Below are 114713 nucleotides of genomic sequence, written 5' to 3'. Positions count from 1 at the left end.
GGGAGATGCACCGCGCCATGGGCGTCGGCGTCTCTGCCGCCGAGGACAGGGCGGCCCCCGGGGTCGACGTCACCATCACTCTCGGCGGCGTCATCAAGGCCCCCTGCCGTGTCGTCTGGACGGTCGACGAGCCCCGCCGCTCGGGCTGGGCGTACGGCACGCTGCCGGGGCACCCCGAGAGCGGCGAGGAGGCGTTCGTCGTCCATCGCACCGGCGACGGCACGGTCTGGCTGACGATCACGGCCTTCAGCCGCCCGGCCAAGTGGTACACGAGGGCGGGCGGCCCGGCGGCGCGCGGGCTGCAGCACGCGTACGCGCGGCGCTGCGGGGCGGTGTTGCGGCGGCTGTGCGCGGGCCTGTCCGAGGACTGACCCCGGCCGCCCCTCCACCGCGTGCGCCCTGCCGCCGGACCCCGGTCGGCGCATCAGCACACCGGTCAGCGCATCAGCACCCCGGCCGCCTCCGCGATCTCCTCGGACGGCAGCGTCAGCAGTCCCAGCTCCGCGCCGCCGGCCAGCAGCCGGTGCGCGGGCAGGATCCGGACCGTGTAGCCGAACGGGCCGGTGCGGTCCAGCAACAGCGGTCCCTCGTAGACCCAGCGGCCCTCCGGGTCCGGGCCGCCCGCCGGTTTCAGCGCCGTCGCCGTGGCGTCCGCGATGCGGTCCTCGGTGTCGACGCGCCCGGACACCGCCTGGACCTCCACGTCGCCGGGGGCCAGGTCGCCGAGGCCGACGCGGACCCGCAGCGAGAGGGTCGTGCCCAGTTCCGCCGTGGCCGCGGCCGTCGACGTCTCGACGTGGTCGACCGTGACGGCCGGCCACGCCGCCCGCACCCGCGCCTTCCAGGCCGCCAGCTCCCGCGCCGCGTCCGGGGTCATCGCGCGGTGGGCGTGCGCCGCCGGGGTGTACAGGCGCTCCACGTACTCGCGCACCATCCGCCCCGCCGGCACCTTCGGGCCGAGGTGCATGAGGGTCTGCCGGACCATCTCGATCCAGCGGTCCGGCAGCCCGCCCTGGCCGCGCTCGTAGAAGCGCGGTGCCACCCGCTGCTCCAGCAGGTCGTACAGCGCCGCCGCCTCCAGGTCGTCGCGCCGGTCCTCGTCGGTCGCCGTGCCGTCGGCGGTGGGGATCGCCCAGCCGAAGTCCGGCTGGAACCATTCGTCCCACCACCCGTCCAGCACCGACAGGTTGAGCCCGCCGTTGAGCGCCGCCTTCATGCCGCTCGTCCCGCACGCCTCCAGCGGGCGCAGGGGGTTGTTCAGCCATACGTCGCAGCCCGGGTAGAGCTTCTGCGCCATCGCCATGCCGTAGTCCGGGAGGAACACGATCCGGTGCCGCACGCGCGGGTCGTCGGCGAACCGGACCAGCTCCTGGATCAGCCGCTTCCCGCCGTCGTCCGCCGGATGCGCCTTGCCCGCCACCACGATCTGCACCGGGCGCCGCGGGTGCAGCAGCAGTTCCATCAGCCGGTCCTGGTCCCGCAGCATCAACGTCAGCCGCTTGTACGACGGCACCCGGCGGGCGAAGCCGATGGTCAGCACGTCGGGGTCCAGCACCCCGTCGATCCAGCCGAGTTCGGCCGTCCCGGCGCCGCGCTGCCGCCACGACGCGTGCAGCCGCTCCCTCACCTCCAGCACCAGCTGCTCGCGCAGCACCCGGCGCAGGTCCCAGATCTCCTGGTCGGCGATCTCCGCGATCGCGTCCCAGCGTTCCGGCCCGCCGACCGTCATGGCCTCCTCGGTGCGCTCCGCACCGATCTGCCGCGCACCCAGCCGGAACACCTCCGGCGCCATCCAGGTCGGCGCGTGCACACCGTTCGTCACGGACGTGATCGGCACCTCGTCGGGGTCGAAGCCCGGCCACAGGCCCGAGAACATCTCCCGGCTGACGTCGCCGTGCAGCAGGGACACCCCGTTGGCGCGCTGGCCGAGCCTGAGTCCCATCACCGCCATGTTGAAGAGATTCGGTTCGCCGCCGGGGTAGGTCTCCATCCCGAGCCGCAGGATCCGCTCCACCTCGATCCGCGCGAGCTCCGCTTCGGGTCCGAAGTGGCGGGCCACCAGCTCCCGGTCGAAGCGGTCGATGCCCGCCGGGACGGGCGTGTGCGTGGTGAAGACCGTGCCGGCCCGCACCGCCTCCAGGGCTGCGTCGAAGTCCAGTCCGGCGCCGTGCAGTTCGGCGATCCGCTCCAGACCGAGGAAGCCCGCGTGCCCCTCGTTGGTGTGGAACACCTCGGGCTCGGCGTGGCCGGTCAGCCGGCAGTAGGCGCGTACCGCGCGCACCCCGCCGATGCCGAGCAGCATCTCCTGCAGCAGCCGGTGCTCGCTGCCGCCTCCGTACAGCCGGTCGGTGACGCTCCGCCCGCCGAGGTCGTTCTCCTCCACGTCCGAGTCGAGCAGCAGCAGCGGCACCCGGCCCACCTGGGCGAGCCAGATGCGGGCCCGCAGCCGGCGGCCGCCGGGCAGGCCCAGGAAGACCCGGGCGGCGCGGCCGTCGGGCTCGCGCAGGGGCACCAGGGGCAGTTCGTGCGGGTCGAGCACCGGATAGTGCTCCTGCTGCCAGCCGTCCCGTGAGAGGGTCTGCCGGAAGTAGCCGTGCCGGTACAGCAGTCCCACGCCGATCATCGGCACGCCCAGGTCGCTGGCCGCCTTCAGATGGTCCCCGGCGAGGATGCCGAGGCCGCCGGAGTACTGGGGCAGCGCGGCCGTGATGCCGAACTCGGGCGAGAAGTAGGCGATGGCGGCGGGCAGGTCGGAGCGGGGCGAGCGGGACTGGTACCAGCGGTCTCCGTTCATGTAGTCGCTCAGGTCGCCGGCGGCCGCGGCGAGGCGGCGCAGGAAGCGGCGGTCCTCGGCCAGTTCCGCGAGCCGGGCGGGCGCGACGCCCCCGAGCAGCCGCACCGGGTCGCCGCCGGAGGCCGCCCATCGCTCGGGGTCGACGGACTGGAAGAGGTCACGGGTCTCCGCATGCCACGACCAGCGCAGGTTGCGCGCCAGATCGCTCAGCGGGTGAAGGGCTTCGGGGAGGACGGGACGTACGGCGAACCTGCGGATTGCCTTCACGAATTCCACCTTCACGGGGGACGTACGCGGCATGTCACCCCCGACGGTAGCGGCGCGGGCAACCGCGCGGCGACGGCGCGTCGGGGGCGGCCGCCCCCGGGCGGCCGCCCCCGGAACCCGTTCGAGCCCCGCTCGGGCACCGGGCGGACCGCTGCGCGTCACCCGCCGTCGACCGCGGTTCACCGGGCATGCGTAGGCTTGCCGGCCTCCCCCGGGGCGGGGCCGGTCCTTTTCCCCTGTCCGGATCCGGCCGGACTTGAACGTAGACATACGCGCGAGTAGTTAACAAAGTGCCGGAATGCCCACCCGCACCGGGTGGGAAGGCTCCTCCGGTAACCCCGCTGGCCCCACCTTCCGACACCCTCAACCGTCCACCATCGTTGACGCGGACAGGAGCGGTCATGCCCCCGACGCACCACTCGCCTGCACCTACGGCACCCGGCACCGGCACAGCCCCGCGGCGGAAGGCCGATCCCCCCGCCCCGCGGACACCCCCCGAGGGCCCGAGCCGCACGCCGGCCGCCCGGGACACCGGCCCGACCCTCGGGCGCATCCCCGTCCTCGATGTGCGCCCCCTCGTCCACGAGGGCCGCCGCCCGGCCAAGGCGGTGGTGGGCGAGGAGTTCGAGATCTCCGCCACCGTCTTCCGCGAGGGCCACGACGCCGTCGCCGCCAACGTCGTCCTCACGGACCCCCGGGGCCGCCCCGGCCCGTGGACGCCGATGCGCGAGCGGGAACCCGGCACCGACCGCTGGTCCGCCACCGTCTCCCTGCCCGCGGAGGGCCACTGGACCTACACCGTGGAGGGCTGGAGCGATCCGGTCACGACCTGGCGGCGGCAGGCCACGATCAAGATCCCGGCGGGGATCGACACCGAACTGGTCCTGGAGGAGGGCGCGCGACTGTACGAGCGCGCGGCCGCCGGCGTCCCGAAGGGCAAGGGCCGCCGGGGGGTGCTGTTGGCGGCGGCCGGTGTGTTGCGGGACGGGTCCCGGCCGTCGGCGGCGCGGTTGGCGGGGGCGTTGACACCGGAGGTGGATGCGGTGTTGGCGGTGTGGCCGTTGCGGGAGTCGGTGTCGTGGGTGGGGCCGTTTTCGTTGTCGGTGGAGCGGGAGCGGGCGTTGTTCGGGTCGTGGTACGAGTTCTTTCCGCGGTCGGAGGGGACGGTGGAGTGTCCTCATGGGACGTTCCGGTCGGCGGCGCGGCGGTTGCCGGTGATTGCGGGGATGGGTTTCGACGTGGTGTATCTGCCGCCGGTGCATCCGATCGGGACGACGTTTCGCAAGGGTCGTAACAACAGTCTGTCGGCGGGTGCGGGGGATGTGGGGGTGCCGTGGGCGGTGGGGTCGCCCGAGGGTGGTCATGATGCGGTGCATCCGGCGTTGGGGACGATCGAGGATTTCGACTGGTTCGTGGGGCGGGCGGGGGAGTTGGGGTTGGAGGTGGCGCTGGATTTCGCGTTGCAGTGTTCGCCGGATCATCCGTGGGTGGGGAAGCGTCCGGAGTGGTTTCGGCATCGGGTGGACGGGTCGGTGGCGTATGCGGAGAATCCGCCGAAGAAGTACCAGGACATCTATCCGCTGTATTTCGATGCGGACATGGAGGGTCTGGTGGCGGAGTCGTTGCGGGTGTTGCGGTTCTGGATGGGGCACGGGGTGCGGATCTTCCGGGTGGACAATCCGCATACGAAGCCGGTGGTGTTCTGGGAGCGGGTGATCGGGGAGATCGGGCGGTCGGATCCCGATGTGGTTTTTCTGGCGGAGGCGTTCACGCGGCCGGCGATGATGCGGGCGTTGGCGGCGGTGGGGTTCCAGCAGTCGTACACGTATTTCACGTGGCGGAATTCTAAGGAGGAGCTGACGGAGTATCTGACGGAGTTGTCGACGGAGACGGCGGCGTTCATGCGGCCGAATTTCTTTGTGAACACGCCGGACATCCTGCCGGGGTATCTGGTGCACGGTGGGCGGCCGGCGTTCGAGGTGCGGGCGGTGCTGGCGGCGACGATGTCGCCGTCGTGGGGGGTGTATTCGGGGTATGAGCTGTGTGAGAACGTGCCGCTGCGGGAGGGCGGCGAGGAGTATCTGGACTCGGAGAAGTACCAGTTGCGGCCCCGGGACTGGGAGGCGGCGGAGCGGGAGGGGCGCAGCATCGCTCCGCTGATCACGAAGCTCAACGCGATCCGGCGGGCCAGTCCGGCGCTGCGGCAGCTTCGGAATGTGCACTTCCACCATGCCGACAAGGACGAGGTGATCGTCTACTCGAAACGCTCGGGTTCGAACACGGTCGTGGTGGTCGTGAATCTGGATCCCCACCACACCCAGGAGGCGACGGTCTCGTTGGACATGCCGCGGCTCGGCCTGGACCGGCACGAGTCGGTGCCGGTGCGCGACGAGCTCACCGGTGTCACCTACCACTGGGGCAGGGCCAACTATGTACGTCTTTCGCCGGGCGATAGCCCCGCACACGTGCTGACCGTCCTGCGACCGTCCTCACCGCAGATCGGAGGGTCACCCACACGATGATCGTCAACGAGCCCGTCCCGGACACCTTCGAGGACACTCCCGCCGCGGACCGCGATCCGGAGTGGTTCAAGCGCGCCGTCTTCTACGAGGTCCTGGTCAGGTCCTTCCAGGACAGCAACGGCGACGGTGTGGGCGATCTGAAGGGGCTGACGGCGAAGCTGGACTATCTGCAGTGGCTGGGCGTGGACTGCCTGTGGCTGCCGCCGTTCTTCAAGTCGCCGCTGCGTGACGGCGGTTACGACGTGTCCGACTACACGGCGGTGCTGCCGGAGTTCGGGGACCTGGCGGACTTCGTGGAGTTCGTGGACGCCGCCCACCAGCGGGGCATGCGCGTGATCATCGACTTCGTGATGAACCACACCAGCGACCAGCACCCGTGGTTCCAGGAGTCGCGCGCCCATCCCGACGGCCCGTACGGGGACTACTACGTCTGGGCGGACGACGACAAGCAGTTCCAGGACGCGCGGATCATCTTCGTCGACACCGAGGCGTCCAACTGGACCTTCGACCCGGTGCGCAAGCAGTACTACTGGCACCGGTTCTTCTCCCACCAGCCGGACCTCAACTACGAGAACCCGGCCGTCCAGGAGGAGATGATCTCCGCGCTCAGGTTCTGGCTGGACCTGGGCATCGACGGGTTCCGCCTCGACGCGGTGCCCTACCTCTACCAGGCGGAGGGGACGAACTGCGAGAACCTGCCGGCGACGCACGAGTTCCTGAAGCGGGTGCGCAAGGAGATCGACGCGCACTACCCGGACACCGTGCTGCTGGCGGAGGCCAACCAGTGGCCCGAGGACGTGGTCGACTACTTCGGCGACTACGCGGGCGGCGGCGACGAGTGCCACATGGCCTTCCACTTCCCCGTCATGCCCCGCATCTTCATGGCCGTGCGCCGCGAGTCGCGCTACCCCGTCTCGGAGATCCTCGCCAAGACCCCCGCGATCCCCTCCGGCTGCCAGTGGGGCATCTTCCTGCGCAACCACGACGAGCTGACCCTGGAGATGGTCACCGACGACGAACGCGACTACATGTGGGCGGAGTACGCCAAGGACCCCCGCATGCGCGCCAACATCGGCATCCGCCGCCGGCTGGCCCCCCTGCTGGACAACGACCGCAACCAGATCGAACTGTTCACCGCGCTGCTGCTGTCCCTGCCCGGCTCGCCGATCCTCTACTACGGCGACGAGATCGGCATGGGCGACAACATCTGGCTCGGCGACCGCGACGCGGTCCGCACCCCGATGCAGTGGACCCCCGACCGCAACGCGGGCTTCTCCTCCTGCGACCCCGGCCGCCTCTACCTGCCCACGATCATGGACCCGGTCTACGGCTACCAGGTCACCAACGTGGAGGCGTCGATGGCCTCCCCCTCCTCACTGCTGCACTGGACCCGGCGGATGATCGAGATCCGCAAGCAGAACCCGGCCTTCGGCCTGGGCTCCTACACCGAACTGCCCTCCTCCAACCCGGCCGTCCTCGCCTTCGTGCGCGAGGCCCCCGCCACCGCGGACGGCGGGGACGACCTGGTGATGTGCGTGCACAACTTCTCCCGGTTCGCCCAGCCCACCGAGCTGGACCTGGGTGCCTTCAGCGGCCGCCACCCGGTGGAACTCATCGGCCAGGTCCGCTTCCCCGCCATCGGCGAACTGCCCTACCTGCTCACCCTCGCAGGCCACGGCTTCTACTGGTTCCGGCTCCGCAGGAACGCCGCGTAGCACCCCGGGCGGGGCGGTTTCCACCGACCCGCCCGGGGCACGCATCAGTAACACCCCGACTCCGGGGAAAGGACGCACGCCATGTCGGAAGCCGTCACCCGTGCCACCGCGACCCACCCCGGTCTGCTCGCGTCCCTCGATCCGCTGCTGAGGGAGTGGCTGCCACGGCAGCGCTGGTTCGCCGGCAAGGGGCGGCCGGTCACCGGTTTCACGCTGGTGGCGGCCACCGATCTGCTGCCGCCCGACCGCTCGCCGGCCCTGCTCCATCTCCTTCTGCGGGCCCATCAGCCGGACGTCTCCGCGCAGGGCGCCGTGTCGCACCCCGGGGACTGCTACCAGGTGCTGGTGGGCATACGAGAGGCGCTGCCACCGCGGCTGGCACCGGCCCTGATCGGGCATGTGACCCGGGGCCCGCTGGCGGGGCGGAGCGTGTACGACGCGCTGTACGACCCCCGGGCCACCGCCGTGCTCCTCGAGGCGGCCCGCACACGGGCCCGCATCGGCGGGCTCCGCTTCGAGGGGGACGGACGCCAGCGAATACGGGAGGGGCTCGTCCCCCGGCTCATGACCGCGGAGCAGTCCAACTCCTCCATCGTCTATGGAGATACGTTCATCCTGAAGGTGCTGCGGCGCGTCGTTCCCGGCACCAACCCCGACCTGGAACTGCCCCTGGTGCTGTCGCGCGAGGGCTGCCCGCGGGTGCCGGCGCCGGCCGGCTGGCTGCTCGCCGACCTCGGCGGACCCGACGACCGGTATGTGCTGGCCGTGCTGCAGCCGTACGTGCGCGGCGCCACGGACGGCTGGGAGCTGGCGCTGCGCGAGCTGGCCAAGGGCGAGGACTTCACGGCTCAGGCGCGGGCGCTCGGGCGGGCGACGGCCGAGGTGCACACGGCGCTGGCCCGCGCGCTGCCCACGGCCACCCTGGGGCACGCCCGGGCGCGGCTGCTCGCCGACGGCATGGCGCAGCGGCTGGAGACCGCGGCGCAGGCGGTGCCCGCCCTGCGGCCGTACGCGCCGCGGCTGCGCCAGGCGTTCGAGGCGCTGACCGCCCTCGCCGCCGACGGACGCAGTTGGACCGCCCAGCGCATCCACGGCGATCTGCACCTGGGGCAGTGCCTGCGCTCGCCGTCCGGAACGTGGTCGCTGATCGACTTCGAGGGCGAGCCGTCGAAGTCGCTGGCCGAGCGCCGGATGCCGCAGCCGACGGTGCGGGACGTCGCGGGGATGCTCCGTTCCTTCGACTACGCGGCCCACTCGGCCGTGCCGCCCGCCCCGGACTGGGCCGCGGCGTGCCGGGCGGCGTACTGCGCCGGGTACGCGGACGCCGCCGGGCGCGATCCGCGCGCCGAGCCGGTGCTGCTGCGCGCCTACGAGACGGACAAGGCCGTCTACGAGGTCCTGTACGAGGCCCGGCACCGGCCCGACTGGCTGCCGGTGCCGATGGCGGCGGTCCGGCGGCTGGCCGCCGACGCCCTGCCCTGATCCACCACCCTGCCGAGGAGGCCCCGCCCGTGACGCCCCGCCCCCCGTCCGACGACAGCACGAAGAACGACGGCGACGGCCGCGAGAAGACCGCCGCGCGGAAGGCGGCCGCCGGGAAGAAGAAGGCGGCGGCCGGGAAGACGGCGGCGGCCGGGAAGACGGCTGGAACCGGCAGGAAGAAGACGGCGGCGAAGAAGACGGCGGCCGCCGCGGCCGGGAAGACGGCCGGGGCCGGCAGGAAGAAGACGGCGGCGAAGAAGACCGTGGCCGCCGCGGCCGGGAAGAAGAAGACGGCGGCGAAGGCCGGGCCGGCCCGGACCGCGGACGGGAAGGCGCGTCCGAAAGCCGCCGGGAAGGGCGCCGCCGGCCGGGCGGTCCGCTCCCCCGCCGTCGACGCCGGTGACCGTGAGCGGCTGCTCACCGGCACCCACCACGACCCGCACACGGTGCTCGGCGCCCATCCGGAGCCCGGTGGCGTCGCCTTCCGGGCCTTCCGGCCGTACGCACGCTCCGTCACGGTCGTGGCCGGGAACCTGCGGGCGGACCTGCACGACGACGGGGACGGCTTCTTCTCGGGGCTGCTGCCGCTGCGGGACGTCCCGGCCCACCGGCTGCTGGTGGCGTACGAGGACACCGTGCTGGAGACCGAGGACCCGTACCGCTTCCTGCCCACGCTCGGCGAGCTCGACCTGCACCTGATCGGCGAGGGGCGGCACGAGCAGTTGTGGCAGGTCCTCGGCGCGCACCCCATGACGCACCAGGGTGTGTGCGGCACCCGCTTCACGGTCTGGGCGCCCCACGCGCGGGGCGTGCGCGTGGCCGGCGACTTCAACCACTGGGACGGGACCGGCCACGCGATGCGCTCGCTCGGTGCGACCGGTGTGTGGGAGCTGTTCGTGCCCGGCATCGGCGAGGGCGAGCTGTACAAGTTCGAGATCACCCGCCCCGACGGTTCCAGGACCCTGCGCGCCGACCCGATGGCCCGTCGCACGGAGGCCCCTCCGGCGACCGCGTCGGTCGTGACGGAGTCGTCCCACACGTGGCAGGACGGGGAGTGGCTGGCCCGCCGCGGGGACACTCCCGCCCACGAGGCGCCGTTCTCGGTGTACGAGGTGCATCTGCCGTCCTGGCGCCCAGGCCTGAGCTACCGTCAGCTGGCCGACCAACTGCCCGCCTACGTCAGGGATCTGGGCTTCACCCACGTGGAGCTGATGCCCGTCGCCGAGCACCCCTTCGGCGGCTCCTGGGGCTACCAGGTCACCGGCTTCTACGCGCCCACCGCCCGCCTGGGCACCCCCGACGACTTCAGGTACCTCGTCGACGCCCTGCACCGGGCCGGCATCGGCGTACTGATGGACTGGGTGCCGGCGCACTTCCCGCGCGACGCGTGGGCGCTGGCCGAGTTCGACGGCCGTCCCCTGTACGAGCACACGGACCCGCAGCGCGCCGCGCACCCCGACTGGGGAACACTGGAATTCGACTTCGGACGGCGCGAGGTACGCAACTTCCTCGTCGCCAACGCCGTGTACTGGTGCGAGGAGTTCCACATCGACGGCCTGCGGGTGGACGCGGTGGCCTCCATGCTCTACCTCGACTACTCCCGGCAGCCCGGCCGGTGGAGCCCCAACGTGCACGGCGGCCGGGAGAACCTGGACGCGGTGGCGTTCCTCCAGGAGATGAACGCCACCGTCTGCCGCCGCTGCCCCGGGGTGGTCACGATCGCCGAGGAGTCCACGGCCTGGGACGGCGTCACCCGCGCCACCCACCACCGGGGGCCGAGCGGCTTCGGCGGGCTCGGGTTCGGCCTGAAATGGAACATGGGCTGGATGCACGACTCACTGCGCTACATGAGCCACGAGCCGGTGCACCGCAGGTACCACCACGACGAGATGACGTTCTCGATGGTGTACGCCTACAGCGAGAACTACGTCCTGCCCATCTCCCACGACGAGGTCGTCCACGGCAAACGCTCCCTCGTCTCCAAGATGCCCGGCGACTGGTGGCAGCAACGCGCCAACCACCGCGCCTACCTCGGCTACATGTGGGCCCACCCCGGCAAACAACTCCTCTTCATGGGCCAGGAATTCGCCCAGGGGGCCGAATGGTCCGAAGCCCACGGACCCGACTGGTGGCTGCTGGACCCCACCTACCCCGCCGCACCCGACCACCGCCGGGTACGCGACCTCGTCCGCGACCTCAACACCCTCTACCGCCACACCCCCGCCCTGTGGCAACGCGACACCCACCCCAGCGGCTTCCACTGGGTGGTGACCGACGCCGCCGACGACAACGTCCTGGCCTTCCTGCGCCTCGACGCACACGGCACCCCCCTGCTGGCCGTCTGCCACTTCTCCCCGGCCGTCCGCCACGACTACCGCATCGGCGTCCCCGACGACATCACCGCCTGGCACGAGGTCCTCAACACCGACAGCGCCGCCTACGGCGGCAGCGACGTCCGCAACCCCGACCCCCTCGAACCCGAACCCACCCCCTGGCACGGCCACCCCGCCAGCATCCGCCTCACCCTCCCCCCACTCGCCACCCTCTGTCTCCGCCCCGCCTGAGCGGCACGACGGCGACGCGAGGACCGGCGAGGCCGCTGCCCGCGGGGCGTTCCGACAGAGACGCCCTGCCCGCCGGGGCGTTCGTCCGGCCACGGGTGCGGCCTCAGACCGCCTCCGCGCCGGATTCCGCGCCCTGGGCGGCCGGCTGCGGCGACGGTTCCACCGGCTCCGCGGCGGCACCTCGTTTCGCGGCCTGGATCTGCTCCCACACATGGGTGCGCAGCTCGGTGAAGCGCGGGTCCGCCCGGGTGTGCAGCTGATCGCGCCGGTCGGGCAGGTCGATCTCCAGCTGCTCCTGCACGACCGTCGGCGACGACGACAGGACGACGACCCGCTGGCCGAGGTAGACGGCCTCGTCGATGTCGTGGGTGATGAAGAGGATCGTCACGCCGAGTTGGTGCCACAGGTCGCGGATCAGGTCCTCCAGGTCGGCGCGGGTCTGCGCGTCGACCGCGGCGAACGGCTCGTCCATGAGCAGCACCTCGGGCTCGTAGGCCACCGCCCGGGCTATCGCCACCCGCTGCTGCATGCCGCCGGACAGCTGCCACGGGTAGGCGTCGTGGGCGTCCGCGAGCCCCACCGCCTCCAGCGCGCGGCCGACGAGTGCCCGGCGGCGGTCCTTCGGCAGCTTCTTCTGCTTGAGCGGCAGTTCCACGTTCTCCCGCACGCTCATCCAGGGGAACAGGCTCCGTCCGTACTCCTGGAAGACCACGGCCATGCCCGGCGGCGGCCCGGTGACGGGCCTGCCGTTCAGGAGCACCTCGCCCGAGGTGGGCGCGAGCAGACCGGCGATGCACTTGAGCAGGGTCGTCTTGCCACAGCCGGACGGGCCGACGAGGCAGACGAGATCACCGGCGTCCAGCGAGAACGTCAGGTCGCGGACCGCCTCGATACGCCGCTCGCGTCCCTCGTACACCTTCTTCAGCGCTCGAACGTCGAGCATGGGGGGGATTCCTTTCCGGCAGGCGTTGGGTGTCAGGAGGAGCGCTGGCTGCGGCGCAGTCCGCGGTACCAGGACAGGGCCCGGCTCTCGACCAGCTGGAACAGCATCGAGAGCACGAAGCCGAGCAGACCGAGCAGCAGGATGCCGCTCCACATCTCCGGGATCGCGAAGCTGCGCTGGAACTGCACCACGTCGAACCCGAGGCCGTTGCTGGCGGCGAACATCTCGCTGATCACCATCAGGATGATGCCGAGCGACAGGGCCTGCCTCAGGCCGGCGAAGATCTGCGGTCCTGCCGACGGCAGGACCAGGTGACGCAGTCGCGCCGCTCCGGTGATGCCGTACGAGCGGGTGCTCTCCGACAGGACGCCGTCCACGGCCCGCACCCCCTCCACCGTGTTGAGGAGGATCGGCCAGACGCAGCCGGAGAGGATGACGACGACCTTCATGCCGTCGCCTATGCCGGCGAAGAGCATGATCACCGGTACCAGGACGGGCGGCGGGACGGCCCGCAGGAACTCCAGGACCGGCTCCAGCACGGCGCGCACGCGCCGGTAGGAGCCGATGACCACGCCCAGCGCCACCCCGACGACGGCGGCCGAGAGGTATCCGCCGGCCAGCCTCAGCACGCTGGGCAGCACATCGGTCGCCAGCCGCCGGCCCGTCCACAGCGTGCCGAAGGTGGTCAGGATGGTGCGCAGCGGCGGGACGTAGAAGCTCTGGCTGTCGTCGGTGCTGTACCACCACACGGCCACCAGCACGGCGGGCAGCGCCGTGGCCAGCAGCAGTCGACGGAGGATCCGGCTCATACCGCCTCCTCCCCGCGGACCGACTGGTGCCAGCCGAGCGTGCGCCGTTCGATCGCCCGGGCACCCAGATTGATCAGGACGCCGAGCAGACCGGTCACGGCCACCAGCGCGTACATGTCGGGCACGGCGTTGGACGCCTGCGCCACGGCGATACGGGCGCCGAGCCCGGGGGCGCCGATGATGAGCTCGGCGCTGATGGCGAGTACCAGGGCGACCGCCGCCGCCAGTCGCACGCCCGTCATCACATAGGGCAGGGAGGTCGGCCACATGACGTGCCGCAGCCGCGCCCACGTGCCCAGCCCGTAGCTGCGGGCCGTCTCCTCGGCGACCGGGTCGACGTCCCCCGCTCCGTAGAGCACCTGGACGAGGACCTGCCAGAAGGACGCGTAGACCACCAGGAGCAGTGCCGAGCGGATGTCCGTGCCGTAGAGCAGCACGGCGAGCGGGATCAGGGCGACCGAGGGGATCGGCCGGAGGAACTCGATGGTGGATGCCGTGGCGGCGCGCAGGAACGGCACCGTCGCGATGAGGAACCCGGCGGTGACACCGCCGACCACGGCGATCAGCAGGCCGACGGCCCAGCTGAGCAGGGTGTCGCCGAGGGCGGTCCAGAAGGCGCCGTCGGCCAGTTCGTCGACGAGGGCCCGGACGATCCGGCTCGTCGGCGGCAGGTAGTCGGCGGAGACCGCTCCCAGTCGTGGCAGCGCCTCCACCAGGACGAGGAGGCCGGCCAGACCGGCCAGGCCGAGCGCCGCGTGGGCGCCCCGCGGGGATCCGGGGCCGACGGGTTCTCCCACCGCCGGCGCGGAGCCGGCCGTCGGGCCGGCCCCGCGGGCTGTGCCATGGTCCGACGTCACGGCAGCAGCCTGTCGAGGTCGGGGGCGGTGGTGAGGAGCTTGTCCTTCTGGGCGAGCTTGGCCAGGGTGGCCAGCGAGGCGCGGTTGGGCTCCTGCGGCCAGGTGGGCAGGGTCAGCGACTTCGCGGTCGCCGCGTCGATCTTGGTGTAGGTGCTGAGGACCTGCCGGACCTCGTCGGGGTGGGCGTCGGCGTACTTCAGGGACTCGTTCATCGCGGTCCGGAACCGCTTGACCAGCCCGGGGTTCTCCTGGGCGAGCTTGGTGGAGGTGAAGTAGAGCGCCACCGTGAGGCCCGGTGAGGTGTCGACGAAGGGGGAGGCGATGGCCCGGCCTCCCTTGCTCCTGATCACCGAGAGCGTGGGTTCGACCACCCAGGCCGCGTCGACCTGGCCGGCCTCCAGGGCGGCGGGCATCTGGGGGAAGGGGAGCTCGACGAACTTGACGGAGGCCGCGTCGCCACCGGCCTTGCGGACCGACTCCCGGGTGGTCGTGTCACCAATGTTGTTGAGGGTGTTGACCGAGACCTTCTTGCCGGCGAGATCCTTGGCCGACTTGATCGGGCTGTCCTTCTTGACGACGAGCGCGCCGAAGTCGGCGCCCTGCTTGCCGGTGGAGTTGACGCCGTTGGCCACGCCCTTGAGCGGCACGCCCTTGCTCTGCGCCAGCATCAGCGACGTCACATTGCTGAAGCCGAACTGGAACTGCCCGCTCACCACCCCCGGCACGATGGCGGCGCCGCCCTGACCGCTCTCCAGCGTGAGGTCGATCCCCTGCTTGGTGAAGAAGCCCTTCTCCTTGCCGAGATAGATCGGCGCCACGTCGATGATCGGGATGACCCCGACCTTGACACTGGTCGTACCGCCGCTCTTCGCGGTGTCGTCCTTGGTGGAGGAGCCGCAGGCCGTGGTGGCGGAAGCCAACACCACGGAGACGGCGAACCCGGCTAGCAGTCGACGCATGGGCCTTACCTCTCGCATTCTGTGCGCTGGGTGGACGTTTGTCCGTTGCAGAACGTGCGGCCCTTCCGGTGTCAGGTCAGCACCGGACCGACGTTGTGATGAGTCCTCTTGCTCCGCCCCCCGCCCCGGCGGGCCCCACGGCCGTGGCGGCCGCGGCATCCCGAGCCGGAGGCGGACGCCCCCGCCCTGCCCCTCGGGCAGGTCGCTTGCCGGAGCATAGGTTGCCCGCAAGATTGTCGCAATAAGTGCGCACCATAGATGCCGATGAAATTGTTGACGATCCTTGCGCCGCTCCCTAGGGTCCTCGCCATGACATGGAGAGCCGTCCGATGACACCGCCGACGCCGACGCCGGCCACCGCCGCCGACCCGCCGACACCGGTCGTCGACGCGATCCGCGACGCCATCACCGGCGGCCGGTTCGCACCCAACCAGCGGCTCGTGGAAACAGAACTGTCGGAGCAGTTCGGCGCCAGCCGCGCCGGGGTCCGCAACGCCCTGGTGCAACTGGCCAGCGAGGGCCTGGTCGAGCGCATCCAGAACCGCGGTGCCCGGGTCCGCGCCGTGTCCCTCCCGGAGGCCATCGAGATCACCGAGGTGCGCATGGCCCTGGAAGGACTGTGCGCGGCGAAGGCCGCCGAGCGCGCCACCGGGGACGACCGCCGCACCCTCCGGGAGATCGGCGCCAGAATGCGGGAGGCGGTGGCCGGCGGCGACGTGCTCGGTTACTCCGACCTCAACAGGCGGCTGCACTCGCTGATCCTCACCCTCAGCGGCCAGAACACCGCCCGCACCCTGCTGGAGCGGCTGCGGGGGCAGAACGTCCGCCATCAGTTCCGGCTGGCCATGCATCCCGGCCGGCCCACCGTGTCCCTGCCCCAGCACCTGGAGATCATCGAGGCGCTCTGCGCAGGGGACCCGGAAGCCGCGGAGGCGGCCGTCAGAAAGCACCTGCGCAGTGTCATCGACGTGCTGCCGCAGGTGGACGAGACCCGGCCGCGGCCTCGCGGCACGGACGGCGGCACCCGGTGACCGGGGGCGCACCCACCCCTGCGCGACGCGGACGACGGCACCGGTGACCCGCGGGACGGCGTCGCCGCCCCGGCGCGGCGCCTCACCGGCCCGCACGCCTCACCGGCCGCCGGGCATCAGCCTCCGCAGCGCGGCGAGCAGCCCCTTGCCCGCCCGACCAGTTGCCGTGGCGGGCGCACCCGGCGGCTCGGGGGTGCCCGCGTCCGGGATGCCGGGGGCCTTCGCCTTCAGCTCGTACCGCACCGGCAGCAGCCGCAGCCCCCGCACCACCGGTCCCGCCCGCCACGGCAACTGGTCGGGCGGCAGGGTCAGTTCCGCCCGGGCGAAGTGCTCGAAGGCACGGCCCACCGCCGTCGCCACGATCATGCCGCCCAGTTCGCGCGCCGCGCTCGGGCACTGGTGCTGCCCCGCGCCCCAGCCCAGATGCGCCCGCGTGCTGATCGTGGACTCGACGAGGTGGGAGGAGTCGAGCGCCATCAGATCCCGGTGGGCGGCCGCGGCCGACGGCGAGACGGCGTCGCCCGCCCGGATCCAGAAATCACCCAGCCGCATGTCCCGCGCCGCGAAGCGGAAGCACATGTTGGCCACCGGCGGATTGACCAGCACCGCCCGGTTCACGGCCTCACCGAGCTGCCCCGCCGACAGGCTGCTGCGGACCGTCGCGTTGCCCCGCAGCACCTCCAGCAGGGTGTTGAGCACCATGTTGCCGGTGATGTCGTTCAGGTACACCGCGTTCATGAACAGCTCCCGGCCCAGCCGTTCGTCGGACAGGCCGGGGTCGGCGAGCAGCATGTACGAGGTCAGGTCGTCCCCGGGCCGCGCCCTGCGGTGCGCGGCGAGCCGGGTCATGGCCGACGCCGCGCGCGCGGTGGCCGCGCCGGCGTCCGGCCCCCCGTCCAGCATCCGCCACAGGTCCATGACAAGTTCATCGCCCAGTTCCCCGGGGCATCCGAACAGCCGGGTCGTCACCATCAGCAGCAGCGGCCTCGTGTACTGCGCCCCCAGGTCCGCGAAGCCCGCGGTCCCCGATTCCGCGCCCAGCAGAGCGATCAGCTCGTCCGCGTACCGGGCGACCGCCGCCCTAAGCTCCCACCCCTGGGGTGTGTGGCCGTCCTGGAAGGGCCGCAGCGCCGAGTGATGGGTCCGGCGGGCGTCCTGGTGCTCGTCGTCGTCCATGAACATGGTCTGGCGGACCTCGTAGCCCGCCAGCAACGGCCAGTCCACCGGCAGCAGTCCCTCGGTCCGTGCCCGCCAGTGGCGGACGTCCCGACGCCACTGGCTGTCGTTCCGCAGGACCTCCACCACCTCGCGGTAGCCGAGAACCAGCCACACGGGCACCCCCATCAGCCCGACCGGCGCCACCGGACCGTACATGTGCCGCAGCCGCGCGTAGACGCCGCCGGGGTCGGCGTCGAACTCCGAGGTGAGCAGCGGCTGGACCGGCAGCGAGGCGAGCGTCGCGCTGCCGGCCGGCGCGGTCGTGTACGGATGGGCTTCCATACAAACACGCATACCGCACCGGTCGTGCACAGGCGGTGACCACGGGGCGAACGTTACGGCTCGGTGATGTCCGCACCTCAGTGCGGCGACAGCGCCTCCGCCAGGGCCTTCGGCAGTTCCCCGGCGTACACCACACCCAGCCGCTGGGTGGCCCGCGTCAGCGCCACGTAGAGATCGCTCGTCCCGTAGAGCCCGGGCTCCACCACCAGCACGGAGTCGAACTCCAGGCCCTTGGCCTGGCGCGGGTCGAGCAGCACCACGCTGCGGGTCAGGTCCGGCTCCGCGCCCGCCGTCACCCCGTCCAGCCGCGCGGCCAGGGAGCGGTGCAGGGCGCGCGGGGCGATCACCGCGAGCCGGCCCTCGGCCGGGACCATCTCCCGGACCGCCCCGGCCACCGCGCCGGGCAGGTCGTCGGTGGCCCGCGCCCAGGGCCGCACACCCGTGGACCGCACGGAACTCGGCGGTTCGAAGCCGGGGTCCACGGCGCGGACCACGGCCGCGGCCACGTCCATGACCTCGGACGGCGTGCGGTAGTTGACGCCGAGCCGGGTGTGCTCCCAGCGGTCCGCGACGTACGGCCCGAGGATCTCGGACCACGAGCCGACGCCACCGGCCTCGGCCGTCTGCGCCGGGTCGCCCACCAGGGTCATCGAGCGGGTCGGGCTGCGCCGCATCAGCAGCCGCCACGCCATGGGCGACAGCTCCTGCGCCTCGTCGACGATGATGTGCCCGAACGCCCAGGTGCGGTCGGCCGCGGCGCGCTCGGCGGTGGAGCGGTGGTCCGCCTCCTCCTGCCGCTCGGCGAACCGCTCCGCGTCGATGATGTCGTGCGCGGACAGCACCTCGGAGGCGTCGGGGTCGCCGTCCTCCTTGTCGTCGAACTCGTAGGTACGGGAGGCGTACGACACGTCCAGCACGCCCTGCGCGTACGACACCCGCGCCTCACGCTCGCGTGCGGCGTGTGCGCGCGCCAGCCGGTCGTCCTCGCCGAGCAGTTCCGCCGCCTCGTCCAGCAGCGGCACGTCGGCCGCGGTCCAGGCGCGCGTGACCGGGCGGCGGACGGCGGCCGCGTCCTCGTCGCGGACATAGCCCTCCGGATCGGCGAGGAAGTCCGCGACCAGCCGCTGCGGGGTCAGCCGCGGCCACAGCCGGTCGATCGCCGACCAGACCTCGGGGTTCCCGGCCAGCTCGTCGCGGATCTGGGTGAGGTCGCTCGCGTCGAGGAGGTTCGAGCCGTCGTACGGATCGGTGCCGATCCGCTCGGCGACCATGTCCGTCAGCGTGTTGAGGATGTGGCCCTCGAAGTGCTCGCGGGCCTCGTTGTGCGGCAGCTTCGCCGCGCGGGTGCGCTCGCGGGCGACGTTCACCAGGCCGTCGTCGAGCAGCAGGACGTCCCGGTCGTGCTCGATGGCGATCACCGGGTCGGGCAGGGCCTGCCGGTCGCGCACGACGCGCGCCAGCACGTCCGCCATGTCGGCGCGGCCCTTCACGGCGGCCGCCTCGGGCGTGTCGGCCGCGGTGGCCCGGACGCCGGGGAAGAGTTCGCCGACGGTGGCGAGCAGTACCCCCGTCTCGCCGAGCGAGGGCAGCACCTCGCCGATGTAACCGAGGAACGCGGGGTTCGGGCCGACGATCAGCACCGCGCGGCGGGCCAGCAGCTCCCGGTGTTCGTACAGGAGGTAGGCCGCGCGGTGCAGCGCGACCGCCGTCTTCCCGGTGCCCGGGCCCCCCTCCACCACCAGCACGCCCCGGTAGGGCGCGCGGATGATGCGGTCCTGGTCGGCCTGGATCGTCCGGACGATGTCGCTCATCCGGCCGGTGCGGGCCGAGTCGAGCGCGGCGAGCAGCACGGCGTCACCGGTCGGGTCCTCGTGGCCGGTGCGTTCGCGGTCGCCCAGGTCGAGGATCTCGTCGTGCAGGGACGTGACCCGGCGCCCGTCGGTGGAGATGTGCCGCCGCCTCCTGAGCCCCATCGGAGTGTGGCCGGTGGCCAGGTAGAAGGGGCGGGCGACCTCGGCCCGCCAGTCGATCAGCACGGGGGTGCGGTCCGCGTCGTCGGCGCGCAGCCCGATGCGGCCGATGTGGTGGCTGTGCCCCGAGGCGAGGTCGATGCGGCCGAAGCAGAGCGAGCCGTCCACGGCGTTCAGCGCCGCCAGCAGCCCCGAGCGCTCGGCGACGAGGATGTCCCGCTCCAGCCGGGCCTGCAGGGGCGTGTGGCCTTGCGCCAGCGCGTCCCCGACAGAGGTCTCGGTGTCACCGCGCAGCGCGTCGACGCGCGCGTACAGCCCGTCGATGAATTCCTGTTCGCGCCGCAATTCATCATCGGTAAATCCCGTGGCGCTCTCTGCGTTTGAGCCCCTGTTTGACAATTCCGCTCCTGCTCGGATATACTGTGCACACTGAACTTGACCGCGATCCAATCTCGTTGAGTCGCGAATCATTGAATATACGCAAGAAAATCCCCCGAGCGCAATTGCTCAGGGGATTTCTTTGTGCAGGGGCCTTGTCAGAGGACGTCGGACAGCTCCTCACGCAGCCGCCGCGCGGGCCGCGCCCCCACCATCGCCTTCAGGGGCTCTCCGCCGCAAAAGACCATGAACGTCGGCATCGACAGCACCTTGTACGCGTTGGTCGTGACCGGATTCGTGTCCACGTCCAGCTGGACCACCTTCAGCCGGCCCGCCTCCTGGGCGGCGAGGGCGGCGAGCACCGGCCCCATCTGCCGGCACGGTGGGCACCAGTCCGCGGTGAACTCCACCAGCACCGGCCCCTCGGCCGCGAGCACCTCCTTCTCGAAGTCCGCGTCGGTCACCGCGGTCACGCCCGCCACATCGATCACCACTGCTGCCCTCCCAGCTCGCACATCGGCTCCGGACCCCCCGGAACCCCCGCCTCGGCCGCCGGCGCCCGTCCATGCCCGGCGGGTGCCTCCAGCGCCTTCGCCAGCTGTGCACCGATCGTCGCCCGCACCGCCCGCAACTCGGCGATCAGCGCGTCGAGTTCGTCCAGCTTGCGCCGGTACACCGCGAGCGACGCCGGACACGCGTCACCCTCCGGGTGCCCGGCCCGCAGACACTCCACGAACGGACGGGTCTCCTCCAGGTCGAACCCGAAGTCCTGAAGCGTCCGGATCTGCCGCAGCAGCCGCAGATCGCACTCGTCGTACGTGCGATACCCGTTGCCGGTGCGCCGCGCGGGCAGCAGCCCCCGCGACTCGTAGTACCGCAGGGTCCGCGTGGTGGTCCCGGCCCGCGCCGCCAGCTCGCCGATTCGCATGACCACGACGGTAATCCCTGACGCCGACGTCAAGGCAACGGCGGCGGCGGCAGCGGCAGCAGGAGCAGCGACCTCCACCACACCGGGCAGGGCGGTGCCTGTGTCCGGTCGGCGGATCCCCGCCGTGCGCGCTCGTGCCTCACCGATGAACCGGCGCCTGCCCGGCAGTCTCGTCTTCGACAGCACTCGCCGAGGACGGACGGACTCATGACCACCCTCCACCACCTCCTCCAGAAGTACATCGCCCGGGGCTGGGCCCCGGGCGCCGTGGCCCTGGTCGACCGGCACGGCCGCACCGAGACCGCGGCGGTCGGTTTCCTCGACACCGCCCGTACCGCCCCGATGTCCCCCGACGCGATCTTCCGGATCGCCTCGATCACCAAGCCCATCGTCGCCGCCGCGGTCATGACCCTCGTCGAGGACGGCACGATCGCCCTCGACTCCCCCGTCGCCTCATGGCTTCCGGAGCTGGCCGAGCCGACCGTCGTCCGCACCCCCTCCGCACCGCTCGACGACGTGGTGCCCGCCACCCGCCCGATCGTCGTGCAGGACCTGCTGACCTCCCGCGCCGGATACGGCTTCCCCTCCGACTTCTCCCTCCCCCAGGTCCAGGCCCTGTTCACCGTGCAGAAGGACGGGCGCGACCCCCGCAGCCTCCCCGAACCCGACGCCTGGGTGGCCGAGCTGGCCCGCCTCCCGCTGCTGTACCAGCCCGGCGAGGCATGGCTCTACGGCACCTGCTCCGACCTCCAGGGCGTCCTGATCTCCCGCGCGACCGGCCGCCCGCTCCCCGAGGTCCTGGCCGAGCGGATCCTCGAACCGCTCGGCATGAGCGACACGGCCTTCGAGGTGCCGGCCGCCGAGCGCCACCGGTTCACCACCGCCTACCGCCCCGACGGCCACGGCGGACTGGAGGTCGCCGACACCCCGGACGGCGCGTGGAGCAGTCTGCCCGCGTTCCCCTCCGGCGGTGGCGGACTCGTGGCCACCGCCGCCGACTGGCTGGCGTTCGGCCGGATGCTGGTGGCCGGCGGGACCGCGCCCGACGGCCGCCGGGTGCTGTCCGAGCAGTCGGTGCGCCGGATGACCACCGACCACCTCACCCCGGCCCAGCGCGAGATCGGCGCGCTGTTCCTGGAGGGACAGGGCTGGGGGTACGGAGGATCCGTCGACATCGAGACCACCGCTCCGGGCACCGTCCCCGGCCGCTACGGCTGGGTCGGCGGCACCGGAACGACGGCGCACGTCGTCGCGGCCACCCGCACGATCGCGGTCCTGCTCACCCAGCGCGCGATGGAGAACCCGACCCCGCCCGCCCTGATGCGCGACTTCTGGCGGTACGCGGCCGAGTCGTCCTAGGCCCTGCCGTTTGGATCAGGCCGGCTGTGGGTCCCGGCGCCTTCCGGCCGACCCGAGCGGGGTCCGGTGCGTGCAGCTGCAAGGCGGAGGAGGGCGCCGACGCGGCGCGTCGGCAACCGACGACAACGCCGCAGATGTGCGTGCCGGACCCCGCGACGCCGGGATGATCCAAACGACAGGGCCTAGCTAGGCCGGGGCTGGTGCTGTGGCCGCCGCCCCGCCGGAGCGCACGGTTCAGGAGGCGACCAGGACGCCCGCCGACTCCTCCACCTCGAGCAGTGACGCGCTGCGCCGCTCCGCGTCGAACGCCTTCCGGCCGCCGCGCAGCCCGAACAGCCGCTTGGTGAGGGCGATGTAGAGGACGGCGAGGATGTTGAGGACCAGCGTGGTGATCTTCACCGGGCTGATGTGCTCGGTGAGCTCGTACACCTCCAGCGGGAGGAAGGCCGCGGTGGCGACGACCGTGAGGTATTCCGCCCAGCGCTTGGCGTACCACAGCCCGCCGGCCTCGACCAGCTCGATCAGCGCGTACGCCAGCAGCAGGGAGGCGACCAGGACGAGCGTGGAGTGCCGGTGGCCGAAGGACTTCTGGAGGGTGCCGACCACGGGCGAGTGGTCGAGGTCGTAGTGGAAGTGCCGGAAGACCGGCCGGAACACGTCCAGGTACTCGTTGAACAGCCGGCGCACCGCGTCCTGGCTGTTGCTGAACCTCCACACGGCCACCGCGACGAGCACGATGAACACGCCGCGCACGGCCCGCTCGACGGCCAGGAAGCGCAGCACGAACAGATCGCGCAGCACCTTGCCGCGCGGCACGAGCGGCGCCTCGGCGGCCGGTCCGGAGCCGTGCGGCTCACCGAGCACGAAGTCGCCGCAGCGCAGGCAGCGCCACACCTCCCCGAGCGCCGTCTCGGCATGCAGCCGGATCCGCAGGCGGGGGTCGTCCGGCGCGTAGGTCACATGCCCGCGGCGCGCGCAGGTGCGTCGGTCCCAGTCGATCGTCATAGCCCCGTGCCTCCCGCTGCGGGTGCCGTGCCGGTCGGTCCGGCGCGGCGGGATGTGCCATGTCCTACGAGACGAGGGTGCGGGGGCGGGGGTTGCACCGGAGCCCGGCTCGCTGTGCCGGCGCCGCGTTCCCGGCGTCCGGGCCCCCCGGGAACGGCGGGACGGGCGGCCGGGCCCACGGGGGTGGGGCCCGGCCGCCCGGAGACGGGGAGTGCGCCGGGGTCAGGCCGTGGCCAGCTCCTTCTCGCCGCCCTGCCCGGCTCCGGCCGGGGCGGTGTCCTCGTCCAGCAGGGTGGTCTCGTCGAAGGGCAGCCGGCCGGCGAGCACCTGCCGCACCTGCTCCTGGTCGATCTCCTTCGTCCAGGTGCCGACCAGGACGGTGGCCACCGCGTTGCCCGCGAAGTTGGTCAGGGCGCGGGCCTCGCTCATGAAGCGGTCGATGCCGACGATCAGGCCGACGCCGTCGACCAGCGCGGGCTTGTGCGACTGCAGGCCGCCCGCCAGCGTGGCGAGACCGGCGCCGCTGACGCCCGCCGCGCCCTTGGAGGCGACCAGCAGGAAGAGCAGCAGCGGGATCTGTTCACCCACGGACATCGGGGTGCCCAGCGCGTCGGCGATGTAGAGCGACGCCATGGTCATGTAGATCATGGTGCCGTCCAGGTTGAAGGAGTAGCCGGTCGGGACGGTGATGCCGACCACCGGCTTGCTGACCCCCAGGTGCTCCATCTTCGCGATCAGCCGCGGCAGGGCCGACTCGGAGGAGGAGGTGGAAAGGATCAGCAGGAACTCTCGGCCCAGGTACCTCAGCAGCGACAGGACGTTGACGCCCGCGACCAGGCGCAGCAGCGCCCCGAGCACGACGAAGACGAACAGGAAGCAGGTCACGTAGAAGCCGAGCATCAGCACGGCGAGGCTCTTGAGCGCGTCCAGGCCGGCCGAGCCCACGACGGCGGCGATCGCGCCGAAGGCGCCGATCGGCGCGGCCCACATGACCATGACGAGGACGCGGAACACGAGGCGCTGGATGTGCTCGACGCCGCGCAGCACCGGCGCGCCCACCGGGCCCATGGCCTGCAGCGCGAAGCCCGCGAGGAGCGCGACGAGAAGGGTCTGCAGGACCTGGCCCTCCGTGAAGGCGGACACGAAGGTCGTCGGGATGATCGAGAGCACGAAGTCGACGGGCGGCAGCGCGTCGGGCGACACCTGGTCGTGCCCCGCCTGCTTGATCGCGTTCGTCAGCTGGAGGCCCTCGCCGGGGTGCAGGACGTTCCCGACGACCAGGCCGATGCCCAGCGCGACCAGGGACATCGTCAGGAAGTAGCCGAGGGCTATGCCGCCGACGGCACCGACCTTGGCGGCCTTGCGCACCGAGCCGATGCCCAGCACGATCGTGCAGAAGATGATCGGCGAGATCATCATCTTGATCAGGTTCACGAAGCCCGTGCCGAGGGGCTTGAGTTCGATCGCGGCGTCGGGCGCGATCAGGCCGACGGCGATGCCGCAGGCCACCGCGGCGATGACCGCGATGTAGAGGTAGTGGGTGCGGTCCCGCTTGGCTGCGGGCGCGGCAGGTGCCGTTGGGGATGTGCTGGCCACGGCTGCCCTCCTCGACGACGTCGTCGGATCGTCCGGCGTGCGGCTCACGTCCGGGGGATGCGGTGACTATCTCCCGCCCTGTGAGGGCGGTCACCCTTCCGTTCATTTAGTTCACGCTTATATGCCGAGGCAGACTGAACGCATGCGCGCGCCCCACCTCACGAGACCCCGCAGTCTCGCCGGCCAGCTCTTCGCGATGCAGGCCGTGCTGATCGCGGTGCTCGTCGCCGGGTACGCCCTCTTCTCGTACCTCAGCGACCGCCGCCAGGCGCAGGACGCGGCCGGCCGCCAGACGATGGCGGTGGCCCGCTCGGTCGCGGACGCCCCGTCGGTGCGGGAGGCGATCCGGACCGAGGACCCGACGCGGACGCTCCAGCCGTACGCCACCGCGGTGCAGCGGCACACGGGGGTGGACTTCGTCACGATCATGGATCCGCGGGGCATCCGCTGGACCCATCCCGATCCCGCGCGGATCGGCGAGCACTTCCTCGGCCACACCGCCCAGGCGCTCAGGGGCGAGTCCTTCACCGAGACGTACACCGGCACGCTGGGGCCCTCCGTCCGCGCGGTCACGCCCATCCGGGACGGCGGCCGGATCGTCGGCCTCGTCAGTGCGGGCATCAAGGTGCGAACCGTCTCGGCCCGGCTCCAGGACCAGGTGACGGCCATGGCCGGCGTCGCGGGCGGCGCGCTGGTCCTGGGCGGCATCGGCACCTACGTGATCAACGCCCGGCTGCGCCGCTCCACGCACGGCATGAACGCGACGGAACTCAGCCGCATGCACGACTACCACCAGGCCGCGCTGCACGCCGTGCGCGAGGGCCTGCTGATGCTCGACGGCCGCTACCGGGTGGCGTTGATCAACGACGGCGGCCGGGAACTGCTGGGCGTGACCGGCGAGGTGGTGGGCCGCTCGGTGGCGGAGCTGGGCCTGCCGGCCCCGCTGACGGGCACGCTGCTGGCCTCCGAGCCCCGGGTGGACGAGGTGCACCTCACGGCGGCCCGCGTGCTGGTCGTCAACACCTCCCCCGTCTCCGGCGGCGAGCGCCGGGGCACCGTGGTCACCCTCCGGGATGTGACGGAACTACAGGCGGTGACGGGCGAGTTGAACTCGGAGCGCGGCTTCACCCAGGCGCTGCGCTCGCAGGCGCACGAGGCGGCGAACCGCCTGCACACCGTGGTCTCGCTGATCGAACTGGGCCGCGCGGACGAGGCCGCCGGATTCGCCACGGCCGAACTGGAGCTGGCGCAGGCCCTGACGGACCAGGTGGTCGCCGCGGTCGACGAGCCGGTGCTGGCGGCCCTGCTGCTCGGCAAGGCGGCGCAGGCGAACGAGCAGGGGGTGGAGCTGGTGGTGTCGCAGGAGAGCCGCATCGACGACGGCCTGCTGCCGGCGTCGCTGCCGGCCCGGGACCTGGTGACGATCCTCGGCAACCTGATCGACAACGCGGTGGACGCGGCCAGGGGTTCGGCGGGCGCCCGGGTGACCGTGACGGCGTACTCGGAGGGGGCGGACCTGGTCCTGCGCGTGTCCGACACCGGCGACGGGGTGGACCCGGCGCACGCGGAGGCGGTGTTCGAGCGCGGCTGGTCGACGAAGGCCGCGGCCGGACCCGGCGGCCGCGGCCTGGGCCTGGCCCTGGTCCGGCAGACGGTGCGCCGCCACCGTGGCACGCTGACGGTGTCGAAGGCGGCCGGGGGCGGGGCGCGGTTCGAGGCGCGGGTGCCGCTGCCCGCGGTGGAACCGGCTCCGCCGGGGGCCGGGGCCGCCCTGTCCGGAGGTGACGCATGAACGAGCCCATCCGCGTCCTCGTCGTGGAGGACGACCCGGTCGCCGCGGACGCGCACCTGATGTACGTCGGCCGCGTCCCGGGCTTCACGGCGGTCGGGAAGGTGCACACGGGTGCGGAGGCGCGGCGGATGCTCGACCGCACCCCGGTGGACCTGCTCCTGCTGGACCTGCATCTGCCGGACGGGCACGGCCTGCAGCTGGCGCGGTCGCTGCGGGCGGCCGGCTGTCACACGGACGTCATCGCGGTGACCTCGGCGCGGGATCTGGCGGTGGTCCGCGAGGGCGTCTCGCTGGGCGTGGTGCAGTACGTGCTCAAGCCCTTCACGTTCGGGACGTTGCGGGACCGGCTGGTGCGGTACGCGGAGTTCCGCGCGGCGGCGGGCGAGGCGAGCGGTCAGGACGAGGTGGACCGGGCGCTCGCGGCGTTGCGGGCGCCGGGCCCCGCGGCACTGCCCAAGGGGCTGAGCGCCCCCACCCTGGAGCGGGTGACCTGTGCGGTGCGGGACTCGGCGGAAGGGCTGACGGCGGCCGGGGTCGCCGAGGCGGTGGGGATCTCCAGGATCACGGCCCGCCGTTATCTGGAGCACCTGGTCGAGGCCGGGCGGGCCGGACGCAGTCCGCTCTACGGACAGGTGGGGCGGCCCGAGTTGGTGTACCGGTGGGTGCGGGGAGCCGCCGGCGGTGCTTCGCTTTCGCGATGACCGAAACCGGTGGTGCACACGCATTGACCTGACTAGACCACTCCTCTACGTTCACCGGGCAGCCGTCTCGGCCACAACGACGTAGGCCAGTAGGAGGTCGTGCCCGTGCGCCCCACCGCCGCCCGCTTCCGTCCATCGTCCTTAGTCTGCGCCCTCGTCGCCGTATCGCTCGCCGCCCCGGCGCTCAGCGCCTGCGGCGGCGGTTCCGGCAGCGGCCCGAACACCGTCCGGGTCTCCTTCAAGCAGTCGACGGACAACTCGATCCACGTCATGGACGACTACCTCGCCGGCGTCAAGAAGCAGTTCGAGAAGGAGAATCCCGGCAAGAAGGTCGAGCTCGTCCCCGTCAAGGCCCCGGACTCGGAGTACTACGCCAAGCTGCAGCAGATGCTCCGCTCCCCCAGGACCGCCCCCGACCTGGTCTACGAGGACACCTTCCTCATCAACTCGGACATCACCAGCGGCTATCTCGAACCCCTCGACCCGTACCTCGCCGAGTGGAAGGACTGGGACCAGTTCATCGACACCGCGAAGGCGGCGGCGAAGGCGGAGGACGGCAGGACGTACGGCGTCCCCGACGGCACCGACACCCGGGGGCTCTGGTTCGACAAGGGCATCTTCGCGAAGGCCGGTCTGCCCGCCGACTGGCAGCCCAGGACCTGGGACGACATCCTCACCGCCGCCCGCACCGTCAGACGCAGGGTCCCCGGCGTCACGCCTCTCAACATCTACACGGGCAAACCGGCCGGCGAGGCCGCCACCATGCAGGGCTTCGAGATGCTGCTCTACGGCACGGGTGACGGCACCTCCGACCCCCTGTACGACAGGTCCACGAAGAAGTGGATCGCCGGGAGCCGGGGCTTCGAGGACGCGCTCGGTTTCCTCCGCACCGTGTACCGGGAGAAGCTGGGCACGGACGTCTCCCAGGCCCTCGACCCCAACGTCCAGACGATCGTGCGCGGCGAGATGCTCCCCAAGGGCAGGCTGGCCATCGACCTCGACGGATCCTGGCTCCCCCAGGACTGGCTGCCGGGCAGCGGCCACGAGTGGCCCGGGTGGTCGAAGGCGCTGGGCCTGGCGTACATGCCGACCCAGCACGGTCAGGCCCCGGGGAAGGTGAGCATGTCCGGCGGCTGGACCTGGTCGATCCCGGCGAAGGCCGCCCACCCCGACCTCGCCTTCACGTTCATCCGGACGATGCAGACCAAGGAGAACGCCCGGAAGTGGTACATCGCCAACTCGGGCATCGCGGTACGCAAGGACGTGGCGTCGGACCCGTCCTACGTGAAGGCCCAGCCCGGCATCGCGTTCTTCACGGGCCTGGTGGGCAGCACGCACTACCGCCCGGCGTTCCCGGCGTACCCCAGGGTCTCCACGGCCGTCCAGGAGGCCATGGAGAGCGTCACGACGGGTGACGCGTCGGTGGAGGAGGCGGCGCGCGGGTACGACGACGCCCTCAGGGCGGCCACCGGCGGCCAGGTGACCGAGAAGTGACTGCCGGTACGAGGGCGGTCCGGCGGCCGGCGCCGGACCGCCCGACCGGGGCGGGGCCGGCCGTGCCGCGCCGGGGCAGGGTGCGCCGGTCCCTGGTCCGCGCGCTGCCCGTCGCCCCCGCCCTGGTCCTTCTGCTGCTCTTCCTGGCGGGCCCGATCGCGTACTGCGCCTACATCGCCTTCACGGACCTGCAGCTCACGGGCCAGGCCCATGCCTCGTTCGTGGGCCTGGCGAACTTCCGCACGGCCTTCCGGGACGAGGAGTTCCGCAACGCGGTCCGGCTGACGCTGGTGTTCACGGTGCTGTCCTCGCTCGTCGGCCAGAACACGCTGGGGCTGGCGCTGGCCTCGCTGATGCGGCGGGCGTCGAGACCGGTCCGCACCCTGACGGGCGGGATCGTGATCACGGCCTGGGTGCTGCCCGAAGTGGTCGCGGGCTTTCTGCTGTACGCCTTCTTCCGTCGCGAGGGCACCTTGAACGCCGTCCTGGACTGGCTGCGTCTCCCGCGGCAGAACTGGTTGTTCACCCTCCCGATCCTGGCGGTGTCGTTCGCGAACGTGTGGCGGGGGACGGCGTTCTCGATGCTGGTGTACTCGGCGGCCCTGGGCGAGATCCCGCAGGAGATCACCGAGGCCGCCGAGGTGGACGGCGCGGGCGGATGGCGCCGCCTGTGGCACATCACGTTGCCGATGATCCGCCGCTCCATCGGCACGAACCTGATGCTGAACACCCTGCAGACGCTGTCGGTGTTCGGACTGATCTGGGTGATGACGAGGGGCGGCCCGGGACACCGCAGCCAGACGCTCCCCCTCTTCATGTACGAGCAGGCGTTCCAGAACTCCATGATCGGATACGGGACGGCGGTGGCGCTGCTGCTCCTGCTGGTGGGCTCCCTGTTCTCGGTCGTGTACATGCGGCTGCTGCGGACGGAGGTGTGACATGAGGTCCACCCCCGCCTCCCGCCGCACGGGCCGGAGGCTGGCCGCGGATGCCGGGCTGCTGGTGGCGGCGGCCGGGTTCGCCCTTCCGCTGGTGTGGGTGGTGCTGTCGTCGGTGGACGCGCACGCCGATCTGCGGGTGACGGCTCCGGACGGTGTGACGCTGGGCAACTTCGACGCGGTCCTGACGCCCGACATCACCTTCACGCCCCTGCTGAACAGCCTGGTCCTGTGCGGCGGGGGGACGCTGCTGACCGTCGTGTGCGCGGCCCTCGCGGCCTACCCGCTGTCCCGGTTCAGGTCCCGTCTGAACCGGCCGTTCCTGCTGACGATCCTGTTCGCGACGAGTCTGCCGGTCACGGCGGTCATGGTGCCGGTGTACGCGCTCTTCGTCCAGGTGAACCTGATCGACACGGTGCAGGGGACGGTCTTCTTCTTCGCCGCGTCGCAGCTCCCCTTCGCCATCTGGCTGATGAAGAACTTCATGGACGGCGTGCCGAAGGAACTGGAGGAGGCGGCGTGGACCGACGGGGCGTCGTCGCTGCAGTCACTGGCCCGGATCGTGCTGCCGCTGATGGGGCCGGGCGTGGCCGTGGTGACGGTGTTCTCGTTCGTGATGATGTGGGGGAACTTCTTCGTCCCCTTCATGCTGCTGCTGACGCCGGATCAGATGCCCGCGTCGGTCAGCATCAACGAGTTCTTCGGGAACCGGGGAATGGTGGCGTACGGGCAGTTGGCCGCCTTCTCGGTGATCTACTCGACGCCTGTGATCCTGCTGTACGTGCTCGTGGCACGGCGGCTGGGCGGAGGGTTCGCGCTGGGCGGGGCCGTCAAGGGGTGAGACCGGGCCACGGAGCGTTCGGATTGCGCCGCCGGTTACTCGCGTCACGGGTCTGCGGCGCGCGGGCCGCGCGGTGTCGGCACCCGGGCCCGCCGACGGCCCTGGGCATGTGCAGACGCTTGTGCACATAGGGATGCATATTCCCCGGTCAACTCCCGGACCGAAAGCCCGAGAACGCGGCCACCGACACTCTCCGGGGCGGCCGGAGGGAGGCCGGCCCCCCTCCGGCGACCACCGCGTCCCAGCTCAAACGGTACATTCCCACACTCCGTGAGTGTGGCCGAACAGAACGTAGTCAGGACCGTCACCCGCCCATAGCTTGTGCGCGTGCACCGACCGCAGGCCCAGAAGCCCACCCCCCCGTTCAACGCCCCGGCCGCCCGCAGACTGCGCAGAGCGCTCGGCATGGGGCCCGAGCACGTCGCGTACGGCATGCGCTCCTCGTACGGACTGCCCCATGTGACCCGCGACCTCGTGATGGCCTGGGAGCAGGCCACCGCCGCCCCCAGCACGCCCGAACTCATCGCGCTGGCAGGCGTGTTGTGGTGCTCCCCGGGCGAACTCGCCGGCCCGCCCCGCACGCTGAGGGAGCATCGCCTCGCCCGGGGGCTCACACCGGAGGACGTCGCCCACGCCGTGGGACTCGAACTGCTCACCTACCTGGAGATGGAGGAGACCGGCACATGGCGCGGCAACGACCGCCAGTCCACCGCCCTCGGCGAAGTGCTCGGCCTGTCCCTGCCCGACTTCGTCACCGTGACCGGCCGCGCCGTCAGGCTCGCCGAACTGCTGCGCAGCGCGGTCACCTCGCGCTGGAGCGGGTACGTCCGCCCCGTCGGCAAGATGCTGCCCCTGGAGCGGTCGCTGCTCGAGGACGTCCTCGAGGAGATGCACGCCGACTACCACGGGCGGACGGTCGCCACGCTCAGCTGGGGCACCGTGGCCACCGCGCCCGGCTCCAGTGAGGCCGGCCGGGACTACCTCGACCGCATCATCGAGAACTTCTGGTCGACGGTCGAGAGGAACGCCTACTGACGAGGCGCCGCGCACCGGACCCCGCTCGGGTCGGCCGGAAGGCGCCGGGACCCACAGCCGGCCTGACCCGAACGGCAGGGCCTAAAAAACCGACTCGGCCTCGTCCATGCGGTCCCTGGGCACCGTCTTCAGTTCGGTCACCGCCTCCGCCAGCGGCACCATCAGCACCTCGGTGCCGCGCAGGGCGGTCATCCTGCCGAACTCCCCGCGGTGCGCCGCCTCGATCGCGTGCCAGCCGAAGCGGGTCGCGAGCACCCGGTCGTAGGCGGTCGGCGTGCCGCCGCGCTGGACGTGGCCGAGGATGACCGGCCTGGCCTCCTTGCCGAGCCGCCTCTCCAGCTCGAAGGCCAGCGCCGTGCCGATGCCCCGGAAGCGCTCGTGGCCGTACTGGTCGATCTCGCCCTTGCCGTAGTCCATGGTGCCCTCGGCGGGGTGCGCGCCCTCGGCGACGCAGACGACCGCGAACTTCTTGCCCCGGGCGAAGCGCTCCTCGACCATCTTGACCAGGTCGGCCGGGTCGAAGGGGCGCTCCGGCAGGCAGATGCCGTGGGCGCCGGCCGCCATACCGGACTCCAGCGCGATCCAGCCCGCGTGCCGGCCCATGACCTCGACGACCATGACCCGCTGGTGCGACTCGGCGGTCGTCTTGAGGCGGTCCATCGCCTCGGTGGCGACCATGACGGCCGTGTCGAAGCCGAAGGTGCGGTCGGTGGAGGAGATGTCGTTGTCGATCGTCTTCGGGACGCCGACGACGGGCAGGCCCACGTCCGACAGCATCCGGGCCGCGGTCAGCGTGCCCTCGCCGCCGATCGGGATGAGCGCGTCGATGCCGAAGGAGCGGATGCTGTCGGCTCCGCTCGCGCACGCCTCGCGCAGGCGGTCGCGCTCCAGCCGGGAGGAACCGAGGATGGTGCCGCCGCGGGCCAGGATGCCGCTGACGGCGTCCAGGTCGAGGGTGCGGTAGTGGCCGTCGAGCAGGCCGCGGTAGCCGTCCTCGAAGCCGATCACCTCGTCGCCGTACTGCACGACCGCCCGGTGTACGACCGACCGGATCACTGCGTTCAGGCCCGGACAGTCGCCGCCTGCGGTGAGTACTCCGATGCGCATCGTGCTGTGTCTCCTGCCCGCTGTTGATACCGGTGAGCCAGTCCGATTGTTTCACGGCTCACAGCCCGGTGCCGCTTGCGCACCATCCACCCCGATCCGTCCTCGGAGACCGCGTTCTGACGGGCGTCTTAACCAGCCCGAGAGGTATTGTCAAGAGGGTTCTGCTCACCCTCGCGGGCGATCTTCTCGGGTGTCAGATCTCTCCCTCGCACACGGAGTCGGTCTACCGCGCCCGAGTCTCGCCCTCAGCCCGTGAACAGGGCATACGGCACCCCAGGGGCTGCCCGTCCGCCCGGCGGCGGCCCGCCCACCGAGAGACGAACGGAGAGCACCGCGTGACGCGCAGCGTGTACGTGACCGGGATCGACAGGGGCGACGGCCGCCAGATCGTCGAGCTGGGAGTGATGGAGCTGTTGACCCGGCAGGTCGACCGGGTGGGGGTCTTCCGCCCCCTCGTCCACGACGGACCCGACCGCCTCTTCGAACTGCTCCGCGCCCGCTACCGGCTCTCCCAGGACCCCGCCGGCGTGCACGGGCTGGACTACGACCGGGCGTCCACGCTGCTGTCCGAGCACGGGACGGACGAGCTGGTGTCCGTCCTCGTCGACCGGTTCCACGCCGTGGCCCGCGACTACGACGTCGTCCTCGTGATGGGCACCGACTTCGCCGCCACCCAGCTCCCGGACGAGTTGTCCCTCAACGCCCGGCTGGCCAACGAGTTCGGGGCGTCCGTCATCCCGGTCGTCGGCGGGCGGAAGCAGAGCGCCGAGGCCGTGCGCGCCGAGACCCGCAACGCCTACCGCGCCTACGACGGGCTCGGCTGCGACGTCCTCGCCATGGTCGTCAACCGGGTCGCCGCCCAGGACCGGGAGGCGATCTCCGAGCGGCTCGACTTCCGGCTCCCGGTGCCCTGTTACGTACTGCCCGACGATCCCGCGCTCTCGGCCCCCACGGTCGCCCAGATCACTCAGGTGCTCGGCGCCAGGGTCGTCCTCGGTGACGACGCGGGGATGGCGCGCGACGCCCTCGACTTCGTCTTCGGCGGCGCCATGCTGCCCAACCTCCTGCACGCGCTGACCCCGGGCTGCCTGGTGGTGACCCCGGGTGACCGCGCCGACCTCGTCATCGGCTCGCTGGCGGCGCACAGTGCCGGCACCCCGCCGATCGCCGGCGTCCTGCTCACCCTGGACGAGGTGCCCGGCGACGAGATCCTCACCCTCGCCGCCCGCCTCGCCCCCGGCACCCCGGTGATCTCGGTGCCCGCCAACAGCTTCCCCACCGCCGAGCAGCTCTTCGCCCTGGAGGGCAAGATGACCGCGGCCACGCCGCGCAAGGCGGAGCGGGCGCTCGGGCTCTTCGAGCGGTACGTCGACACCACCGGCCTGCTGAAGCGGGTGTCGGCCCCGAGCAGCGACCGGGTCACGCCGATGATGTTCGAGCACCAGCTGCTCGAACAGGCCCGCGTCGACAAGCGCCGGGTCGTGCTCCCCGAGGGCACCGAGGAGCGTGTGCTGCACGCCGCGGAGGTGCTGCTGCGCCGCGGGGTCTGCGACCTGACCCTGCTCGGGCCCGTCGAGCAGATCCACAAGAGGGCCGCCGACCTCGGCATCGACCTGGGTGGCTCGCAACTGATCGACCCGGCCACCTCCGAGCTGCGCGAAGCCTTCGCCGAGAAGTACGCCCGGCTGCGTGCGCACAAGGGCGTCACGGCCGAGCTGGCGTACGACGTGGTCGGCGACCCCACGTACTTCGGCACCCTCATGGTCGAGGAGGGATTCGCCGACGGCATGGTGTCCGGTGCCGTGCACTCGACGGCCGCCACCATCCGGCCCGCCTTCGAGATCATCAAGACCAGGCCGGACGCGAAGATCGTCAGCTCGGTCTTCTTCATGTGCCTCGCCGACAAGGTGCTCGTCTACGGCGACTGCGCGGTCAACCCCGACCCCGACGCCGAGCAGCTGGCCGACATCGCCATCCAGTCGGCCACCACCGCCCGGCAGTTCGGCGTGGAGCCGCGGATCGCCATGCTGTCGTACTCCACCGGCACCTCCGGCACGGGCGCCGACGTCGACAAGGTGCGCGAGGCCACCGAACTGGTACGGCTGCGCCGCGGCGATCTCATGATCGAAGGGCCGATCCAGTACGACGCCGCCGTCGAGCCCACCGTCGCGGCGACCAAGCTGCCGGAGTCGGACGTGGCCGGGCAGGCGACCGTGCTGATCTTCCCGGACCTCAACACCGGCAACAACACCTACAAGGCCGTGCAGCGCTCGGCCGGCGCGATCGCCGTCGGGCCGGTCCTCCAGGGCCTGCGCAAGCCCGTCAACGACCTGTCCCGGGGCGCCCTCGTCCAGGACATCGTCAACACCGTCGCCATCACGGCGATCCAGGCCCAGACCTCCTCCGAGAAGGCGGCGGCCCAGTGAGCCCCTCCCGCGTCCTCGTCCTCAACTCCGGCTCCTCGTCGGTGAAGTACCAGCTGCTGGACATGCGTGACAGCAGCCGGCTGGCCGTGGGCATCGTCGAGCGCATCGGCGAGCAGACGTCGCGGTTGCGGCACACGACGCTCACCACCGGCGCGACCCGTGAGCAGAGCGGGCCGGTCGCCGACCACGACGCCGCCCTCAAGGCCGTCGCGGAGGAGCTCGCCAGGGACGGGCTGGGACTGGACTCGCCGGAGCTGGCGGCGATCGGCCACCGCGTGGTGCACGGGGGCAAGCACTTCACCCGGCCCACCGTCGTCGACGCGACCGTGCTCGCCGAGATCGAGCGGCTGATCCCGGTCGCGCCGCTGCACAACCCGGCCAACCTCACCGGGATCCGCACGGCCATGGCGCTGCGCCCGGACCTGCCGCAGGTCGCCGTCTTCGACACCGCGTTCCACACGACCATGCCGGAGTCCGCGGCCCGGTACGCGATCGACGTGCGCACCGCGGACCGGCACCGGGTCCGGCGCTACGGGTTCCACGGGACCTCGCACGCGTATGTGTCCCGGGCGACCGCGAAGCTGCTGGGCAGGGCGCCGGAGGAGGTCAACCTGATCGTGCTGCACCTCGGCAACGGCGCCTCGGCCTCGGCGGTGCGGGGCGGCCGGTGCGTGGACACCTCCATGGGGCTCACCCCCCTGGAGGGACTCGTGATGGGGACGCGCTCGGGCGACGTGGATCCCGCGGTCGTCTTCCACCTGGTGCGCGTGGGCGGGATGTCCGTCGACGAGATCGACTCGCTCCTCAACACGAGGAGCGGACTGACCGGTCTGTGCGGCGACAACGACATGCGGGAGATCTGCCGCCGGATCGAGGAGGGCGACCAGCAGGCGCGCCTCGCCTTCGACATCTACATCCACCGGCTGAAGAAGTACATCGGCGCCTACTACGCGGTACTCGGCCGGGTGGACGCGATCGCCTTCACGGCCGGTGTGGGCGAGAACGCGGCGCCCGTAAGGGCGGCGGCCGTCGCGGGCCTGGAGGAGCTGGGCCTCGTGGTCGACGGCGACCTGAACGCCGTCCGCGGCAGCGGGGCGCGGCTGATCTCGCCTCCGGACGCGCGGGTGGCGATCGCCGTGGTGCCGACCGACGAGGAGATGGAGATCGCCACGCAGACCTACGCCCTGGTCGGAGGGGGCGACGCCTGAGCGCGAACCTGCTCCTTTGTACCTTCCTCCCGACGGAATATTCCGTAGCGAAACAAACCGATAGGATCGCCCCATGCGCCGTTCGAAAATCGTCTGCACCCTCGGCCCTGCGGTCGACTCCCACGACATGCTCGTCGCGCTGATCGAGGCCGGCATGAACGTGGCCCGCTTCAACTTCAGCCACGGCACGCACGCAGAGCACCAGGCGCGGTACGACCGCGTCCGGTCCGCGGCCGCCGAGACCGGCAGGGCCGTCGGTGTCCTCGCCGACCTCCAGGGCCCCAAGATCCGCCTGGAGACCTTCGCGGAGGGCCCGGTCGAGCTGGTCCGCGGTGACGAGTTCATCATCACCGTCGAGGACGTGCCGGGCGACAGGTCGATCTGCGGCACGACGTACAAGGGCCTGCCGGGCGACGTCTCCAAGGGCGACCAGATCCTCATCAACGACGGCAACGTCGAGCTGAAGGTCGTGGACGTCGAGGGTCCCCGGGTCAGGACGATCGTCATCGAGGGCGGCGTCATCTCCGATCACAAGGGCATCAACCTGCCCGGCGCCGCGGTGAACGTGCCGGCGCTGTCCGAGAAGGACGTGGAGGACCTGCGCTTCGCGCTGCGCATGGGCTGCGACATGGTCGCGCTGTCCTTCGTGCGGGACGCCGACGACGTCAAGGACGTCCATCGCGTCATGGACGAGGAGGGCCGACGCGTCCCGGTCATCGCCAAGGTGGAGAAGCCGCAGGCGGTGGAGAACATGGAGGACGTCGTGATGGCGTTCGACGGCGTGATGGTCGCCCGCGGCGACCTGGCCGTCGAGTACCCGCTCGAGAAGGTCCCGATGGTGCAGAAGCGGCTGATCGAGCTGTGCCGCCGCAATGCCAAGCCGGTGATCGTGGCGACCCAGATGATGGAGTCGATGATCACCAACTCCCGTCCGACGCGCGCCGAGGCGTCCGACGTGGCCAACGCGATCCTGGACGGCGCCGACGCGGTCATGCTGTCGGCCGAGTCCAGCGTGGGCGCGTTCCCGATCGAGACGGTCAAGACGATGTCGAAGATCGTGGTCGCGGCGGAGCAGGAACTGCTCTCCAAGGGCCTCCAGCCGCTGGTGCCGGGCAAGAAGCCGCGGACGCAGGGCGGTTCGGTGGCCCGTGCCGCCTGTGAGATCGCGGACTTCCTGGGCGGCAAGGGCCTGGTGGCCTTCACCCAGTCCGGCGACACCGCCCGCCGGCTGTGCCGCTACCGGGCGTGCCAGCCCATCCTGGCGTTCACCACGGACGAGTCCACCCGCAACCAGCTGACGCTGAGCTGGGGCGTGGAGTCGTACATCGCGCCGTTCGTGGCGGGCACCGACGAGATGGTGGATCTGGTCGACCAGGAGCTGGTCAAGCTCAAGCGGTTCAACGAGGGCGACATCGTGATCATCACCGCCGGCTCCCCGCCCGGCGTTCCCGGTACCACCAACATGGTCCGCGTCCACCACCTGGGCGAGGGCGAGCGCAACTGACACCGCTGACGCCGTACGACGACGAGGGCGCCCCCTGCGTGCAGGGGGCGCCCTCACCGTGTGCGGCTCCCGAACGGGTCTTACGGGGGGTCAGTTCCCGCCGGTGGTGAACAGGTGCATGCCCGGCACGTGCAGCGTCCCGCCGAACTGGCCGGCCTGGGTGACGTTCACCTTCGTGAAGTAGATCAGCGGGATGTTCAGCGGCGGCGGGTTGTCCGGGTCGAAGGTGACCGGGATCAGACCGAACAGGTTGCCGGAGATGCTCTCGGTGTACATCACCGTGTCGCCGTCGCGGATGGTGGACGTCGAGCCCTTGGCGGCCTGGACGTGGTAGGTCTCGCCCTTCTGGCCGTCGACGAGCTGGTGCAGGTCGCCGATGTCGGTGCCGCCGGAGACCACGTACTTCAGGACCTTCTTGACGGTGCCGTTGGCGGTGCGCACCTTGACGATGCCCTGGTAGTCGGCGCCCTTGAGCAGCAGCGAGCTGGCCTGCAGGTGCCAGGGGGCGTCGGGCAGGGGCGCGGTGTTCTCGACACCGCCCTGGTCGGTGGTGGCGGTGGGGCAGTCGGCCGTCGACGTGGAGGAGCTCGGGGACGGACTCGCGGTCGCCGCGGAGGTGGCCGCCTTGACGGCGTCGCTCGCCGCGGTGGTGGCGTCGGACGCCGCCTTCGTCGCCGTGTCCGTCGTGTCCTTCACGGTGTTCTTGACCGTGTCGGTGACCTTCTTGGTCGTGTCCGTGACGGTGGACGACGTGCCCGTGCCCGTGGTCGCGGTCGCCGAGGGGGACGGCGACGGCGTGGCCGACGCGCTCGGCGACGAGCTGCCGCCGGGCGTGAAGACGTCCTTGATCGCGTTGCCGAGGTCGGTCAGCAGGTTGCCGCCGCTCGCGGACGCCGACGGACTCGGCGTGGACGTACCGCCGCTCGACGACGTTCCCGAGGAACTCGAGGAGGACGTGGACGTGGTCGAGGAGGCGGACGGCTCGGGCGCGGCCTTGTCGCCGGAACCTGAATCCGACGAAGAGGTCTTGGCCGGGGCCGTGTCCGCCGAGGCGGAGGGCGTCGGCGTCGCCGTGTCGGCGGACTGGGACGCGCTCGCCGAGGCGGACGGCGTGGGCGTGGCCGTGGAACCGTCCAGCGCCTGGACGCACTTCTGGTACTCGTCCGCCGTCAGGCTCTTCGACGACGTGGTGTCGTCGGCCTGGGCGAGCGTCGGTGTGAACCCCATGCCCATGAGGACCGCGGTCGGCATCGCCGCGAGGGCGATCGCCTTGCCGGCCGGCACGTGGAACCTGGTGAACAGCGGCCTTCTGGGAGCCGCGTGGCGTGGCCCGGTTCTCTCCCGGGACGCGTCCGCGTCAGCCCCGTGGGCCACCTCGTCAGCCGGCACTGTGCCTCCCGTTCGCCCCGTTGGCCGGGCTCGTTCCTGACAGATCGTTCGGTTCGCCCACCGCGTCCCCGGCTTCCGTCGACGCGTGCTCGGCGGCATCGTCCTGCTTGGTGGCCGCCTGCTCGGCCGGCTCGGCCACGGGCTCACCCGGCACCCAGGCGACCGCCATCGCGCCGCCGATCAGGGCGAGCAGGAAGCCCATCACGAAACCGCCGAAGTTGGAGACCGGAAGGGACACCAGCCCCAGGAGGATCGAAGCGACTCCCGCGAAGGTCCGTACGTGCCGCTGGAACCAGAGGCTGACGCCCAGCACGACCAGCAGCACGCCGATGATGAGAGACCCCGCCCCGGCGGTGGTGGCCATGGCCAGCGTGAGATGCCCGACCTGCAGGTGCGCATACGGGAAGTACATGATCGGGAAGCCGCTCAGCAGAACGAAGAGACCGGCCCAGAAGGGGCGCGTGCCCCTCCAGTCACGGAAGTTCCGCCGGAAGACTGTCAGGTAGTGCTCGTTCTGTCCGGTCAACTCGGCGCTCATGGAAAACAGCTCCCTGGAACGGTGTTGCTGTGGGGACGTACTGGTGGTGCCTGCGGAAGAAGGGGGTGGGGCGGGCGAGCCGGCCGCAGGGCTGGTCGCCCGCCCCGGGAGTGCTTAGTAGCACTCCTTGACACCGGTCGACAGCGACATGTGGAGACCGCTGAGCTTGAAGGTGCCGGCGGTGGTCGCCCACGCCGTCTGCTTCACGTCGGTCAGCGTCACCGAGTCGGCCTGCTGGGCGAACCCGAACGGGTTGGCCTGCTCGCCGCCGCCCTTCATGCCCGGACCCTTGCTGGCGTCCTTGGCGGCCACGCCGATGTCGATGTTCTTGAACGTGGCATCGGCAGCGAGGTCGGCCACGTCGATGTAGAGGTTGTCGGCCTCTGCCGGCGTGTCACCCGTACCCGCCGTCAGCTTCAGGCTGACGGAGCCGAGCAGCGGGATGTTCGGGGTGACCACCGACTGGCACATGTTCTTGAGCGTCGCGGACTTGAAGGCCGAGACCGCCACCGGGTGAACCGTCTTCTGGCCGTCGAGGGTGTACCCCTGGTCAAGGGCTCCGTACTGCGAGAAGCCCGTACCCTCGACCCGGTCCGCCGTCACCTTGAACGACTGCCCCGACACGCTGAACGACGCGGCGAGCGCGCCCTGCGCGAGGGCGACACCTATCGCTGCCGTCGCGGCGACGCTGGGCACCATGACCACAGCGAACCGCTTCCATCTGGTCCCGCCACGCACCTGGGACTCCATATTTCCTCCTTCTCGGACGTACATCGCCTGGCCCCGGTTCGCTACCGGTCGGCGGCTTGGCCGGGCAGGGATGGGAGAAGTGCTACGTCCTCGGGAAGGAGAGCGCCTGCGCTCGGAGGCGCGAACTGCGCCCCAGATCACCGGCGATCACCCCCGAGCGACAACCACTGGTCGCGCCTGACACGCATCACGCACAACCTGCCGGACAGGCTCCGCCGTGGCGGAGACCCCCCTGTCCAGGACCCGGCGCCACTGCCGCCGGCTCCTGCTCGGTGGGGACCCACGAAGATCCGTTGCCCCGGCTGGCTGTCGGGTACGGCGTTGGACCGAGCGTGGCCGATCGTGGTGCATTCTCGCCGCCCCCGCAAGGGGGTTCGTTACTGGCTAGTAACGGCCGGATAACCGACTGACGACCCGTTGGTCTCGCCCGACAACTCTTCGTGGCGCAAAAGGGGATGGCAAAACAGTTGAAGTCGGGACAGAATCCCCCAGCCGAAGGGCCTCGACTTACTCCAAGTAACAGCGGCCGCGATTACCAAGATTTGGTAAAGCGCGGCCGCCATGGGTCTCTTTGAGCGAATCTTTCACCTGGGCATCACAAGCCCGGACGTTTAGCGACTGGTCAGAACAGGGCCCGCGCGAGCGCCCGGCGCGCCACGGCCACCCGCGGGTCCTCGGAGCCCACCACCTCGAAGAGTTCCAGCAGCCGCAGCCGTGCGGCGTCCCGGTCCTCCCCGGCCGTGCGCTGCACGGTCTCGATGAGCCGCCCGAACGCGTCCTCCACGTGTCCGCCCACCAGGTCCAGGTCCGCCGCGGCGATCTGCGCCTGCACGTCACCGGGCCTGTCGGCGGCGTCCTTGCGCACCTGCTGCGGGTCCAGGTCGCGCGCCCGCTGGAGCAGTTCGGCCTGGGCGAGGCCCAGCTTGGCCTCCGTGTTGGACGGGTCGTCGCTCAGCACGTTCTTGTACGCCTGGACGGCACCGCCCAGGTCGCCCGCGTCCAGGGCCTGCACGGCGGCTTCGAGGGCCGCGTCGTGGGGGCCCGCCGGGACCCGGGGGGCCACCGGGGCGGCGCCCGGCTCGGCGTCGGGGTCGACCGCCAGACCCGTCAGCCCGAAGCGCTGCTCGGCGACCTGGACGAGCTGGTCGAGGGTCCCGCGGATCTGCTGCTCGGGGGCGGCACCCTGGAAGAGGGGCAGCGCCTGCCCGGCGACGACGGCGAAGACCGCCGGAATCCCCTGGACACCGAACTGCTGCATCAGCATCTGGTTGGCGTCGACGTCGATCTTGGCGAGCACGAACCGGCCGTTGTACTCGACGGCCAGCCGCTCCAGGACGGGGCTCAGCTGCTTGCAGGGCTGACACCACTCGGCCCAGAAGTCGATGACGACCGGCACCTCCGTGGACTGCTGGAGGACGTCGCGCTCGAATCCCGCCTCGTCGACGTCGATGACGAGGTCGGCCGGGGAGACCGCCCCTCCCCCACCCTGCCGGGCCGATTCGGCGCGCGCCTGCTCCGCCTTCGCCTTGGCCTCCTGGGCGGCCTTCACCGCGGCGAGGTCGACGACTCCGCTCATGGACATGTTCCGTGGCTGCATGAGTACATCCTCCCCCCTTCCGCGTGCCGCTGTGAAAAGCGCTGTGAAAGCCGCGACCCCCGGGTCGCGTGCCACGTCGGGTCCCCACCCGGCGCCCGTGGTCGTCGCTCGCGCACGCGCCACCCGGGGCGGCGCCCACGCTTTCGCTACGGGTCGTAGCGTAACCGCCTCCGCGGATCGCCGCGACCGGAACCCCGGTGATCTCCCTCACGACTTCACACGACGTACGGATATGGCCACCGGAGCGGCCGGTTATCGTCACTGCCATGCATGACAGCACTCCCGCCCCCCGCACGGGGCGCCCGCGCAGCGCCACCGCGAACGCAGCGATCCTGGCGGCGACGCGGGAGGCGCTGGTCGAGCTGGGCTGGTCGAAACTCACCCTGCAGGACGTGGCGACGCGGGCGAACGTCGCGAAGACGACGCTCTACCGCCGCTGGGCGGGCAAGAACGAACTCGTGGTGGACGCGGTGGCGGCCCTCTTCGACGAACTGGAAGTGCCCGACCGGGGCAGCCTGGCCGCGGACATCGAGGGCGTGGTGCTGCAGTTCGCGGCCATCCTCGACCGCCCGGAGGCCAGGAGCGGCCTGATGGCGGTCGTGGCGGAGTCGACCCGGGACGCGGCGCTGCGCGAACGCATCCGCGCCTCGATCGTCGACCGCCAGAAGCGTCTGGTCCTGGAGGGCCGGGCGCGCGCGACGGCGCGCGGCGAACTGCCCGCCGACACGGGCCCCGAGGACGCCGACCGCACCGTCGGCCTGATCTTCGACATGGTGGCGGGCGCGGTGGTCCACCGCACGCTGGTGAGCGCCGAACCCGTGGACGAGGAGTGGGCCCGGCGGTTCACGACGGTGCTGCTCGGCGGGCTCGCGTCGGCCGTCGCCTGACGGCACACCGGTACCGAACCCTTGTCGGGGTGACATGTCACCGTCATGATGGACGGCAGAAATCTACTCGCATAGATCCCTGGTGACTCCGCACGGATCTTCAGGGGATCCGCACGGATCCGCACGGATCCGCGTGCTGTCCGTCGCAGGTTCGTCCCGGCACCACCCCACCGACAGTGCGTCCTCGACCACTCGCTCCCGGGAGGATCGATCCACGTGAGACCCCGCCACACCCGACGGCACCGTGCCGTCGCCGCCCTCGCGGCATCCCTGCTGGCCCTGTGCGCCGGCCAGGCCCTCGGCGCCCTGCCGGCCACAGCCGCCGCGCCCGCCCCCACCCCCGCGTCCTCGTCCCCGTCCCCGGTCTCCGCGGCGGAGGACCAGGCCGCCCGCGCGATAGCCGGCTCGCTCTCCGACTCCGCGTGGCGCGCCCGGGTGCGAACCGCCGTACTCGCCTCCGACGAGGTGCCCGTCACCGCGCTGGCCGGCCGGGCCGGCGGCACCCTGAAGGCCGCTCTGGCCCGGGCCGACCGCCGGATCGCCGCGGCGAAGGGCCTGGACGCCGGCGTGGGGTCCCTGCTGCGGCTGCGGCTCGGGGCCCCCTCCATGCGCGCCGCGCTGTCCGCGGGGACCGCCCCGTGGGTCGCCGCGGCCGCCTCGGACGACGACGCCGCGACGGTCACCGCCTACGACGGCCGCGGCCGCGCCCACACGCTCGACGCCCGCACGGCGCCCTCGCACCCCGTGTACGTCGTCGACATCGACGGCTCCAAGGCGCTGGCGGCCGGTCTGGACGTCATGCGGCGGGAGTTCGGCCGGAACGGCGTGGCCTCCGCCGCCCCCTCCCCGGCGAGGGAGCAGGCACCCGCCCGCCGCGCGCAGGCGGGGACGGCCGCCGCCGGCTTCTGGACCACCCGCATCACCGCGGTGGAGCTCCAGGACGACGAGGAGCCCTGGGTCAAGGGCGACGCCGAGATCTACACCCTGGTCACCGGCTTCGGGCAGGACGGCAAGGTCCGCGTCGACCCCGTCGACATGCCGTACCTGGACAACGACCACACGGTCTACCGGCCGAACCAGATCCTGGTCAACTGGTCGAACTACAAGTACGACCTGGCCGACGCCGTGATGATGGAGGAGGACGGCAGCACCAACTACCGCGACCTCGCCAAGGCCATCGCGACGGCCCTGCTCACCATCGCCGACCAGGGCGTCTACATCCCCCTGGTGAACGCGGTCCTGGACGCCATGCCGAACGACTGGTGGACGGACGACCCGGACTACGCCGACTCCTGGTACACCCTGGCCCAGAACGACAACGGCACCCGCAACGGCGCCCGGGGCAACGGCTGGATGACCGTGGAGCCCTACTTCGTACAGCAGTTCTGAGGCTCACCGGAGCGCGCACGGCACGGCACCGGAAGGGCACCGGAAGGGCACCGGAAGGGCACCGGAACGGAACGGGCCGGCGGGACGGGTTCCCGCCGGCCCCCTCGTGTGCGGCCGTCAGAACTGCGCGGGTTCGACGTAGCCGCCCCACTCGTCCCGCAGCGCCCCGCAGATCTCTCCGAGCGTCGCCTCGGCCCTGACGGCGTCCAGCATCGGCCCGATCATGTTCGATCCGTCGCGTGCGGCGGCGAGCATCGCGTCCAGCGCCCAGCGCACGGCCGCGTCGTCGCGCGCCGCCCTCCGCTCGCCCAGCACCCGCACCTGCTCCCGCTCCACCTCGTGGCTGACCCGCAGGATCTCCAGGTCCCCGGTGACCGACCCGGTGTGGACGTTCACGCCCACCACCCTCTTGTCGCCCTTCTCCAGCGCCTGCTGGTAGCGGAACGCGGACTCCGCGATCTCGCCCGTGAACCAGCCGTCCTCGATGCCCCGCAGGATCCCGGAGGTCATCGGCCCGATGGGGTGCTGCCCGTCGGGATGCGCCCGCAGGCCCCGCTCCTTGATCTGGTCGAAGATCTTCTCCGCGTCCGCCTCGATCCGGTCCGTCAGCTGCTCCACGTACCACGAACCGCCCAGCGGATCGGCGACATTGGCGACCCCGGTCTCCTCCATGAGCACCTGCTGGGTCCGCAGCGCGATCTCCGCCGCCTGTTCGCTCGGCAGCGCCAGCGTCTCGTCCAGCGCGTTGGTGTGCAGGGAGTTCGTCCCGCCCAGCACCGCCGCCAGCGCCTCCACCGCGGTGCGCACCACGTTGTTGTACGGCTGCTGCGCGGTCAGCGAGACACCGGCGGTCTGTGTGTGGAAGCGCAGCCACTGGGCCTTCTCGCTCCTGGCCCCGTACACGTCGCGCAGCCAGCGCGCCCAGATGCGGCGAGCCGCCCGGAACTTGGCGATCTCCTCGAAGAAGTCGACGTGCGCGTCGAAGAAGAAGGACAGCCCCGGGGCGAAGACGTCCACGTCGAGCCCGCGGCTGAGCCCCAGTTCCACGTATCCGAACCCGTCCGCCAGGGTGTACGCCAGTTCCTGGGCGGCTGTCGCGCCCGCCTCCCGGATGTGGTAGCCGGAGACGGACAGCGGCTTGTAGGCGGGGATGCCGGCCGCGCAGTGCTCCATCAGGTCGCCTATCAGCCGCAGGTGCGGCTCGGGCTGGAAGAGCCACTCCTTCTGGGCGATGTACTCCTTGAAGATGTCGGTCTGCAGCGTGCCGTTCAGCACGGCCGGATCGACGCCCTGCCGTTCGGCGGCGACCAGGTACATGCAGAAGACGGGCACGGCGGGACCGCTGATCGTCATGGACGTCGTGACGTCGCCCAGCGGAATGTCCTTGAACAGCACCTCCATGTCCGCCGCCGAGTCGATCGCGACACCGCAGTGCCCGACCTCGCCGAGGGAGCGGGGGTCGTCGGAGTCGCGGCCCATGAGGGTCGGCATGTCGAAGGCGACGCTGAGGCCGCCGCCTCCGGCCTCCAGGATCATCTTGTAGCGCTCGTTCGTCTGCTCGGCGTTGCCGAACCCGGCGAACTGGCGGATCGTCCAGGTGCGCCCTCGGTAGCCGGTCGGGTACAGACCGCGAGTGTACGGGTACTCACCCGGCCAGCCGATGCGTTCGAAGCCCTCGTAGGCATCGCCGGGCCGCGGTCCGTAGACCGGCTCCACGGGGTCACCCGAGAGCGTGGTGAAGTCCGCCTCTCGCTTGCGGGAGGCGTCGTAGCGGGCCTGCCAGCGGCGGCGGCCCTCCTCGATCGCTTCAGCGTCCATACCCTCGAATTTACTAGGACGTCCTAGTACATGTCGACGGCAGACCGCCGTACGCGTCGTCGTACGGCGGTGCGAACCGGTTCTCAGGCCTTGGCGACCGCGGGCTCCGCGTCCGCGATCCTGGCCTCCAGCTCGCGGCTGACCCCGCGCTCCACGAAGAAGGCCGCCGTGGGAATCGTCCCCGCCAGCAGCACCCACAGCTGCTTGCCGACCGGCCACTTCGCCTTGGAGCCGAGGTCGAAGGCGACGACCAGGTAGAGGACGTAGAGCCAGCCGTGCGCGATGCCGACGACGCGGGTGAAGTCCGCGGCGCCGTTCACGTCCAGCACGTACTTGGCGATCACACCGAGGGTCAGCAGGACCAGCAGCACACCGGTGACGTAGGCCATCACGCGGTAGCGGGTCAGCACGCTCTTTTTCATGGCTACGAGCGTAACCGTCGTTTTGGGGGGATCTTCGGGCGCCCCGGCGCGACGCGTGGCGCGGCTACTCCGGTTCGAAGTCGCCCGCGGCGACGCGCAGCGGACGCAGCATCGCGAAGATCTCCGCGCATTCCTCCGCGTCGTACACGCCGAGCCCGAAGTCCATCGCCATCAGGTCCCGGGTGGCCGCGTCGCAGACCTCGCGGCCCTTGTCGGTGATGGAGGCGAGGGTGCCGCGGCCGTCATGGGGGTTGGGCCGCTTGGCGACGAGGCCGGACCGCACGAGGCGGTCGACCGTGTTCGTGACGGACGTGGGGTGCACCATGAGCCGCTCGCCGATCTTGGACATCGGCAGCTCCCCCGCCTTGGAGAAGGTGAGCAGCACCAGCGCCTCGTACCGCGCGAAGGTCAGTCCGTACGGTTTCACGACCGCGTCCAGCTCGCCGAGCAGGATCTGCTGGGCCCGCATGATCGAGGTGATCGCGGCCATGGACGGCACGCTCCCCCACCGCTGCTTCCAGTGCTCGTCGGCGCGGGCGATGGGGTCGAAGGAGAGACTGAGGGGCTTCGGCACGGATCCGACCTTACCGGCCGGTCACATGGTGGTCAGCCCTGTCTCGCCTTTCGGTCGCCCCCTGACCGCGCCCCGGTCGCCACCACCGCCGTCCGCCGCACCTCCACGGCCCGGCGGACCACACCCCGGCGCCGCGGCCGGGGCGGGAGGTACGGGCACTAGGGCCGCGACGCCCGTCGCAGTGCGTGGCGGACCGCTCGCCCGGCCACCGGGCCCAGGTCGTCCAGCGCCGTCACGAGCGACGCCAGCTGGTCCAGGGCGCCCAGCGCCGAGCGCGCCCCCTGGGCGTCGACCCCCTCGTAGAGCTCGATCCCGACGAAGGACGCCGACACCGCGCGGGCGAGCCCCCCGGCGTCGGCGAACCCGGCCAGCGGCGTCGCCGCCAGTGCCCGCACCAGCACCTGCTCGATCTCCGCGATCCACAGCTCGATGCCCGCCGCCGCCGCCGACGCCAGACGGGGATGGGTCTGCGCCCCGGCCAGCAGCTGGCCGAGCACCGCCACCTGCCCCGCCGCCTTCTCCTCCTCGTGCATCTCCCGCCCGAACGCCAGGAGCTCGGCGAGCGAGCCGATCCGGTCGAGCCGGTCCCGGTAGCGCGCCACCCGCTGCTCGGTCCCGTACCGGCACGCCGCCGCCAGCAGTTCGTCCACCGAGCCGAAGTGGTAGAAGACCAGCGCCTGGTTGACCCCGGCGGCCGCCGCGATCGTACGCGCCGAGGTCCTGGCGATCCCCTGCTCGGTGAGCGTCCGCAACGCCCCCTCCAGTAATTTGGCCTTGGTCGCCCCGCTCACGCTCTCGCCTCCTCCCGCACCGGCCGCAGCCCGGGGCGCACCCCGCACGCGCCGACGTCCGCGTACGAGGCGGTGAAGGAGCCCTCGTAGCCGAACAGCGGCCCGGCGTACCGGTTCACCACCCGCACCCGGATCCGGAAGCGCCCCGAGGACTCGTCGAACGACTCCCGCACCTCCGCCTCCCCGCCGATCAGGCCGGGCACCCGCACGTCCACCGGCCCCTCCCGGAAGCGGTGTTCGCCGGAACGGATCAGCAGCGACCCGTCCGGCTCCGCCCGGAAGTGCAGGTCGCTCGCAAGGTGCTGGTGCGTGCCCAGATAGTCCAGGATCCGGTCGCCCTTCGGGCTCAGCACCATCTGCGCGTCGAAGCGGCGTGCGCGGCCGGGCAGGCGGAAGGTGCGCACGAAGGTCACCGTCTCCCGCCCGAAGGTGTCCCGGTACGGCACGTTCTCGATGGTGAAGGGAACGTCGCGCCCCTCCTCGGGGACGAGGATGTGGCGGGTGCCGCCGAGCGCCAGGAACGGTTTCACCCACCGCCCGCCGTGCCAGATGCGGTCCATCACCCCGCGCCCGACGCACGCCTCGCCGCCGGCCAGGCCCACCGAGAAGCGGCGTCGCAGCTGCGGGTGCAGCCGCTCGAAGCCGGCGCCCATCACCTGCCGGAAGATCGAGGTCATGACTGCCCCTCCAGGGTCGCGAGGAGACGCGGGGTGCAGGCGCGCGTGGGCGGGGTGCGCAGGCAGCGGCGCGCCGCCGGGGTGTGCGGCGAGGGCGCGGCGAACAGGGCCAGCGAGACGGCGACGAGCAGCAGCAGCGGGCACAGGTACGCCAGGGACGACGTCAGGGGGCCGAACAGGCGGCCGGCGGAGTCCACCATGCCGAGGCCCGTGCAGGCGACGGTGACGACGAGCGTCCGCACCGCCAGCTCGGCCAGCCAGTTCAGCCGGGCCCGCTCGGGGGTGATCCCCCGCTCCAGCCACAGCCGCAGCCGGTCGAAGGACCAGGCGGTCGCCCAGCCCATCAGCGGGCGGAAGAAGAACCGGTCCGCGAGGGCGCCCAGGCGGCCCCAGCGCGGCCGGTAGTCGTAGCCGGTGAGGAAGCGGACGCCGTCGCCGTCGGGGACGTAGCGCCAGTAGCCGCTCCCCTCGGCGAGCAGGGACAGCGGGTGGGGGGAGGAGAAGCGCAGCGCGGAGGTGCGCGTGCCGTCCGGCCGCGTTCTCTCGCCGGCCGACACCCCGGTGCCGGAGACCGTCAGGAAGGGCAGGACGCGCGTGGCGTACCGGAAGCGCTGCGGTTCACCCGCCGCGCGCGGAAGCAGGTCGATCTCGGTGAAGCGGAGGTCCCAGCGCCGGTGTTGCGCCGGGTCCTGGGTCCGTGCCCACAGTTCGTCGACGTCGCCGCGTATGTGCGCCTCTATGTAGAGCCCCATTGCGAATCCCCCGTGTCAATGGCCTCTTTGAGCGACCGCTCAAGCAAGTGCCCTGACTCTACAGGAGGGTTGAGCGGTCGCTCAAACCCCGGGGCCTGCCGACCGGCAGCGGGGCCGGGCCGCGGGGGTACCCGGACATGACGGAACCCCGGCCCTCATGACCGGGGTTCGGTGCCGCGGCGCGCCGTCGCCGACCGCGGGTCAGTCCGACAGATACCGCTCCACCGTCGCCACCTTCGAGGTGAGGCCGTCCGTCACACCGGGGCGGATGTCCGCCTTCAGGACGAGGGAGACCCGCGGCGCGCGCGCCTCGACCGCCGCGACGGCCCGCTTCACGACGGCCATCACCTCGTCCCACTCGCCCTCGACCGAGGTGAACATCGCATCGGTACGGTTCGGCAGACCCGACTCCCGCACGACCCGGACGGCGTCGGCGACGTACTCTCCCACATCCTCGCCGACGCCCAGCGGCGTCACGGAAAACGCGACGATCACGCGTTCACGATCCCTTCCTTGCGGGCGCGGGCGGCGATGACGGCGTCCTCGGCCTCACGGCGCAGCCTGCGCTCGGCGAAGAAGCCGCCGGTGGGCAGCACGGAGAGGAGGAAGTAGACGGCGGCGGTCCGCACGCTCCACTTGGCGCGGTTCCAGGCGTCCGCCCAGAAGACCACGTACAGGATGAACAGGACCCCGTGGATCGAGCCCATCACGGGGACCGCGTCGAAGTCCGTGGTGCGCTTGAGCACCGAGCAGACGAGCAGCAGCAGGAAGGAGACGGCCTCGGGGGCCGAGACCAGGCGGAGCCGGCGGAGGGCGGTGGCGGTCTTTATGTCCACGGGTCACCTTCGGTGGGGGATCGTCGACGCCTTGTGAACGCAGGCACAAGAACCCGGCCATTGTGCCATCCGGCGCCCGCCCGACGGGGCAGGGGTGTCCGGGCGGCGCGCCCTCGCGACGCCGCCCGGACACCCCTGAGGGTCCGGTCCGGGCAGGGATCCACCCCTGGTATCTGTCCGCTCCGCCCGCCCGGCGGTTACCGTCACCCCGTGGCGATGTTCCGACTCCAAGGCAGCAAGGTGCTGGCCGTCGACATGACCGGGGACGCCGTGAAGGCGAAGAACGGCTCCATGGTCGCGTACGACGGGCAGATGGCCTTCAAGAAACTCAGCGGCGGCGGTGAGGGGATCCGGGGAATGGTGACCCGGCGACTCACCGGCGAGCAGATGACCGTGATGGAGGTGAGGGGTCAGGGGACCTGCTGGTTCGCCGACCGGGCCTCCGAGATCAACCTCGTGAACCTTCAGGGGGACAAACTGTACGTCGAGTCGAGCAACCTGCTCGCGACGGACGCCGGCCTGCGCACGGGCACGACGTTCACCGGTCTGCGCGGCGCCTCCCAGGGCAACGGCCTGTTCACCACCACGGTCGAGGGCCACGGCCAGGCGGCGATCATGTCGGACGGCCCCGCCGTGGTGCTCCGGGTGAGCGCGCAGTACCCGCTGACCGTCGACCCGGGCGCGTACATCGCGCACCAGGGAAACCTGCGCCAGTCGTTCCAGTCCGGGGTGACGTTCCGCACACTGCTCGGCGAGGGCGGTGGCGAGGCGTTCCAGATCCGCTTCGAGGGGGACGGACTGGTCTACGTCCAGCCCAGCGAGCGCAACACGATCGCGGGGGACCTCTGATCATGGGCTTCCGCGAAGTGAACGCGAAGATGATCGAGGCGACGGTGGTGCCCGGACAGCGGCTGTACAGCCAGCGGGGCGCGATGCTCGCCTACCAGGGCGAGGTCTCCTTCACCCCCAACGTCCAGGGCGGCCAGGGCGGCCTCATGTCGATGATCGGCCGCCGCGTCGCGAACGAGGCGACACCGCTGATGACGGTCGAGGGCAACGGCACGGTGCTGTTCGGGCACGGCGGCCACCACATCCAGGTGATCGCCCTCACCGGCGACACGCTGTACGTGGAGGCGGACCGCCTGCTCGCCTTCGAGGGCACCCTGCAGCAGGGGACCATGTTCATGGGCTCGCAGGGCGGCGTCATGGGCATGGTCCGCGGCCAGGTCACCGGCCAGGGGCTGTTCACGACCACCCTCAAGGGGCACGGCGCGGTCGCCGTCATGGCGCACGGCGGTGTCTTCGAGGTGCCGATCACCCCGCAGCGCCCGGTCCACGTGGATCCGCAGGCGTACGTCGCGCACCACGGCGACGTGCGCAACAAGCTGTCCACGGCGCTCGGCTGGCGCGACATGGTCGGCCGGGGCTCCGGCGAGGCGTTCCAGCTGGAGCTGAGCGGCAGTGGTGTGGTGTACGTCCAGGCGTCGGAGGAGAAGCTGTGACCACCTACCCGGGCGCCGGCCCCGTCATCCACGACCCGATGACCCTGCCGGCCGACGACAACGTGAACAAGTACACCTTCTGCGTGGAGCTGAAGGGGAGCCAGTGGTTCCTGCAGAAGGGCAAGATGATCGCCTACTACGGCTCGATGGAGTTCAACGGCGTCGGGCACGGCCGCCTCGACCGTCTCGTCCGCACGTCTTTTCATTCGCCACTGCACGCGAGCGACTGGGTGGTGGCGGAGGGCTCGGGCAAGATGCTGCTGGCCGACCGGGCCTTCGACGTGAATTCCTACGACTTGGACGAAGGCAATCTGACCATTCGCTCGGGCAACCTCCTCGCTTTTCAGCCAAGTCTCTCGCTCAAGCAGTCGATCATTCCCGGCTTCCTGACGCTGATCGGGACCGGCAAGTTCGTGGCCGCGTCCAACGGTCCGGTGGTGTTCATGGAACCCCCGATCCGGGTGGACCCGCAGGCCCTGGTCGGCTGGGCCGACTGCCCCTCCCCGTGCCACCACTACGACCATGGGTACCTGACGGGCGTATGGGGCGGTCTACGTGCGATGACGGGTCTCGGAGGGGCCTCCGGGGAGGAGCACCAGTTCGAGTTCGTCGGAGCGGGCACGGTGCTGCTCCAGTCCTCGGAGACGCTCATGGCGGAGCAGGCCACGGGAGCGGTCCCGCAGGAGCCCGGCGTACCGGGTGGCGGCGGGGTGCCCGGCCACCAGGGAGGGCAGCCGGGGACACCGCGCCTTCCCGGACAGCTGGGGGACCTCCAGCGTCGCTTCGGTCTGTGAGCGGTAGTCTGCGGAGTGTGACGTCGAACGCGTGCGCACTGTCACACCACCCGTACTAGTTCGCCATTCAACCTTTTAGGTAGACTTCATTCATGGAGACCGAGACGGCCACGCGCTGGCTGACCGATGCGGAGCAGTGCGCCTGGCGCACCCACCTGGAGGTCAACAGGCTGTTGACGTACCAGCTCGAAAGGGACCTGCAGCCGTTCGGCCTGACAATGAACGACTACGAGATCCTGGTGAACCTCTCGGAGTCGGAGGGCGTACGGATGCGGATGAGCGACCTCGCGGCCGCCACCCTCCAGTCCAAGAGCCGGCTGTCGCACCAGATCACGCGCATGGAGAACGCCGATCTGGTACGCCGCGAGAACTGCGAGTCCGACCGCCGGGGTCTGTACGCGGTCCTGACGCAACACGGCATGGAGACGATGCAGAAGGTCGCGCCCCACCATGTGGCGTCCGTGCGGCGCCACTTCATCGACCTGCTGTCTCCCGACGACCTGGAGCAGCTGCACAAGTCGCTGCGGCCGATCGCCGAGCATCTGCGGGGGCAGCGGGGCAAGCTCTAGCTCTCGCTCCAGCGGCGCGGGCGCGCGGGACGACGGCCCGTGCCCGCGCCGGCCCGCGCCGGCCCGCGCCTCGGGTGCTCCGGCGGGGCCGCGGCCCGTACACATCCGCTTGTACGGGTCCCGGCGGGACCCCAGCCGTAACCCCGCCCGGTCGTCGCGCGGTTGTGCCCGGTGCACGGTGGGCCGCAAGCGCGACAAGGGGGGCGTCGTCCATGGCGAACGGCAGCACGCTCGAACCGTCCGACAGTCTCAAGGCGTTCGGAGCCGCACTGAAGGTGTTCCGGGAACGGGCCCTGTTGAATCAGGAGCAGCTCGCCGAGCGGCTCGACTACTCGCACGCGTCGGTCGCTTCGGTGGAGCAGGGGCGGCGGATGCCGACCGCGCAGTTCGTCGAGCGGGCGGAGGAGGTACTGGAGGCGCTGGGGGTGCTGCGGGCCATGGTCCGGCACCTCGGGCGGCAGCGGGGGCTGGCGGTCTGGTTCCGGGAGTGGGCGCACCTGGAGGAGACGGCCGTCGGGCTGTGCACCTACGAGTGCCGGGTGGTGCCGGGACTGCTGCAGACCGAGGCGTACACCCGGGCGGTCATGCTCGACGTGCCGCCGCCGCCCACCGCGGAACAGCTCGAACAGCGTCTCGCCGCACGGCGGGTGCGGCAGGAACTGCTGCACCGGGAGCCGCCGGTCGCGTTCAGCTTCATCGTCGAGGAGTCGGTGCTGCTGCGGCACACGGGGGGCGAGGAGGTGACCCGTGAGCTGCTCGGCCATCTCCTCGCCTGCACCGAACTGTGGCACGTGGAGCTACAGATCATGCCGCTGCGGCAGCCGCACCACGCGGGCACCGACGGGCCCATGCAACTGCTGGAGACCCCCGAGCGCCAGTGGCTCGGCTACGCGGAGGGGCAGAAGACCGGCCAACTCATTTCCGACCGGGAAGCGGTGAGCGTCATGCAGATGCGCTATGCCAGGATGCGCTCCCAGGCCCTGTCCCCTGCGGACTCGGGGGAGTTGTTGCGGCGGATGCGAGGAGCGCCATGACCGACAGCGAGCTGAACTGGTTCAAGAGCAGCCACAGCGGATCCGAGGGCGACAGCTGCGTGGAAGTCGCCCACGCCCCCGGCACCGTGCACGTCCGTGACTCCAAGGAGCAGCACGGGCCACACCTCGCGGTCTCCGCCTCCGCCTGGGCCGGATTCCTCGGCTACGTGAGGTAGCAGCGGGCGACGCGGGCCGACGGGAGCGCTATGAGCACCGACAGCGAGCTGAACTGGTTCAAGAGCAGCCACAGCGGATCCGAGGGCGACGACTGCGTGGAAGTCGCCCACACCCCCGGAACCGTGCACGTCCGTGACTCCAAGGAGCAGCACGGGCCACACCTCGCGGTCTCCGCCTCCGCCTGGGCCGGATTCCTCGGGTACGTGAGGTAGCAGCGGGGCGCCCGCGGTCGTGCGGGCACCGCGCGTCGGACGGCACCACGGTGATCGGCGGACCGGTCCCGCCCCGGGAGGCCCCGGCGAGGCTCTTCCGAGGGCGTGAGCGGGACGGGTCCGCGGATCTCCCGTCCCTGCCCGCGCCGGGCCGGGCGTCAGCTCCGCGTCAGCCCGGCCACGAGTTCGTCGGCCGCACGGTACGGATCCAGCCGTCCCGCCACGATCCGCTCCGCCAGCGCGTCCAGCCGCCGGTCGCCGTGCAGGTCGCCGATCCGCTCCCGCAGGGCGGTCACCGCGATCGTCTCGACCTCGTGGGCGGCACGGGCCCGCCGGCGCTCGGTCAGCACCCCGTGCTCCTCCATCCACGCCCGGTGCTTCTCCAGCGCCTCGACGACCTCGTCGACGCCCTCGCCGCGCGCCGCGACCGTCTTCACGATCGGCGGGCGCCAGTCGCCCGGGGCACGGGACTCCCCCAGGCCCAGCATGTGGTTCAGCTCGCGCGCGGTCGCGTCCGCGCCGTCGCGGTCGGCCTTGTTGACGATGTACACGTCACCGATCTCCAGGATGCCCGCCTTCGCGGCCTGGATGCCGTCGCCCATCCCCGGGGCCAGCAGGACGACGGAGGTGTCCGCCTGGGAGGCGATCTCGACCTCCGACTGGCCGACGCCGACCGTCTCCACCAGGACCACGTCGCAGCCCGCGGCGTCCAGCACCCGGATCGCCTGCGGTGCGGCCCAGGCGAGGCCGCCCAGGTGCCCGCGCGTCGCCATCGAGCGGATGTACACGCCGGGGTCCGACGCGTGCTCCGACATGCGCACCCGGTCGCCGAGCAGCGCTCCGCCGGAGAAGGGCGAGGACGGGTCGACGGCCAGGACGCCGACCCGCTTGCCCTGCTTGCGGTAGGCCGTGACGAGGGCCGATGTGGACGTCGACTTGCCGACGCCCGGTGAGCCGGTCAGGCCCACCACATAGGCTCCGCCGGTCAGCGGCGCGAGCGCCGCCATGACCTCCCTGAGCTGTGGGGACGCCCCCTCGACCAGGGAGATCAGCCGGGCCACGGCTCGTGGCCTGCCTTCCCTGGCCTGGGCGACCAGCGAGGAGACGTCCTGCATCACAGCTCCGTTCGAGTAGAGACGTACAGAATGCTCAGGCCTTGGGTACCCGCACGATCAGTGCGTCACCCTGACCGCCGCCGCCGCACAGCGCGGCCGCGCCGACGCCGCCGCCGCGCCGCTTGAGCTCCAGGGCCAGGTGCAGGACGACCCGGGCGCCGGACATGCCGAGCGGGTGACCGAGGGCGATCGCACCGCCGTTGACGTTCACCTTTTCGGTGGAAACGCCGAGGTCCTTCATGGACTGCACGGCAACGGCGGCGAACGCCTCGTTGATCTCCAGCAGGTCGAGGTCGGAGACCTCCAGGCCCTCCTTCTTCAGGGCGTGCAGGATCGCGTTCGACGGCTGCGACTGGAGGGAGCTGTCCGGCCCGGCCACGTTGCCGTGGGCGCCGATCTCCGCGATCCACTCCAGGCCCAGCTCCTGAGCCTTGGCCTTGCTCATCACCACCACGGCCGCGGCGCCGTCCGAGATCTGCGAGGAGGTGCCGGCGGTGATCGTGCCCTCCTTGCCGAACGCCGGGCGCAGCTTGCCCAGCGACTCGACCGTCGTCTCGCCGCGGATGCCCTCGTCCTGGCTGAAGACGACCGGCTCGCCCCTGCGCTGGGGCACCTCGACCGGTGTGATCTCCGCCTCGAAGACGCCGTTCTTCTGGGCGGCCGCGGCGCGCTGGTGGGACAGGGCCGCGATCTCGTCCTGCTCCGGGCGGCCGATGCCGAGGCGAGTGTTGTGCCGCTCGGTGGACTCGCCCATGGCGATGCCGTCGAAGGAGTCGGTCAGGCCGTCGTACGCCATCGAGTCGATGATCTCGACCGCGCCGTACTTGTAGCCCTCGCGGGACTTCGGCAGCAGGTGGGGGGCGTTGGTCATGGACTCCATGCCGCCCGCGACGATCACGTCGAACTCACCCGCGCGGATCAGCTGGTCGGCGAGCGCGATGGCGTCGAGGCCGGACAGACAGACCTTGTTGACGGACAGGGCCGGGACGTTCATCGGGATGCCCGCCTTGACGGCGGCCTGACGCGCCGGGATCTGCCCCGCCCCGGCCTGGAGCACCTGGCCCATGATGACGTACTGCACCTGGTCGCCCCCGATCCCCGCACGGTCGAGGGCGGCCTTGATCGCGAAGCCGCCGAGGTCGACTCCGGAGAAGGACTTGAGCGAGCCGAGCAGCCGTCCCATCGGAGTGCGGGCACCCGCGACGATGACGGATGTCGTGCTGTTGGTTGCAGACATGTGGTGCGATCCCCTTCCAGCTTGCACAGCTGAGGAGTGAACGAGGGTTTACCTCGAATGTACTGAGGGGCGGTCCGCCACGTCATCGGGCCGTGGGTGTGATCGCGCGCACGTTGCGTAACCAGCCGCGGGACGCTGCACTGATGGCATGCTGACGCGAATCGACCACATCGGGATCGCCTGTTTCGATCTCGAGAAGACCGTTGAGTTCTACACCTCGACCTACGGCTTCTCCGTCTTCCACACCGAGGTCAACGAGGAACAGGGGGTGCGCGAGGCCATGCTCAAGATCAACAACACGGACGACGGCGGCGCCTCCTACCTCCAGCTCCTCGAACCCATCCGCGAGGACTCCACCGTCGCGAAGTGGCTCGCCAAGAACGGCGAGGGTGTCCACCACATCGCCTTCGGCACGGCCGACGTGGACACGGACGCCGCCGACATCAAGGACAAGGGCGTCCGGGTCCTGTACGAGGAGCCACGGCGCGGCTCCATGGGGTCGCGGATCACCTTCCTGCACCCGAAGGACTGCCACGGAGTTCTGACGGAACTCGTCACTTCGGCGGCTGTTGAGTCGCCTGAGCACTGACTCCCGTACATAAGGGCCGGTAGGGTTGGGGAGGTCGCCGCTCCATCAGGGCGACCGGGTCCCGCCTGACCGGTGGGACGCGTGTCCGGGGTCCGGGTTTCGGGGGACGAGCGTCGGGGCAGCAGCCCATGCTCCGCCGTTGATCTGACACCATTCCCCGGGGGCCCCGTCCGGCGGATGGACGGAGCTCGTTCGGAGAAGCTTGCGACCAGGGGACGGATGGGACCGCGCAGTGCGGGGCTACGAACGCCAGGAGCGAGAGCCGGCGGCTGACGTCGACCACCTCTCTCGGTTCGAGGCCGAGATGGAGCGGCTGAAGACCGAGCGGGAAAAGGCGATCCAGCACGCCGAGGACCTCGGCTACCAGGTCGAGGTACTGCGCGCCAAGCTGCACGAGGCGCGCCGCACGCTCATGTCCCGCCCCGCCTACGACGGGGCGGACCTCGGCTATCAGGCCGAGCAGATGCTCCGCACGGCGCAGATGCAGGCGGACCAGCTGCGTGCGGACGCCGAGCGCGAGCTGAGCCAGGCCCGCGCGCAGACGCAGCGCATCCTCCAGGAGCACGCGGAGCAGGCCGCCCGCCTCCAGGCGGAGCTGCACGCGGAGGCGGTCGCCCGCCGCCAGCAGCTCGACCAGGAGCTGGCGGAGCGCCGGCAGACCGTCGAGTCGCACGTCAACGAGAACGTGGCCTGGGCCGAGCAGCTGCGCGCCCGCTCCGAGGCCCAGGCCCGCCGTCTCGTCGACGAGTCGCGCGCCGAGGCCGAGCAGGCGCTGGCCGCCGCCCGCGCGGAGGCCGAGCGGCTCACCGCGGAGGCCCGGCAGCGGCTCCAGGGCGAGGCGGAGGGCGCCCGCGCGGAGGCCGAGCAGCTGCTGCGCCGGGCCCGTACGGACGCCGAGCGGCTGCTGAACGCCGCGTCCGTCCAGGCCCAGGAGGCCACCGCCCACGCCGAGCAGCTGCGCTCCAGCTCGGCGACCGAGTCGGACGCCGCCCGCCGGCAGGCCACCGAGCTGAGCCGGACCGCCGAGCAGCGGATGACCGAGGCGGACGCCGCGCTGCGCGAGGCGCGCGCCGAGGCGGACAAGGTCGTCGCCGAGGCGAAGGAGGCCGCCGCCAAGGCGCTCGCGGGCGCGGAGTCGGCCAACGAACAGCGCACCCGCACCGCCAAGGAACAGGTCGCCCGGCTGGTCAGCGAGGCCACCAAGGAGGCGGAGGCCACCAAGTCCGAGGCCGAGCAGGTGGTCGCGGACGCGCGCACCGAGGCCGAGAAGATCCTCGCGGAGGCCGCGGAGAAGGCCCGCAGCATCACGGCCGAGGAGACCGCCTCCCAGCTCGCCAAGACGGCCCGTACGGCCGAGGACGTCCTCAACAAGGCGTCGGAGGACGCCAAGGCGACCACGAAGGCCGCCACCGAGGAGGCCGAGCGGATCCGCCGGGAGGCCGAGGCCGAGGCGGACCGGCTGCGCGCCGAGGCGCACGACATCGCCGAGCAGCTCAAGGGCGCGGCGAAGGACGACACCAAGGAGTACCGCGCCAAGACGGTCGAGCTCCAGGAGGAGGCGCGCCGGCTGCGCGGCGAGGCCGAGCAGCTGCGCTCCGAGGCGGTCGCCGAGGGCGAGCGGATCCGTGCCGAGGCCCGGCGCGAGGCCGTCCAGCAGATCGAGGAGGCGGCCGAGACCGCCGAGGAGCTGCTCGCCAAGGCGAAGGCCGACGCCGACGAGCTGCGCCAGGCGGCCACCTCCGACAGCGAGAAGGTGCGCACCGAGGCCATCGAGCGCGCCTCGATGCTGCGCCGCCAGGCCGAGGACGCCCTGGAGCGCGCCCGCAAGGAGGCCGAGCGGCTGCGGGCCGAGGCCGCCGAGCAGGCCGAGGCGGCCAAGGAGGAGGCCGAGCGGGCCGCCCGCGCCCTGCGCGAGGAGACCGAGCGCGCCGTCGAGGCCCGCCGCGAGGAGGCCGCCGAAGAGCTGGCCCGCCTGCGGTCCGAGGCCGAGCAGCGGCTGACCTCCGCCGAGCAGGCGCTGGACGACGCCCGCGCGGAGGCCGAACGGATCCGCCGCGAGGCCGCCGAGGAGACCGAGCGGCTGCGCACCGAGGCCGCCGAGCGCATCCGCGCGCTCCAGGCGCAGGCCGAGACCGAGGCCGACCGGCTGCGCACCGAGGCCGCCGCCGACGCGTCCGCCTCCCGTGCGGAGGGCGAGGCCGTGGCCGTGCGCCTGCGGTCGGAGGCGGCGGCCGAGGCCGAACGGCTCAGGACGGAGGCGCAGGACACCGCCGACCGGGTACGGGCCGAGGCGCAGGCGGCGGCCGAGCGCCTGGGCGCGGAGGCCACGGAGACGCTCGCCGCCGCCCAGGAGGAGGCCGCCCGGCGCCGCCGCGAGGCCGAGGAACTCCTCGGCGCGGCGCGTCAGGACGCCGACCAGGAGCGCGAGCGGGCCCGCGAGCAGAGCGAGGAACTGCTCGCGGTGGCGCGCGCCCGGGTCGAGGAGGCCCAGGCCGAGGCCGTACGGCTGGTCGAGGAGGCCGACCGGCGCGCGACCGAGATGGTGTCGGCGGCCGAGCAGCACGCCCAGCAGGTGCGGGACTCCGTGGTCGGGCTGCACGAGCAGGCGCAGGAGGAGATCAGCGGCCTGCGCTCCGCCGCCGAGCACGCGGCGGAGCGTACGCGCAGGGAGGCGCAGGAGGAGGCCGACCGGGTCCGCGCCGACGCCTACGCGGAGCGCGAGCGGGCCGCCGAGGACGCCGGCCGCGTCCGGCGGGAGGCCACCGAGGAGACGGAGGCCGCCAAGTCGCTCGCCGAGCGGACGGTCTCGGAGGCGATCGCGGAGGCCGAGCGGCTCCGTTCGGACGCCGCCGAGTACGCCCAGCGCACGCGGACGGAGGCGTCGGACACCGTCGCCTCCGCCGAACAGGACGCGGCACGCACGCGTGCTCAGGCGCGCGAGGACGCCAACCGGATCCGGTCGGACGCGGCCACCCAGGCGGACACCCTCATCACTCAGGCGCGGTCGGAGGCCGAACGGCTCACGGTGGAGACCGCCGCCGAGGCGGAGCGGCTGCGCGCCGAGGCCGCCGAGACGGTCGGGGCCGCGCAGCGGCACGCCGAGCGGATCCGCGGCGAGTCGGAGCGGGTCAGGGCCGAGGCGGCGGCGGAGGCCGAGCGGGTGACCGCCGCCGCGCGCGAGGAGGCCGAGCGCACCCTGGACGAGGCCCGCAAGGACGCCAACAAGCGGCGTTCCGAGGCGGCCGAGCAGGTCGACACGCTCATCACGGAGACCGCGTCCGAGGCCGACAAGCTCCTCTCCGAGGCGCAGCAGAGCGCGCGCAAGACGACGGCGGACGCCGAGGCGCAGGCCGACACGATGGTGGGCGCGGCCCGCAAGGAGGCGGACCGGCTGGTCGCCGAGGCGACGGTCGAGGGCAACTCGATGGTCGAGCGGGCCCGTACGGACGCGGACGAACTGCTCGTCGGCGCGCGCCGGGACGCCACCGCGATCCGGGAGCGCGCCGAGGAGCTGCGCGACCGCCTCACGACCGAGATCGAGGAGCTGCACGAGCGGGCGCGGCGCGAGTCGGCCGAGGCGATGAAGTCGGCGGGCGAGCGGTGCGACGCGCTCGTCAAGGCCGCCGAGGAGCAGCTGGCGAAGGCCAAGGCGCAGGCGAAGGAGATCGTCTCGGAGGCCAACTCCGAGGCGGGCAAGGTCCGCATCGCCGCCGTCAAGAAGGCCGAGGGGCTGCTGAAGGAGGCCGAGCAGAAGAAGGCCTCGCTGGTCTCGGAGGCCGAGCAGATCAAAATCGAGGCGATCCGCGAGGCCCGCAAGGCGGTCGAGGAGGGCAAGCGGGAGCTGGAGATCCTGGTGCGCCGGCGCGAGGACATCAACGCCGAGATCTCCCGTGTCCAGGACGTGCTGGAGGCGTTGGAGTCCTTTGAGGCCCCGTCCGGCGCCAAGGACGGGGGCGTCAAGGCGGGCGCCGCCGTGGGGGCGCCCCGTTCGGGTGGCAAGGGGTCAGAAGGGTAGCCGGATCCGCCGATTCTGTGCTTGCCGGGACGATTCGTACGCCCTCTGGCAAGACCTGGGACCGTCAGCCACCCAAAAGGAGTGTCATTCTCCAGATCAAACACGTATCCGCTCGATGACACGCCGCATTGGCGCCTAGGATTCCCTCTATCACCTCACCGGTCTCATTCGACAGGAACCCCATGAGCGACACTTCCCCCTACGGCTTCGAGCTTGTGCGGCGTGGGTACGACCGCGCTCAGGTGGACGAACGGATCTCCAAGCTCGTCTCCGACCGTGACAGCGCTCTCGCCCGCATCACCGCTCTGGAAAAGCGCATCGAGGAACTCCATCTCGAGACGCAGAACGCCCAGGCTGCCGTCAGCGACGCGGAGCCGTCGTACGCGGGCCTCGGTGCGCGCGTCGAGAAGATCCTCCGCCTCGCCGAGGAGGAGGCCAAGGACCTGCGCGAGGAGGCCCGCCGCGCCGCCGAGCAGCACCGCGAGCTCGCCGAGTCGGCAGCTCAGCAGGTGCGCAACGACGCGGAGTCGTTCGCCTCGGACCGCAAGGCCAAGGCCGAGGACGAGGGCGTCCGCATCGTCGAGAAGGCCAAGAGCGACGCCTCCCAGCTGCGCGCCGAGGCGCAGAAGGACGCGCAGTCCAAGCGTGAGGAGGCCGACGCCCTCTTCGAGGAGACCCGCGCCAAGGCCGCGCAGGCCGCCGCCGACTTCGAGACGAACCTCGCCAAGCGGCGTGAGCAGTCCGAGCGCGACCTGGCCTCCCGTCAGGCCAAGGCCGAGAAGCGCCTCGCCGAGATCGAGCACCGCGCCGAGCAGCTGCGCCTGGAGGCCGAGAAGCTCCGCACGGACGCCGAGCGCCGCGCCCGCCAGACGGTGGAGACGGCCCAGCGTCAGGCCGAGGACATCGTGGCCGACGCGAACGCCAAGGCCGACCGCATCCGCTCGGAATCCGAGCGCGAGCTGGCGGCGCTGACGAACCGTCGCGACTCCATCAACGCCCAGCTCACCAACGTCCGCGAGATGCTCGCGACGCTCACGGGCGCGGCGGTGGCCGCGGCCGGCACGCCGTCGACGGACGACGAGCCGATCTCCCGCGGGGTTCCGGCACAGCAGTCCCGGTGAGCGCCTGACCGCGCGACCGGCTGACGACGCCCTGGGCCCGCACCCTTTCGGGGGTGCGGGCCCTCGGCGTCGAGTGGCAGGGCACGATCCCCGGTCTTAGCGTGGCCGCATGATCGAGCTCGAGGGGCTGACGAAGCGGTACGGCGAGACGCCGGCGGTCAACAACCTCACCTTCACCGTCGAGCCGGGCGTCGTGACGGGCTTCCTCGGCCCGAACGGTGCCGGGAAGTCCACCACCATGCGGCTGGTGCTCGGGCTCGACCACCCCACCTCGGGTGACGTCCGCATCGACGGCAGGCACTACGACCGGCTGAGGAACCCGCTCACCTCCATCGGCGCGCTCCTGGACGCCAAGGCCGTGCACGGCGGCCGCAGCGCCTTCCACCATCTGCTCTGTCTCGCGCAGAGCAACGGCATCCCCTCCTCCCGTGTCCACGAGGTCCTCGACACCGTGGGCCTGACCGCCGTCGCCCGCAGGAAGGCCAAGGGGTTCTCGCTCGGCATGGCCCAGCGTCTGGGGATCGCGGGCGCGCTGCTCGGCGACCCACAGATCCTGATGTTCGACGAGCCGGCCAACGGCCTCGACCCGGAGGGCATCCACTGGATCCGCACGCTGATGAAATCGCTCGCGGCGCAGGGGCGCACCGTGTTCGTGTCGAGCCACCTCATGAGCGAGATGGCGCTCACCGCCGAGCATCTCGTGGTCATCGGCCAGGGCCGGCTGCTCGCCGAGACCTCCATGGCCGACTTCATCGAGCGGAACTCACGGTCGTACGTCCGTATCCGCTCCCCGCAGCGCGAGCGGCTGCTCGACCTGCTCCACGAGGCGGGCATCACGGTCGTCGAGTCGGGCAGCGGAGTGCTGGAGGCCGACGGCGGCAAGGCGGAGCTGATCGGTGAGCTGGCCGCCCGGCACCAGGTCGTGCTGCACGAACTGAGCACCCGGCACGCCTCCCTGGAGGAGGCGTTCATGCGGCTCACCGCGGAGTCGGTCGAGTACCACGCGCACAGCGACACCCCCGTGGACACCTGGGCGCGGCAGGCTCTTCGCCAGGAGTGGGCCGGCGGCCGGCGGAAGGGAGTCTGAACCATGGCGGCACCCGAGGTCATCAGGTCGGAGTGGACCAAGATCCGGTCGGTGGCGTCCACGGGGTGGACGCTCTCCGTCGCCCTTGTCGTCACCGTCGCGCTCGGCATGCTGGTCTCCGCCCTGACCAGGAGCGAGGTCGACCGGATGAGTCTCGGCGACCGGCTCTCCCTCGACCCGACCTTCATCAGCTTCGCGGGGATGGGGCTGGGACAGCTCGCGATGATCGTGTTCGGGGTGCTCGTCGTGTCGAGCGAGTACAGCACCGGCATGATCCGCACCTCGCTCGCGGCGGTCCCCCAGCGCGGCACGTTCCTGTTCTGCAAGATCGCGGTTGCGGCCGCGCTCGCCTTCGTCGTCGGCATGATCACCGCCTTCGGCGCGTTCCTCCTCGGGCAGGCGATGCTCGGCCCGCACCGGGCGGCGATCGGTGCCCCGGGCGTGCTGCGCGCGGTCATCGGCGGCGGGCTCTACATGACGCTCATCGCGATGTTCTCGATGGGGGTCGCCGCGATGCTGCGCTCTCCGCTGCTGTCGCTCGGCATCCTGATGCCGTTCTTCTTCCTGATCTCCAACATCCTGGGGAACGTCTCCGCGACGCGGAGGATCGGCCGGTTCCTGCCCGACCAGGCGGGCAGCAGGATCATGCAGGTCGTGCCGAGGGCCGGCGACGACACCCCGTACGGTCCCTGGGGCGGTCTGGGCATCATGCTGCTGTGGGTGATCGCCGCCCTGGCGGGCGGATACCTCGTGCTGAAGCGACGGGACGCCTGAGCGCGGCCCTTTGCATTCTCTTGGCCGGAACCGTCAGCGCCCGGATATCCTCCTAACCCTTACGGGGGCAGTGTGCGCCCCGACGTCCTGAACCTGTCGATGGGTGCGGAGCATGATCGAGGCAGTCGGCCTGACGAAGCGCTACGGCGACAAGACGGCCGTGTACAACCTTTCCTTCCGGGTGCGGCCGGGTGCCGTCACCGGCTTCCTCGGGCCGAACGGCTCGGGCAAGTCGACGACCATGCGGATGATCCTCGGCCTGGACAACCCCACGGCGGGGCAGGTGACGATCGGCGGCTACCCGTACCGGAAGCTGCCGAACGCCCCCCGCCAGGTGGGCGCCCTGCTCGACGCCAAGGCCGTGCACGGCGGCCGGGCCGCCCGCAACCACCTGCTGTGCCTCGCCCAGCTCTCCGGCATCCCGGCGCGCCGCGTCGACGAGGTGCTCGGTGTCGTGGGCCTCCAGGACGTGGCCCGGAAGCGGTCCAAGGGCTTCTCGCTCGGCATGGGCCAGCGGCTCGGCATCGCCGCCGCGCTCCTCGGCGACCCCCAGGTGCTGCTCTTCGACGAGCCGGTCAACGGGCTCGACCCCGAGGGCATCCTCTGGGTGCGCAACCTGATGAAGTCCCTCGCCGCGGAGGGCCGCACGGTCTTCGTCTCCTCCCATCTGATGAGCGAGATGGCGCTCACCGCCGACCACCTGATCGTGATCGGACGGGGCCAGCTGCTCGCCGACATGAGCGTCCGGGACTTCATCTCCGCCAACTCGGCGGACTTCGCACGTGTCCGCACCCCCGACACCGAGCCGCAGCAGCGGGAGAAGCTGACCGCCGCGCTCACCGAGGCGGGCGGGCACGTCCTGCCCGAGCAGGACGGCGCGCTGCGCATCACCGGGCTGCCGCTGCCGCGCATCAGCGACATCGCGCACGACACCGGCGTACGCCTGTGGGAGCTGTCCCCGCACCAGGCGTCGCTGGAGGAGGCGTACATGCGGATGACCCAGGGCGCGGTGGACTACCGCTCGACCGTCGACCAGAAGGAAGGGCTGATGCAGCCGCTGCCGCCCGGCTTCCAGCCTCCGACGCCGGTGCCGGGCCAGGGCCAGCCGGGCTGGTACGCCCCGCCACCGCCCCAGCAGGGCGGGCAGCCCTTCGCGATGCCCGGGCAGCCCGGGCAGCCGCCCGCGGGCCCGTACGGCGTCCCCGCCGCGCCCGCCGCGGGGGGACCCAACCCGTACGCCCAGCCGGCCGCCCAGGGCGCGCCCGCGGCCCCGGCCGCGCCGGCCGCCGCTCCGGCCGCCGCTCCCGCGCCCCAGCAGCCGCCCGCACAGCCCGCTCCCGCCTCCGCCTCCCCCGTCGACACGACCAAGTCCGAGGACCCCCGATGAGCACGCCCCAGCCTCCGATGCCCCAGGCCGCACCCCTCTGGCAGGCGGCGCCCGGTCCCGCGCACCCCACCTACACCTCGCCGATCCCGGTGGTGCGCACCCATCTCGGGCACGCCGTCGCCTCCGAGTGGACGAAGATCAGGTCGGTGCGCTCCACGATGTGGACGCTCGGGGTGTTCGTCCTCCTGGTGATCGGCATCGGCCTCGCCGCCGGCGCGCTGGTCTCCAACTCGTCGGCGGACTTCCAGGGCGAGAACCCGCTCTCCCTCGGATTCTTCGGGCTGCTTCTCGGCTCCATGTGCATCATCACGCTCGGCGTGCTGACCACCGCCTCCGAGTACGGCACCGGCATGATCCGCACCACGATGACCGCGTGCCCGAGCCGTGTCCGGGTGCTCACGGCGAAGGCGATCGTGTTCTTCCTCGTGGCCTTCGTGGTCACGCTGGTGGCCACCTCCCTCATCGCCCTCGCGGATGTGGCGCTGCTGGAGGGCCACGGCGCCAAGGACCCCTCCGGCACCGACTGGCTGAAGGGCACGGTCGGCGTCTCCCTCTACATCGCCCTGCTCGGACTGCTCTCGCTCGTCGTCGGCTCGATCGTCCGGCACTCGGCGGGCGCCATCACCATCATGATCGGAGCGGTGCTCGCGCCGCTGGTGATCGCGCTGTTCATGGTCTCGGAGTCGCTCGCGGACCTGCGCCAGTGGCTGTTCGAGTACTCGATCCCGAACCAGCTCAGCGTCTTCTACGCCAACTCCCTGAGCAGGTCAGGACCCTCCGGCTGGGACCCGCTGTGGATCGCCCTCGGCGTGACGGCCGTCGCCTTCGGCGCCGCCTGCCTCCTGCTGGAGAAGCGGGACGTCTAGGGCCCCAGCCCTACAAGAACCCCGGCCCTACGAGAGCCCCGGCCCTTCAGTACCTCGGCGCGTTACGGGACCGCTGCACCCGCGCGGTGCGGCGGTCCTTGGCGTTCCAGCAGGCCTTGTGCCAGTGCCGGCGGTCGTCCACGCCCGCGTGCTCCGGCCACGCCACCACGTGCGGAACGCCGGACGGGATCACCTGGTCGCAGCCGGGGCACCGGTAGGTCTTGCCCGCGGCGCCGGCGCCCACGACATGGCGCACGCTCCACTCCTCGCCCCGCCAGCTCTCCGCCGACTGCCGGCCGCCGTAACGGGAGTTGTCGTCGTCCGCGCTCCGGCCGGAGCCGGAGCCCTTGGGTCGGTTGCGACGCGGGGACACGGAACACCTCACGGGCTGTAGGGAAAGCAGGAGTCGCATCCAGCGTACGCGCCGCGCGGGTGGGTACGCGTACGTCCCAACCCCGACAAACCCCCACCCCACCGGCACATTCTCCAGACAATCCGCAAATCTCTCCGTCAAGCCGTTACTTGGGCACATGTCAGACGGTTATGCCGGGTGGGGGAGCTCCGCGTCGGAGCCAGGAAAGCAGGAAGTGCGATGCGCGTAGGAAGTTTTGTACTGGCCGCCCAGTTTCCGGGACAGGGCCAGGGGGAGGCGCTGCACCGCGCGGTGCGGTCGGCCGAGGTCGCCGAGGAGGCGGGCCTGGACACGGTGTGGCTGGCCGAGCACCACTTCGTGCCGTACGGGACGTGCCCGTCGGCGATCACCCTGGCAGCGCTCCTGCTGGGCTGCACCCGCCGGATCCGGATCGGCACGGCGGTCAGCGTCCTGCCCACCCTCCACCCGGTGGCGCTCGGCGAGCAGGCCGCGCTGCTGCACGTCACCTCGGGCGGGCGGCTGTCGCTCGGGGTGGGCCGCGGCGGACCCTGGGTGGACCTGGAGGTCTTCGGCTCCGGACTGCGGGCCTACGAGACGGGCTTCCCGGAATCACTCGATCTGCTGGTGCGCTGGCTGCGCGACCCCTCCGTCGGCGCGACGGGAGAACGCTTCAGCTTCCGCGAGGTCCCGGTCGTCCCACGCCCTTCGGAGTCGCTCGGCGACACCCAGGGGCCCGAGGTCCTCGTGGCCTGCACCTCACCGGCGAGCGTGCGGACGGCGGCCGAGCGCGGCCTGCCGATGCTGCTCGGCATGCACGTCGGGGACGAGGAGAAGGCGGACATGGTCGAGCAGTGGCGGAAGCACGCGCGCGCGGCGGGGGTCGACGGCGACGCGGTCGTCGGCGCCGGTCATGTCTCGGCCGGCGTCTGCCAGATCGCCGACCGCCGCGGCGACGCGGTCGAGGCGCTGACCAAGGCGATGCCAGGCTGGCTGAAACAGGGGCTCGACGCGCATATGACGGTCGACGGCCGGGCCCGCACGATGCGGGATCCCCTGGCGTACACGGAGTTGCTGTGCGGGCTGCACCCGGTGGGCACCCCGGACCTGTGCGCCGACCGGCTCCTGGCGACCTCGGAGCGGACCGGCATCGACCGCTTCGCGCTGCTGGTCGAGGGGTCCGGCGACCTCGCGGCGACGGAGGACAACGTACGGAGGCTGGGCGCGGAAGTCCTTCCCCGCCTCCACTGAGTCCGCCGGGAGCCTGCCGCTCCGTACCGTGCACCTCCCCCCGTACGGAGCGGCAAGCCGTGCGGCTCGGTGTGCGTCAGCAGTCGCGCAGTTCCGGTGACTGGTTGAGGAGCTGGCTGCGGACGGAGGTGAAGCGCGCCAGCGTGTCGTCCACCGCGGAGTCCAGCGGGAACACCGCCACGCGGTGGCAGTTCTGGAAAGCCAGGCGCACTCCGAAGTGCCGCTGCAGGGCGCCGCGTATCGCGTCGCTCGCGAGCGCACGCAACAGTTGTCCACGTGCCTGCTCGTCCGGCGGAGGCGTCTGGTTGTCGGCGAAGTCACCGCCGTCCACCTTCAGCTGAGCCACCAGGGAGCTGATCATCTCCCATGCGTAGGGCAGGGAGGTCCGGACGCAGTCGACGAAGTCGGCTTCGTCGACCTCGCCTCGCTCGGCCTGCTCGAGTAGGGCCGGTGAGACGTCGAGCGACATGGGTTCTCCTCTCGCACCCCAGGACAACAGGGGTTGACGGACAGGGAAGGGAGTTCCGCGGAATCGGACACGCTGCGTACACACCGCGCGACCTCCCGTTCACTACCGTAGGCAACGGCCGGTGACCGCACCAGGAGAATGGCCACACCGCCGACTCCCATGAGGCACACAACAAGCCAATGACAAACGGGGGCAACTCTGGACAACGGGGCGGGCCCGGGGTCGTCGCCGGACGGACCCCGGACGGCCGGTCCACGAGGGCGAATCGCGCGGGGACGGGGACGTCCAGTAGCGTTGCCGACCATGCGTCTCGTCATCGCCCGGTGCTCCGTCGACTACGCGGGCCGTCTCACCGCCCACCTTCCCTCCGCGCCCCGCCTGATCCTGGTGAAGGCGGACGGCAGCGTCTCGGTCCACGCGGACGACCGCGCCTACAAGCCCCTCAACTGGATGTCGCCGCCCTGCACCCTGAAGGAGGGCGCGGACGCCGAGGAAGGCGTCTGGACCGTCATCAACAAGGCAGGCGAGAAACTGATCATCACGATGGAGGAGATCCTCCACGATTCCACGCACGAACTCGGCGTGGACCCGGGCCTGATCAAGGACGGCGTCGAGGCACATCTCCAGGAACTCCTCGCCGACCGCATCGAGACGCTCGGCGAGGGCTACACCCTCATCCGCCGCGAGTACATGACGGCGATCGGCCCGGTGGACATCCTGTGCCGGGACGCCGAGGGCCGGACCGTGGCGGTGGAGATCAAACGGCGTGGCGAGATCGACGGCGTGGAACAGCTCACGCGGTACCTGGAACTCCTGAACCGCGACCCGCATCTCGCCCCGGTGCGCGGTGTCTTCGCCGCCCAGGAGATCAAACCGCAGGCCCGCGTCCTGGCCACGGACCGCGGGATCGGCTGCACGATCCTGGACTACGACGCGCTCAGGGGCATCGAGGACGACAAGCTGCGCCTGTTCTGACGGCGGACGGCCGACAGGGCGAGAGGGCCGGGACCGCTCGACGCGGGTCCCGGCCCTCTCGCCGTGCCGAAACCCCGTCAGGCCACCGTCGCCTGCCCACTGTCCGCCGACGTGCTCGCCGAGCCGCTCATCGTGGTCGGTGAACCGGGGGCGGGCCCGCTGGCCGAGTTGGAGGACGGCGGCGTGTCCGTCGGCGTGGCCGTCGACGTGGGTGTGGACGTCCCGGTCGGCGACGCACTCGAACTCGACGAGCCGGACGGCGAGACCGACGGCTTCGGGGTGGGCGGCTTCGACGGCGGCCGGTCCGGCGACGCGGACGGGCTCGTCCCCCGGGTGCCCGTCGAGTTGTCCGACGGGCGGAGGGTGACCCTCGACACGGGGTCGTCCAAGGTGCCGTAGGTCCCGTCCGGGCCGGGGTTCGTGGGCGTCGGCGAGGCGGTCGCGCCCGCGGTGCCTCCGGCGCCGTCGTCGGCCTTGTCCGCGCCGAGGCCGTCGTCGTTCGTGTCCTGGCTCGCCGACGGCCCCACGCGGACGCTGTCGGACGGGGCGCCCTTGTCGCCGTTCGACGTCATGCCCAGCGTCACGACCGTGCCGAGCACGGCGGCGAGGGCGGCCCCGGCGCCGACGGCCGCCAGGTTGCGCCGGGTGCCCCTGACCAGGGTGCGGACACCACCGGCACCGCGCGCCGGTTCGGCCGCGGCCTGGTGGGTGACCAGCCTCGCCGTGTCACCGACGGCACCGGCGGGCAGCATGCCGCCCGGCACCGGGCGCTCCTCGGAGCGGGCGTCCGCCGCCTCCTCCCCCACCGCGGTGAGCCCGCCGGGCGGCGTCGTGCCGGAGCGGTCGGCCACCAGGGCGAGGGCGCGCCGCCCGGCGACCGTGCCGCGCTTGTCGGCGAGGGCGCCGCGCAGCCCGATGGACGCCTCCAGTTCGGTGCGGGCCCGCTCCAGCTGCCCCCCGCAGAGCGCGAGAATGCCCAACTCGTGGTGGAAATAAGCCTCTTCACCGACCTCGCCGGCAAGCCGGGACGCCTCGGCGCCGCTGCGCAGCGCCCGCTCCCAGGCACCCCAGTGCAGCCCCGCGGCGAACGCGGGCACCGCCTGCCGGGCCAGTCGTACGGCGACGCTCCCCTCGTCCTCGCCCTCTCCCTCGCCCCCGTGCTCGCCCTCGGCGGGCGGCGCCGAGACCGCCGTGGCGGCGGTGAGCGCGGCCAGCACGGCGTCGGCCTCCGCCGACACCCGCTCCGGGCCGACCGAGGGATGCCCGGCCCACCAGGCGTAGTGCCGGGCGGCCTTGACGGCGTACTCCTCGGCGCCGGTCGCGTACCCGGCGGCCTCCAGCTGGGCCTGCACCCCGGTCGCGAGCCGGTAGCGGGAGCCGACCGGGGTGACCAGCGCGCAGCCGACGAGCTCGCCGAGCGCCGCGTCCGCGTGGGTGTCGTCCGCGAGGGCCGGCAGATGCGTCCGGTCGGGCACCTCGCCGCCCAGCGCGACCGCGAACTTGAGCGTCTCCCGCGCCGACGCGCTCAGCCGGGCGGCGAGCAGCGGCGCGGCGGCGGCGGCCTCCGCGAGCGACGGCAGCGGGACCTCGCCGCCGTCCCCGGCGTCGAGGGGGACGTCCACCGGCGCTTCCTGGAAGACGCCGAACTCGTCGAAGGTGTCCGCGTCGGCGAGCACCTGGTCGTGCTGCCGCAGCAGCGCCCCGGCCTGCACGAAGCGCAGCGGCAGCCCCTCGGACTCGAACCAGAGGTCGCCCGCCCAGTTCGCCTCCTCCTCGGTGAGGTCGCGGCCGACGAAGCGCTCCAGGATGTCGAGGCCGCCCGCTCGGTCGAGCCCGCCGAGGAAGACCTCCTCGACGTGGGAGACGGCGGAGGGCGCGGGCACGTCGGGAGTGGCGGAGAGCAGGAACGCGCACTCGGGCGTCGCATCGAGCAGTTCGTCGAGCGCGCTGCCGCCGAACTCCAGGTCGTCGAGGACGACGACGGCGCCGATCTCCCGCACCAGCTGCACCAGCTCGTCGCGCTCCGGGCGGTGGCGGGGCGCGTCGTAGACGGCGCTGAAGAGCTCCTGGAGCAGCTCGCCCGTGGTGCGCCGGTAGCCGGAGAGACGGATGACGCCGTCGGGCGCGAGGTCCGAGCAGTCCTCGGCGACGACGTCCAGGAGGGCGGTGCGGCCGGAACCCGAGGGGCCGGTGAGGCGGACGGAGCGGCCGCGCGCGAGGAGCCGTACGAGCCGTTCGCGCTCCTCCTGACGCTCCAGCAGCGGCAGCCGCGGGTGCGCCGGACCGGCCGGGAGGGGCGGGCGGGCGGCACGGGCGCGTTCGGCCCGCTCGGCGGCGGTCCGCTTCACCGGGCGTTCGGGCCGCCGCCCCGGCGGGCAGACCTCCACCTCGCTGCCGTCGACGGGGTTGACGGTGAGCAGGAGATCACCCGACACGACCCGGACGATACGGGTGAGCGCCGGTGCCGGCTGTCCGAAGTCCGGTGTCAAGGGATCCCGCGGCGGGCGCGGACGCGGCGTGCCGCCGTCACCGTCCTGGCCGTGCTCCACGGGTCCCGTGTTGTTCGGGTCCATAGGTCCAAGCCCCCCAAAGCGTCGTGTGCCTGAGCCCCTCCCGGCCGTGCCGCACACCGCGCTGTCGCTGCTGGTCCGGTACCCGCTCAAGGGTGTCGGGCGGCGGGCAGCCGAACCCTAAACCTTCGCACAGTATTGCTGACAAGCCGGGGTGCCGCGCCGCCCGAGAGGTCACAGTCTCGTGAGGATTGCACGTGACGTGCGGTTCGTCGGCGTTCACGCCCGTGGCACAGGGAGCACCCGGTCACACGCGGGGCAGCGACTCCACCCCGATGCCGCCCTCGATCGCCAGGATCCGGTGCAGCCGGGTGGCCACCAGCAGGCGTTGCATCTGCGGCGGCACGTCGCGCAGCACGAGCCGCCGGCCGCACCGCCCGGCCCGCCGGTGGACCCCCATGATCACCCCGAGTCCGGTGGCGTCCCAGGAGTCCAGTTCGGACAGGTCCAGCACCAGGTCGCCGACTCCGTCGTCGACGGCCGAGTGCAGGACCGTACGGGCGTCCGCCGCGCTGCGGACGTCGAGGCGGCCCCCGACGACCAGCTCGGTGTGGTCGCCCCTGATGTGCATAATCCGCTCCCCGAGAGTGCGTCGTCGTACTCCGCGTTGTGGTTTGCAACGTCTGACTGCCTGGTGGCCGATCAGGTTGCCGTCTGTGAGCGAACCGAGACCGAATTCACCCGATGAGGTGAAACCCCAGGGGGCTGTGCGGTTTCAGTACGTGTAAAAACCCTGCCCGCTCTTGCGGCCGAAGTCACCGGCGTCAACCATCCGGCGCATCAGTTCCGGCGGAGCGAACTTCTCGTCCTGCGACTCGGTGTAGATGTTGCCGGTGGCGTGCAGCAGGATGTCGACGCCGGTGAGGTCGGCCGTGGCGAGGGGTCCCATGGCGTGGCCGAAGCCCAGCTTGCAGGCGAGGTCGATGTCCTCGGCGGTGGCCACACCGGACTCGTACAGCTTGGTCGCCTCGACGACGAGCGCCGAGATGAGACGGGTCGTCACGAAGCCGGCGACGTCGCGGTTGACGACGATACAGGTCTTGCCGACGGACTCGGCGAACTCGCGGGCGGTGGCCAGGGCTTCGTCGCTCGTCTTGTATCCGCGGACCAGCTCGACGAGCTGCATCATGGGCACCGGCGAGAAGAAGTGCACGCCGACGACCCGCTCCGGGCGCTCGGTGACCGCCGCGATCTTGGTGATCGGGATGGCGGAGGTGTTCGACGCGAGCACGGCGTCCTCGCGGACGAGCTTGTCGAGCGTCCGGAAGATCTCGTGCTTGACCTCGAGCTTCTCGAACACGGCCTCGACGACGAGGTCCGCGTCGGCGGCGGCGTCGAGGTCGGTGGTCGTGGTGATGCGGGCGAGCGCCTCCTCGGCGTCGTGCGCCGTCATCCGCCCCTTGCTCACGAACTTGTCGTACGAGGACTTGATGGCGTCCGTCCCACGGGTCAGCGCCTCGTCCGTGACGTCACGCAGGACGACGTCCCAGCCGGCCTGGGCCGATACCTGGGCAATGCCGGAACCCATCAGTCCGGCTCCGATGACGGCAAGCTTCCGTGCCACTGTGCGACTCCCCTGACGCGCTGCTCGTATATGCCTCTCGGGCGGACCCTAGCGCTCGTGAGGGGCGATGTGACCGGTAAGTAATGCGCGTCACGTCTCACATGACGGACGTCACACCGGCACGGCTCATTCCAGCCCTCGGACGGCGTAGTTGAGCACCTTCTCGCTCAACAGATCCTCCATGTCGTCGAGAAGTGCGAGCACCTCGCGCGACACGTCCTGCGGAGTGCGGCCGGCCATCATCTCCCGGCCGACGACGGCCATGAGCGTCTGGTGGACCCAGTTGATCTGGCCGGCGACCAGGGTGGGCAGCGGATCGTCGGCGGGCGCACCGGTCTCCTCGCGCAGGGCCTCGTCGAGGTTGTCGAGGACCTCCTGCGCGATGGCCCACAGCCGGGACCGGAGGGCGGGGGCCTCGTGGATGACGCGCATGAAGCGGTCGTATCCGTCGATCAGCCCCACCCGCGGCGACACCGCCCGCACCTCCTCGCGCAGTTCGCGCAGCACGGCCGCGGCGGCCGACTCGCCCTTCCCGCGTCCGCGCACCCAGCGGGCGAGCCGGTCGACGACCCCCTTGGAGCGGTCGAGGAAGAGGTCCTCCTTGGCGGGGAAGTAGTTGTAGACGGTGTTGACGGAGACGTCCGCGGCCTCCGCGACCTCCGCGACCGTCACCGCGTCGAAGCCGCGTTCCAGGAACAGCCCCGTGGCGACGTCCGAGATGTACTGGCGGGTCTGCCGCTTCTTCCGCTCCCTGAGTCCCTCAGCCATGCCGTGATCGTAGCTTCTGTGGAGCCGCACAAAATTTGGTGTCGTTGCAAAATTTCAATGACTCTGTTTTTCTGGGGGCATGACCATCATCAGGACGGCCGGCCTGGCCCGTACCTTCCGGACGAAGCACGGCCCCGTCGAGGCCGTGCGGGGCGTCGACCTCACCGTCGCGGAGGGCGAGATCCTCGGCTTCCTCGGACCCAACGGCGCCGGCAAGACGACCACCCTGCGCATGCTCACGACCCTGCTCAGGCCCACCGGCGGCACCGCCACGGTCGCGGGCTGCGACCTCGTCACGGATCCGGCCGGGGTGCGCCGCGCCTGCGGGTACGTCGCCCAGTCCGGCGGCGTCGACCCGAACGTGACCGTGCGGGAGGAACTCGTCACCCAGGGCCGGCTCTACCGGCTGCCGAAGGCGCACGCGGAGGATCGCGCCGGGGAACTGGCGCTCGACCTGGACCTCAGCGGTGTGCTGGACCGGAAGACGTCCGCGCTCTCCGGCGGCCAGCGCCGACGGCTCGACATCGCGATGGGGCTCACGCACCGCCCCCGGGTGCTCTTCCTCGACGAGCCGACCACGGGCCTCGACCCCGGCAGCCGCGCCGATCTCTGGGACCTCGTACGGCACCTGCGCGACCGGTACGGCACCACCGTGTTCCTCACCACCCACTACCTCGACGAGGCGGACGCGCTCTCCGACCGGCTCGTGATCATCGACAAGGGGGTCGTGGCCGCGGAGGGCGCCCCGGGCGCACTGAAGCTGGAGTACGGCGGCTCGATCGACGCGACGCTCCAGGACACCTTCCTCGCGATCACCGGCCGCGGCCCGGCGCCGGCCGACTCCGCCCCCGTAGCCCTGTAGGGCGGATCGAACGATGCTGCTGCACGACACCGCACTGGTCTTCGGGCGGTACGCCCGCCAGACCCTCCGCTCCCGGTTCGCGATGCTCTTCGGCGTCCTGATGCCGCTGCTCCACCTGCTCTTCTTCGGTCCGCTGCTCACCCGCCTGCCGCTCGCCTCGCGCGGTAGTTCCTGGCAGGTGCTGGTGCCCGGACTGCTGCTGCAACTCGGACTGTTCGGGGCGGCGTTCGCCGGATTCGTGATCATCGTCGAGAAGAACCTCGGCATCGTCGAGCGGATGCGGGTCACCCCCGTCAGCAGGCTCGCGCTGCTGCTCGGCCGGGTGCTGCGGGACGCCGCCGTGTTCGTCTTCCAGGCGGTGCTGCTGGTGCTCGCCGCGCTGGCGATGGGCCTGCGGGCACCGCTCGCCGGGATCCTGGTCGGCTTCGCCTTCGTGGCGCTGCTGACCCTCTCGCTCGCCTCGCTGTCGTACGCGCTGGCCATGAAGGTCCGCACCCCCCAGGAGTTCGGCCCCGCCGTCAACGCGATGACGATGCCGTCCATGCTGCTGTCGGGCCTGATGCTGCCGATGTCGCTGGCACCCCACTGGCTGGACGTGCTCTCCCACCTCATGCCGTTCCGCTACCTGGTGGACGCGGTCCGGGACGCGTACGTCGGCTCCTACCTGACGGCGCACATGCTCTACGGGGCCCTCGTCGCCCTCGGTCTCACCGTGATCTCCGTGACGGTGGGCACACGGGTCTTCCGTACGGCCGGAGCGTAACTACGCTGGTCGCATGGTCAATCTGACGCGCATCTACACGCGGACCGGCGACAAGGGCACCACGCACCTCGGCGACATGAGCCGGGTGCCCAAGACGGACCTGCGCATCGCCGCCTACGCCGACGCCAACGAGGCGAACGCGGTGATCGGCACCGCGATCGCCCTGGGCGGCCTCGCCGAGGAGATCGTCACGGTCCTCACCCGCGTACAGAACGACCTGTTCGACGTGGGCGCGGACCTGTCGACGCCGGTGGCCGAGAACCCGGAGTTCCCGCCGCTGCGGGTCGAGCAGTTCTACGTCGACCGGCTGGAGGCGGACTGCGACCGCTTCCTCGCCGAACTGGAGAAGCTGCGCTCGTTCATCCTGCCCGGTGGCACGCCCGGCGCGGCCCTGCTGCACCAGGCGTGCACGGTCGTGCGGCGCGCCGAGCGCTCGACCTGGGCGGCGCTGGACGCGCACGGCGAGGTCATGAACCCCCTGACCGCGACCTACCTCAACCGCCTCTCCGACCTGCTGTTCATCCTCGCCCGGTACGCGAACAAGGAGACCGGGGACGTGCTGTGGGTCCCCGGCGGAGAGCGCTGAGCCGTTCGGCGGCCGTCGTCCGCCGGACGGTGTGAGGGCGGAGCCGGTCACCGCCCGGTCGGGGTGCGGTCCTCCCCCGGCCGGCCGGCGGCGGAGGCCGGGGCCTTCTTGGGCCACAGCAGGTAGCTGAGGGCGATCAGCCCGTGGACGGCGAGGACGCGCAGGGCCGCGTACTGCCACATGCGCAGGGCGCCGGGCTCGCCGACGTACCAGATCGCACCCTGCAGCAGCGCGCAGGCCACGGCCGTGGCCAGCAGGGTGCGCAGCCACAGGCGGCCCTCGTACGCGGCGCGCGCCGGACCGTGGCGGGGCGGCCGGGCGGGAGGCGGGCCGCCGGCGAGACGGTGGGCGGCGTGGCCGTCGAGCCGGTGGATCAGGTAGGGCCCGTAGGCGACGGTGAAGCCGAGGTACAGGGCCGCCAGGCCGTGCTCCCAGCTCGGAGCGGCGCCGTTTCTCAGGTCGATCGCCGTCGCCACGAACAGCACCACCTCCAGCAGCGGCTCGCCCAGCAGCAGCGCCACGCCGGTGCGGCGCATCCGCAGCAGGTAGCGGACGGCCAGGCCCACGGCCAGCAGCACCCAGAAGGCGACCTCGCACGCGACGACCAGCCCGACGATCATGCCTCGCTCCTCTCGTCCCCCGTCCTTCCAGCCTCGCGGCGGACCGGCACCGCCGCGTCGTCGGCGATGACGACGTCGCACTGCATCCTTCGATGTACGCGCGAACCGTCCCGCAGAAGCACGCCACCGGCCCCGCCGCCGTGTTGGATGGAGTCATGGCCGGCCGTCTCCGTCTCCCCCGTCCGCACCGCGACGACGTGCTGATCGCGGCGAGCGGACTCCTCGGCGGGCTCCTGCTGTGGGGCATCGGCCTCAGTTCACGCCGGCCCGGCGACGGACTCGTCCTGTGGCCCGAGCGCTGGGCGCTGCTGGTGCCGCTCGCCGTGACGGCCGGCTGCGAGCTGCTGCGCCGCACCCGGCCGAAGGCGGCCCTGCTGACCGGCACGGCCGCGCTGGCCGCCGACACGGTGACCCTCGGCAGCCTGGCCACCGTCGTGATGTTCACGGACCTCATGTACGCGGCCGTCCTGTACGGCACCCCCGCCTCCGCCCGGCGCCTGCCCTGGATCACCGGAGTGCTCACGGTGATCGGCGCGGTGGTGCCCCTCGCGATCTGGCGCGTGCCCGAGGCGCTGCTGATCGGTGTGGGGGTCGGCGTGGTGGCGCTGGCCCCCGCCGCCACCGGCTGGCTCGTCCGCGACCACCGCGACGCGGCCGAGGCCGCCCGGCTGCGCGCCGAGCAGACCGCCCTGCTCGCCGAGATGGACCGCGTCCAGGCCGTCACCGCCGAGCGGGCGCGGGTGGCGAGGGAGCTGCACGACATGGTCGCGGGCCATCTGTCCGCGATCGCCGTCCAGTCCACGGCCGCGCTGTCCCTGGACGACGCGACGACCTCCCGGAACGTCCTCACCGTCATCCGTGAGAACAGCGTGGCGGGGCTCGCCGAGATGCGGCGGCTGATCGGGATCCTGCGGGACGGCGGCGCCGGGCACGAGCCGGCCGCGACCCCCACCCTCGACGGTCTCGGGGCACTGGTGGACGCCGCCCGCGCGGGCGGGCTCGACGTCACGCTCGGCGCGGAGCACGGGAAGGTTCCCGCGCCGGTGGAGCTGGCCGCGTACCGGATCGTGCAGGAGTCCCTGACGAACGCGCTCAAGCACGCCCGCCCCGGCCGGGTCACGGTGGCGCTCACCCAGCGGGACGGGGCCCTGGAGGTGCGGGTGACCAGCCCGTACGGCGACCTGGACCGGCCGCGTGCCCCCGGCTCCGGTGCGGGTCTGGTCGGCATGCGGGAGCGGGCCGCCCTGCTCGGCGGCACGTTCGAGGCCGGGCCCGACGGGCCGTCGTGGACCGTGCGTGCCGTGCTTCCCCTCTACGGCACCCCGGACGGGGGGACCGCGTGATCCGCGTGCTCGTCGCCGAGGACCAGTCGGCCGTCCGCGCGGGGCTGGTGCTCATCCTGCGCAGCGCAGCCGGCATCGAGGTGGTCGGGGAGGCGGCGGACGGGGAGCAGGCGGTGGCGCTGGCCCGGGAGCTGCGGCCCGACCTGGTCCTGATGGATGTGCAGATGCCGCGCCTGGACGGCGTGGCGGCCACCCGGCAGGTCGTCGACGAGCGGCTCGCCGATGTGCTGGTGCTGACGACGTTCGACCTCGACGCGTATGTGTTCGGGGCGCTGCGGGCGGGCGCGTCCGGTTTCCTGCTGAAGGACACGGAGGCGAAGGACCTCATCGCCGCGGTGCGGACGGTGGCGCGCGGCGAGGGGCTGATCGCGCCCGCGGTGACGCGGCGGCTGATCGCGGAGTTCGCGGCCGGGCCCGTGCGGCAGCCGGCGGCCGACCCGTCGGTGCTGGACACGCTCACCCGGCGCGAACGCGAGGTGCTGTCCTGTCTCGGCGAGGGGCTCTCCAACGCCGAGATCGCCGGCCGCCTGGGCATGGCGGAGGCCACGGTGAAGACGCACGTCAGCCGTCTGCTCGGCAAGCTGGAGCTGCGCAGCAGGGTCCAAGCGGCGGTGCTGGCCCAGGAGTTGGGGGTCTGAGCCGACCGGCGTGCCGATGAACGGTCCACTGGTCCAGACCTATTGACCTATGGTCCAGACCTTTCTATTCTCGCCGCACCGCGCTCAGTCATGCCCCCGACAATCAAGGAGGCGCAGATGCGCTTCGCACACCGCGTCGCGGCAGGGATCGCGACCCTGTTGCTGCCGCTCGCCGGCCTGACCGGCCTCGCGGGCCCCGCCCACGCCGCGACATCGGCCACCGCCACGTACGCCAAGACCCAGGACTGGGGAACCGGCTTCGAGGGCAAGTGGACGGTCACCAACTCCGGCACCACCTCCATCAGTTCCTGGACGATCGAGTGGGACTTCCCCTCCGGCACGTCCGTCACCTCGGCCTGGGACGCGGACGTGACGAACTCCGGGACCCACTGGACCGCCAGGAACAAGTCCTACAACGGCACCCTCGCCCCCGGCGCCTCCGTCTCCTTCGGCTTCAACGGCTCCGGCTCGGGCTCCCCCTCCGACTGCACCCTGAACGGCGCCGGCTGTGACGGCGGCGGCCAGGTCCCGGGAGACAGCCCGCCCTCCGCGGCGGGTACCCCGACGGCCTCCGCCGTCACGGACACCTCGGTGCAGCTGTCCTGGTCGGCGGCCACCGACGACAAGGGCGTCAAGAACTACGACGTCCTGCGCGACGGCACCAAGGTCGCCACGGTCACCACGACCTCGTACGCGGACACCGGTCTGAGTGCCGGCACCGACTACTCGTACACCGTCCAGGCGCGTGACAGCGCCGACCAGACCGGCCCGGTCAGCGGCGCCGTCGCCGTGCACACCACGGGCGGCACCACGAACCCGCCCCCGACGTCCGGCTCCGCCGTCAAGCTCGGCTACTTCACCGAGTGGGGCATCTACGGCCGCAACTACAACGTCAAGAACCTGGTGACGTCCGGCTCCGCATCGAAGATCACGCACATCAACTACGCCTTCGGCAACGTCACCGGCGGCAAGTGCGCGATCGGCGACTCGTACGCCGACTACGACAAGGCGTTCACGGCCGACCAGTCGGTCAGCGGCGTCGCCGACACCTGGGACCAGCCGCTGCGCGGCAACTTCAACCAGCTGCGCGAGCTGAAGGCGAAGTACCCGAACCTCAAGGTGCTGTGGTCCTTCGGCGGCTGGACCTGGTCCGGGGGCTTCGGGGACGCGGCCAAGAACCCGGCGGCCTTCGCGCAGTCCTGCTACGACCTGGTCGAGGACCCGCGCTGGGCCGACGTCTTCGACGGCATCGACATCGACTGGGAGTACCCGAACGCGTGCGGACTGTCCTGCGACACCAGCGGGGCCGCGGCCTTCAAGAACGTGATGGCCGCCCTGCGCGCCAAGTTCGGCTCCTCCGCCCTGGTCACCGCGGCCGTCACCGCCGACGGCTCGGCCGGCGGCAAGATCGGGGCCGCCGACTACGCGGGCGCGGCGCAGTACATCAACTGGTACAACGTGATGACGTACGACTTCTTCGGCGCCTGGGACGCGCAGGGCCCCACCGCCCCGCACTCGCCCCTCACCTCCTACAGCGGCATCCCGAAGGCCGGCTTCACCACGGCCGACGCGATCGCCGGGTACAAGGCGATCGGCGTGCCCGCCGGCAAGCTGCTGCTCGGCATCGGCTTCTACGGCCGCGGCTGGACGGGGGTCACCCAGGACGCCCCGGGCGGCACGGCCACGGGCCCGGCGGCCGGCACCTACGAGCAGGGCATCGAGGACTACAAGGTCCTCAAGACGTCCTGCCCGGCCACCGGCACCGTCGCCGGCACGGCGTACGCGCACTGCGGCAGCAACTGGTGGTCCTACGACACCCCGGCCACCATCGGCGCCAAGATGGCCTGGGCCGAGAACCAGGGCCTGGGCGGCGCCTTCTTCTGGGAGTTCAGCGGTGACACCGCGGGCGGCGAGCTGGTGAGTGCCCTGAGCAACGGCCTGTCGTGACCGGACCGGCCCGGCGGGTGGGGGTGAGCCGTCAGGCCACGTTCACCCGCTGGCCGGGCGGGGCCGCCTCCAGCCACGCGAGAAAACCGGTCAGCGCGTCCTCGCTCATCGCGAGTTCCAGGCGCGTGCCGCGATGGCGGCAGGCGAGGATCACCGCGTCGGACAGCAGCGCCAGTTCCTCCTCGCCCTCGGGGTCGCGCCGGCCGGCCACCTCGATGGCCGAACGTTCCAGGACACGGCGCGGGCGCAGCGCGTAGGAGAAGACGCGGAACCATTCGATGCGGTCGCCGCTGTAGCGGGCGACGCCGTAGCCCCAGCCCTTGCCGCTGGTGTCGGACTCCTCCGCGACGCTCCACCGGAGGCTGCAGTCGAAGGTGCCGCCGGAGCGCTGGATCAGCCGACGCCTGAGACCGAAGGCGAACAGCCCCGCCGCCACGAGTACCACGACCAATCCGCACACAGTCAGAGCGAGGACCATCGGCACCGACCTCCTCGTCTCCTAGGTAACGGAAAGGGAAAAACACCCGCATTCACCTCAGCCGCGGCCGGCACCGGATTGCTCCGGGCCGGCCGCGGCTGAGTCACATCATCGCAGGGCGCTCCCCCCGTGCCACGACGGCGCGGGAGGTACCCCCGTCATCAGCGCGTCGCCACGGCACGCAGTCGGACGTCCGCGCGGCGTTCGGCGGAGGCGTCGGCCTCCGCCTTCGCGCGCTCGAGCGCCCGCTCCGCGCGCTGGACGTCGATCTCGTCCGACAGTTCGGCGATCTCGGCCAGCAGCGACAGCTTGTTGTCCGCGAACGAGATGAAACCGCCGTGCACCGCGGCGACGACCGTTCCACCATCACTCGTACGAATGGTCACCGGGCCCGACTCCAGCACACCGAGCAGCGGCTGGTGACCGGGCATGACGCCGATGTCGCCGGACGTGGTCCGCGCGACGACCAGGGTGGCCTCGCCGGACCAGACCTGACGGTCGGCGGCGACCATCTCGACATGCAGCTCAGCAGCCAAGGGTGGCTCCTCGGGTCACCACCCGGCGGGAGGGCCGGGTGTTGGGATGAATTCTAGTAGCCGTGCGGAGGGGGACGGGACGCGGCCCGTGATCAGGCGCGGTCCCGTTCCCCTCCATCACGAGCACGGGGTCAGGAGACGCCCAGCTCCTTCGCCTTGTTCTTCAGGTCCTCGAGACCACCGCACATGAAGAACGCCTGCTCCGGGAAGTGGTCGTACTCACCGTCGCAGATCGCGTTGAACGCGGCGATCGACTCGTCCAGCGGCACGTCCGAACCGTCCACACCGGTGAACTGCTTGGCGGCGTGGGTGTTCTGGGACAGGAAGCGCTCCACGCGACGGGCGCGGTGGACGACGAGCTTGTCCTCCTCGCCCAGTTCGTCGATACCGAGGATCGCGATGATGTCCTGGAGGTCCTTGTACTTCTGGAGGATCGTCTTGACGCGCATGGCGGCCTCGTAGTGATCCGCCGAGATGTAGCGCGGGTCCAGGATCCGGGACGTGGAGTCCAGCGGGTCCACGGCCGGGTAGATGCCCTTCTCGGAGATCGGACGGGAGAGCACCGTCGTCGCGTCGAGGTGGGCGAAGGTGGTGGCCGGCGCCGGGTCGGTCAGGTCGTCCGCGGGGACGTAGATCGCCTGCATCGAGGTGATCGAGTGGCCGCGCGTCGAGGTGATGCGCTCCTGGAGCTGACCCATCTCGTCGGCCAGGTTCGGCTGGTAACCCACCGCGGACGGCATACGGCCGAGCAGGGTGGACACCTCGGAACCGGCCTGGGTGAAGCGGAAGATGTTGTCGATGAAGAACAGCACGTCCTGCTTCTGCACATCGCGGAAGTACTCCGCCATGGTCAGACCGGCCAGGGCGACGCGCAGACGGGTGCCCGGGGGCTCGTCCATCTGACCGAAGACCAGCGCCGTCTTGTCGAGGACGCCGGACTCCTCCATCTCCGCGATGAGGTCGTTGCCCTCACGGGTGCGCTCGCCGACGCCCGCGAAGACGGAGACGCCCTCGTGGAGGTTGGCGACACGCATGATCATTTCCTGGATCAGCACGGTCTTGCCGACGCCGGCACCACCGAACAGACCGATCTTGCCGCCCTTGACGTACGGGGTGAGGAGGTCGACGACCTTCAGGCCCGTCTCGAACATCTCGGTCTTGGACTCGAGCTGGTCGAAGTTCGGCGCCTTGCGGTGGATCGGCCAGCGCTCGCCGTCGTACGACTCGTCGACGTTCAGCACCTCACCGAGGGTGTTGAACACCTTGCCCTTGGTGAAGTCGCCGACCGGGACGGAGATGGCGGAGCCGGTGTCGGTCACCGCGGCCTGGCGGACCAGACCGTCGGTCGGCTGCATGGAGATGGCGCGGACCATGCCCTCGCCCAGGTGCTGGGCGACCTCCAGGGTCAGCGTCTTCTTCTCGCCCGCCTTCGCCGGGTCGGCGACCTCGACGTGCAGGGCGCTGTAGATCTCGGGCATCGCGTCGACGGGGAACTCCACGTCGACGACCGGGCCGATGACCCGGGCGACGCGGCCCGTAGCCGTCGCGGTCTCAACAGTGGTGGTCATTAGTAGTCACTCCCCGCGGTCGCGTCGGCCAGGGCGCTCGCGCCACCGACGATCTCGCTGATTTCCTGGGTGATTTCGGCCTGGCGGGCCTGGTTGGCAAGCCGGGTGAGCGTCTCGATGAGCTCACCGGCGTTGTCGGTGGCCGACTTCATCGCACGACGCGTGGCGGCGTGCTTCGAAGCGGCCGACTGGAGCAGCGCGTTGTAGACACGGCTCTCCACGTAGCGCGGCAGCAGGGCGTCCAGGACGTCCTCCGCCGAGGGCTCGAACTCGTACAGCGGAAGGATCTCGCCCTTGACGGGAGCGTCCTTCGCCACCTCGTCGAGGCTGAGCGGCAGCAGACGGGCGTCGACCGCCGTCTGCGTCAGCATCGAGACGAACTCGGTGTAGACGATGTGGAGCTCGTCCACGCCGCCGGCCGCCGTCTCCTTCTCGATGGCCTCGATCAGCGGAGCCGCGACCTTCTTGGCGTCCGCGTACGAGGGCTCGTCGGTGAAGCCCGTCCACGACTCCGCGATCTGGCGCTCACGGAAGTTGTAGTGGGCGACGCCGCGCCGGCCGACGATGTACGTGTCGACCTGCTTGCCCTCCCGCTCCAGCCGCGCCGTCAGCTGCTCCGCCGCCTTGATCGCGTTGGAGTTGAAGGCGCCGGCCAGACCGCGGTCGCTGGTCAGGAGCAGCACCGCGGACCGGGTGACCGTCTCGGCCTGGGTGGTCAGCGGGTGCTTGGTGTTCGAACCCGTGCCGACCGCCGTGACCGCCCGGGTGAGCTCGGTCGCGTACGGCGTGGAGGCCGCCACCCTGCGGTGCGCCTTGACGACGCGCGAGGCGGCGATCATCTCCATCGCCTTCGTGATCTTCTTGGTCGCGGTGACGGATCGGATGCGACGCTTGTAGACCCGGAGCTGGGCTCCCATGAGTCAGGTCCCTTCCTTACGTCACTTGGCGGCGGCGGCCGGAGTGTCCTCGCCGAGCAGCTTGCCGTCCGAGGTCTCGAACTGCTTCTTGAAGGCCGCCACGGCGTCGTCGATCGCCTGGATGGTGTCGTTCGACATCTTGCCGCCCTCCTTGATGGAGGTCATGAGGCCCTGCTCCTTGCGGTGCAGGTACTCGAGGAGCTCCTTCTCGAAGCGGCGGATGTCGGCGACCGGGACGTCGTCCATGCGGCCGTTGGTGCCGGCCCAGACGGAGACGACCTGGTCCTCGGTGGCCATCGGCTGGTACTGCGCCTGCTTCAGCAGCTCCACCATGCGCTGACCACGCTCCAGCTGCGCCTTCGACGCGGCGTCCAGGTCGGAACCGAAGGCGGCGAACGCCTCCAGCTCACGGAACTGGGCCAGGTCGACACGCAGTCGGCCGGAGACCTGCTTCATCGCGGGGTGCTGGGCGGAGCCACCGACGCGGGAGACCGAGATACCGACGTTCAGGGCCGGACGCTGACCGGCGTTGAACAGGTCGGACTCCAGGAAGCACTGGCCGTCGGTGATGGAGATGACGTTGGTCGGGATGAACGCCGAGACGTCGTTGGCCTTGGTCTCGACGACCGGCAGACCGGTCATCGAGCCGGCGCCCAGCTCGTCGGAGAGCTTGGCGCAGCGCTCCAGCAGGCGGGAGTGCAGGTAGAAGACGTCACCCGGGTAGGCCTCGCGGCCCGGCGGGCGGCGCAGCAGCAGGGACACGGCGCGGTAGGCGTCGGCCTGCTTCGAGAGGTCGTCGAAGACGATCAGGACGTGCTTGCCCTGGTACATCCAGTGCTGGCCGATGGCCGAGCCGGTGTACGGCGCCAGGAACTTGAAGCCGGCCGGGTCGGACGCCGGGGCGGCGACGATCGTCGTGTACTCCAGCGCGCCGGCCTCCTCCAGGGCACCGCGCACGGACGCGATGGTGGAGCCCTTCTGGCCGATGGCGACGTAGATGCAGCGGACCTGCTTCTTCGGGTCGCCGGTGCGCCAGTTGTCACGCTGGTTGATGATCGTGTCGACGGCCAGCGCGGTCTTGCCGGTCTGGCGGTCACCGATGATCAGCTGACGCTGACCGCGGCCGATCGGGGTCATCGCGTCGACGGCCTTGTAGCCCGTCTCCATCGGCTCGTGCACCGACTTGCGCTGCATGACCGTGGGGGCCTGCAGCTCGAGGGCGCGGCGTCCCTCGGTCTCGATCTCGCCGAGGCCGTCGATCGCGTTGCCGAGCGGGTCGACCACGCGGCCGAGGTAGCCGTCGCCGACGGCCACGGAGAGCACCTCACCGGTGCGCTGCACCGGCTGTCCCTCCTCGATGCCGCTGAACTCACCGAGGACGATGGCACCGATCTCGCGTTCCTCGAGGTTGAGGGCGAGGCCGAGGGTGCCGTCCTCGAACTTCAGCAGTTCGTTGGCCATGGCCGAGGGAAGACCCTCGACCTTCGCGATGCCGTCGCCGGCAAGGGTGACCGTACCGACCTCCTCGCGCGAGGCCGCGTCCGGCTTGTACGACTGGACGAAGTTCTCCAGCGCGTCCCGGATCTCCTCCGGCCGGATCGTGAGCTCCGCCATCTGGGTTCCCTGCTCTCCTTGTTGGGCCCGAAGTTTCTGTGGGGGTCTGGGGGCGACCCCCAGGAATCCTCTGCACGGCCCAACGCGGGCCGTAGTACTGCGTATGGAGTTGCTGCTAGCTCGCCATGCGGCGGCCGGCGTCCTCGAGTCGGTCCGCGATCGAACCGTTGATGACCTCGTCACCGACCTGCACCCGGATCCCGCCGAGGACCTCGGGGTCCACGTCGAGGTTCAGATGCATCCGGCGGCCGTAGAGCCTGGCCAGCGCGGCGCCGAGGCGCTGCTTCTGCCCGTCGCTCAGCGGTACCGCCGAGGTGACGACGGCGACCATGCGGTCACGGCGCGCGGCGGCGAGCCTGGACAGGGACTCGATGCCCGCTTCCAGGCTACGTCCACGCGGCGCGGTCACCAGGCGCGTCACCAGCCGCTCGGTCGTGGCGGCGACCCGGTCGCCGAGCAGCCGGTGCAGCAGCTCGACCTTGGCCGAGACGCTCGCGGCGCGGTCGGTCAGCGCGGCACGCAGCCCGGTGTTCGAGGAGACGATCCGCCCGAACCGGAACAGCTCGTCCTCGACGTCGTCCAGCGTGCCGGCCTTCTCGGCGGCGGTGAGGTCGGCGAGGTCGGCCAGCTCCTCCAGCGCGTCCACCAGGTCGCGGGACTGCGACCAGCGGGAGCGCACCATGCCGGCCAGCAGGTCCACGACCGGCTCGCCGACCTGGCCGCCCAGCAGCCGTCGGACCAGTTCGGCCTTGGCCTCGCCGTGCTGCGCCGGGTCGGTGAGGACCCGGCGCAGGCCGGCCTCGCGGTCGAGCAGCGCGGTGACGGCGGCCAGCTCGTCGGCGAGCTGCGCCGCGTCGGCGGACGTGGCGTCCGTCAGCGCGTCGAGACGCTCCCGTGCGGCGGCCAGGGCCTCGCGGCTCGCTCCGTTCATCGCGCCGCCTCGGCCTTCGAAGCGGCCTCGTCGAGCCCGTCGAGGAAGCGGTCGATGACGCGGCTCTGCCGGGCGTGGTCCTCGAGGGACTCGCCGACGAGCTTGCCGGCCAGCTCGGTGGCGAGCGCGCCGACGTCCTGCCGCAGGGCCTGCGCCGCGGCCTTGCGGTCGGCCTCGATCTGCGTGTGGCCGGCGGCGATGATCTCTTCGCGCTGCCGCTGGCCTTCCGCGCGCATCTCGGCGATCAGCACGGCACCCTGCTCCTGCGCCTCCTGGCGCAGACGCGCGGCCTCGTGCCGGGCCTCGGCGAGCTGAGCCTTGTACTGCTCCAGCACGCTCTGGGCCTCGACCTTCATGGCCTCGGCCTCTTCGATCCCGCCTTCGATCGCCGTGCGCCGCTCCTCCAGAACCTTGTTGATGTTCGGAAGGAGCTTCTTCCAGAAGAAGAAGAACACGATGGCGAAGGCGATGGTGCCGACGAGCAGCTCCGGACCGGCCGGGATGAGCGGGTTCTGCTCTTCCTCGGCCGCCAGCTGTACCAGGTTGGCGATCACATCAGTGCCTTTCGTCGATACGTGTCGGTAAGGAGTGGTTACTTACCGAACACGAACGGCATGACGATGCCGATGAGGGCGAGCGCCTCACAGAAGGCGAAGCCGAGGATCTGGTTGGCACGGATCAGACCGGCGGCCTCGGGCTGACGGGCCAGGGCCTGGGTGCCGTTACCGAAGATGATGCCGACGCCGATGCCGGGACCGATGGCGGCGAGACCGTAGCCGATGGAACCGACGGAACCGTGGACGGTGGCTTCGGCGGCGAGGGTCTGGAGAGCGGACATGCCGGTTCTTCCTTCTCTTTTACGGACCGGTGGGGGTTGGCCACCGGACGACCGGGGGTTGGGGTGCGGTGCGGGGCTCAGTGGTGCTCGGCCAGAGCGCCCTGAAGGTAGGAGCAGGCGAGGAGCACGAAGACGTACGCCTGGACGGCCTGCACGAAGAGCTCGAAGAGGATCATGGCCATGGTCATCACGAGCGAGACGCCCGCAGCCGGGATCATGTAGCTGTTCATCAGGTACCAGGAGGCGACGGTGAACATCACCAGCATCAGGTGACCGGCGAACATGTTGGCGAAGAGCCGCACGGCGTGCGTGAACGGGCGGACGAGCAGGTTCGAGAAGAACTCGATGACCATGACGAGCGGCAGCACCGCGCCGAGCGACTTGTCGTAGCCCGTGACGTTCTTGAAGAAGCCCACGAAGCCGTGGCGCTTGAAGGTCACCGAGATCCACATGATCCAGACGATCACGGCGAGGACCATCGGGAAGGCGATGACCGACGAGACCGGGAACTGGGCCAGCGGGATCACGGACCAGATGTTCATGATCCAGATGAAGAAGAACAGCGAGACCATGAACGGGACGTACTTCTCGCCCTCGCGCTTGCCGAGCGTCTCGTAGACGATGCCGCGGCGCACGAAGTCGTAGCCGGCCTCGGCCACCATCTGGAGCTTGCCGGGAACCACCTTCGCGTTGCCGAAGGCGGCCCAGAAGAAGCTGATCACGAGGGCGGTGGTGACGAGTGCGAGCAGCATCACCTTGTTGAACTCGTAGCCGCCCACGGTGAACAGCGGCTTGAAGAGGAAGGAGTTCAGGCCCGGAGCCGGAAAACCACAGCCGTTGTCGGACAGGATGCGGCAGCTCCAGTCAAAGGCGAGCTGGGTCTGGTCAGCACTCACCGCGGGCTCCTTCGGCGTGACGCATGGGTTCGGCAACCTCGTTGTGTCGGTGCGGCGCGCAGCCGCGGTTCGGCACCGGACTGGTGTGACGGATGTGGGGGCGGCTGTCGGGCGTCGAGCCTCGCGATTGAGCGGGCGTCAGCTCGGCTGCCCGCGCCCGCGATGCCGCAGTTGGCACCGGACGATAGCAGGATCTCTCAGCTGTCTTTATCCCGGCCCTACCCCTCACGACGCGGAGCCCGTCTTCTCGGGCCTGTGGCTCGCGCCGGAGTCGGGGTCGACGTAGAAGATCTTGGCCTTCATGTGGGCGCGCGCCTGCGCCGCCATCCACACCACGGTCGCGACGATGAGGCCGATCGCGAACGCCCTCGGGTTGAAGAGGGAGGTGTCCTTGAAGAGCGCCGCGAAGACCAGGAGCAGCAGGAGCTGGGCGACGTAGAGCATCAGGCCCATGGCCTGGAACAGCTGCGGGAGCGTTTTTGCCGTCCACTGCAGGACGTAGAGCCCGATCCCCATGAAGAGGAGGGCGAGCACCGTCCCGACGGCCGCCCCCAACGCCCCCTTGCCGCCGGCGACCACACCGCTGACGGCGACGACGAGCGCGCCGACAGCCACTGTGGGCACAGCGATCTGTACAAGGTTCCGGGCGTCTTTGGACAGCATGGCGGCAACTCCGCTTACTGAAGGGGGGCAGGGTGTCGTCATGGACGAGCGTAGTCCCGGGCCGAGCGCAAGCCTCACGCCGAGGGACCGTCACAGTCGGCCCTTCGGCTCTATCCCGGGGTTCTCGTGAACGGTATCACAAACTATTTGATGCGGTCTTTACCTTGAGGGTGTGCCAACTGTCACACATGAGTGTGAAGCTGCGCGTCTGTGCGGAGCAGCGGCCCTCTTGTCTGTTATTGAGGCGCTTTGCACCGTCAAGAGCGAGCAACGCGTTAGTCGAATTCTTACCTTGCGCGTCAGCGTGACGACCCGGCCTTGCGCCCGTCCAGGCGGGACCGGGGGCCCAGGGCCGTCGCGCCGTTGACGCTCGGGGCGCCCGCGGCCACCGGGGTGCGGTGCTCGCTCGGCCCGTCCTCGTAGCCGACGGCCGGCACCGGCTGCGCGTCCTCGGCCCGGAGCCGGCGCCGGCGCCGGTAGCGCGGGGGCACGAACGCCTCCGCCCAGCGGGGGGCCCGCGGCGTGAACCGCGGCAGCAGGAGCAGCACCAGGCCGACCGCGCTGAGCGCCATGATGCCGAGCACGATCCACATCGACGCCGAGTTCACGGAGTACGCCAGGGCGCCGAAGGAGATCAGCGCCGACCAGAAGTACATGATCAGCACGGCCCTGCTGTGCGAGTGCCCGATGTCCAGCAGCCGGTGGTGCAGATGCCCGCGGTCCGCCGCGAACGGCGACTGGCCGCGCCAGGTGCGGCGCACGATCGCGAGGAAGAAGTCGACGACCGGGACCGCGATGATCGTCAGCGGGAGCAGCAGCGGGATGTAGACGGGAACGGTCTGGTGGACGGTCGCGCGCTCGGAACCGGAGAAGAGGTTCATCGCGTCCGGGTCCACCTGGCCGGTGACGGAGATCGCACCGGCCGCCAGCACGAGACCGATCAGCATCGACCCGGAGTCGCCCATGAAGATCCGCGCCGGGTGCATGTTGTGCGGCAGGAAGCCCAGGCACATGCCCATCAGGACGGCCGCGAACAGGGTCGCGGGGGCCGCCGCCTCCAGCCCGTAGCCGTACCAGATCCGGTACGCGTACATGAAGAACGCGGCCGCCGCGATGCACACCATGCCCGCGGCGAGGCCGTCGAGGCCGTCGGCGAAGTTGACCGCGTTGATCGTGATGACGACCAGCGCCACGGTCAGCAGGGTGCCCTGCCACTGGGTGAGCGAGACGGTGCCCACACCCGGGACCGGCAGCCACAGGATCGTCAGGCCCTGCATCACCATGACGCCCGCGGCGATCATCTGTGCGCCCAGCTTGACCAGGGCGTCGATCTCGAACTTGTCGTCCAGCACGCCGATCAGCCAGATCAGCGCGGCCCCGGACAGCAGGGCCCGCGGCTCGTTGGACTTGGCGAAGACCTCGTTGAGGCCCTTGAGGTGGTCGGCGACCAGCAGACCCGCGCACAGGCCGAAGAACATGGCGATACCGCCGAGCCGGGGCGTGGGTTCCCGGTGCACGTCCCGGGCCCTGATCTCCGGCATGGCTCCGGCCACGATCGCGAACTTGCGTACCGGCCCTGTCAGCAGATACGTCACCGCGGCCGTGACGCAGAGCGTCAGCAGGTATTCACGCACGGGCTTCCCCACAGGTCTCGCTGGGCATCCTCAGCCCCACAGCGTAGCTTCGCGTGCATATGGTTGAGGACTCACGGGTAGCGACGATGGTTGCACGTGTGGCTGTGCACACCGTCGCGTGTTCCCCTCATCGGCCGGGATACGGCGGAAATCCACCGGTCAGCTCCCGCACTTCTTCACGCGTCCTCCTGGCGTCCGCCCCGCCGCGCAGCACGGACGCGAACAGTGCGGCGATGCGTGTCATCTCGTCCTCCCCCATGCCCTGCGTGGTCACCGCGGCGGTGCCCAGCCGCAGGCCGCGGGCGTCGCCGTGGGGCAGCACACAGGTGTCCAGGATCATGCCGGCCGCCGCGAGCAGTCCCCGTGCGGTGCGCCCGTCGACCCCGAGCGGGGAGGGATCGGCGGTCACCAGATGGGTGTCGGTCCCGCCGGTGGTGACCACCAGCCCCTCGGCGGCCAGCCCCGCGGCGAGCGCCCGGGCGTTGTCGACCACCTGCCGGGCGTAGGCGGCGAAGCCCTCCGTCGCCGCCTCCCCGAACGCGACGGCCTTGGCGGCGACGGAGTGCATCTGGGCGCCGCCCTGGGTGAAGGGGAAGACGGCCCGGTCCACCCGCTCGGCGAGTTCGCTCCCGCACAGGATCATGCCGCCGCGGGGTCCGCGCAGCACCTTGTGCGTGGTGGCGCAGACGATGTCGGCGTAGGGCACCGGGCTGGGCGCCGCCCTCCCGGCGACGAGCCCGATCGGGTGGGCGGCGTCCGCGATGAGATAGGCGCCCACCTCGTCGGCGACCTCACGGAAGAAGGCGTAGTCGATGTGGCGCGGATAGGCGATGGAGCCGCAGACGACGGCCTTCGGACGGTGGCTGCGGGCCAGGGCGCGCACCTGCTGGTGGTCGATGAGCCCGGACTCCGCCTCGACCCCGTAGCCGACGAAGTCGAACCAGCGGCCGGAGAAGTTGGCCGGCGAGCCGTGCGTGAGGTGGCCGCCGTGCGACAGGCCCAGGGCGAGCACGGTGTCGCCCGGCCTGAGCAGCGCGGCGTAGGCGGCGAGCACCGCGGACGACCCCGAGTGCGACTGCACATTGGCGTGTTCCGCCCCGAACAGATCCTTGGCCCGCTCCACGGCCAGGCGCTCGGCGACGTCCACGATCTCGCACCCGCCGTGGTAGCGGGCGCCGGGATACCCCTCGGCGTACTTGTTGGCCAGCGGGGAGCCGAGGGCGGCCAGCACCGCCGGTGAGGTGAAGTTCTCGGCTGCGATGAGCTGCAGCGTCGTCGACTGCCGGGCGAGCTCCGCGAGGAGGATCTCGGCCATCTCGGGGTCCTGGCGGCGCAGCACGCCGGCCTCGGGGGCGGGGGTGACGGCCATGGTGGCCTCCGGGCGTCGGGGACGTGGGACCACTGTAGGCCCGTGGTCCGGGCGACGCCCGGCCGTCAGGTCCGCGCGGGTACTCCGGTCAGCGCCGTCACCACCGGATCGAGCGCCTGCTGGATCTCGTCCCCGATCGAGCGGAAGAAGGGCAGGGGTGCTCCGTACGGGTCGTACACCTCGTCCGCGTCCGCCGTGGGCGCCAGCAGCCAGCCGCGCAGGGCCGCCGCCGCCCGGACCAGGGCGCGGGCCCGCGCCACGACGCCGTCCTCCAGGGGAGGCAGCGTCGCGGTGTCTATCGCCCGCACCAGACGGGTGAACTCCTTCAGCGTGAAGGTGCGCAGCCCCGCCGAGTGGCCCATCGAGATGACCTGGGCGCGGTGGTCGCGGGTCGCGGTCAGGACCAGGTCGGCGCGGATGACGTGCTCGTCCAGCAGCTCCCGGCCGACGAACCCGGAGGCGTCCGCGCCGAAGTCCGCGAGGACCGCCTCCGCGTTCGCCTCCATGGGCGCGCCCTCGTGGCCCCAGGTGCCCGCGCTCTCCACGATCAGTCCGCCCAGGGGGGTCCCCCAGGCACAGCCGGCGGGAGGGCCGCCGAGCCGGACCGCCAGGGCGTGCCGGGTCAGCCGCTCGGTGATCGGCGAGCGGCACACGTTGCCGGTGCTGACGTGGAGGATGCGGAAAGTGTCGCGGGGAGGTCCCGGTGGTACCGCGCTCCCCGTCTCGCCCCCGTTGCCTATGCCACGCCCCGCGTCAGGGGCTGTCAATTCGCCACCTCGAGGTCGGGTACGACCTTGCGCAGTTCCTCCGGCGGCAGCGCGCCCTGGCGCAGCAGCACCGGCACCTTGCCCGTGACGTCGACGATCGACGAGGGGACGTTGCCCGGGGTCGGGCCGCCGTCCAGGTAGACGGAGACGGAGTCGCCGAGCATCTCCTGTGCGGCGTCGCAGTTCTCCGGTGCCGGATGGCCGGTCAGGTTCGCGGAGGAGACGGCCATCGGCCCGACCTCGGTCAGCAGCTCGATGGCGACCGGGTGCAGCGGCATGCGCACGGCGACGGTGCCCCGGGTGTCCCCCAGGTCCCACTGGAGGGACGGCTGGTGCCTGGCGACGAGCGTGAGGGCGCCCGGCCAGAAGGCGTCGACCAGTTCCCAGGCCATCTCGGAGAAGTCCGTGACGAGGCCGTGCAGGGTGTTCGGGGACCCGATGAGCACGGGCGTGGGCATGGCGCGCCCCCGGCCCTTGGCGTCCAGCAGGTCGGCCACGGCCTCCGAGGAGAACGCGTCGGCGCCCACGCCGTACACGGTGTCGGTGGGCAGCACCACGAGTTCGCCACGGCGGACGGCGGACGCGGCCTCACGCAGACCGGTCACGCGGTCGGTCGCGTCGTTGGTGTCGTATCGCCGTGCCATGTCTAGCGGGCCTCCTCGTACGCGTGCTGCTGGATGGAAGTCTTCGGAGCGGACGCGCCCCGCGCAATGCCGCGCGCCGTGTTCACGGCAGCGCCCGGCGGGCGGTCGCGAAGCGTGGGCGGTTGTTGAGGTCGGGGTGGTCGGCCGCGTCGGCCCAGCCCCGCTCCTCGGTGAAGATCCACGGCACCTGGCCGCCCTGCGTGTCGGCGTGCTCGATGACGACGACGCCGCCCGGCCGCAGCAGCCGGTGGGCGGTGCGCTCCAGGCCGCGGATGAGGTCCAGGCCGTCCTCGCCGGAGAACAGGGCCAGCTCCGGGTCGTGGTCGCGCGCCTCGGGCGCGACGTACTCCCACTCGGTGAGCGGGATGTAGGGCGGGTTGGAGATGACCAGGTCGACCTGCCCGTCGAGGTCGTGGAAGGCGTCCCTGGCGTCGCCCTGGCGCAGGTCGACCCTGGAGCCCGCCATGTTCTTGCGGGTCCACTCCAGGGCGTCCTCGGACAGCTCCACGGCGTGCACGCGCGAGCGCGGCACCTCCTGGGCGAGCGCGAGGGCGATGGCGCCCGAGCCGGTGCACAGATCGACGATCAGCGGCTCGACGACGTCCATCGCGCGCACGGCGTCTATCGCCCAGCCGACGACCGACTCGGTCTCCGGGCGCGGCACGAACACCCCGGGCCCGACCTGGAGTTCCAGGTAGCGGAAGTAGGCGCGCCCGGTGATGTGCTGGAGCGGCTCCCGCGCCTCGCGGCGGGCGACGACCTCCCAGTAGCGGGCGTCGAAGTCGGCGTCCTTCACGGAGTGCAGCTCCCCCCGCTTGACGCCGTGCACGAACGCGGCGAGTTCCTCCGCGTCGTTGCGCGGCGAGGGCACGCCCGCGTCCGCCAGCCGCTGGGTGGCCTGGGCCACCTCCGCGAGCAGCACGCTGCGGGAGACCGGGGGCCGCCCCCCAAGATTCTGCTGCACGCTGGTCCTCCGGTGCTTGTACGGGTCCTTACGCGGCTGCGAGCTTGGCGGCCGAGTCCGCGTCGACACATGCCTGGATCACGGCGTCGAGATCGCCGTCCAGGACCTGGTCCAGGTTGTAGGCCTTGAAGCCCACGCGGTGGTCGGAGATGCGGTTCTCCGGGAAGTTGTAGGTGCGGATCTTCTCGGAGCGGTCGACGGTGCGGACCTGGCTGCGGCGGGCGTCGGCGGCCTCCTTCTCCGCCTCCTCCTGCGCCATGGCGAGCAGCCTGGAGCGCAGGATGCGCAGCGCCTGCTGCTTGTTCTGCAGCTGGCTCTTCTCGTTCTGGCAGGAGGCGACGACCCCGGTCGGGACGTGGGTGATGCGCACGGCCGAGTCGGTGGTGTTGACGGACTGGCCGCCGGGACCGGAGGAGCGGTAGACGTCGATGCGCAGGTCGTTCGGGTTGATCTCGATGTCGACCTCCTCGGCCTCCGGCGTGACGAGGACACCGGCCGCCGAGGTGTGGATGCGGCCCTGGGACTCCGTCGCGGGCACGCGCTGCACGCGGTGCACCCCGCCCTCGTACTTCAGGCGGGCCCACACGCCGTGGCCGGGCTCGATGTGACCGCGGGTCTTCACGGCGACCTGGACGTCCTTGTACCCGCCGAGTTCGGACTCGGTGGAGTCGATGATCTCGGTCTTCCAGCCGACGCGCTCGGCGTACCGCAGGTACATGCGCAGCAGGTCGCCGGCGAACAGGGCGGACTCGTCGCCGCCCGCGCCCGCCTTGATCTCGAGGATGACGTCCTTGTCGTCGCTGGGGTCGCGCGGGACGAGCAGGAGGCGCAGCTTCTCCGTCAGCCCCTCGCGCTGCTTCTCCAGCTCCTTGACCTCGGCCGCGAACTCCGGGTCGTCCGCCGCCAGTTCACGCGCCGTCTCGATGTCGTCGCCGGTCTGCCTCCAGGAGCGGTAGGCGGCGACGATCGGGGTGAGCTCGGCGTAGCGCTTGTTGAGCCTGCGCGCGTTGGCCTGGTCGGCGTGGACCGACGGATCGGCGAGCTTCTTCTCCAGGTCGGCGTGTTCTCCGACCAGTTCCTCGACCGCCTCGAACATCTCCGGCTCCCATGCGATGTCCCCCGCCCGGGCGGGCGTAGGGGACGTGTGTACGACGAACAGTGGCTGCACCGCAAAGCGCCGGTCCCGGCGCCCCCGCTGCACTGCACGGGAGCACCGGAGACCGGCGCTGTGGGCTCGCTACTTCTTGGCAGCGGCAGCCTTGCCGAAGCGGGCCTCGAAGCGGGCCACACGGCCACCGGTGTCGAGGATCTTCTGCTTGCCCGTGTAGAACGGGTGGCACTCGGAGCAGACCTCGGCCCGGATCGTGCCGGACCCGATCGTGCTGCGGGTGGTGAACGACGCGCCGCAGGTGCAGCTGACCTGCGTCTCGACGTACTCGGGGTGGATGTCGCGCTTCAAGGTGTCTCCTAGATTTCTGGAGGGCGCCGGGTCGCAGCCGCGGGGTGCGGAAGCGTGAACCGGAGCCGACGTACCAGTCTGCCAGGACTGGCCGTATCCCCCAAAACCGGGGGCACAGGTGATCTATTCCCGCTCGCCCGGCGACCGCTCACTCGCCCACGACCGCTCGCTCGCCCCCGACCGCTCACTCGCCCTCCGACCGCTCACGGGGCGGCCACGACGCCCCCGGCCTCGCCCGTGGCCGTTCCCTTCGTCGCGCTCGCCGGGATCGGCTCGTCGTTCCTCAGGGCGTCCCACACCAGCCGGGCCTCGGCCCGGGCCGTGACGACGCGGTTGGGGTCGGCCCGGTCGTAGCGGACCGGCATCGTCACCATGGTCATGTGGGCGGGGCCGATGCCCTTGAGCCCGTTCGCGAAGGAGGCCAGAGCCTTGACGGAGGCCAGGTCGGAGTCGGTGGTGACGGCCTTGGTCGCGGTGTCTGCGAGGTCCACCAGCCTGGTCGGATCGGTCAGGACGCCGATGTGCCGTACCCGGTCCACGAGGGCCTTGACGAAGGCCTGCTGCAACTGGATCCGGCCGAGGTCGGAGCCGTCGCCCACGCCGTGCCGGGTGCGGACCAGGCCGAGCGCCTGCCGTCCGTCGAGGGTGTGCGTGCCGGCCTTCAGGTCGAGGTGGCTGCTCTTGTCGTCGATGTCCTTCGTGGTGGTCACCCGGACGCCGCCGAGGTCGTCGATCAGCTTCCGGAAGCCGGCGAAGTCGACCTCGAGGTAGTGGTCCATGCGGATGCCGGTGATCGACTCCACCGTCTTGACGACGCAGACGGCGCCCCCGACGGAGTACGCCTCGTTGAACATGGAGCCGGCCGCGGCGGGGTGGGTGACGCCCTTGGCGTCGGTGCACCGGGGGCGGTCGACGAGGGTGTCGCGGGGGACGGACACCACGGCAGCCCGCTTGTGGCCCTGGTAGATGTGCACGATCATCGCCGTGTCGGAGCGGGCGCTGCCGTCGTCGGTGCCGCCGCCCAGCGCCCTGTTGCCGCCGGAGCGGGTGTCCGAGCCGAGGACCAGGATGTTCTCGGAGCCGTTGTCGATCTTCTGGGGCCGGTGGGCGCCCAGGGCCTGGTCGATGTCGACGCTCTTGATGTTGCCGTTGAGCTTGGCGTACAGGTAGCCGAGGCCGGTGCCGCCGAGGACCAGGATCCCCACGGCGAGCCAGACGGCGACAAGGAGGGCCCTGCGTCGCGTGCCGCGCTCCCCGCGGCGGTCCCCGGCCCCACCGGGCGGGCCGCTCGCGGACTCGTCCGGTATGCCGGGGTCCGATGTGCTCTCGGCGGGCATGTGCTCCTCGGTCCTGGTCCGGTCGGTCACCTGGCGGGTGACCCGATCGCTCCATGGTCACTCCGACCGGTCAGACGGAGAAACCGGGAAAAGGGTTGCACAACGCCCGGCGTTTTCCGTCCCGCGCCCCGCACGAGAGGTCTCGCGCCCCCCGCAAGCCCGGAGTGCGGAAGGGCCGCTCCCGTTGCGGGAGCGGCCCTGAACACAACCGCGGCGGTGCCGGCGAAATCAGCCGAGGAGGTTGAAGGCTCCCCAGCCGCCGCCGACCTTGACCCGGGTCTTGAACGGTGCGGAGGCGGTGCCGGTGCCCTTGTACAGCCACAGCACGCCTGAGCCGTCCCGGCCCAGCAGGTCGGGCCTGCCGTCGCCGGTGATGTCACCGGCGGTGGTGAAGGCGTTGTACGTGTTCCAGCCGCTGCCGACCTTGATCCGGGTGCCGAACGCCGGCGAGGCGGCGCCCTTGCCCGGGTACACCCACAGCACGCCGGAGCCGTCCCGCGCCAGCAGGTCGGGCTTGCCGTCGTTGCTGTAGTCGCCCTTGCCGGTGATGGTGTAGCTCGACCAGCCACCGCCGATCCGGACACGGGTGCCGAACAGCCCGTTGCCCTTGCCGGGGTAGAGCCACAGGACGCCGTCCTTGTCCTTGGCGACCAGGTCGGGCAGGCCGTCGCCGGAGAGGTCACCCGGAACCCGGATGTCCTTCATGACGTTCCAGCCGCCGCCGATGCGGTACGACTCGTAGCGGTCGCTGCCGTTGAACGCGAAGTCGTACAGGACACCGTCCGACGTGCGGTACAGGTAGTCCTGGAAGAAGTCGCGGTTCAGGTCGGCCTGGCGCACCAGGCTCAGCCCGCTCCAGTCGCCGAGCGAGACGCGGTTGCCCAGGTAGGGCCACTTGTCTCCGAGCGAGTAGTACTCGTAGGCCGTGCCGCCGGACGTACGCGCGAACACGTCCGCCAGACCGTCGAAGTCGAGGTCGGCGTCGTCGACGCGCGCGTTGACCGGGCCGACGTAGGAGCGGGTCTTGGCGTAGACGCTGTAGGCGCCCGCCGCGACACAGTCCTGGACGCCCCACGACACGACACCGGCGATCCGGCCGTTGACCACGAGCGGGCCACCGGAGTCGCCGTTGCACGGCGAGACCGTGCCGGTGTCCTGGCCGGAGGCCGGGTCGCCGGCGCAGGTCATCTGACCCGGCACGAAGTCGGAACCGTAGTACCCGGTGCAGGCGGAGTCCGACCGCATCGGCAGGGTCGCCTTCTTCAGGGTCAGCGAGATGTCCTGGCTGGTGGAGCTGGTTCGCCCCCAGCCGTACACCGTCGCCGGAGTGCCGTTGTTGTACGAGACGGTGTCGGAGCTCGACGTGAGCTGCAGCGTCTTGTACGGCAGCGCCTCGGTCAGCGTCAGCACCGCGAGGTCGCCGCCCCCGATGGTGACCGGGTTGTACGTGGGGTTGACCCACTGCCGCCACACGCCGGCGACCCGGCCGCCGTGCAGGTCGCTGCCGTCCGGCAGCTGGCTGGTGCCGGCGAGCACGGCGCCGTTCTTCGCCCAGTCCAGGCCGGACACGCAGTGCGCGGCGGTCAGGACCTTCGCCGGGGCCACCAGGGTGCCCCCGCAGAAGTACCCCTCGTCGTCGGACGTGTCCGCGGTGCCCTTGTCGTCGTAGTAGTGCAGCTGCACCATCCACGGCGCCTCGGTGATGGTCGCGTCCGTACCGCCGATGATCTTCGGGTCGACGGTGCCGGACGAGGCCGTCGGGCTCGACGTGGCCTTCGGCTCCGCGGTGGGGGCCGTGGCCGTGTCGTCCTTCATCTCGGTCACGGACCCCCGGATCCGCTTCAGCAGGTCGGCCTGAGAGGCGCTGGGCGTCTCGGTGGCGGCCGGCCGGGGCGGGAGCGGGGTCGTGCCGGACGCCTGGGCGGGCGTGGCCGCGAGGACCGCGCCACCCAGGGCGAGTGCGGCCGCGGCCGCGGGAAGAGCCAGGTGCGGTCTTCGGGAAGGTGATGCCACTCAGTTCTCCTGTCGTCGCACATGAGTTCGCAAGTCGCAGGAGAGAAGAACCCGGCGGGCACGGAGCCGCCGAAGGCAGCACGAGAGCCGCCGAAGCGGCACGAGAGTCGCCGAAGCGGCACGCGCCGCTGAAGGCAGCACCAACCCACCCATGGGCGTATCCGAAAATACGTTCCCCCCCACATTGGTGCGCTGATCGTACAACGCAGAAGTCCCGCTCCGTCACCCAGATGACGGAGCGGGACTTCACAGCGCCGAAGACGGCCTGGTTCAGTCGCCGTTGCCCGGCGTCGGCGTCGTCTTCTGGATCTGCATCAGGAACTCGACGTTCGACTTCGTCTGCTTCATCTTGTCGAGCAGCAGCTCGATCGCCTGCTGCTGGTCGAGCGCGTGCAGCACCCGGCGCAGCTTCCAGACGATGCCGAGCTCCTCGGCACCGAGCAGGATCTCCTCCTTGCGGGTGCCGGACGCGTCCACGTCCACCGCCGGGAAGATGCGCTTGTCGGCGAGCTTCCGGTCGAGCTTGAGCTCCATGTTGCCGGTGCCCTTGAACTCCTCGAAGATCACCTCGTCCATGCGGGACCCGGTGTCCACCAGGGCGGTGGCGAGGATGGTCAGCGAGCCGCCGTCCTCGATGTTGCGGGCCGCACCGAAGAACCGCTTCGGCGGGTACAGCGCCGTCGAGTCGACACCACCGGACAGGATGCGGCCGGAGGCCGGGGCGGCGAGGTTGTACGCACGGCCCAGACGCGTGATCGAGTCGAGCAGCACGACGACGTCGTGACCCAGCTCGACCAGGCGCTTGGCCCGCTCGATGGCGAGCTCGGCGACCGTGGTGTGGTCCTCGGCCGGGCGGTCGAAGGTCGAGGAGATGACCTCGCCCTTGACCGACCGCTGCATGTCGGTGACCTCTTCCGGACGCTCGTCGACGAGGACGACCATCAGGTGGCACTCGGGGTTGTTGTGGGTGATCGCGTTGGCGACCGCCTGCATGATCATGGTCTTGCCGGTCTTCGGCGGGGCCACGATCAGACCGCGCTGGCCCTTGCCGATCGGCGACACCAGGTCGATGATCCGGGTGGTCAGCACGCCCGGGTCGGTCTCCAGGCGCAGCCGGTCCTGCGGGTACAGCGGGGTCAGCTTGTTGAACTCCGGGCGGCCGCGGCCGTGTTCGGGCGCCATGCCGTTGACGGAGTCGAGGCGGACCAGCGCGTTGAACTTCTCGCGGCGCTCGCCCTCCTTCGGCTGGCGGACCGCGCCGGTGACGTGGTCGCCCTTGCGCAGGCCGTTCTTGCGGACCTGGGCGAGGGAGACGTACACGTCGTTGGGGCCCGGCAGGTAGCCCGACGTGCGGATGAAGGCGTAGTTGTCGAGGATGTCCAGGATGCCCGCGACGGGGATCAGGACGTCGTCCTCGGCGAGCTGCGGCTCGGCGATCTCGTCGCGGCCGCGGCGGCCCCGGCGGTCGCGGTAGCGGCCGCGACGGCCCCGGCGGCCACCCTCGAAGTCGTCGTCGTCCTGACGGTCCTGGCGGTCCTGACGGTCCTGGCGGTCCTGACGGTCCGGCCGGCCGCCGCTCTGCTGCTGGCCCTGCTGCCGGCCCTGCTGACCGCCCTGGCCCTGCTGCTGGTCGTCGCCCTTGCCGCGGCGGTCGCGGTCACGCCCGCGCTCGCGACGGTCGCGACGGCGGCCCTCGCCGCCCTCGCCGGCGTCGCCCTGCGACTGCGCCTGCTGGGGCTGCGCCGGGGTCTCGGCCTTCGGCTCGCTCTTGGCCTCGGCGGCGACCGTCTCGGGGCTGCCGGCCTCGGCCGTGGCGCGGCGACGGCGGCGCTCGGCCCCGGTGTCGTCACCGGCTCCCTGGCCCGGGATCTCGATCTGCTGCGTCGCCGTGGCCACGGCCTGCTCGGCCTTGGGCTCGGCGGCCGCGGACTCGTCGCCGGTACGGGCCCGGGAGGTGCTCCGGCGCTTCGGCTTGGTCTCGGTGGCGTCAGCGGCCTTGGCGGCGCCGCCTCCCCCGGTGCCCGAAGCGGCCTGGGACGCTCCGCCGGCCTGCGCCTCCTTGATGACCTCGATCAGCTGGCTCTTGCGCATGCGCGCCGTGCCCCTGATACCGAGGCCGGATGCGACCTGCTGCAGCTCGGCCAGCACCATGCCCTCGAGGCCGGTACCGCGGCGCCGCCGGGAGCCGGCACCGGTGGCAGGCGCGGAGGCGTCCGTGGCGGGCGCGGCAGCGGTCTCCTCGACACGTGCGCCCATCAGATCGGTGGTGTCGCTCACGAAGGGTCCTTCCCTGGAGCGGACGTCGGCCTGTCTGGCTCGGCGACCGGTTGTGCTGTCCGGCTTCGGTCCCGTCTGGGTGGACCGTGCCGGGGCGGTGGTCCGCCAAAGCGGCGGAGGAAATTTCTGGTGACGGCGCTTCCCGAAGCCGTGGCACGCGGTGGTGTGTCAGGCGGCTCGGTCACGCCGATTCCGGAGCGTGCTCGGCAATCCGCTCAGCGTCCGCGTACGTCGTACCGCGCGTGTACGAGATACGGAACACAGGGCGATTTGGGAGGCTCCCGGAAGAATGGTTGTCCCGGACGGGGACACGAAGCACCTCGCCATGGCGGGGTCGGGTGCAGACTTGAGGTTAACACTACCGGATCCAACAAACATTCCCCCTCTCGAAATCCGGCAACCGTGTGTCAGGGCGCAAGCGGCAGCACGCTCGCTCCCTGGCTGTCCAGCTCCAGCCGGTTGGCGGCCCAGCCCTCGCCCGCCAGATCGGCCACCTTGTCGGCGCTGTCGCCGTCGGCCAGCGCCAGAACCGTGGGGCCCGCGCCGGAGATCACCGCGGGGATCCCGTCCGACCGCAGCCGCTCCACCAGCGCCGCGCTCTCGGGCATGGCCGGGGCGCGGTACTCCTGGTGGAGGCGGTCCTCGGTGGCGGGCAGCAGCAGCTCGGGCCGCCGCGTCAGGGCCTCGACCAGCAGGGCGGCGCGGCCCGCGTTGGCGGCGGCGTCGACGTGCGGCACGGCGCGCGGCAGCAGTCCCCGGGCGGTCTCGGTCAGGACCGGCTTTCCGGGCACGAAAACCACCGGAACGATGGAATCGGCGGCGTCCAGGCGGATCGCCCGCGCGGCGCCGCGCTCCATCCAGGAGATGGTGAAGCCACCGAGCAGACAGGCGGCGACGTTGTCCGGGTGGCCCTCGATCTCGGTGGCGAGCTCCAGGAGCGCGGCGTCGTCGAGCCGGCTGTCGCCGCCTATCGTCACGGCGCGGGCGGCGACGATGCCGGCGCAGATGGCGGCGGAGGAGGAGCCGAGGCCACGGCCGTGCGGGATGCGGTTGGCGCAGACGATCTCCAGGCCGCGCGGCTGCCCGCCCAGGACGTCGAAGGCGGCGCGCATCGACCGTACGAGGAGGTGACTCTCGTCACGCGGGAGCGTCTCGCTGCCCTCACCTGCGATGTCGATGTGCAGCCCGGAGTCGGCCACGCGGACGACCACGTCGTCGTAGAGCCCCAGCGCGAGGCCCAGGGCGTCGAAGCCCGGGCCGAGGTTGGCGCTGGTGGCGGGGACGCGCACCCGGACGGCGGCGGCGCGGAAGGCTGGACCGGCCATCGCTCGATGACTCTCCTTGAGCTGCGTGATGGTCGAATGACATTCGATACGTGCGGAAGACCCGAAGGCCGCAAGGACGGCGCGGCACCGCGGCATATGCGGCGGGCGGGTTCAGTACAGCCTATCGAAGGAAGGTTCTGTGGCGACATAGGGCGCACAGGAGGCGCACGATGCGTGTCGTAAGCCCCCTGTGCCCCCTCTGTCGGGTGCCAACAGGGTTATCCCCCGGAAACCGCCTGGTTACGCGAGTCCGAGCCGCTCGGCCGCGGTCACCGCGTCGACCGGCACCGTGACCGGCCGCGGGGCGCCCGCGACGGCCCAGTCGGGGTCCTTGAGGCCGTTGCCGGTGACCGTGCAGACGATGGTCTGGCCCGGGTCGACCTTGCCCTGCTCGGCAGCCTTCAGCAGACCGGCCACCGACGCCGCGGACGCGGGCTCGACGAAGACGCCCTCCTGCGCCGCCAACAGCCGGTAGGCACGCAGGATCTCACGGTCCGTCACCTCGTCGATGAGACCGCCCGACTCGTCCCGCGCCGCCAGGGCCTGCTTCCAGGAGGCGGGGTTGCCGATGCGGATGGCGGTGGCGATGGTGGACGGGTCCTTGACGACCTCGCCGCGCACGATGGGGGCCGAGCCCGACGCCTGGTAGCCCCACATCCGCGGCGTCCGCCGGGCGATGCCGTCGGCCGCGTACTCACGGTAGCCCTTCCAGTACGCGGTGATGTTGCCCGCGTTGCCGACCGGCAGGACATGGATGTCGGGCGCCTCCCCGAGCATGTCCACGATCTCGAAGGACGCCGTCTTCTGGCCCTCGATGCGCACCGGATTGACCGAATTGACCAGCGCCACCGGATAGTTGTCGGAGAGCGCCCGGGCGAGCGTGAGGCAGTCGTCGAAGTTGCCGTCCACCTGGAGGATCTTCGCGCCGTGCACGAGGGCCTGGCCCATCTTGCCGAGCGCGATCTTGCCCTGCGGCACGAGGACGGCGGACACCATGCCGGCGCGCACGGCGTAGGCGGCGGCGCTCGCGGAGGTGTTGCCGGTGGAGGCGCAGATGACGGCCTTCGCACCCTCCTCCTTGGCCTTGGAGATGGCCATCGTCATGCCGCGGTCCTTGAAGGACCCGGTGGGGTTGGCACCCTCCACCTTGAGATGGACGTCACAGCCGGTGCGCTCGGAGAGCACCTGCGCGGGCACGAGCGGCGTACCGCCCTCGCGGAGGGTGACGACCGGCGTACCGTCCGACACCGGCAGCCGGTCCCGGTACTCCTCGATGATTCCGCGCCACTGGTGGGTCATTGCTGGTTACTCTCCTTCAACCCGCATGATGCTGGCGACACCCCGCACGGTGTCGAGGCTGCGCAGCGCCTCGACGGTCCCGGTCAGGGACGCGTCGGACGCACGATGGGTGACGACGACGAGGGAGGCCTCACCGTCCTTGCCCTGCTGGCGAACCGTATCGATCGAGACGTCGTGCTCGGCGAACACGGTCGCGACCTGGGCGAGAACACCCGGTTTGTCGGCGACGTCGAGGCTGATGTGGTACCGCGTCACGACGTCCCCCATCGGCGAGACGGGCAGGGCGGCGTACGCGGACTCACCGGGCCCGGTGGCGCCGCTGAGCCGGTTGCGGCACACGGCGACGAGATCGCCGAGAACGGCGGACGCGGTGGGCGCACCCCCCGCGCCGGGCCCGTAGAACATCAGCTGACCCGCGGCGTCCGCCTCCACGAAGACGGCGTTGTACGCGCCGCGCACGGAGGCGAGCGGGTGGGTCAGCGGGATCATGGCGGGGTGCACGCGCGCGGTGACCGAGCCACCGTCGACGGCACGCTCACAGATCGCGAGCAGCTTGATGGTGCAGCCCATCTCCTTCGCCGAGGCGAAGTCGGCCGCGGTGACCTCGGTCATGCCCTCGCGGTACACGTCGTCGAGGCGCACCCGGGTGTGGAAGGCGATCCCGGCGAGGATGGCGGCCTTGGCGGCCGCGTCGAACCCCTCGACGTCGGCGGTCGGGTCGGCCTCCGCGTACCCGAGGGCGGTGGCCTCGTCGAGGGCCTCCTGGTAGCCGGCCCCCGTGGTGTCCATCTTGTCGAGGATGAAGTTGGTCGTCCCGTTGACGATGCCGAGCACCCGGTTGACCTTGTCGCCGGCGAGGGACTCGCGCAGCGGCCGGATCAGCGGGATGGCCCCGGCGACGGCGGCCTCGTAGTACAGGTCCTCGCCGTGCTCCTCGGCCACCGCGTGGAGGGCCGCCCCGTCCTGGGCGAGGAGCGCCTTGTTGGCCGACACGACCGACGCGCCGTGCTCGAAGGCCGTGGTGATGAGCGTACGGGCGGGCTCGATCCCCCCGATGACCTCGACGACGACGTCGAGGTCGCCGCGTTTGACGAGGGCGGTGGCATCGGTGGTGATCAGCTCGGGGTCGATGCCCTCACGCACCTTGGAGGGCCTGCGCACCGCCACCCCCGCCAGCTCCACCGGCGCCCCGATCCGCGCCGCGAGGTCGTCGGCGTGCGTCGTCATGATGCGCGCCACCTCTGAGCCGACGACCCCACAGCCCAGCAGCGCCACCTTCAGCGGACGCGTACGCATCATCCGACCTCGTTTCCTCATGCGGTCCAACGGTTCGACCAGTCTCACTCACCGAACGGGACTTTCTGCCCTTCGTCCGGATCGTGAGACGTTTATTTCATTTTGTCAGCGGCGCTGAGCAGGAAGATCTCCGCTGGTCCGGCGCCTGTTCCGGGGCGGGGCCGGTGCCGGTCCCTGTGCCGGTACCGGTGGCGGTGTCGGTGCGGGTGCCGGTGCGGGTGCGGGTGCCGGCCCCGGTGCGGGTCCCGGTCCCGGTGCGCGCTGCGCCGCTGCCGGTTCCGGTGCCGGTCCCTGCTCCTGCTCCTGCTCCTGCTCCTGCTCTTGTTCCCGCTCCTGCTCTTGTTCCTGTTCCTGTTCCTGTTCCTGTTGTCACCCGACGTCGAGGCGCAGGAGGTCCTCCTCCGTCTCCCGGCGGACGATCACGCGGGCCTCTCCGTCGCCGACGGCGACGACAGGCGGGCGCAGGACGTGGTTGTAGTTGCTGGCCATGGACCGGCAGTACGCACCCGTGGCGGGCACGGCGATGAGGTCACCGGGCGCCAGGTCCGCGGGCAGGAAGGCGTCCCGTACGACGATGTCACCGCTCTCGCAGTGCTTGCCGACGACACGGGCCAGCATGGGCTCGGCGTCGGAGGCACGGGAGACGAGGGCGACGCTGTACTCGGCGTCGTACAGCGCGGTGCGGATGTTGTCGGACATGCCGCCGTCGACGGAGACGTACGTGCGCAGCCCGTCGAGGGGCTTGATCGTGCCGACCTCGTACAGCGTGAAGGCGGTCGGCCCGACGATGGCGCGCCCGGGCTCGACGGAGATGCGGGGCGTGCGGAGCCTGGCGGCCTCGCACTCCCGGGAGACGATCTCGCCCAGGGCCTTGGCGATCTCGTGCGGCTCGCGGGGATCGTCGGCGCTGGTGTAGGCGATTCCGAGGCCGCCGCCGAGATCGATCTCGGGAAGCTCGACGCCGTGCTCGTCCCGGATGTCCCTGAGGAGCCCCACCACTCGGTGCGCGGCGACCTCGAAACCGGACATGTCGAAGATCTGCGACCCGATGTGGCTGTGGATGCCGATGAGTTCGAGCCCGTCGAGCCGCAGCGCACGCCGCACGGCCTCGGCGGCCTGCCCGTCGGCGAGCGGGATCCCGAACTTCTGGTCCTCGTGCGCGGTGGCGATGAACTCGTGCGTGTGCGCCTCGACCCCGACCGTGACCCGGATCTGCACTCGCTGCCGCTTGCCGAGCGACTCGGCGATGTGGGCGACGCGCACGATCTCCTGGAAGGAGTCGAGGACGATGCGCCCGACACCGCTCTCGATCGCCCGGGTGATCTCCTCGGTGGACTTGTTGTTGCCGTGGAACGCGATGCGCTCGGCGGGCATGCCGCCGGCGAGCGCGGTGGCGAGCTCACCTCCGGAGCACACGTCGAGGTTGAGCCCTTCCTCGTACAGCCAGCGCACGACGGCGCGGGAGAGGAACGCCTTGCCGGCGTAGAAGACGTCGGCGTCGGCCCCGAAGGCGGTGCGCCAGGCCCGGGCCCGGGCCCGGAAGTCGGCCTCGTCGATGAAGTAGGCGGGGGTCCCGAACCGCTCGGCGAGCGTCTTCACATCGAGGCCCCCGACGGTCACGACACCGTCGTCGGTGCGGCGCACGGTCTGCGCCCACACCTTGGGGTCGAGGGCGTTGAGGTCGGCGGGCGGGGCGGAGTAGTGGCCCTCGGGCAGGACGTCGGCGTGGCGGGGCCCGGCGGGGTGTGCTGAACGGCTCATGAGGTCGGTGCTTTCTCGCGGGTCTCAGAGGTAGTCGGGGGCGCTGATGCCGAGCAGGGACAGGCCGCCGGCCAGCACCGTCCCGGCGGCTTCGGCAAGAGCGAGCCGGGCCCGATGGGCGGCCGAGGGTTTCTCGTCGCCGAGCGGGAGCACCGTGTGCTGAAAGGCGAGCAGGGCGTCGGCGACACCGACGAGACACCGGGCGAGCCGATCGGGCGCACGGTGGGTGGCCGCCTGGGTGAGGACGGTGGGGTATTCGGCGAGGGTGCGGAGGAGGGGGGCGTGGGTCTCGTGGGCCGGGTGGGTCACGTGGGTCACCTGCGCCACACGGCCTCCGTCGACTGTTCGGACCGCGCGGTCTCCGTCTTCCGCGTGGAACCCGCGGCCTCCCTCGTCTGCCTGGAACCCGTGGACGGCGTCATCCGTGTGAACCCCATGGACGGCGTCGTCCGTGCGAACCCCATGGACGGGGTCGGAGACATCGCCGGGGACGGCGTGGAAGCCCAGCCGTGCGGCGTTGCGGGTGAGCGCACGGGCACGGGCGCGGGCGTAGCGGACGCGGAAGAGGGGGTTGCTCTCGCGCTGCAGCAGATGGTCGGCGGTGATCCGGGGCCGGTCGTGCGCAGCGGGATACAGCAGAGCCCAGCGGGCGGCGTCGGGTCCGAGCGGCGCGGGGTCCTCCGGAGCCGGGACGGGCCGGAGGTCGACGGGCTCCCCGGGGCGCGCGTGCCGGACCTCGGCGCGGCCGTCCTGGGTGGCGATGATGCGCACGAGGGTGTCGGCCAATACTTCGGCACGCATGTCGTAGGGGATCCGGAGGGGGATCACCTGGCCGGTGAGAGTGGGGGTGTGGCCGTACGGGGCGGGGTGGCCGGACGGGGCGGGGGGGCCGTCGTCGGCTTCGTCGCCCGGACGGCCGTGGTCGCTGCGGGGGTGGCTGCTGTGCCCGTCCCGGCGGTCGAGGATCTCGCGCACGAGGGAGGCGGTGGCACTGGCCGGTTCGAGGCGGATGTTGAGGAATCCGGGGCCGGTGATCTCGACGTCGGCGACGCCGGCCGCGCCGCGGAGGTGGGCGCGCAGGATCTCGGCGACGTCGAGAGGCGCCCGTCCTGCCGGGCGGGCGAGCTGAAGGGCGATGTTGGTGGCGTAGTCGCCACGGCCGCCGGGCCCGGGCGGAGCGACCACGGCACGTGCGGGCACGGGCACGCTCAGTTCCCCGCCGTCCACAGCACTACGCACCGCGTGCAGCACGGTGCGGGAGAGCTCGACGGGAGTCACGGGACAAGGGTATGGGAGGAGGGGGGTAGGTATGCGAGCAGGATTCCCTCGGGTCCGGGATGTGGGACGGGGCGGTGGCGCGAGCCCTGGGCGGGGGGCCCTGGGCGACCCGGTTGACCTGGATGGCCTGGATGGCCTGGATGGCCTGGATGGGGTGACTGCGGGGCTGCGGGGCTGCGGGGCTGCGGAGCATGGACTGCTACGCCGTAGGACATGGGCGCCGCTGGGCCGTGGGGCGGAGGGGCGGAGAAGGCGTGAGGCCGCCGGAGGCCACAGAGACGCGACCTGGAGCCCGCCCTGTTGCTCAGAACCTGACCCCTGTCCGACCGCTTGGCGCAACCGGGCGGCCGGGAGACCGCTGACCGACCTCAGCCGCCGGTACGCCCGACCCGGTCGGCCTGTCCGGCACGCTCGGAGTCACCCGGCTCCGCTTCGAGGCCACCCCCGATGGCGAACGCGCCCTGATCGCCGGTGCCGCGACGCTCCATCAGTTCCTTCACGAGCCGGACCAGTTCGGTCGGATCGAAGGGCTTGGCGAGGAACCCGTCGACACCGACACCGAGACCGCTCTCGACCTCGTACTGGGTACAGGCGCTGATGATGGCGAGGGGCAGATCACGCGTACGGGGGTCCGCGCGAAGCCGCGCGGCGGTCCGCAGCCCGTCGAGCCGCGGCATGACGACATCCAGGGTGATCAGATCGGGCCGTACCTGGTGCACGACATCCAGACACTCGGCACCGTCGGCCGCGGTCACGACCTCGAGACCCTCCAGTTCGAGGTTGACCCTGATCAGCTGCCGGATGACCTTGTTGTCGTCCACCACAAGAACCCGGCCGGTCGCGCCTGACACAACTCGAGAGTAGGTGTGTCCCGGGGGTCGCGTCCGGGTTTTCCCCACTTCCACCCCGTCCGAGGGAGCCGCCCCGCCGGACCCCCGGGAAACCGTTCAAGGCGACCCCGAAAGAGCTGGTAGGGTTCTACCCGTCACCGCGAACACCGCGAGACACGCCCCCGTAGCTCAGGGGATAGAGCAACGGCCTCCGGAGCCGTGTGCGCAGGTTCGAATCCTGCCGGGGGCACTCGAAAGATGGGAACGGACGCGCCGGTTTTGCCGGGCTTGTCCACCCCGGGTGCCATGATCGGGTTCCAGCACTTCGGTGCAGGGGCCCGATTTTTTGTTCCATGGCTCCAGCTCACGGGTGACGGACACCAGTCCGTCAAGCAGATGCCCCGGGATGGTCACCCGTAGGGTCACTTCCTCGCGGGGCCGGCTGTAGCGAACCTCCAGCCCGAAGGCGGTGTAGAGCCGCCGTTGGATCTCCTCCGGGACCAGGGCGAGGTCCACATCGAGGTGCGGGAGCGCATCGAGCAGGGCCGCGCTATCGGCGGGGCGTTCCACCTGTTTCGGCGCTTGCAGACGAGCCAGTTGCTCGGCGAGTTGCTGGCGCTGTGCACCCAGCGTGGCGTGCTCACGGCGGATCGCGTCGCGGAACTGCTTCTCCTGATCCGGGTCGAGATCGTCGGCCGCGTCGTCGCCGCCGAAGCCGTCGGCGAGGGTGCGGATGAGGCGGGCCTGTCGCTGACCGATCGCACTGATGGCGTGCTCCAGAGCTGCCCGCTCCTTGTCGATACGGTCGCCGGTGTCGTCCGCGGACCGAGCGGCTTCGAGTGCGGCTGTGAGATGGCTGCGCCGATCGGGGCCGAAGATCCTGGCGGCGAAGAAGCGGGAGACGGAGGCGATCAGGATCTGTTCGCGGATCCACAAGGTCTTGGGGTGATCAGGAAACCAGGTCTGATCGCGATGTTCGTTGGGGTCGGGCTGGCAGGCGTAGTAGGAGATCTGGTGGCGGGTCTTGCCGAACATGCGGCGGTCGCAGATCTCGCAGTAGACGTACGACCGCAGGACGTAGGAGCGCTTGGTGGCCGGGTGAGCGTTGGGGCCGTGGGTGGTGCGGGACCCCTGGCGCTGGCGGCCCACGGTGGAGACGGCGTCGAACAACTCCTTGGTGACAAGAGGCTCATGGGCGGGCCGGGGCGACCAAACCCAGTCCTTCGGGTCGTTGTAGCGGCCGCCCTTCTTCATCGCGCGGCGGTTCCAGACCTGGTAGCCCGTGTACTTGGGATTGTGCAGGATCTCTCGCACGGCGGATCCACTCCAGCGGCCCAGGGCCGCGTCCGGCCGGGCCGGCTCCGGAGGCGGGTAGGCGACGAGATCCAGGTTCAGACGGTCGGCGATGGCGTCGTAGCCGAGCTTGTCCAGCCCGCGGAGCTGGAAGATGTAGGTGACCGCTGAGGCCCGCAGCGGGTCGGGGATGAGCCGGTGCTTGGTACGGCCTTCGGCTCGGCGGGCCGGGACGGGGTGGGGCACTTTCTCCGCGAGGTAGCCGTAGGGAGGCTTACCCACGTTCCAGCCCTGGGAGATGTGCTCGATGAAGCCGTCCCAGGACAGCTCGAGCATCTGCAGCACGTACCACTCGGAGACGGCCTGCTTGACGCGCCGGGTGAGGGTCGGTGTGGCGCGCTTGGCCCTGGGCCCGGTGACGATCGGCTCGTCGGCGGCGCACAGGGCGACACCGGCCTGCTCCAGCTCGTACTCGATCTTCGTGCCGAAGTAGGTGCGGCGGGCGACACGTTCGATCGACTCGCAGATGACGGCAGCGAAGCGGCGATCGGGGCGCTGGGCCTCTTCGAGGAGATCGGCAACGCTACCGTCGCGCGGGATGGGGATCTTGAAGTTCTGGTGAGCCAGGGAGTTGCCCCGCTCGTGCAGCTCCTTGCGGCCGGACTCGACATCGTAGAAGTGGGCGACGATCACCCAGCCGGGCGGCAACGCGGCTCTGGCGTTGCGCAACTGCCGGGGCAGCGACAGCGTCGGGTCCTGGGCATCCTCCGTGGAGGTCCGACCGAGCCAGGCCACCGGGACGGTCACCGGAAGCGCCGCGGCGTCCGGGACGCCATCGGTTGCCCAGGGGCGGCCGGGCACGGGAGGCGCCCAGGACGACCGGGGCGCGGGTGGGGTGGCGGGCATGTGGTGTCCCTCTCCCATTGGTTATGCGCGGGGAAGCTCAAGGCGGCCGGCTTCGACCTGTCCGCTCTCCGGTGGGGCGCTGTGGCGGGCGTACAGCCACTCCAGCACCTCGCGGATCGCAGCTCCTTGGCGCCGAGCCAGGGCCTGGGCGTCCTCCCCGTCGACAGCGACGTACTCCACGACCACCCGCGGACCCTGGGCTGAGCAGGGCTTTCCCGGGGTGACGCTGGCGGTCGTCGTCCATGGACGCTCCATCCCGGCCGTGTCGTCAAGGCCGCCGTCCGGCGTGTCGGTCAGAGGGCGCGAGGGGTGGTTCACGGTCGCTCCGGTGACTACGGGGCCCAGCCCGGCCTGATGCTGACGTCACGTAATAGAGATTCGAAGCGGAGCATTTGACACCGTCTCAACGGCCGTTCGAATGACAGAGGGCCTCACCCGCCCTCCATGCTTCTCCGCCGAGCGCCGATCACGAACAACTCTTCACAGGTAGAACGGGAAGCGAGCCAGTGGCGAGCCACCTGCGAACCCTGGCGGGCTGAGGCAGAACCAGAATCTTCTTTGTTCGATTCCCGGGAAGTGCGACTGGAAGGCCAAGCGTGTCGGCGAGGCATGCGTTGAGGCGCCCGTCAAGCCTGCCACTTCAGAGGTCGTTGAGGCGCTCTGAGACGGCTCTGCCGACTGCTCGTAGGGCAAGGCTGTGCTGGACACGACAGCTGACGTCGATGGCCGCTTCTGTAAACAAGCCGCATCATCCCTCCCTATGATTTCGAGTTGTGGAGCTGGAGCCGCTACACCGACCTGGACCGATCGATCACGCGCGCCACTCCCCAGATTTGGATCGGCCACCGATCGGTATGTGCCCCAATCGGGGTAGGTATGCAGATACGGCGAACGCCCGCCCCGTCAAACCGCCGTGAATACGCCTACGCGGGCGCTATAGGCCCGGTCAGCGGCCAGGCGGCCACGGAATGCGAGTGGATTGCCAGGCGCCGGACGCGACCTACGGAAACGCACCCATGCGGCGGAGAAGGCTCCTCTCGCCACGCGCACCGATCCGACCGGGCATTTGTAATTACCATTGCGTACTGCCAGCCGTCGGCGAACCAACAACCACCGATCTGTCGCCCGCAGCTGATCTCTCCGCCGATCGGCACCCGCTTTCGCCGACCGATCTGCCTCGTGGCGTGCGATGAGGCCGCTTCACTTCGCCGGGCCGCTCCGATGGGCCGTGTCGGCAGTCACCGAGTTCACGCGGTCAGCAGACCGGTCTCACTCTACTGCCAGTAAGGACGTGGGGATGCTGGAACATGACGGCCTCAGTTCCATGCCGCCGGAAGCTACGCCGGGGACCTACTGCAAGCGACCATGAGGGATAATCAGCTTCGCAAGTTCAAGGCCGGGCGCCGTTCACCAGTAGATCGGGACGCGTTGCTCCACCGATATACAGTCGCGCTCGTGCGACAGTGGCTCGTAATGGACCTGAGCTGCGCCTTTATGTCAGGCGGGGGTGTCGCATCCAAGTGCGTACACAGATACGACGGGGGATACGACCCCCGAAACGACGGGGTAAACGACACTCGAACCACCACACCGGAGATCACAAAGAGAGCTGTCACGGGCCGGACCTACCGCGAGGGCACGGTAGAGCGAACCACGCGATCTTGGTGCTCGCGTGGCTGCAGAAGCCCCAAGCCCCATTGGTGAGTTCGTGGACGATGTGCAGACCACGTCCGCGCTCGGAGAGCAATGTGCACAGCGCGTCCAGGCCGCCCCCTCGGTTCTCCTCGGACGGGGCGTACGGGGTCTCGGCAGGAAAGGAAGGAATCTCCGGGATCTGCGGGTCGTGGTCCTCGATTTCGCAGATGACTTCCGTAGCGGTGCGACGCAGCCGCATCTCGTACGGTCCCTCGGCATACCTGCTGGCGTTGGTGACGAGTTCGGACATGACCAGTACCGCGTCGCCGATAACCTCGCAGTCGAAGCCGAGTTCAACGAGGGCGCAGCGTAGGGCAGCACGGGCCTGGGCTGGGGCGTCGAGGGTAGAGCTCGTCCAGCGCCATACCACGCACGAGCTGCAATCCAGAGCGCGTTGCGCGGTCATCGCCGTCCTCCATGGGCCGCGTGACGCGCGCGCAGGACGCGGCGGTGACGACCACGCCCGGGACGTACGCAATCGCGTACCTCGCACAGCGCGAACGGGCCGGCCCCCATCGCGTACGGCAGCAACAACCCAGCGGTGAACAGAAGCGGTGCCACTACAGGGACCTCCCGGTGATCGCGATTGGTTCGCGACCACCACACCGTGGGAACACGAAGAGCGGAATGCTGCTCTGACGAGTACTTTCAGTGCATTCTGAGGGGTATCGCCGGTCCTACTCAGGTTGAATCCGCGATGTCCGGCTGGTTGATCAGGCCCTTGAGGTCCAGGCCGGTGGTCGGCAGGCAGCCCTCGATCAGGTGCGGGCGGTAC

General features: G+C 71.2%; 101 protein-coding genes, 1 tRNA gene and 1 pseudogene (1 of these 103 running past the window's edge). 41 read left to right on the top strand and 62 right to left on the bottom strand.

Annotation, left to right across the window (positions count from 1 at the left end):
* On the top strand, window positions 1-371 hold the 3' portion of the coding sequence (locus tag ACFYMU_RS13960) for a DUF1990 family protein (protein WP_388372427.1). Its footprint begins 139 nt before the window's first position; the window shows 371 of its 510 coding nt (coding positions 140-510); its start codon lies beyond the left edge, outside the window; its stop codon occupies window positions 369-371.
* Window positions 372-436: 65 nt separating this feature from the next.
* On the opposite strand, the gene glgP is transcribed toward ACFYMU_RS13960, so the two are convergent.
* Entirely contained in the window at window positions 437-3061 is a 2625-nt protein-coding gene (gene glgP, locus ACFYMU_RS13955) for an alpha-glucan family phosphorylase (protein ID WP_388372425.1), read from the bottom strand.
* Window positions 3062-3462: 401 nt separating this feature from the next.
* Here glgP and ACFYMU_RS13950 point away from each other — a divergent pair, with 401 nt between their 5' ends.
* The 4 genes from ACFYMU_RS13950 to glgB all read left to right on the top strand — a co-directional run bounded on the left by ACFYMU_RS13950 (window position 3463) and on the right by glgB (window position 11344).
* Window positions 3463-5583 carry a maltotransferase domain-containing protein gene (locus tag ACFYMU_RS13950; RefSeq protein WP_388372423.1) on the top strand — a complete coding sequence of 707 codons (2121 nt, stop codon included), beginning with the start codon at window positions 3463-3465 and terminating at the stop codon, window positions 5581-5583.
* Window positions 5580-7298, top strand: a complete 1719-nt coding sequence (gene treS / locus ACFYMU_RS13945) for a maltose alpha-D-glucosyltransferase (RefSeq protein WP_388372421.1) — start codon at window positions 5580-5582, stop codon at window positions 7296-7298. Before ACFYMU_RS13950 ends, treS begins: the two co-directional genes overlap by 4 nt.
* Before the next feature lie 81 nt (window positions 7299-7379).
* The gene (locus ACFYMU_RS13940; RefSeq protein WP_388372419.1) at window positions 7380-8780 is read left to right on the top strand and encodes a phosphotransferase; all 1401 of its coding nucleotides are present in this window, start codon (window positions 7380-7382) and stop codon (window positions 8778-8780) included.
* Window positions 8781-8809: 29 nt separating this feature from the next.
* Window positions 8810-11344: a 1,4-alpha-glucan branching enzyme gene (gene glgB, locus ACFYMU_RS13935; RefSeq protein ID WP_388372417.1), complete on the top strand. Its 2535-nt coding sequence runs from the start codon at window positions 8810-8812 to the stop codon at window positions 11342-11344.
* A gap of 103 nt (window positions 11345-11447) precedes the next feature.
* Here glgB and ACFYMU_RS13930 read toward each other — a convergent pair whose 3' ends face one another.
* The 4 genes from ACFYMU_RS13930 to ACFYMU_RS13915 are packed head-to-tail and all read right to left on the bottom strand — an operon-like array spanning window position 11448 to window position 14912.
* A complete protein-coding gene (locus ACFYMU_RS13930; RefSeq protein ID WP_388372415.1) occupies window positions 11448-12287 on the bottom strand; it encodes an ABC transporter ATP-binding protein in 840 nt (279 codons plus the stop codon).
* A 32-nt stretch (window positions 12288-12319) separates the two neighbouring features.
* The gene (locus ACFYMU_RS13925) at window positions 12320-13096 is read right to left on the bottom strand and encodes an ABC transporter permease (RefSeq protein ID WP_388372413.1); all 777 of its coding nucleotides are present in this window, start codon (window positions 13094-13096) and stop codon (window positions 12320-12322) included.
* Window positions 13093-13893: an ABC transporter permease gene (locus tag ACFYMU_RS13920; protein ID WP_388372902.1), complete on the bottom strand. Its 801-nt coding sequence runs from the start codon at window positions 13891-13893 to the stop codon at window positions 13093-13095. Before ACFYMU_RS13920 ends, ACFYMU_RS13925 begins: the two co-directional genes overlap by 4 nt.
* 56 nt (window positions 13894-13949) lie before the next feature.
* Window positions 13950-14912: an ABC transporter substrate-binding protein gene (locus tag ACFYMU_RS13915; RefSeq protein WP_388372411.1), complete on the bottom strand. Its 963-nt coding sequence runs from the start codon at window positions 14910-14912 to the stop codon at window positions 13950-13952.
* Between the two features lie 329 nt (window positions 14913-15241).
* Between ACFYMU_RS13915 and ACFYMU_RS13910 the strand changes: the two genes are divergently transcribed.
* Window positions 15242-15943, top strand: a complete 702-nt coding sequence (locus ACFYMU_RS13910) for a GntR family transcriptional regulator (protein WP_388372409.1) — start codon at window positions 15242-15244, stop codon at window positions 15941-15943.
* A 99-nt stretch (window positions 15944-16042) separates the two neighbouring features.
* On the opposite strand, the gene ACFYMU_RS13905 is transcribed toward ACFYMU_RS13910, so the two are convergent.
* The 4 genes from ACFYMU_RS13905 to ACFYMU_RS13890 form a co-directional block, all read right to left on the bottom strand.
* Entirely contained in the window at window positions 16043-17443 is a 1401-nt protein-coding gene (locus ACFYMU_RS13905) for a cytochrome (RefSeq protein WP_388372407.1), read from the bottom strand.
* A gap of 77 nt (window positions 17444-17520) precedes the next feature.
* Window positions 17521-19758 carry a HelD family protein gene (locus ACFYMU_RS13900; protein WP_388372405.1) on the bottom strand — a complete coding sequence of 746 codons (2238 nt, stop codon included), beginning with the start codon at window positions 19756-19758 and terminating at the stop codon, window positions 17521-17523.
* Window positions 19759-19949: 191 nt separating this feature from the next.
* The gene (locus ACFYMU_RS13895) at window positions 19950-20282 is read right to left on the bottom strand and encodes a thioredoxin family protein (RefSeq protein ID WP_388372900.1); all 333 of its coding nucleotides are present in this window, start codon (window positions 20280-20282) and stop codon (window positions 19950-19952) included.
* Window positions 20279-20719 carry a MerR family transcriptional regulator gene (locus ACFYMU_RS13890; RefSeq protein ID WP_388372403.1) on the bottom strand — a complete coding sequence of 147 codons (441 nt, stop codon included), beginning with the start codon at window positions 20717-20719 and terminating at the stop codon, window positions 20279-20281. Before ACFYMU_RS13890 ends, ACFYMU_RS13895 begins: the two co-directional genes overlap by 4 nt.
* Window positions 20720-20926: 207 nt before the next feature.
* Between ACFYMU_RS13890 and ACFYMU_RS13885 the strand changes: the two genes are divergently transcribed.
* Window positions 20927-22078: a serine hydrolase domain-containing protein gene (locus ACFYMU_RS13885; RefSeq protein ID WP_388372401.1), complete on the top strand. Its 1152-nt coding sequence runs from the start codon at window positions 20927-20929 to the stop codon at window positions 22076-22078.
* Between the two features lie 234 nt (window positions 22079-22312).
* On the opposite strand, the gene ACFYMU_RS13880 is transcribed toward ACFYMU_RS13885, so the two are convergent.
* Together ACFYMU_RS13880 and ACFYMU_RS13875 are read right to left on the bottom strand one after the other, a co-directional pair.
* Window positions 22313-23083: a DUF2127 domain-containing protein gene (locus ACFYMU_RS13880; protein WP_388372399.1), complete on the bottom strand. Its 771-nt coding sequence runs from the start codon at window positions 23081-23083 to the stop codon at window positions 22313-22315.
* Window positions 23084-23305: 222 nt separating this feature from the next.
* Entirely contained in the window at window positions 23306-24679 is a 1374-nt protein-coding gene (locus ACFYMU_RS13875; RefSeq protein ID WP_388372397.1) for a cation:dicarboxylate symporter family transporter, read from the bottom strand.
* 142 nt (window positions 24680-24821) lie between these two features.
* On the opposite strand from ACFYMU_RS13875, the gene ACFYMU_RS13870 reads away from it, so the two are divergent.
* The 6 genes from ACFYMU_RS13870 (at window position 24822) to ACFYMU_RS13845 (ending at window position 31480) form a co-directional block, all read left to right on the top strand.
* The gene (locus ACFYMU_RS13870; protein WP_388372395.1) at window positions 24822-26471 is read left to right on the top strand and encodes an ATP-binding protein; all 1650 of its coding nucleotides are present in this window, start codon (window positions 24822-24824) and stop codon (window positions 26469-26471) included.
* On the top strand, window positions 26468-27172 hold the full coding sequence (locus ACFYMU_RS13865; RefSeq protein ID WP_388372393.1) for a response regulator: 705 nt from the start codon (window positions 26468-26470) through the stop codon (window positions 27170-27172). Before ACFYMU_RS13870 ends, ACFYMU_RS13865 begins: the two co-directional genes overlap by 4 nt.
* A 99-nt stretch (window positions 27173-27271) precedes the next feature.
* The gene (locus tag ACFYMU_RS13860; RefSeq protein WP_388372391.1) at window positions 27272-28666 is read left to right on the top strand and encodes an extracellular solute-binding protein; all 1395 of its coding nucleotides are present in this window, start codon (window positions 27272-27274) and stop codon (window positions 28664-28666) included.
* A 62-nt stretch (window positions 28667-28728) separates the two neighbouring features.
* Window positions 28729-29604: a carbohydrate ABC transporter permease gene (locus tag ACFYMU_RS13855; RefSeq protein ID WP_388372898.1), complete on the top strand. Its 876-nt coding sequence runs from the start codon at window positions 28729-28731 to the stop codon at window positions 29602-29604.
* Between the two features lies 1 nt (window position 29605).
* The gene (locus tag ACFYMU_RS13850; protein WP_388372389.1) at window positions 29606-30445 is read left to right on the top strand and encodes a carbohydrate ABC transporter permease; all 840 of its coding nucleotides are present in this window, start codon (window positions 29606-29608) and stop codon (window positions 30443-30445) included.
* Window positions 30446-30766: 321 nt separating this feature from the next.
* Window positions 30767-31480, top strand: a complete 714-nt coding sequence (locus ACFYMU_RS13845; RefSeq protein WP_388372387.1) for a helix-turn-helix domain-containing protein — start codon at window positions 30767-30769, stop codon at window positions 31478-31480.
* Window positions 31481-31561: 81 nt separating this feature from the next.
* On the opposite strand, the gene ACFYMU_RS13840 is transcribed toward ACFYMU_RS13845, so the two are convergent.
* Window positions 31562-32587 (bottom strand): ATP-dependent 6-phosphofructokinase, encoded by a 1026-nt coding sequence (locus ACFYMU_RS13840; protein WP_388372385.1) that lies wholly within the window; start codon window positions 32585-32587, stop codon window positions 31562-31564.
* A 335-nt stretch (window positions 32588-32922) separates the two neighbouring features.
* Between ACFYMU_RS13840 and pta the strand changes: the two genes are divergently transcribed.
* The 3 genes from pta to pyk all read left to right on the top strand — a co-directional run bounded on the left by pta (window position 32923) and on the right by pyk (window position 37725).
* Window positions 32923-35013 (top strand): phosphate acetyltransferase, encoded by a 2091-nt coding sequence (pta, locus tag ACFYMU_RS13835; protein WP_388372383.1) that lies wholly within the window; start codon window positions 32923-32925, stop codon window positions 35011-35013.
* Window positions 35010-36221 carry an acetate kinase gene (locus ACFYMU_RS13830; protein WP_388372381.1) on the top strand — a complete coding sequence of 404 codons (1212 nt, stop codon included), beginning with the start codon at window positions 35010-35012 and terminating at the stop codon, window positions 36219-36221. The genes pta and ACFYMU_RS13830 overlap by 4 nt, the downstream gene beginning before the upstream one ends.
* A 73-nt stretch (window positions 36222-36294) precedes the next feature.
* Window positions 36295-37725, top strand: a complete 1431-nt coding sequence (gene pyk / locus ACFYMU_RS13825) for a pyruvate kinase (protein WP_388372379.1) — start codon at window positions 36295-36297, stop codon at window positions 37723-37725.
* A 90-nt stretch (window positions 37726-37815) separates the two neighbouring features.
* Here the strand turns inward: pyk and ACFYMU_RS13820 are convergent, their stop codons facing one another.
* The 4 genes from ACFYMU_RS13820 to ACFYMU_RS13805 form a co-directional block, all read right to left on the bottom strand.
* Window positions 37816-39114, bottom strand: a complete 1299-nt coding sequence (locus ACFYMU_RS13820) for a hypothetical protein (protein ID WP_388372377.1) — start codon at window positions 39112-39114, stop codon at window positions 37816-37818.
* Window positions 39104-39652: a DUF6114 domain-containing protein gene (locus tag ACFYMU_RS13815; RefSeq protein WP_388372375.1), complete on the bottom strand. Its 549-nt coding sequence runs from the start codon at window positions 39650-39652 to the stop codon at window positions 39104-39106. Before ACFYMU_RS13815 ends, ACFYMU_RS13820 begins: the two co-directional genes overlap by 11 nt.
* 114 nt (window positions 39653-39766) lie before the next feature.
* Window positions 39767-40402, bottom strand: coding sequence for a DUF6230 family protein (locus ACFYMU_RS13810; RefSeq protein ID WP_388372373.1), 636 nt, complete (start codon window positions 40400-40402; stop codon window positions 39767-39769).
* A gap of 622 nt (window positions 40403-41024) precedes the next feature.
* Window positions 41025-41999, bottom strand: a complete 975-nt coding sequence (locus ACFYMU_RS13805; protein WP_388372371.1) for a tetratricopeptide repeat protein — start codon at window positions 41997-41999, stop codon at window positions 41025-41027.
* Between the two features lie 266 nt (window positions 42000-42265).
* On the opposite strand from ACFYMU_RS13805, the gene ACFYMU_RS13800 reads away from it, so the two are divergent.
* Window positions 42266-42886 (top strand): TetR/AcrR family transcriptional regulator, encoded by a 621-nt coding sequence (locus ACFYMU_RS13800; RefSeq protein ID WP_388372369.1) that lies wholly within the window; start codon window positions 42266-42268, stop codon window positions 42884-42886.
* A 216-nt stretch (window positions 42887-43102) separates the two neighbouring features.
* Window positions 43103-44275 (top strand): DUF3103 family protein, encoded by a 1173-nt coding sequence (locus ACFYMU_RS13795; RefSeq protein WP_388372367.1) that lies wholly within the window; start codon window positions 43103-43105, stop codon window positions 44273-44275.
* A gap of 117 nt (window positions 44276-44392) precedes the next feature.
* Here ACFYMU_RS13795 and ACFYMU_RS13790 read toward each other — a convergent pair whose 3' ends face one another.
* From ACFYMU_RS13790 to ACFYMU_RS13755, 8 genes are all read right to left on the bottom strand, one after another.
* Window positions 44393-46093, bottom strand: a complete 1701-nt coding sequence (locus ACFYMU_RS13790) for a methylmalonyl-CoA mutase (protein WP_388372365.1) — start codon at window positions 46091-46093, stop codon at window positions 44393-44395.
* Window positions 46094-46176: 83 nt separating this feature from the next.
* On the bottom strand, window positions 46177-46515 hold the full coding sequence (locus tag ACFYMU_RS13785; protein ID WP_388372363.1) for a DUF3817 domain-containing protein: 339 nt from the start codon (window positions 46513-46515) through the stop codon (window positions 46177-46179).
* A 64-nt stretch (window positions 46516-46579) separates the two neighbouring features.
* The gene (locus tag ACFYMU_RS13780; RefSeq protein WP_388372361.1) at window positions 46580-47089 is read right to left on the bottom strand and encodes a MarR family winged helix-turn-helix transcriptional regulator; all 510 of its coding nucleotides are present in this window, start codon (window positions 47087-47089) and stop codon (window positions 46580-46582) included.
* Between the two features lie 158 nt (window positions 47090-47247).
* Window positions 47248-47880: a TetR/AcrR family transcriptional regulator gene (locus ACFYMU_RS13775; RefSeq protein ID WP_388372359.1), complete on the bottom strand. Its 633-nt coding sequence runs from the start codon at window positions 47878-47880 to the stop codon at window positions 47248-47250.
* Window positions 47877-48557, bottom strand: coding sequence for a DUF4166 domain-containing protein (locus tag ACFYMU_RS13770; protein ID WP_388372357.1), 681 nt, complete (start codon window positions 48555-48557; stop codon window positions 47877-47879). The genes ACFYMU_RS13775 and ACFYMU_RS13770 overlap by 4 nt, the downstream gene beginning before the upstream one ends.
* On the bottom strand, window positions 48554-49309 hold the full coding sequence (locus ACFYMU_RS13765) for a hypothetical protein (protein ID WP_388372356.1): 756 nt from the start codon (window positions 49307-49309) through the stop codon (window positions 48554-48556). The genes ACFYMU_RS13770 and ACFYMU_RS13765 overlap by 4 nt, the downstream gene beginning before the upstream one ends.
* 201 nt (window positions 49310-49510) lie before the next feature.
* Window positions 49511-49804 (bottom strand): MTH1187 family thiamine-binding protein, encoded by a 294-nt coding sequence (locus ACFYMU_RS13760; protein ID WP_388372354.1) that lies wholly within the window; start codon window positions 49802-49804, stop codon window positions 49511-49513.
* The gene (locus ACFYMU_RS13755) at window positions 49801-50145 is read right to left on the bottom strand and encodes a DUF3817 domain-containing protein (RefSeq protein ID WP_388372353.1); all 345 of its coding nucleotides are present in this window, start codon (window positions 50143-50145) and stop codon (window positions 49801-49803) included. Before ACFYMU_RS13755 ends, ACFYMU_RS13760 begins: the two co-directional genes overlap by 4 nt.
* A 216-nt stretch (window positions 50146-50361) precedes the next feature.
* Between ACFYMU_RS13755 and ACFYMU_RS13750 the strand changes: the two genes are divergently transcribed.
* The 7 genes from ACFYMU_RS13750 to ACFYMU_RS13720 all read left to right on the top strand — a co-directional run bounded on the left by ACFYMU_RS13750 (window position 50362) and on the right by ACFYMU_RS13720 (window position 54433).
* Window positions 50362-50994 (top strand): AIM24 family protein, encoded by a 633-nt coding sequence (locus ACFYMU_RS13750; RefSeq protein ID WP_388372896.1) that lies wholly within the window; start codon window positions 50362-50364, stop codon window positions 50992-50994.
* A 2-nt stretch (window positions 50995-50996) separates the two neighbouring features.
* A complete protein-coding gene (locus ACFYMU_RS13745; RefSeq protein WP_388372351.1) occupies window positions 50997-51647 on the top strand; it encodes an AIM24 family protein in 651 nt (216 codons plus the stop codon).
* Entirely contained in the window at window positions 51644-52441 is a 798-nt protein-coding gene (locus ACFYMU_RS13740) for an AIM24 family protein (protein ID WP_388372349.1), read from the top strand. The genes ACFYMU_RS13745 and ACFYMU_RS13740 overlap by 4 nt, the downstream gene beginning before the upstream one ends.
* Window positions 52442-52533: 92 nt before the next feature.
* Window positions 52534-53010 (top strand): MarR family winged helix-turn-helix transcriptional regulator, encoded by a 477-nt coding sequence (locus ACFYMU_RS13735; protein ID WP_388372347.1) that lies wholly within the window; start codon window positions 52534-52536, stop codon window positions 53008-53010.
* Between the two features lie 212 nt (window positions 53011-53222).
* Window positions 53223-54044, top strand: a complete 822-nt coding sequence (locus ACFYMU_RS13730; protein WP_388372345.1) for a helix-turn-helix domain-containing protein — start codon at window positions 53223-53225, stop codon at window positions 54042-54044.
* On the top strand, window positions 54041-54220 hold the full coding sequence (locus ACFYMU_RS13725) for a DUF397 domain-containing protein (protein WP_388372343.1): 180 nt from the start codon (window positions 54041-54043) through the stop codon (window positions 54218-54220). The genes ACFYMU_RS13730 and ACFYMU_RS13725 overlap by 4 nt, the downstream gene beginning before the upstream one ends.
* 30 nt (window positions 54221-54250) lie before the next feature.
* A complete protein-coding gene (locus ACFYMU_RS13720; protein ID WP_388372341.1) occupies window positions 54251-54433 on the top strand; it encodes a DUF397 domain-containing protein in 183 nt (60 codons plus the stop codon).
* A gap of 158 nt (window positions 54434-54591) precedes the next feature.
* Here ACFYMU_RS13720 and meaB read toward each other — a convergent pair whose 3' ends face one another.
* Complete coding sequence (gene meaB, locus ACFYMU_RS13715) at window positions 54592-55548, bottom strand: methylmalonyl Co-A mutase-associated GTPase MeaB (protein WP_388372340.1); 957 nt, start codon at window positions 55546-55548, stop codon at window positions 54592-54594.
* A gap of 34 nt (window positions 55549-55582) precedes the next feature.
* The gene (locus tag ACFYMU_RS13710; protein WP_388372338.1) at window positions 55583-56785 is read right to left on the bottom strand and encodes an acetyl-CoA C-acetyltransferase; all 1203 of its coding nucleotides are present in this window, start codon (window positions 56783-56785) and stop codon (window positions 55583-55585) included.
* Window positions 56786-56933: 148 nt separating this feature from the next.
* Here ACFYMU_RS13710 and mce point away from each other — a divergent pair, with 148 nt between their 5' ends.
* The 7 genes from mce (at window position 56934) to ACFYMU_RS13675 (ending at window position 66624) form a co-directional block, all read left to right on the top strand.
* Window positions 56934-57374, top strand: a complete 441-nt coding sequence (gene mce, locus ACFYMU_RS13705) for a methylmalonyl-CoA epimerase (RefSeq protein ID WP_388372336.1) — start codon at window positions 56934-56936, stop codon at window positions 57372-57374.
* A gap of 232 nt (window positions 57375-57606) precedes the next feature.
* Window positions 57607-61389 carry a polarized growth protein Scy gene (gene scy / locus ACFYMU_RS13700; protein WP_388372334.1) on the top strand — a complete coding sequence of 1261 codons (3783 nt, stop codon included), beginning with the start codon at window positions 57607-57609 and terminating at the stop codon, window positions 61387-61389.
* A 182-nt stretch (window positions 61390-61571) separates the two neighbouring features.
* Window positions 61572-62510, top strand: coding sequence for a cellulose-binding protein (locus ACFYMU_RS13695; RefSeq protein WP_388372332.1), 939 nt, complete (start codon window positions 61572-61574; stop codon window positions 62508-62510).
* A gap of 109 nt (window positions 62511-62619) precedes the next feature.
* Window positions 62620-63597 (top strand): ATP-binding cassette domain-containing protein, encoded by a 978-nt coding sequence (locus ACFYMU_RS13690; protein ID WP_388372330.1) that lies wholly within the window; start codon window positions 62620-62622, stop codon window positions 63595-63597.
* A 3-nt stretch (window positions 63598-63600) separates the two neighbouring features.
* Window positions 63601-64371: an ABC transporter permease gene (locus tag ACFYMU_RS13685; protein WP_388372328.1), complete on the top strand. Its 771-nt coding sequence runs from the start codon at window positions 63601-63603 to the stop codon at window positions 64369-64371.
* A 112-nt stretch (window positions 64372-64483) separates the two neighbouring features.
* The gene (locus tag ACFYMU_RS13680) at window positions 64484-65758 is read left to right on the top strand and encodes an ABC transporter ATP-binding protein (protein WP_388372326.1); all 1275 of its coding nucleotides are present in this window, start codon (window positions 64484-64486) and stop codon (window positions 65756-65758) included.
* Window positions 65755-66624: an ABC transporter permease subunit gene (locus tag ACFYMU_RS13675; protein ID WP_388372324.1), complete on the top strand. Its 870-nt coding sequence runs from the start codon at window positions 65755-65757 to the stop codon at window positions 66622-66624. The genes ACFYMU_RS13680 and ACFYMU_RS13675 overlap by 4 nt, the downstream gene beginning before the upstream one ends.
* Window positions 66625-66670: 46 nt before the next feature.
* On the opposite strand, the gene ACFYMU_RS13670 is transcribed toward ACFYMU_RS13675, so the two are convergent.
* Window positions 66671-66997, bottom strand: a complete 327-nt coding sequence (locus tag ACFYMU_RS13670; RefSeq protein ID WP_388372322.1) for an ATP/GTP-binding protein — start codon at window positions 66995-66997, stop codon at window positions 66671-66673.
* Between the two features lie 219 nt (window positions 66998-67216).
* Here ACFYMU_RS13670 and ACFYMU_RS13665 point away from each other — a divergent pair, with 219 nt between their 5' ends.
* Complete coding sequence (locus ACFYMU_RS13665; protein WP_388372321.1) at window positions 67217-68245, top strand: LLM class flavin-dependent oxidoreductase; 1029 nt, start codon at window positions 67217-67219, stop codon at window positions 68243-68245.
* Between the two features lie 76 nt (window positions 68246-68321).
* Here ACFYMU_RS13665 and ACFYMU_RS13660 read toward each other — a convergent pair whose 3' ends face one another.
* Window positions 68322-68714, bottom strand: a complete 393-nt coding sequence (locus ACFYMU_RS13660) for an SCO5389 family protein (RefSeq protein ID WP_388372319.1) — start codon at window positions 68712-68714, stop codon at window positions 68322-68324.
* A 303-nt stretch (window positions 68715-69017) separates the two neighbouring features.
* Here ACFYMU_RS13660 and nucS point away from each other — a divergent pair, with 303 nt between their 5' ends.
* Window positions 69018-69689, top strand: a complete 672-nt coding sequence (gene nucS / locus ACFYMU_RS13655; protein ID WP_388372317.1) for an endonuclease NucS — start codon at window positions 69018-69020, stop codon at window positions 69687-69689.
* A gap of 77 nt (window positions 69690-69766) precedes the next feature.
* On the opposite strand, the gene ACFYMU_RS13650 is transcribed toward nucS, so the two are convergent.
* The 4 genes from ACFYMU_RS13650 to ACFYMU_RS13635 all read right to left on the bottom strand — a co-directional run bounded on the left by ACFYMU_RS13650 (window position 69767) and on the right by ACFYMU_RS13635 (window position 74591).
* The gene (locus ACFYMU_RS13650; protein ID WP_388372315.1) at window positions 69767-72262 is read right to left on the bottom strand and encodes an ATP-binding protein; all 2496 of its coding nucleotides are present in this window, start codon (window positions 72260-72262) and stop codon (window positions 69767-69769) included.
* Between the two features lie 244 nt (window positions 72263-72506).
* Window positions 72507-72830 carry an STAS domain-containing protein gene (locus ACFYMU_RS13645; RefSeq protein ID WP_388372313.1) on the bottom strand — a complete coding sequence of 108 codons (324 nt, stop codon included), beginning with the start codon at window positions 72828-72830 and terminating at the stop codon, window positions 72507-72509.
* 144 nt (window positions 72831-72974) lie between these two features.
* Window positions 72975-73823, bottom strand: coding sequence for a 3-hydroxyacyl-CoA dehydrogenase family protein (locus ACFYMU_RS13640; RefSeq protein ID WP_388372311.1), 849 nt, complete (start codon window positions 73821-73823; stop codon window positions 72975-72977).
* A gap of 126 nt (window positions 73824-73949) precedes the next feature.
* The gene (locus ACFYMU_RS13635; RefSeq protein WP_388372309.1) at window positions 73950-74591 is read right to left on the bottom strand and encodes a TetR/AcrR family transcriptional regulator; all 642 of its coding nucleotides are present in this window, start codon (window positions 74589-74591) and stop codon (window positions 73950-73952) included.
* A 79-nt stretch (window positions 74592-74670) separates the two neighbouring features.
* On the opposite strand from ACFYMU_RS13635, the gene ACFYMU_RS13630 reads away from it, so the two are divergent.
* The 3 genes from ACFYMU_RS13630 to ACFYMU_RS13620 are packed head-to-tail and all read left to right on the top strand — an operon-like array spanning window position 74671 to window position 76802.
* Complete coding sequence (locus ACFYMU_RS13630) at window positions 74671-75453, top strand: ABC transporter ATP-binding protein (protein WP_388372307.1); 783 nt, start codon at window positions 74671-74673, stop codon at window positions 75451-75453.
* Between the two features lie 13 nt (window positions 75454-75466).
* Window positions 75467-76216: an ABC transporter permease gene (locus ACFYMU_RS13625; protein WP_388372305.1), complete on the top strand. Its 750-nt coding sequence runs from the start codon at window positions 75467-75469 to the stop codon at window positions 76214-76216.
* A 13-nt stretch (window positions 76217-76229) separates the two neighbouring features.
* Window positions 76230-76802, top strand: coding sequence for a cob(I)yrinic acid a,c-diamide adenosyltransferase (locus tag ACFYMU_RS13620; protein WP_388372303.1), 573 nt, complete (start codon window positions 76230-76232; stop codon window positions 76800-76802).
* 47 nt (window positions 76803-76849) lie between these two features.
* Here ACFYMU_RS13620 and ACFYMU_RS13615 read toward each other — a convergent pair whose 3' ends face one another.
* Window positions 76850-77422 (bottom strand): hypothetical protein, encoded by a 573-nt coding sequence (locus tag ACFYMU_RS13615; protein WP_388372301.1) that lies wholly within the window; start codon window positions 77420-77422, stop codon window positions 76850-76852.
* Between the two features lie 155 nt (window positions 77423-77577).
* Here ACFYMU_RS13615 and ACFYMU_RS13610 point away from each other — a divergent pair, with 155 nt between their 5' ends.
* From ACFYMU_RS13610 to ACFYMU_RS13600, 3 genes are all read left to right on the top strand, one after another.
* Complete coding sequence (locus tag ACFYMU_RS13610) at window positions 77578-78765, top strand: sensor histidine kinase (RefSeq protein ID WP_388372299.1); 1188 nt, start codon at window positions 77578-77580, stop codon at window positions 78763-78765.
* Window positions 78762-79403 carry a response regulator gene (locus ACFYMU_RS13605; RefSeq protein ID WP_388372297.1) on the top strand — a complete coding sequence of 214 codons (642 nt, stop codon included), beginning with the start codon at window positions 78762-78764 and terminating at the stop codon, window positions 79401-79403. The genes ACFYMU_RS13610 and ACFYMU_RS13605 overlap by 4 nt, the downstream gene beginning before the upstream one ends.
* 117 nt (window positions 79404-79520) lie before the next feature.
* A complete protein-coding gene (locus ACFYMU_RS13600) occupies window positions 79521-81350 on the top strand; it encodes a glycosyl hydrolase family 18 protein (RefSeq protein WP_388372295.1) in 1830 nt (609 codons plus the stop codon).
* Window positions 81351-81381: 31 nt separating this feature from the next.
* Here ACFYMU_RS13600 and ACFYMU_RS13595 read toward each other — a convergent pair whose 3' ends face one another.
* The 26 genes from ACFYMU_RS13595 to ACFYMU_RS13470 form a co-directional block, all read right to left on the bottom strand.
* Complete coding sequence (locus ACFYMU_RS13595; RefSeq protein WP_388372293.1) at window positions 81382-81828, bottom strand: DUF2550 domain-containing protein; 447 nt, start codon at window positions 81826-81828, stop codon at window positions 81382-81384.
* Between the two features lie 161 nt (window positions 81829-81989).
* Complete coding sequence (locus ACFYMU_RS13590; RefSeq protein WP_388372291.1) at window positions 81990-82364, bottom strand: F0F1 ATP synthase subunit epsilon; 375 nt, start codon at window positions 82362-82364, stop codon at window positions 81990-81992.
* A gap of 131 nt (window positions 82365-82495) precedes the next feature.
* Complete coding sequence (atpD, locus tag ACFYMU_RS13585) at window positions 82496-83932, bottom strand: F0F1 ATP synthase subunit beta (RefSeq protein WP_388372289.1); 1437 nt, start codon at window positions 83930-83932, stop codon at window positions 82496-82498.
* On the bottom strand, window positions 83932-84849 hold the full coding sequence (locus ACFYMU_RS13580) for a F0F1 ATP synthase subunit gamma (RefSeq protein WP_388372287.1): 918 nt from the start codon (window positions 84847-84849) through the stop codon (window positions 83932-83934). The genes atpD and ACFYMU_RS13580 overlap by 1 nt, the downstream gene beginning before the upstream one ends.
* A gap of 21 nt (window positions 84850-84870) precedes the next feature.
* Window positions 84871-86463, bottom strand: coding sequence for a F0F1 ATP synthase subunit alpha (gene atpA, locus ACFYMU_RS13575; protein WP_388372285.1), 1593 nt, complete (start codon window positions 86461-86463; stop codon window positions 84871-84873).
* A gap of 115 nt (window positions 86464-86578) precedes the next feature.
* Window positions 86579-87394 (bottom strand): F0F1 ATP synthase subunit delta, encoded by an 816-nt coding sequence (locus tag ACFYMU_RS13570; protein WP_388372284.1) that lies wholly within the window; start codon window positions 87392-87394, stop codon window positions 86579-86581.
* Entirely contained in the window at window positions 87391-87948 is a 558-nt protein-coding gene (locus ACFYMU_RS13565; protein ID WP_388372282.1) for a F0F1 ATP synthase subunit B, read from the bottom strand. The genes ACFYMU_RS13570 and ACFYMU_RS13565 overlap by 4 nt, the downstream gene beginning before the upstream one ends.
* Window positions 87949-87986: 38 nt before the next feature.
* Window positions 87987-88232: an ATP synthase F0 subunit C gene (gene atpE, locus ACFYMU_RS13560; protein WP_388372280.1), complete on the bottom strand. Its 246-nt coding sequence runs from the start codon at window positions 88230-88232 to the stop codon at window positions 87987-87989.
* A 77-nt stretch (window positions 88233-88309) separates the two neighbouring features.
* Window positions 88310-89080, bottom strand: coding sequence for a F0F1 ATP synthase subunit A (gene atpB / locus ACFYMU_RS13555; protein WP_388372894.1), 771 nt, complete (start codon window positions 89078-89080; stop codon window positions 88310-88312).
* A gap of 273 nt (window positions 89081-89353) precedes the next feature.
* Window positions 89354-89791: a hypothetical protein gene (locus tag ACFYMU_RS13550; protein WP_388372278.1), complete on the bottom strand. Its 438-nt coding sequence runs from the start codon at window positions 89789-89791 to the stop codon at window positions 89354-89356.
* Window positions 89792-90090: 299 nt separating this feature from the next.
* On the bottom strand, window positions 90091-91425 hold the full coding sequence (locus ACFYMU_RS13545) for an MraY family glycosyltransferase (protein WP_388372276.1): 1335 nt from the start codon (window positions 91423-91425) through the stop codon (window positions 90091-90093).
* 127 nt (window positions 91426-91552) lie between these two features.
* Window positions 91553-92794, bottom strand: coding sequence for a serine hydroxymethyltransferase (glyA, locus tag ACFYMU_RS13540; protein WP_388372274.1), 1242 nt, complete (start codon window positions 92792-92794; stop codon window positions 91553-91555).
* Window positions 92795-92859: 65 nt separating this feature from the next.
* Window positions 92860-93561: a protein-tyrosine-phosphatase gene (locus ACFYMU_RS13535; protein ID WP_388372272.1), complete on the bottom strand. Its 702-nt coding sequence runs from the start codon at window positions 93559-93561 to the stop codon at window positions 92860-92862.
* Window positions 93558-94205: an L-threonylcarbamoyladenylate synthase gene (locus tag ACFYMU_RS13530; RefSeq protein ID WP_388372270.1), complete on the bottom strand. Its 648-nt coding sequence runs from the start codon at window positions 94203-94205 to the stop codon at window positions 93558-93560. The genes ACFYMU_RS13535 and ACFYMU_RS13530 overlap by 4 nt, the downstream gene beginning before the upstream one ends.
* Window positions 94206-94287: 82 nt before the next feature.
* Window positions 94288-95127 (bottom strand): peptide chain release factor N(5)-glutamine methyltransferase, encoded by an 840-nt coding sequence (gene prmC / locus ACFYMU_RS13525; protein WP_388372892.1) that lies wholly within the window; start codon window positions 95125-95127, stop codon window positions 94288-94290.
* A 70-nt stretch (window positions 95128-95197) separates the two neighbouring features.
* Window positions 95198-96265: a peptide chain release factor 1 gene (gene prfA, locus ACFYMU_RS13520; protein ID WP_388372268.1), complete on the bottom strand. Its 1068-nt coding sequence runs from the start codon at window positions 96263-96265 to the stop codon at window positions 95198-95200.
* A gap of 141 nt (window positions 96266-96406) precedes the next feature.
* Window positions 96407-96628 (bottom strand): 50S ribosomal protein L31, encoded by a 222-nt coding sequence (gene rpmE, locus ACFYMU_RS13515; RefSeq protein WP_059130001.1) that lies wholly within the window; start codon window positions 96626-96628, stop codon window positions 96407-96409.
* A gap of 203 nt (window positions 96629-96831) precedes the next feature.
* Window positions 96832-97965, bottom strand: coding sequence for an LCP family protein (locus ACFYMU_RS13510; protein WP_388372266.1), 1134 nt, complete (start codon window positions 97963-97965; stop codon window positions 96832-96834).
* A 228-nt stretch (window positions 97966-98193) separates the two neighbouring features.
* Window positions 98194-99978, bottom strand: a complete 1785-nt coding sequence (locus tag ACFYMU_RS13505) for a trypsin-like serine protease (RefSeq protein WP_388372265.1) — start codon at window positions 99976-99978, stop codon at window positions 98194-98196.
* A gap of 270 nt (window positions 99979-100248) precedes the next feature.
* Window positions 100249-102255, bottom strand: a complete 2007-nt coding sequence (gene rho, locus ACFYMU_RS13500) for a transcription termination factor Rho (RefSeq protein ID WP_388372263.1) — start codon at window positions 102253-102255, stop codon at window positions 100249-100251.
* 407 nt (window positions 102256-102662) lie between these two features.
* The gene (gene thrB, locus ACFYMU_RS13495; RefSeq protein WP_388372262.1) at window positions 102663-103580 is read right to left on the bottom strand and encodes a homoserine kinase; all 918 of its coding nucleotides are present in this window, start codon (window positions 103578-103580) and stop codon (window positions 102663-102665) included.
* Window positions 103581-103820: 240 nt separating this feature from the next.
* Entirely contained in the window at window positions 103821-104879 is a 1059-nt protein-coding gene (thrC, locus tag ACFYMU_RS13490; protein ID WP_388372260.1) for a threonine synthase, read from the bottom strand.
* Window positions 104880-104885: 6 nt separating this feature from the next.
* Window positions 104886-106178: a homoserine dehydrogenase gene (locus ACFYMU_RS13485; protein ID WP_388372258.1), complete on the bottom strand. Its 1293-nt coding sequence runs from the start codon at window positions 106176-106178 to the stop codon at window positions 104886-104888.
* Between the two features lie 366 nt (window positions 106179-106544).
* Complete coding sequence (gene lysA, locus ACFYMU_RS13480; RefSeq protein WP_388372256.1) at window positions 106545-107936, bottom strand: diaminopimelate decarboxylase; 1392 nt, start codon at window positions 107934-107936, stop codon at window positions 106545-106547.
* A 24-nt stretch (window positions 107937-107960) separates the two neighbouring features.
* Window positions 107961-109214, bottom strand: a complete 1254-nt coding sequence (nrtL, locus tag ACFYMU_RS13475) for an ArgS-related anticodon-binding protein NrtL (protein WP_388372254.1) — start codon at window positions 109212-109214, stop codon at window positions 107961-107963.
* Between the two features lie 368 nt (window positions 109215-109582).
* Entirely contained in the window at window positions 109583-110119 is a 537-nt protein-coding gene (locus tag ACFYMU_RS13470; protein WP_388372252.1) for a response regulator, read from the bottom strand.
* 103 nt (window positions 110120-110222) lie between these two features.
* On the opposite strand from ACFYMU_RS13470, the gene ACFYMU_RS13465 reads away from it, so the two are divergent.
* A tRNA-Arg gene (locus ACFYMU_RS13465) sits at window positions 110223-110294 on the top strand.
* Window positions 110295-111253: 959 nt separating this feature from the next.
* Here ACFYMU_RS13465 and ACFYMU_RS13460 read toward each other — a convergent pair.
* From ACFYMU_RS13460 to ACFYMU_RS13450, 3 genes and pseudogenes are all read right to left on the bottom strand, one after another.
* Window positions 111254-111673 (bottom strand): annotated as a pseudogene (locus ACFYMU_RS13460) (recombinase family protein); the annotation flags it as partial.
* Between the two features lie 591 nt (window positions 111674-112264).
* Window positions 112265-112423 carry a hypothetical protein gene (locus ACFYMU_RS13455; protein ID WP_388372250.1) on the bottom strand — a complete coding sequence of 53 codons (159 nt, stop codon included), beginning with the start codon at window positions 112421-112423 and terminating at the stop codon, window positions 112265-112267.
* Between the two features lie 1432 nt (window positions 112424-113855).
* Window positions 113856-114344 carry an ATP-binding protein gene (locus ACFYMU_RS13450; RefSeq protein ID WP_388372248.1) on the bottom strand — a complete coding sequence of 163 codons (489 nt, stop codon included), beginning with the start codon at window positions 114342-114344 and terminating at the stop codon, window positions 113856-113858.
* Between the last annotated feature and the right edge of the window lie 369 nt (window positions 114345-114713).

It is taken from the genome of Streptomyces sp. NPDC007264 (genome assembly GCF_042869095.1).
GTDB lineage: Bacteria > Actinomycetota > Actinomycetes > Streptomycetales > Streptomycetaceae > Streptomyces.
Note: the sequence above shows the minus strand (reverse complement) of the source record. Positions and strands in the feature narration are given on the sequence as shown.

What these genes read in the sequence shown, in the direction of transcription:
- ACFYMU_RS13950 (WP_388372423.1), top strand. Translation starts at nt 3,463, where the DNA reads ATGCCCCCGACGCACCACTCGCCTGCACCTACGGCACCCGGCACCGGC.
- treS (WP_388372421.1), top strand. Translation starts at nt 5,580, where the DNA reads ATGATCGTCAACGAGCCCGTCCCGGACACCTTCGAGGACACTCCCGCC.
- ACFYMU_RS13940 (WP_388372419.1), top strand. Translation starts at nt 7,380, where the DNA reads ATGTCGGAAGCCGTCACCCGTGCCACCGCGACCCACCCCGGTCTGCTC.
- ACFYMU_RS13930 (WP_388372415.1), bottom strand. Translation starts at nt 12,287, where the DNA reads ATGCTCGACGTTCGAGCGCTGAAGAAGGTGTACGAGGGACGCGAGCGG.
- ACFYMU_RS13925 (WP_388372413.1), bottom strand. Translation starts at nt 13,096, where the DNA reads ATGAGCCGGATCCTCCGTCGACTGCTGCTGGCCACGGCGCTGCCCGCC.
- ACFYMU_RS13915 (WP_388372411.1), bottom strand. Translation starts at nt 14,912, where the DNA reads ATGCGTCGACTGCTAGCCGGGTTCGCCGTCTCCGTGGTGTTGGCTTCC.
- ACFYMU_RS13910 (WP_388372409.1), top strand. Translation starts at nt 15,242, where the DNA reads ATGACACCGCCGACGCCGACGCCGGCCACCGCCGCCGACCCGCCGACA.
- ACFYMU_RS13905 (WP_388372407.1), bottom strand. Translation starts at nt 17,443, where the DNA reads ATGGAAGCCCATCCGTACACGACCGCGCCGGCCGGCAGCGCGACGCTC.
- ACFYMU_RS13890 (WP_388372403.1), bottom strand. Translation starts at nt 20,719, where the DNA reads ATGCGAATCGGCGAGCTGGCGGCGCGGGCCGGGACCACCACGCGGACC.
- ACFYMU_RS13885 (WP_388372401.1), top strand. Translation starts at nt 20,927, where the DNA reads ATGACCACCCTCCACCACCTCCTCCAGAAGTACATCGCCCGGGGCTGG.
- ACFYMU_RS13880 (WP_388372399.1), bottom strand. Translation starts at nt 23,083, where the DNA reads ATGACGATCGACTGGGACCGACGCACCTGCGCGCGCCGCGGGCATGTG.
- ACFYMU_RS13870 (WP_388372395.1), top strand. Translation starts at nt 24,822, where the DNA reads ATGCGCGCGCCCCACCTCACGAGACCCCGCAGTCTCGCCGGCCAGCTC.
- ACFYMU_RS13865 (WP_388372393.1), top strand. Translation starts at nt 26,468, where the DNA reads ATGAACGAGCCCATCCGCGTCCTCGTCGTGGAGGACGACCCGGTCGCC.
- ACFYMU_RS13850 (WP_388372389.1), top strand. Translation starts at nt 29,606, where the DNA reads ATGAGGTCCACCCCCGCCTCCCGCCGCACGGGCCGGAGGCTGGCCGCG.
- ACFYMU_RS13840 (WP_388372385.1), bottom strand. Translation starts at nt 32,587, where the DNA reads ATGCGCATCGGAGTACTCACCGCAGGCGGCGACTGTCCGGGCCTGAAC.
- pyk (WP_388372379.1), top strand. Translation starts at nt 36,295, where the DNA reads ATGCGCCGTTCGAAAATCGTCTGCACCCTCGGCCCTGCGGTCGACTCC.
- ACFYMU_RS13815 (WP_388372375.1), bottom strand. Translation starts at nt 39,652, where the DNA reads ATGAGCGCCGAGTTGACCGGACAGAACGAGCACTACCTGACAGTCTTC.
- ACFYMU_RS13810 (WP_388372373.1), bottom strand. Translation starts at nt 40,402, where the DNA reads ATGGAGTCCCAGGTGCGTGGCGGGACCAGATGGAAGCGGTTCGCTGTG.
- ACFYMU_RS13805 (WP_388372371.1), bottom strand. Translation starts at nt 41,999, where the DNA reads ATGCAGCCACGGAACATGTCCATGAGCGGAGTCGTCGACCTCGCCGCG.
- ACFYMU_RS13800 (WP_388372369.1), top strand. Translation starts at nt 42,266, where the DNA reads ATGCATGACAGCACTCCCGCCCCCCGCACGGGGCGCCCGCGCAGCGCC.
- ACFYMU_RS13790 (WP_388372365.1), bottom strand. Translation starts at nt 46,093, where the DNA reads ATGGACGCTGAAGCGATCGAGGAGGGCCGCCGCCGCTGGCAGGCCCGC.
- ACFYMU_RS13785 (WP_388372363.1), bottom strand. Translation starts at nt 46,515, where the DNA reads ATGAAAAAGAGCGTGCTGACCCGCTACCGCGTGATGGCCTACGTCACC.
- ACFYMU_RS13770 (WP_388372357.1), bottom strand. Translation starts at nt 48,557, where the DNA reads ATGACCTCGATCTTCCGGCAGGTGATGGGCGCCGGCTTCGAGCGGCTG.
- ACFYMU_RS13765 (WP_388372356.1), bottom strand. Translation starts at nt 49,309, where the DNA reads ATGGGGCTCTACATAGAGGCGCACATACGCGGCGACGTCGACGAACTG.
- ACFYMU_RS13750 (WP_388372896.1), top strand. Translation starts at nt 50,362, where the DNA reads ATGTTCCGACTCCAAGGCAGCAAGGTGCTGGCCGTCGACATGACCGGG.
- ACFYMU_RS13745 (WP_388372351.1), top strand. Translation starts at nt 50,997, where the DNA reads ATGGGCTTCCGCGAAGTGAACGCGAAGATGATCGAGGCGACGGTGGTG.
- ACFYMU_RS13735 (WP_388372347.1), top strand. Translation starts at nt 52,534, where the DNA reads ATGGAGACCGAGACGGCCACGCGCTGGCTGACCGATGCGGAGCAGTGC.
- ACFYMU_RS13730 (WP_388372345.1), top strand. Translation starts at nt 53,223, where the DNA reads ATGGCGAACGGCAGCACGCTCGAACCGTCCGACAGTCTCAAGGCGTTC.
- ACFYMU_RS13725 (WP_388372343.1), top strand. Translation starts at nt 54,041, where the DNA reads ATGACCGACAGCGAGCTGAACTGGTTCAAGAGCAGCCACAGCGGATCC.
- ACFYMU_RS13720 (WP_388372341.1), top strand. Translation starts at nt 54,251, where the DNA reads ATGAGCACCGACAGCGAGCTGAACTGGTTCAAGAGCAGCCACAGCGGA.
- meaB (WP_388372340.1), bottom strand. Translation starts at nt 55,548, where the DNA reads ATGCAGGACGTCTCCTCGCTGGTCGCCCAGGCCAGGGAAGGCAGGCCA.
- ACFYMU_RS13710 (WP_388372338.1), bottom strand. Translation starts at nt 56,785, where the DNA reads ATGTCTGCAACCAACAGCACGACATCCGTCATCGTCGCGGGTGCCCGC.
- mce (WP_388372336.1), top strand. Translation starts at nt 56,934, where the DNA reads ATGCTGACGCGAATCGACCACATCGGGATCGCCTGTTTCGATCTCGAG.
- ACFYMU_RS13695 (WP_388372332.1), top strand. Translation starts at nt 61,572, where the DNA reads ATGAGCGACACTTCCCCCTACGGCTTCGAGCTTGTGCGGCGTGGGTAC.
- ACFYMU_RS13690 (WP_388372330.1), top strand. Translation starts at nt 62,620, where the DNA reads ATGATCGAGCTCGAGGGGCTGACGAAGCGGTACGGCGAGACGCCGGCG.
- ACFYMU_RS13685 (WP_388372328.1), top strand. Translation starts at nt 63,601, where the DNA reads ATGGCGGCACCCGAGGTCATCAGGTCGGAGTGGACCAAGATCCGGTCG.
- ACFYMU_RS13680 (WP_388372326.1), top strand. Translation starts at nt 64,484, where the DNA reads ATGATCGAGGCAGTCGGCCTGACGAAGCGCTACGGCGACAAGACGGCC.
- ACFYMU_RS13675 (WP_388372324.1), top strand. Translation starts at nt 65,755, where the DNA reads ATGAGCACGCCCCAGCCTCCGATGCCCCAGGCCGCACCCCTCTGGCAG.
- ACFYMU_RS13665 (WP_388372321.1), top strand. Translation starts at nt 67,217, where the DNA reads ATGCGCGTAGGAAGTTTTGTACTGGCCGCCCAGTTTCCGGGACAGGGC.
- ACFYMU_RS13660 (WP_388372319.1), bottom strand. Translation starts at nt 68,714, where the DNA reads ATGTCGCTCGACGTCTCACCGGCCCTACTCGAGCAGGCCGAGCGAGGC.
- nucS (WP_388372317.1), top strand. Translation starts at nt 69,018, where the DNA reads ATGCGTCTCGTCATCGCCCGGTGCTCCGTCGACTACGCGGGCCGTCTC.
- ACFYMU_RS13650 (WP_388372315.1), bottom strand. Translation starts at nt 72,262, where the DNA reads ATGGACCCGAACAACACGGGACCCGTGGAGCACGGCCAGGACGGTGAC.
- ACFYMU_RS13645 (WP_388372313.1), bottom strand. Translation starts at nt 72,830, where the DNA reads ATGCACATCAGGGGCGACCACACCGAGCTGGTCGTCGGGGGCCGCCTC.
- ACFYMU_RS13635 (WP_388372309.1), bottom strand. Translation starts at nt 74,591, where the DNA reads ATGGCTGAGGGACTCAGGGAGCGGAAGAAGCGGCAGACCCGCCAGTAC.
- ACFYMU_RS13630 (WP_388372307.1), top strand. Translation starts at nt 74,671, where the DNA reads ATGACCATCATCAGGACGGCCGGCCTGGCCCGTACCTTCCGGACGAAG.
- ACFYMU_RS13625 (WP_388372305.1), top strand. Translation starts at nt 75,467, where the DNA reads ATGCTGCTGCACGACACCGCACTGGTCTTCGGGCGGTACGCCCGCCAG.
- ACFYMU_RS13620 (WP_388372303.1), top strand. Translation starts at nt 76,230, where the DNA reads ATGGTCAATCTGACGCGCATCTACACGCGGACCGGCGACAAGGGCACC.
- ACFYMU_RS13615 (WP_388372301.1), bottom strand. Translation starts at nt 77,422, where the DNA reads ATGATCGTCGGGCTGGTCGTCGCGTGCGAGGTCGCCTTCTGGGTGCTG.
- ACFYMU_RS13610 (WP_388372299.1), top strand. Translation starts at nt 77,578, where the DNA reads ATGGCCGGCCGTCTCCGTCTCCCCCGTCCGCACCGCGACGACGTGCTG.
- ACFYMU_RS13600 (WP_388372295.1), top strand. Translation starts at nt 79,521, where the DNA reads ATGCGCTTCGCACACCGCGTCGCGGCAGGGATCGCGACCCTGTTGCTG.
- ACFYMU_RS13595 (WP_388372293.1), bottom strand. Translation starts at nt 81,828, where the DNA reads ATGGTCCTCGCTCTGACTGTGTGCGGATTGGTCGTGGTACTCGTGGCG.
- atpD (WP_388372289.1), bottom strand. Translation starts at nt 83,932, where the DNA reads ATGACCACCACTGTTGAGACCGCGACGGCTACGGGCCGCGTCGCCCGG.
- ACFYMU_RS13580 (WP_388372287.1), bottom strand. Translation starts at nt 84,849, where the DNA reads ATGGGAGCCCAGCTCCGGGTCTACAAGCGTCGCATCCGATCCGTCACC.
- atpA (WP_388372285.1), bottom strand. Translation starts at nt 86,463, where the DNA reads ATGGCGGAGCTCACGATCCGGCCGGAGGAGATCCGGGACGCGCTGGAG.
- ACFYMU_RS13570 (WP_388372284.1), bottom strand. Translation starts at nt 87,394, where the DNA reads ATGAACGGAGCGAGCCGCGAGGCCCTGGCCGCCGCACGGGAGCGTCTC.
- atpE (WP_388372280.1), bottom strand. Translation starts at nt 88,232, where the DNA reads ATGTCCGCTCTCCAGACCCTCGCCGCCGAAGCCACCGTCCACGGTTCC.
- ACFYMU_RS13550 (WP_388372278.1), bottom strand. Translation starts at nt 89,791, where the DNA reads ATGCTGTCCAAAGACGCCCGGAACCTTGTACAGATCGCTGTGCCCACA.
- glyA (WP_388372274.1), bottom strand. Translation starts at nt 92,794, where the DNA reads ATGGCCGTCACCCCCGCCCCCGAGGCCGGCGTGCTGCGCCGCCAGGAC.
- ACFYMU_RS13530 (WP_388372270.1), bottom strand. Translation starts at nt 94,205, where the DNA reads ATGGCACGGCGATACGACACCAACGACGCGACCGACCGCGTGACCGGT.
- prfA (WP_388372268.1), bottom strand. Translation starts at nt 96,265, where the DNA reads ATGTTCGAGGCGGTCGAGGAACTGGTCGGAGAACACGCCGACCTGGAG.
- ACFYMU_RS13510 (WP_388372266.1), bottom strand. Translation starts at nt 97,965, where the DNA reads ATGCCCGCCGAGAGCACATCGGACCCCGGCATACCGGACGAGTCCGCG.
- thrB (WP_388372262.1), bottom strand. Translation starts at nt 103,580, where the DNA reads ATGGCCGGTCCAGCCTTCCGCGCCGCCGCCGTCCGGGTGCGCGTCCCC.
- thrC (WP_388372260.1), bottom strand. Translation starts at nt 104,879, where the DNA reads ATGACCCACCAGTGGCGCGGAATCATCGAGGAGTACCGGGACCGGCTG.
- ACFYMU_RS13485 (WP_388372258.1), bottom strand. Translation starts at nt 106,178, where the DNA reads ATGATGCGTACGCGTCCGCTGAAGGTGGCGCTGCTGGGCTGTGGGGTC.
- lysA (WP_388372256.1), bottom strand. Translation starts at nt 107,936, where the DNA reads ATGAGCCGTTCAGCACACCCCGCCGGGCCCCGCCACGCCGACGTCCTG.
- ACFYMU_RS13450 (WP_388372248.1), bottom strand. Translation starts at nt 114,344, where the DNA reads ATGACCGCGCAACGCGCTCTGGATTGCAGCTCGTGCGTGGTATGGCGC.